Origin of the sequence: Paenibacillus sp. FSL R7-0026 (assembly GCF_038004485.1) — a bacterium.
In the GTDB taxonomy this organism is placed as follows: Bacteria; Bacillota; Bacilli; order Paenibacillales; family Paenibacillaceae; genus Paenibacillus; species Paenibacillus xylanexedens_A.
In genome coordinates, this window is the sequence record NZ_JBBORG010000002.1 from 288,186 (window position 1) to 388,409 (window position 100,224).

Genomic DNA, 100,224 nt, shown 5'->3' on the forward strand with positions numbered 1-100,224 from the left:
CCGAGTCCAGACGATTCTCAATATCACTCAGGTTTGGTGTAACGATATGGATACCGGCTGCTTTCCCTTGCACAATCACATCATCCAGATTCGCTGGACGATCATCCAGTGGAACATACAATACTGTTTTCATATCACGTAGCCTCCTGTTATCTGTTTAGTCTTTAATACCCGATCAGGGCAAGGATGCAATCACCGAATTAAAAAACCGGCCCCCTAGCCGGCTGTACGTTAGCGTATGAGCTGTCGGTGTATCTTCCTTGCTGCTGATCCGATAATACCATTTTACCGCCTTTTCACACTCGCGCTGATGGTAAACGGGATGAATTACGCCTAAATGTAGTCGTGTCCGGGGCGGACAATTGTCGGTTTTAATCTGACTAAAACTAATGTGGTGCATTTCAATTCAAACAAGCTATACGATGATGGATTTTTGAATTATGGGTGCCCGTGTCCAAAAAGCTTGAAGTCCCAGCCCGCTAATTTTGGCGAATGGATAGATGATAAAGAACACAGGACGTCTTATTTGGCATTCAGGTTCTCTTTTTAAATTATAAGGAACATCAGACACCCTATTTTCTAAAAAACCTGACATTAACGCTGAAAATGGCTGTTTATTCTAATATAACGTGTCTCAGATTCCTCAGATTTCTGTAGACGCTTCAAATCCTTGAATAAGACGCCTCCGATTCGTTAGCTCCCACTCCCTTAAGGCTTTGCTCCAACCGCAAACCGGAGGGGAGACCTCGAATCCGTCTGGAGCAGAGCTCTGCATGAGAAGGGAGACAATCCGCCTTTTACGATATCACGAGCGTTTCTCGCACATGAAGGACATGGGCTCGTAAATGAAGGGTGCGTTCTCGAACATGCAGCGAATGGTCTCGCAGATTCAGGATACAGTGCGCTTGCCGACTCCGGACAAATTAGGATCCGCTTCGGCTTTCAGTAGCTTGGAATATTAACGCTAGAACACCAAAAAGCACCTGCCAGCCTTGGCAAGTGCTCTTCATTTTGATTCTATATCATTGGTTCCATATCGTTCGTTTTATATCGTTTGTTCCATATTGTTGGCTTTATCTCACGCGATGATATAACGAAAATTCTCCCATGTTTCCGGTACGGGCTCCCCGTTCTTGGCATGATGATAGAAACTGAACGGAAATTTGAATACATGGCCTCCGTACCAGTCACGAGAGCGTCTATCGGTGAGCCAATATTCCAGTTCATGAGGGAGCGCCACTGATCGTTCAGCCCGCTCCAGTGGCAGCAGGTCTACGGGTGATTGCAATGTCGGCATCTCCTGTTCAATATTCACATCTCGGCTTAAGCGTAGTGCCTTCACCATGGTAAGGAAAGGCGGAATGCCTTTGTGGAATAATGCCGGATAACCCAATTCATATAATATGTTAAGCGCATGTCCGTAGGTGAGCATATGACCAATTAGATCATGATGTGCTTCCGCGTGATATATGGTCTGGAACGCACCAAGCTCATCCAGAATCAGGCGTGACAACTGTGTTGGATCTTCGATCTCAGGGAAACCATCGCTCTTTTCCGGTTTGAGACTGCGAATTTCTTTGACGGTCGTATTCATCCAGGATCTTCCTGGGATAGTTCGATCGAATGAATCGATCAGTTCAACCAGCCGACCAATATCCTCGGCAGTACCCCATCCATCCAGTTCGCGAATGGCCTTCAGACTGATTGCCCCGTAGATGGCCTGGTGTCCAACCCAGTGCAGCTCTCCAATCGTTCGATCCAATGCGTCCGTAATACGCGCTTCGGCATCTTCCCTGGGCATCATTTCACCAATCGGAGAGGTCTGACCAGGGCTGATTCCATGCTGGCGAAGCATGGCTTTTGCTTCGGCCGTAACACTGCCGGCGGCAAGGGCAGTGAGACGATTTTCCCGTAACCAAAAATATGCCGCAATCGCACCCGCCCCATAATGGGCGTGCCACAGATCTCCTGTACGTTCCCGACTGGAAACGATAATCGCTAGTCCATCTTCCAACAAACGTCGATCCAAGCTTGCCACCACCCTTCATCATATGTAAACCCATCAGAAAAACTATATAAGTTGAACTAAGATCTGTCCTCTCCGTTATCGTGTAAATTTAGTTCAACTTATATATCCTAATTAATAAATAAAGCGTTTACTTCTATAACATGATGGAACTGCTCCACATATGCCCGTTTTGCCCCGGAATGCAAAGTTTAGCCAATTCGAAGCTTGCCCACGCCACGGATGGATACTTCCAACGGATAGATCTCTGCTTTCTGCGTAGAGAAAAACCATGTCCGATCCTTCTTCACCACAATAAATAAACCATGTACATCTCCTACAGGAGCAAAGGTATCACTAACCTCACCCCAGCGCGTGAGTCCAATCCGCTGAAGCTCATTCACCGTAGACAAAACATCCTCCGTCACCAGGCCAACCTCACACACCTGTAATATATCTTGAGTCGAGAAGTCATGGTCACTCTCGTTCTGCATACGATGATGAGCAATCAGCTCAATAATATTGCCTGCTGGATCTTCGAAATAGAGAGAATGTGAGTTCCAGTTAGTAGAGTACGTCTCATCCCGATCTCCTTCTCTGCTTAAAACAACACGTGATGCAGCCCACTGCTTCGCTTCCTTGAACCGATTCGTCGGAATCGACCAGGCAACATGATAAAAGGGCTCATGATCTGTTTCACACGGTTTAAAAATCATCTTTGTACTTCCAACCTGCAGGTTGAAGGCCTGATCTGTCGCATTGGACACCTCCATTCCCAACGTATCACGATAAAAATGCTTGAGGTCCTCCAACCGTGTTGTATATAACTGTAATTCTTCAATCATCATACGGTCTTCTCCTGCATCTCCTCCCACTGACTCCACGGCACCATGCCAAGTTCAGGCTTCGCTTCATCCGGGAGCATGGCGATGAATTCAAGCAAATGACCATCCGGATCGTTAAAATATACTGATACCGCAGGCATCCAGCCGAAGACGTACAGTTCACCGATATCATCATTCAGGAAGTTCTGTGTCTTGATTCCTTTGTTCTCCAAGTGAGCCACCGCATGTTTCATATCCTCCAGAGATACATGAAAAGCAAAGTGCTGACGCTGCACCTCGGAGGGTTCCTTTTGCCACAATCCCAGCATGGCATTGCCTTTTCCACCAATCCAGTAGAAGGAGTTCCCACGTTCTTTCTGCCCGTAGGCATGAGGTAAATCCAGGACCGTTTCATAGAAATGATGGGATCTCTCCAGATCCGTCACGTTTAGATGTGTTTCAAATATGCCTGTAATCATAATGCTCAACCTCTTTTCCTTTTCCCATTTTATTTTCCTTGGTTCTCAACTCATGGATGAATTCCGCGCATTCGTTAACGTCTGGGCCAGATTTAAAAACGATCCAATGACCCGCTGCACCCGGTCCTCTATATCTTGACTCCCTTCGTACTCCTCGTATCCGTCAAATGTCGCTTCGAATCGTCTGCGCTGCGCACCCCCAATGGATATCCACTCCTGGGCATTGATGCCATGCAGATTGCGAACAATCGCTTGCAGTTGTAAAAGCGAACTTACCCCCACCGCTCCGCCAGAGGAGCTGATGGACAGGACGGTCTTGCCGCTGAAATGAGCCTGACTCAGGTGATCCAGTGCATTTTTGAGCACACCGCTAATACTGCCGTGATACTCTGGTGTAGACAGGATGATCGCATCAGCCGCGAGCATGCGTGTGTTCAGGTCTGCCAGATGTTCATGATCCGCTTGTTTTTCATCTGGTGCGTAGAATGGGAGTGGCGTCTGATACAGATCAAACAGGCTGGCCTGATGTCCCTGACCTCGAATAATCTCCACAGCATACTCTCCCAGACGTGTACTGGTTGCACTGTTCCGATTGCTTCCTGCCAAAATAACAATATTCATTCATGTCACTCTCCTTGGTTTTTTAATAATTCAAACTTTCATGTTTCAACCGATCTGTTATTTCTACTCTTATCTTACCTTTCTTTTGCATCCAAATCGTCAGCAGATAGACTTAACTTGAAATACCAAAAAACTCAACCTTTAGGTTGAGTTTATACGACTTAAGTATGAACATATGTCGGAATTGGTCAGACGACCCAGCCATTTCTTACGGCATGAAGAGCCGCTTGTGTCCGATCCGCCAGCCCCAGTTTGTCGAGCAGATGACTGACATGGGTTTTGACCGTTTTTTCGGTGATGACCAATTGGACTGCAATTTCCTTGTTGCTCAATCCTTGAGCAATCAGCCCCAAAACCTCTTGTTCACGGCGAGTGAGCATATCCAGACCACCTAGGGATGCTTCGTTTGATTTTCCAACCTGCTTTGGCTCCTGATGTTGACTGTCTGCTGTCTGATCTGTCGCTACATGCTGTGGTTGCTGTTCATTTATAGACCAATCGGATGAAGCCATCACATGCATCAATTGACCTGCTGCGGCGGGATGCAATTCTACCTGACCTGCATGCACATTGCGAATGGCCACAGCCAGATCCTCCGGTTCAATATCCTTGAGTAGATATCCTTTCACCCCTGCACGCACAGCAGGAACGACATGATCCTGATCCGAAAACGATGTGAGCACAATAATTCGCGTTTCTGGCATTAATGCACGCAATCGTCTTGCTGTTTCAATTCCGTCCATGACCGGCATATGCAGATCCATTAATACCACGTCAGGTTTTAACGCTTCCGCCTGCGCCAGTGCTTCCTGCCCGTTCGATGCTTCACCAACAACCTCCATGTCTTGCTGTGTGGTCAAAAAAACGTGCAACCCCCGTCTCACCATCGCATGATCATCTGCGAGCAAAATCGTAATCGGCATCTCTTCTTCCCCCTGACTTTATACAGATTCGAACGGAAGTGGAATGACTGCCGTTACTGTTGTCCCCTTGCGGGAAGAACTCACTATTTCTAAACTGCCCCCGAGCGATTGAGCCCGTTCCTTCATAATGGACAGGCCAAGGGAGCTTCCAGACGACGCTTTTGGCCTGTTCGCACCACCTTTTCCCTGATCTGTGACGGTGAATACCACTTCATGATCACTTAACTTGAGGGTGACCTCAGCAGAAGGAACATCCGCGTGTTTCCGTACATTATTCAGCGCTTCCTGTCCGATTCTCCACAATGCTTCTTCTATATTACGCGGTAAAGACCTCATTCCCGTCCGATTCATCACCACTTGAAGCCCCTGGCTGGTGCCGTATTCCTGTAGCGCATGGAGCAGCCCTGCTTCCAGTCCCGCGGGGCGGAGCTGCATAATCAATGCGCGCATTTCCTTGAGAGCCTCCTGAGACAAAGCCCGAATATCCTTCATCGCTTCCGCTGCCGGGTGCAACTGCTCGGAGCCGGATAACATACTTTCCGCGCCTTTAGCCGTTAACGATAGTGAAAATAAAATCTGATTAACCGAATCATGCAGATCGCGAGCCAACCGGTTTCTCTCTTCCATTCGTGCAAGTTCGCGGCGATTCTCCGCCAGCTTCAGACTCTCCCATGAGGCCGCAATATGTTCGGCCAATGCCTCCAGCACCTCACGGTCCGCCTGCGCAGGACCTGATGTTCCTATTCCGATCACCAGAATTCCTGTTTCCCCTGGCGTATGGTACGGAAGGGGGGCAGCAATTCCCGAGGCAATGGAATTCATAGTCTGGTCAGGCTCGCACAGGGTAAATATCTCAGCGATCTCTATTGCAGACAGAGATGTTACACGATGACAATTTATTATATGGTTAATGTGGCTCGTCACTTCTGAAGATAACGGAGTACTTGATAACGTTCGAACCGTATCATTTGCATAGGCTGCCTGCACAACGAACATTCCGTTTTTCTGCTGAATAGTTGTAGCAAAAGGCCAATCATAATGCTGCCCAAGCAGCTGTACAACTTTTAAAGAAAAAGCATCCGAATTGCTGCATTCGTTCACTGCAAGACCCAAAGCCGTGCTGAACTCCCCCAACTTGGCATACAGATCAGCTCGTCGCTGCTCCGCACGATACAATCTCATCCGCTCTACCGCACTACCAATCTGGTACGCCACGCCCTGTAACAGCGCCAGTTCACTGTCACTGAAATGTTCCTTGGCTGGCGCAGCCACGTTGAGCAGGCCGAGCATCTTCTCACCTGACCTTAACGGGACGGTTGCATGGTGGGTAATATTATGGGTATCTCCCCATTGGAATTCTACGGCATTCTCCAGCCGTTTACAGTTAATGATGTTGACCGCATGATTGAGTTGACCATCCTTAAAGCGGTTCACACACCAGCAGGTACCCGTTCGCATGGGCTCTTTATCTTCACGCAGTAATGCCGGGGGCAGATTGTAATCCGAAACACAGGTGTATTCTCCACGTTCATTAATCAGAAACATCCAACCTGCCGTTAATCCGGTCAACTCCAGTAATTTGCCGACAACGGTATCCAGCATTAAGTTCAGATCATTGGACGTATTGAGCGTTTCCGCGATTGTCTTCAACGTGATCATTTCCTGCATTCCGACTTCTTCCGACATGGCAGACTTCTCTCCTTTGGCTGATGCCAACTGTGGTTTGTTCAACTATTGTAACCAATCCACCCTGGATATTAAAGGATCAACTTCTTCAATCGCTCACTCAGCCCAGCTTCTGTCGCTCTTTGCGGGACACAGACAAAGGCTCCATATTAATCAGACCTCGATCTGACAGAGCCAGTGCCATTTTATAGAAAGCACGTGTACGAATCTTCGTATACGTATCCTTGCTGACAGGTGGATCAAACACATGGTTATACACTTTATAGTCAAACACATCATCGTCTTTCAGATATCGTTCACAGACGAGTACACGTTCCTTTTCACTCAGCCGGGACACAACAAAATCAATCGTATCGCAATATGCCTGACGCGCGCGTTGCACGTCCACATTGTAGATTGCCGTTCTCGCCGTGGAATCCCCCGTCACATTGGTTGCACCGTGGAAACGCTCGGCGTAACTTGCCGTCACCATAACCTCTCGTTCTTCAAATGCAATGGTTTTATAGATTCGGTATTTTTCCAGCGCAGCTTCAACAGCTGTTTGCGTTTTGCGTCGGTCCAATTCGGGCAGCATCAATTCCATATTTATCTTCCTCCTTTAATATTTTTTATTCCATTCATATCTCTCACTCTATCGTTCACGTCATGTTGTTTTGCCATCATTCTTTGCACGATGGAAAAACGCTCTTATTCATAGAGTTGTCCAGTTTCCTAAATAAATAACGACATGTCTTCAATTTCCCGCTGTTGCCTTTTGGAATCACTCCAAATCTGTATAATCCGGGGAATTACCTTCTTCAAAGAGTCATTTCTAAAATCCAACCTGTGTCATTGTTACATTTTGTTCGCATATTGTTCGTATTTCTATTTGAGGATACCACTTTCTGGAGATCGGAGTAAACCTTCATTTTGGTTCGTTTTGACGATAAAATAAAACCTTCGCTCTCATTTCCTATGCCTTTTGGCATAATTGTTTCATATCTCTTTACCTAATGGTATATATACGATATAGTACTGTTTAATTAATGAACTTCCGTATAAGTCATTTGATTTTTAATATTAAGAAGCTCCCCTTCTCCTTAATGCCGCTAAGGTACATATCAAGCGCATACGTAGTGAAGGAGACGGAATCGATTCTGAAGAAGCAAAGCGTTCGCCTTTATCAACGGATTTCACCCTTTAGGAAAGGGAAACAGGAAATCCGGGGATAACAGCGATCAAAAGAACGATCCGAATCCGGAACGGCGCACCCGCAGAGGGTTTAGGAGTTGTCGCATTCATCTTTCTTCTTAATATTAATTCAAGCACTTGTACGAATCGAAGGAGTTGGCATAATTGTGGAGCACGCTTTTGGTCCTTATATGAAACAACTGCGCGAGCAACAGGGATACAGCATCAATCAGCTCGCCGAAGCAGCCGGAATAAGCAATTCACAAATTTCACGTATTGAGAATGGGGTCCGGGGTGTGCCAAAACCAGCGACGATCCGCAAGATTTCAGATGCACTCTCGGTGCCCTATACAGAGATGATGAAGCAGGCTGGTTATATTGAACCAGGGAGTGCTGCTGAACTTCAGGACGTACCGGAATGGGCTACATACAAAGACCGTCGTGATTTCAAAAAGATGCTGGAGGACGATGATGATCTGATGTTTGACGGCATTCCACTCGATGAAGAGGACAAGAAACGAATCAAGGATGTACTGACAGGTCTGTTCTGGGAAGCCAAACAGATGAACAAACGCAAAAAGACAGACGAATCGGACAATCGCCCATGAGGCATGACCCACTGAATTTAATGAGGCAGCAGGTGAGATCATATGGATGACATCGTAACAAAGCTGATTCGAAAACACCGGACCAACTGCCCGTTCAGCATTGCCCGCGCGGTTGGAATACAGATTCGTTTCACCAATTTGGGGAAGTCCACCAAGGGACTGTACTTTCGCAAGCTCCGGCGCAGGTTTATCGTCATACACAATGATTTGCCGCCGGAATGGCAACGGTTCGTGTGCGCACATGAGCTTGGACACGACCGACTTCATAAAGGGATTAATCGATTCTTTCTGGAGGAACATTCCTATTTTGCTCCAGGCAAGCTGGAAAGACAGGCTAACCGTTTTGCCATTCAATTGCTAACCTCTGGAGTGATGCCTGAACCGGATGAATCTTTGGAGAAATTTTGTTTACGTACCGGACTGCCGCGTGAAGCGCAGCATTTTTTTTACACTCTTTAAGAACATACGTTCTTTCCGAAGATTATATTTTCCAACAGCCGATTTACATGTCACTTTCAGGTTACTTATTTTTACGTAATTCGCGAGATTTCCTAATAATAGTCTGTTAAAATACTATTTGAGCTGTGTAAACGCTCAATTAGATTATTATTTGGGGAGGTTTCGGATTCATATGAAAATCTGGAAGAATTACGTTTCACTTCTGCTAACGGTCTGTTTGCTGTTTGGCAGTGTAGGTATTGCCGCAGCTGCAACGGATACCACTCCGGGCACAGGTAAACACATTACCATTCTACATACGAATGATACGCATGCCCGTGCAGTTGAATCTTCACCTGCTATGGGTTTTGCCAAAGTAGCTGGAATCGCTGACAAATATCGTAGCGAAAACCCGAACACACTCTTGCTTGATGCTGGAGATGCTGTGCATGGTACAACATTTGCCACTCTCGTGAATGGTGAGAGCATCGTGAAAGTCATGAATGAAATGGGATACCAGGCCATCGTACCGGGTAACCATGAATTCAACTATGGTTCAGATCGCTTGATCGAACTGGCAGACATGATGAACTTTCCTATGCTGAGTGCCAACGTGAAGAAAAAAGACGGAACACGTCTCTTCGATCCTTACCTCATTAAAGAGGTGGATGGCGTGAAGATTGGTATCATCGCTTTGACTACACCGGAAACGTTGTACAAAACGAATCCTAAAAACGTAGAAGGTCTTGATATTACAGATCCATCTGCGGAAGCCAAAGTTCTGGTAAACGAAATCCGCAGCAAAGTAGATGTTGTTGTGGTATTGGGACACCTTGGACAAGATGCATCCAGCACGGATACTAGCTTTAAAGTTGTTAAAGAAGTTCCTGGCATCGATGTATTCATCGATGGTCACAGCCACACTGTACTGCAAGATGGCCTTGTATCCGATAACGGAACATTGATTGCAAGTGCAGGAGAATACACTAACTACGTAGGTGTCATCGATCTGTGGGTAGATGGTGGTAAAGTAACGAAGAAACAAGCAACATTAATTGATGAAACTGAAGCAAAAGACATCAAACCAAATGAGAAAGTCGCGACTCTCGTGAACTCCATTCAAAAAGAACAAGAACCTATTTTGAAAGAAGAAGTAGCCAATACAGCTATTCTGCTGGATGGTAAACGTGAACAGGTGCGTGCAGGTGAAACTAACCTGGGTGACCTGCTTGCAGATGCCATTCGTGATGTCAGCAAAGCCGATATTGCACTGACTAACGGTGGTGGTATCCGTGCTTCCATCGAAAAAGGAATCGTAACCAAAGGTGATGTCATCACAGTGCTTCCTTTTGGTAATCAAGTAGTAACCCTTGAAGTGAAAGGGTCCGATATTCTGGCAGCCCTTGAAGTCGGTGTAGCTTCCTACCCGGAACCAAGCGGTGGATTCCCGCAAGTATCTGGTATCAAGTTCAAAATCGACACTTCCGCTGCAGAAGGTAGCCGTGTACATTCCGTAACCGTTGGCGATAAAGCCCTTGATCCGGAAGCAGCATATACACTGGCAACCAATGATTTCACAGCTGTTGGTGGTGACGAATACACCATGTTTGCCAAATATGCTACAACAGGTATGTACGGCGCGTTGGATGAAGCGTTGATTAACTACATGCAAAAGCTTGGCGCTGTAGACATCAAAACAGATGGTCGGATCAGTGAAGCGCTAAAACCTGCAGTAGAGCCGGAAACTCCGGCAACAGAAACACCAGCTCCAACCAAGCCAAAACCAGAAACACCAAAACCGGAAAAACCATCTAAACCAACACCAAGCAAACCAGCTCCAGCTAAACTTCATGTTGTGAAATCCGGAGATTCCCTGTACTCCATCTCCAAACAATACGGCACAACTTGGCAGGCATTGCAAAAGCTGAACAATATCAAAAATCCACACTGGATTTATCCAGGTCAACAATTGAAATTGCCTGCAGCTTCTTAAGCTCAGCAAAGCAAAGTGCATATAGGCATGATCGCTTATAGTGCATCAGAATAACGAATCTGTTCTTGTCATAACCAAAAGGGTGTCCCCCAAGCCAGATTACTGGTTAAGGGGACACCCTTTTGGATCTCAGTTCTTAAACATCAATTCACATCAGATACTTGAACATTTCCTGTGGACATATCCTGCTGATCCTGACAATCATCTGAGGAAAAAATAAATCCCAGCCAGGCCTTTACGGACTAACTTCATCATGTGCCTTCCACACCGAACTATATAAAAGCTCTCCGGAATTACCGTGTTCATGCGGTTATTGTACATTTAATTTCGACATCTCTGTCTTCTCAACATTGCATACTTGCACATAAATCCGCCTGAGTATGACCATCTTCAAACCCTTAATTATAAAATCATGTGTATACTAAATACATATGTCCAAATATAGTTATTTCGTATGATATCACTCATAAAATCCTACCAAATTGCATGCCTATAGCCCTCTTTTTCATGCTCACATTGGAATTTCAGCAATCAAAATCAGCTACCGCATTATATTCGGTACTATTATATGAACTCATATAATTAGCGAATCCCCTGAATTTAGGAAGTGAGCTGTTCCTTCACATAAAGCACAGCCTCCTGTGCCGTCAACCCGATTCGTTTCGATTCACCTGTTGCTGCAAGTGCGTGTGATCCCAGTTCGACCTGTCCTTCTGCTGCTCCTCGGCCAATGACGATCTGCACAGGCAATCCGATCAGCTCAGCATCCTTGAATTTCACACCCGGACGTTCATCGCGGTCATCAACCAATACAGTGAATCCGCCATCGATCAATTGTTGCTCCAGTTCAAGGGTAAGCTGGCGTTGCTGCTCATCCTTCCAACTTACTGTAATCAGATGCACATCATAAGGCGCAACAGCAGCAGGCCATTTTATGCCATCATCTCCTGCATATTGTTCAGCTATAGCGGCCATCAGGCGGGATACGCCAATGCCGTAACACCCCATGACGGGCGCACACTGGCGACCATTACGATCCAGGAATGAAGCGCCCATGGCATCACTATATTTCGTCCCCAATTTGAAAATATGGCCAACCTCGATACCTTTGGTAAACACAAGTGGTGATCCACATGTTGGACAAGCATCCCCTTCCGCAGCAAAGCGGATTCGTTCTACTCGCTCCAATGCAAAATCAATCCCTGGGCGTACACCGGAAACATGCACATCCACTTCATTGGCTCCTGTAATTGCACTCTTCATCACTGCCACGTCAGCGTCCACCACCATCGGCAGATTTAGTCCAATCGGACCTAGGAACCCTACCTTCAGATTTTGATGTGCCGCAATGGTTGCATCGTCTGCAAGGATCAGTTCCTCTGCCCCCAACACCTGCTTTAATGCGATGTCATTCAATTCATGATCTCCACGCACAAGCGCAGCGACGAGCTGACCATCCGCTACATAAAGCAGCGTTTTGATCATATGCTCAGCACCTTTGCTCACAAAAGTGGTTAACTCTGCAATCGTACGAACGCCAGGTGTCGAGATGCGTACTACGTTTTCCGCTCCTGAATGTTCATCCGTTTGAAGCGCGGAGTCTGCACTCGCAGAGTCGGCTGGAACTTCCAAACTTCCTTCTTTTTTCTCCATATCTCCAGAATTCTGATAACCCGCTTTCTCCAGATTTGCAGCATATCCGCAATGTTTGCAGGTTACAATTGTGTCCTCACCCACATCAGCAAGAGCCATGAACTCATGTGTTTCCCCTTGACCGCCAATCGTTCCTGCGTCCGCCTCAACACGGATATAGTCCAGACCACAACGCTCCAGAATGCGACTATACGCCGTGTTCATCGCCTGATAAGTCCGATCAAGTTCTTCCCAATCCGAAGCAAAAGAGTACGCATCTTTCATAATAAACTCACGACCACGCAGCAATCCAAATCGAGGACGGCGTTCATCCCGGAACTTGGTTCCGATCTGGTACAGGGTGAATGGCAGCTTGCGATACGAACTCACCTCGTCCCGCGCTAAAGCGGTTACGACTTCCTCATGTGTTGGTCCAAGAGCAAATTCCCGTGCATGACGATCCTTCAGACGCATCAATTCGGGACCATACTGTGTGTATCTTCCGGATTCTTCCCACAACTCCGCAGGCTGCATAATCGGCAGCAACACTTCCTGACATCCCGCACGATCCATCTCTTCACGAACGATCCGTTCAACATTTAACAATATACGCCGTCCAAGGGGCAGGTAACTGTAAATTCCCGCAGCAAGTTGGCGAATCATGCCGGAACGCAGTAACCAGCGATGTCCCGCTGCATCTGCCTCCGCTGGCGCTTCACGTAATGTTGGGACAAGCATTTCACTTTGACGCATCATAACACACTCCTAATCTTCCTTTTTGTTATCAAATACGGCGCATAAACAGCAAAAAGACACATCCGTCAAGGGACGAATGTGTCGTGGTACCACCCTTATTTAACTGCAAATTAATCCGTTCGCAACCTATGCGATCTGTAACATACAGTCCTACGGGGCATAACGGGCCCTGCCGGCGGAGGTTGCAACCCTGTATGGGCATTCTCTTCCGCAGCTCGCGAGGTAGGAATTTATGAAGCAGCTACAGGAACCTTGCACCACACTGTTCCCTCTCTGTTGAAGCTGGCTTGCACAATCATGTCCTCGTTATAACGCTGTTATCATTTTTGACCACATTAGTTCATTTACAAGTAATTGTCAACCAATTAGTCGAATACAACTCCAGAATAATACTCCACTACATCACGAATGAGCATAAACGCATCCCCATTGGTAAGATTGTTCTTGTCAGCAATGCCAGCAAGCGTGTCGTCACTTATAAAGTTTTGCGTTTGCAATTGAGCAAGTGCCTGTTCAAGTGAAGTTTCCGTTTCCGAAGATCCCATTGCCAGACATAACATATACGCAGCCTGATCCAACGTTAAAGGTAGGGTTACGGCATTCTCCATATTTGCTAGAGCTTGGTCGGCACTGCCTGTGTAGGCTTCTGGAAACATCGCTTGCATTCTTTTCAATTTACTTACAAATCGTTCTGGATTCATTCCTTTATCCAGTTCCCAACCATCGTTATTATAATTGCCTGAAGTCATATACATACTCGCTGCAGCCAGCAATCCCTTGTAATCCTTATGCTCCATATAATCAGGCTGCTCGAAACGATGTACTTTCAGATCCATCCCCTGATTCTCCAGCATCTTACGTAGTTCAGATGCTCGCTCTTCGGAAGTTGAGAGTTCGCGGAAGGACTCCTTATGGATATATGCCAGCTTGACCGCCGCTCCTGCTGCTTCTCCCTCTGCCATTCCCATTGGGACAACTCTTGCACTACCGTGTGGGATTGTATCAAAACTTGCTGCACGTCCAACGACGAGCAAACCATCAACCTTTAGCGGTACAAGCGAGCGAAAAGGTACACCATATTGAATCGGACTCAACATAATCGTGCCCGGATTTCCAACACTCGTGCTCTGAATATCAATATCGTATGAGCCGTATCCAATGGCATCCCAATGATCCCGATTTTCCATGACATCAGCTAATGTTAATCGGTACTCGCCATAGATATGACGTGATTCCCTCACGTAAAGTTCGTTCGCTGTTCCAGCATATTGTAGTCCTGCAAATTCATCATAATTTTTCTTCAGAAAATCAACAATTAGTGGGGCTTCTTTACGCCCGATTTCCAGACCTTTTTTCACAGATATCGGATCTAACGGATCTACCCCAAAGATTTGCATTGTATTAATCAAGATTGTATCATCATTTTGTCTTCCGATATTCAGACTTCGAATCTTAATATGTTGTGGATTGGAGGATTCATATTTTCTAGCATCACCGTACCCCCAAGCACTCATCTTATCAACCCCGGTTCCATCCCTTTCCCTAAACTTTTGCCATACCTCATCTGTAACACCGCTTAGCTTGAATACAAGCGTAGAGACCATTTTGGATTTACCATCTCCAATATCTTGTCTACCTATGGAATATGGAACTCCTGCAGCTGCTGCAATATCCGCATCTTGCGTTGCATCAATGATGGAGCGGGTTGAGATCTGAACAGTTGTTCCATCTTCTTTAGTTATGCTCATACCCGTTATTGTCTTGTGATCTCCCGTAGATTGTTCAGTAAGGGGAACTAATTCCTTAGCATTCATCAACAGGTCAATATTAGGTTCAGAACGAACCATCCGATAGAAAATGTTAGCCGCTGTATTGGTATCAAATGAACTACCCTCGATCTGGTCAAACCATTCCTGGAAAATGCCTTTGTTCAAAAAGTCAGGCTGCCGCAAACTACTCAATAACTGCGGTTGTTCAGGGGAATAATTTAGATCCAGCGTATTAAGGCCTCCCTCTGTCAACAATCCTCCCAACATGTTGCGATCTCTTGCTTCCACCAGCAATACACGCATCCCATTACGAGCAGCTGATAAGGCAGCAGTAATACCTTCCGGATCCGTTCCAGCTACAATAACGTTATAGGAATCTTTCAGGTTTAGTGTAGATTGCACGTCCTCCAAAGGCTGCCATACATAATTATTATTAAATTTATAATTCTTGTTCCAAATATAGAATGCACCATATGCAGCGCTCAATAAAATAATAAACACACTGGCTGTAATTGCTGTTATTTTCAATTTTCTACTAATCAAAGAAACAAACCTCCATATGTACTTGAAATTCAATAATACTAACTCGTGAAGTAGTTTTCCTACATGAGTATGCTATAAATAATAAAAAACTCCCCAACACTTCAAACGGTGTTAGGAAGTTCTGATAATAAGACGTAAAATTCTACTTTTATGTTGCCATAAATACAAACAAAACATAGGAAAGTCCCTAACTTTCCTCATTATAACGACCACTTTTGGTGAAGTAAAGACTTACCAAAACCGGAAATGCATCAGAAAGATCATTAAACACTCAGACTGTTCATTCACCCGAATACAATGAATTCTCTAGCGATGGCTGACATGGCAGCACGTTCCCTGTAATATAGAGAAATAGAAATCTATCACAGGTATTAATCGATAAAGGAGTTTGTCCTATGCCATATATCATATATGATCTTGAATTCACAGTAAGCCGCAATACTCGCTATTCTTCTGAAATTATTGATATCGGTGCCGTCCAAGTTACGGAAAGTGCAGATGGATTGGTCGTAACGGATACGTTCCATACGTATGTTCGTCCTTCCAACAAGTCTGTTCTGTCCACTGACACGATTCAGTTTACAGGTATCACGCAGAAAGATATTGATGCAGCCCCCCTTTTTCCGGCAGCATTGAACCAATTCATTGCTTGGATGGGAAGTGACCCCTATTACATGTGTTCCTGGGGACCCGATGACCGCAGCAAACTGATCTCTCATTGTCGCACCCATCAACTTGATGTGGCCTGGATCACCAATCATAACGATCTCCAGCAACAATGGTCCCGCACCGTTCGTAAAGAAGGCAAGTTCCGTCAACTCGGACTCGCTCAGGCTCTTGAAATCTGCGGAATCGAATTTGATGGTACCCAGCACCGTGCCTTGGATGATGCCATCAATACAGCCAAGGTATTTATGCATCAATTTGACCGTTTCACTCTGGAAAACAACTGTGCAGCCGATGATGAAGGCATTACATCCAAGGTTGTCTATTCCAGCTCCACAGAAGATGAAGAGAAAGAATCACCTTTTGGCAATCTGGCAAGCCTTTTCAAAACCAAAGAGTAACCGTCCACAGCACAGTACTTAATCGTGTTTTGCCTTAGGATTAGGTGGTATTCTAATCTCAACTTTTATTGTACATTTGTTGCCAATATTTTAGGCGTTCTTTCATCTTGATGCGGCAGATCTCCGGTTCGAGAATTTCCGCATCAGGTCCATATTTAGATATCCATACAAGAAATTCGTCAACATCACTTAATATGGCTTCAAATAACAGGCTACCTTCCGGTTCAATGGTTAGGATGGGTCGTATAAAAAATTGCTCCTGCATCACACGCGCCACAGCATGGGGGGCAAATCGAATTTTGAACGCAGTCCACTCCGTACTTCCCTCGTATGCCCAAGGAATGCGGAAGTGCGATTGCATCAGATAATCCTCTTTGCGAAACGTGCGTGGCAATATCCGTATCCTTTGCAGCCGGCTCACCTGAAATATTCGAAGTTTCTCCGACAGGTGACAATACCCTAACAGCTCAAATCTGTATTCACGAGGGATAAGACAGTAAGGATCTATACGTACGATCCCTTTTTTACCTTGAGACAGATACTCCCCTTCAATGGTGTTCTGTGAAATGCCAGCCTGAAGCAGGGTAATCAGGGATTGATTCTGCGAATCGTTGTTTTCATTTTGCCATGCGGGCAATCCCGCTTTGAACAATCCACTAATTTGCTCCGACCATTCCACTCGTTCTGTTTTGTTTTTCTGACTCGCAGCAACCACTTTCTCATAAGCGCTCTCAAAAGCAGGTTTCAGCAAAGGACGAATATTTTCCATAACTTCAGCAAGATGCATGAAAGCTTGGGCTTCTTCATCAGACCAATTTAGCGGATACATGGCAAACTGGCTGATAAACATGTACCCTTGTCCGTGTCCCATATTGGCGATCGGGATATGCATTGCACTGAGGGCCTCCATGTCGCGGTATATCGTCCTTTCCGTCGTCTCGCATCGCTGGGCGAGCTCACGTGCCAGTATGCCCGGCTTGGCCTGCACCAGCGTTATAATGCGCATTAATCGGATTAGTCGGTCTGTCATTTTGCCGGACCCTCCACGATGTTGTTTCAATAAATTTGATACAACTCCATCCATTGTTTAATATGATATTGATACATACATTCGACCTTCTCCTAAACTTCACCTTCAAATATGTAGACTCTCTCTATACCGTTACCATCTGAAATCAACCCTATTCTCCTAATATCTTTTTTTCACGATCATGATATCCTGTTGTAAACGTTATCTCATAGTGATAACGCAACTTTTCAACGATCTCGGCTTCCGCGTAATAGTCCAGATCTTGCTTCCGCGCAGCTTCAATTAACAACGCATCAGCATGACGACGCAACATATTACTTCCCTCTTGAACCCGGCCTCTTTCGTAGGCGCGCAGGGCTTGTTTGATCAGGGGCACGGTTTCACTTAATTTGATCGTCTTCTCCACCTTGGGATCTTCCGGCTGTCGCAGCATGCCCAGATGACTGGTGTACTGAATATACAACTGTTCTCTTCGTAACAATACACGTTGACTTTGCTTCAACTTCCTTGTGCTCCAGTAGGCTGAACATACGGCAGCTTTTCCTGATACACGGGGTCCCATGACGAATTCAAGCAAAATTTGTTTACTTTCTCCCTTGTACATATCCCCAAGCCTCAACAACCAGCCAATATCCGTTTCCTTGGAACGACATCCATAGATGCCTTTTAGCTGTACTCCATATTCCGGTTTGAGCAAAAGTTCCAAATCTCTTGATACAATTTTGGGTGCTATTTTCCTAAGTCTTTTGGCAGGGGCACCGTTACGCCACTCTACCATCATATATACGGGGTCGGCTCCCCCTGTCGGTATGGCCTCTTTATTCCACGAATAAGATACTTCAAAGACTGAGTTCACTGGTAGTCTCTCCCCCGATTTGTATGTATTATCTTCTAAGTTATCAGGGTGAATGGACACTATATTGTCACGGAACACATGTTCCCATTAAATTTTTCCAATATATTAGTTTTATATCCCTAAATCCGTCTCAATACGACAATAAACGACGAAAAAGCCTGGCACTAGGCCAAGCTTATCAATCACTTATCTATGACAAGTCCCAAATTAAACAGTAGGATGATTGATTCCCATTTTGTGTAAATATTGTACACCATCTGCTTCGTTTACCGGTGCATAGGTGACACTGTCAATGACCAGCTTACGCCCTACTGGCTCTCCATTCACAGTGATCATAATCGTTTTGGTTGATGTGTTCTGATCTGTTGTGTACATATGTTTCTACTCCTTCATGTTCACGATCTTATATTCAATCGGATATATTGGTATCGTTCATTAAATTGCGCATTTGTGAATAGCATGCACCCGGAACTGAAGTAAAAGATCTGTAAAACGGTCCGGTGTGCTTGCCTATCGTTCTATTACCCCGCAGATTTGTAAGCTAAACAGCCCTATTCCTAAATAATTTTATATATTTCGGGTAATAAAACGATATCATCTTGAACCCATCGTCCCGGTTTTGACGTATAATGTAAGAGCCGTATTTCAACAATAGACGACGAATTCGGCGATTGATCTATCTAACCGAAGAAAGAGGTGTTAACGATGCCAAAATCCATTCAGGGTTATTTCATTCGGGTGTTATTCACCACATGCATTCTATTTACTGTTTCGATCGCTTCGACAGTAAGTGCAGCCAGTGCCAATATTTTTACGGATATATACAGCGGATGGGAGCGAGTCTCCGAATTGCCCGGAGAAGTGAACGCTCTGCAGGAAAGTTATAAGCAAACGATGGAGCAATTAAATCAAACGTCTGCTCAGTTGGGACAAGCCCAGGCCAATGTCGAAGCATTTAAGACCCAGAACGAACAACTGCTGGCTCAGAACCAGAAACTCACTGAAATGGTAAGTAAATTACAGGACGACCAGAATGCCAAAGCAGCTACCACCAAACGAATTCAGACGACGATCATCACTGTCGTTTCTCTCATATTGGGTTACTTTGTTCTGATTCGTGTGATGCGCTGGGGAATGCGTCGCCGTTCGGGCCGAGTATAAAAGAACAGGAGCAACTGCATGAACATACACCTGAACAATGCTGAAGCAGGCGGAGCTGGGCAAGTCGTCACATTTTCACTCATTAAAGATGACCGCCTTCATATTTTGCATCCGCAGCAAATTGTGGCCTTCCGCGGTCCAAGTGGGAGTCGCAATGATAAATTCATGAATATCACGGGCATATATCGCAAAAAAAAGCTGATTAAATCCGAAATCACCGGACCTTGCCAATTTGTGGCTGCCCTGCCTCCCGGATTCACGATGAAGGAAGTGGAGCTCACGGAGGACAGTGATCTGCTCTATGACTTCCGCCACCTGTTCTTCTACTCTGATGGTGTAACCATGCATACCAAAATCCAGAAAATCAAAAACATGCTGATCACCCGTGATGCAGTGAAAATGAAATTTTCCGGCAAAGGCAAAATCGGATTGCTCACTCAAGGTCAGGTCTGCCAACAGGAACTGCATCCGACTGCCCCTCTTTATGTGGATGCCGGCAGTATAATTGCCTATCCCGAAAATGCACATCTGGAACTCACCGTATATGGTAACAACCTTGCCAGTCAGCATATGAATTATCATTGGAAGATGACAGGACATGGATCTGTGCTCTTTCAGGCTGGTCGTGAGAATCACCGCTTGGAACAGGATCTCAACGATGAGGGACTGTTCAAACGAATTCTGAAAGAAGTGATCCCTTTCGGCAATGTATTGATCAAATAAGCTGTTACATGATGAAACCGACCGATTAGCTGCCACTATGCTCCAGTGGGGTGGCCACCAAGCGGTTTCATGTTATAATGGTTCAGACAATTGAAGAAGAAAATCCATGCCTGAGGCATGGGAGAGGTTCGCGAACTCCCTCTATAAGACTTGACCATGTAATGGTCAGTATAAGTCTTGCGTACACTTTGTTTTACGGAATGTACGTAAAAAACTAAGGACACTTACTCTTGCCTGCTTTTTGAAGCGGTTATTGAGAAGGTGTGTTTTTTGATGGATGCCAGTTCATGAACTTCTCTGTTCTTCCGACACTCTATGCCTATGTGCATGGTTTGATCTCAAGAAGATAGAGAGGTTTTTTTATGTTGAACGAAGAAAAAGCAGTCGTTGTATTCAGCGGCGGTCAGGATAGTACCACGTGTCTGTTCTGGGCCAAACAACAGTTTGCCGAAGTTGAGGTTGTTACGTTTGATTACGGTCAACGCCACAAGCTGGAGATTGAATGTGCAGCCGAGATCGCTCGTGATCTGGGCGTACAGCAAACGGTACTCGATATGAGTCTGTTAAATCAGCTTGCACCCAATGCGCTCACTCGCACGGATGTGGAGATTACGCATGAAGAAGGCGAACTGCCAAGTACATTTGTAGATGGACGGAATCTGCTGTTCCTCAGTTTTGCGGCCATTATGGCAAAGCAAAAAGGAGCACGTCACCTGGTTACAGGTGTATGCGAGACGGATTTCAGCGGATACCCGGATTGCCGGGATTCATTTGTGAAATCGATGAATGTGACGCTTAACCTGTCGATGGACTATCCATTTGTCATTCATACCCCGCTCATGTGGCTGGACAAAGCCCAAACGTGGAAGATGGCCGATGATCTCGGTGCCTTTGATTATGTACGCGAGCGTACCCTGACCTGTTATAACGGCGTGATCGGCGATGGATGCGGAGAATGCCCTGCTTGCAAACTGCGCAAAGCCGGATTGGATCGTTATGTACAGCAACGTACTGCTGCTGAATCGGCGGGAGTGGATGTACGATGAGAGAACCGGGAACTTTCCGTATTGTAGAGCATCTGCAACGGATCGGAGAAGATATTCTCCCCACCCAGCTGCGCTATCACCGCAAACGTGTGCTTGTAAGCAAAGAATTCACCTTTGACGCAGCACATCACCTGCATTGTTATGAAGGCAAGTGCAAGAACCTGCACGGTCATACGTATAAAGTTATTTTTGGTATCAGCGGTTATCCGGGTGAAACCGGGCTGACGGTTGATTTTGGACATATCAAGGATATATGGAAAACTCAGATTGAGGGATATCTGGATCATCAGTACCTCAACGAGACACTTCCTTTAATGAATACAACGGCTGAGAATATGGTCGTTTGGCTGTTCGAACAGATGGAACATGCGCTCCAGACGGAGCCTTATGCCGGGCTGACCGATGGTGGGCGGACGGAGTTTGTCCGACTCTTCGAGACACCCACCAGTTACGCGGAAGCGAGACGGGAGTGGATGATCGATGAGTAGTGTGACACAGCAGGTGAATGAGACGGGATCTCGCAAAGAGGCTCGTATTCCCGTGATGGAGATTTTTGGTCCGACGGTCCAAGGCGAAGGCATGGTCATCGGGCAAAAAACGATGTTTGTTCGCACCGCGGGCTGCGATTATCGCTGCTCCTGGTGCGACTCGGCCTTTACCTGGGACGGCAGTGGCAAGGACCAGATTCGGATGATTACGCCGGAGGATGTATGGGAAGAATTGCGCCGCATTGGCGGCACCCGTTTCTCCCATGTCACCATCTCTGGCGGTAATCCCGCCCTGCTCGCTTCGCTGGGCGGGTTGGTTGCCCTGCTGCGGGAGAACGGCATCCGCACCGCGGTGGAGACGCAGGGCTCCCGCTGGCAGCCTTGGCTGGCGGACATTGACGAAGTCACTGTCTCGCCTAAGCCACCAAGCTCCGGCATGGGCACCGATTGGGCCGTGCTGGATGATCTGATTGAACGGTTGGCCGCTGGCCCGGTAGAACGAAGTCATAGTCTGAAGATCGTGATCTTCGATGAGACAGACCTGGACTATGCCCGCCGTGTGCATGCACGGTACCCGGGCACGGATTTATTTTTACAAACCGGGAACCCGGATGTGACTTCCGCCGATACGCCAGATCTGGCGTCCTCGCTGCTTGCTCGTTATGAGTGGCTGATCGACCAAGTCAGTGCCTCCGATGACCTGAATGATGTTCGTGTGCTTCCACAGCTTCATACGTTGGTATGGGGCAACAAACGCGGCGTGTGATGGGCAGTATGGGTGGAATGGGCGGCATGATGTAAGGATGAGGACGAAATGTCATCAGACAAAAAAGAGAATTATACAGGCAAAATTGCCTATTCATATATACCGTGAGGCTTCGGGCTTTGGCGGAAACAAGGAGCGTTTAATAACCGATGAGACAACCTGATGAGATGCAAGATGTGACGTTGCTGGGCAACCAGAACGTTAAATATACGTTTGAATATGATCCGGAAATCTTGGAGAACTTTGATAACAAGCATCCGTACCGCGATTATTTTGTGAAATTCAACTGCCCGGAGTTCACCAGCCTGTGCCCGATTACGGGTCAGCCGGACTTTGCAACGATCTATATCAGTTACATTCCTGATGTGAAGATGGTCGAGAGTAAATCGCTCAAGCTGTACCTGTTCAGCTTCCGTAACCATGGTGATTTCCACGAGGATTGTGTGAATATCATCATGAACGATCTAATCAAGCTGATGGACCCGCGCTACATCGAAGTATGGGGCAAATTCACACCGCGCGGCGGCATCTCCATTGACCCGTATACTAACTATGGTAAGCCGGGAACGAAATACGAACAGATGGCTGACCACCGCATGATGAACCATGATATGTACCCGGAGACGATTGATAATCGCTAAACTGTCGGGTTCATCCATTCTGTATAAAATAGAATCATAGAATGCCAAAAACCGAACTCTGCTAAATAAGTTGAACTAAAGATTATTTACACTGACACTACGATGACAGAACAACCTTCCAATCGCTGTTATCCCCAGATTTTTTTCCATTCCCTTTTCTAAAGGGGAAAATCCGGGGATAAAGGCGAACGCTTCGCTTTTTCAGGTTTTTTCTGTCCTCTCCGTTATCGTGTAAATGTTTAATTCAGCTTATATAGCTTAAGGAGTTCGGTTTTTTAGTATACACCTTTTATGAAACTCAGTGTCTCGTTGCAGTGGGATCGCAGTGCATTCAAGTAGATTGATCTTCCTTTAGTTCTTTGACTTTTTTAATGTAATGTCTCAACATCAGCACACCAATCGATTGAAAAATGATAAATATGACGATAGCCACAGACAAAGATGCTGGGGCAACATATATAGCCTGAAACGTTATTACAGCCATATACAAAATAGTCATCACCAACTCACGTTTGGCGGATTCATAAGGTGATAAGGATTTCATATCCATCCCTCCTCTATCCTTCTTACACATAAATATGGGTCTTCTTACAGTATATGCTAAAGTAATACGTTTATTTTGTAAATGTAATGTTAGAAACAAACACCTCAGAAATAAAGTTGAATTCATCAACGTTTTCCCTTGTTCCCCTTGTCGGTCCTATCAATCTATCCTATTATGTAACAATATGCTTACACGCATATATTACAACATCAGGCGCTGATCCCTCGTGACCGCGACCAAAGGAGAATTGTACATGTCTACACAAACCTCATTAACCAAGGACGCCACAGCGCGTTCGAAAGCCCCACCCGGATCGGATGCCCAAAGCACCGTTTACCGGATACTCATTGCCATCAGTCTGGTTCATCTCTTCAATGATTCGATCCAGTCGGTCATTCCCGCCATTTTTCCGATTCTGAAAGACTCTATGCATCTCACGTATACTCAGATCGGATGGATCTCATTTGCTATCAACTTTACCGCTTCCATTATGCAGCCTGTCGTAGGCTGGTTTGCTGATAAAAAACCGACACCATCTATCCTGCCCATTGGCATGGGTTTTACATTTACCGGCATGTTGCTGTTGGCCTTCGCTGACAGTTATATGGCTGTTCTGATTTCCGTTATCTTTGTCGGTCTAGGTTCCGCTGCTTTCCATCCAGAAGGTTCGCGTGTATCACACATGGCTGCCGGTCAACGCCGTGGACTGGCACAGTCCATCTTCCAGGTCGGTGGTAACGCCGGACAATCCCTTGCCCCATTGCTCACACGCTGGATCTTTATCCCGTTTGGACTGTTCGGTGCCATTGGATTTACAGGCATTGCTGCCATGGGAATTGCAGTTCAAATCTACATAGCCCGTTGGTATGGACGCATGCTGCAATCAGGAGGATACCTGCGTAGACAGGCTGCTGCCCGTCGTGCACCCAATCCTGCTTTGCGCAAAAAGATTACTGCCGCCATTACGCTATTGATCTTGCTCGTCTTTGTTCGTTCCTGGTATATCGCTTCCATTGGCAGCTTCTATGCGTTTAATCTGAAAGATACTTTTGGATTGTCCACAGAGGACGCGCAGATCTATATCTTCTTGTTCCTGGCTGCCGGAGCACTGGGTACGTTCTTCGGAGGCCCCTTGGCGGATCGATTCGGCAAACGTAACCTGATCTTCCTGTCCATGGCCGGAGCTGCTCCGCTGGCTCTGTTGTTGCCCTATGCGAATCTGTTCTGGACAGGCGTATTGCTAACAATTATTGGTTTTATCATGTTATCCAGCTTCTCGGTTACGGTTGTATACGCGCAAATGCTGATTCCAGGCAAAATCGGAACGGTTTCTGGTCTAATTACTGGTCTGGCATTTGGTATGGGAGGCCTGGGCGCACTCGTGCTGGGGAACTGGATTGACGTCTTCGGCGTATCACCGGTAATGCAGATGTGCAGCTTCCTACCACTGCTCGGGATTTTCACATTCCTGCTTCCATCCGATAAATTACTCAATATCTGGGCGAAAGAAAATGGTAGTGAGGAATAAAGAATACATCAACAGGTGTCCACTTTTTATTCTATATTAGATCCATTCCTTACGTGGCAGCATCGCCCTTATAAGACGTTATCTTGCGCTAACGAACCTGACAGCACTTATTTAAACGAATCCTGCCGGTTTCCCAATCTAAAGAATCTGAGCAACGCTATTCCCGAGAAAAAGGCCGAAAACCTTGGAATGTGCGTGTGAAATGCAGAAATAACGTGTCTGAGATTCTTTAGAAATCGGGATTAGTGAAATATCGCCCAGTAGCGTCTGCTGAGTTCGTTAGATTTCACTTTAGTCACCTACATTTGCAGTCTAAATAAAATGTTTGAACCATAACAAAAGGGTTCTTGCCAACTCTGTATTCACAGACTGGCAGGAACCCTTTTTTATATTTGTTGTTCTCGATTTAGCTTCAACCGTTTATTCCACGTCACACATGACAACGTTGCTACCTTGAGCTGTAATTAGTTCCTTCACATCTTCAAATTCAAGGAATACCGTTGCCGTATTTTCCATGGGATGAATTCCAATTTTCTGACCAACTAAATCCTTGTCAAAAACTACGGTCACGTTTTTCTGAATATTATTGAGAACCCCCATAGGGTTGACGTGCCCTTTTTCCAATCCGAGTAACTCCAACAAATCCTTTTCACTGGCAAAACTTAATTTGCGGCTAGGTATCTTTTCGCTTAAACTTCTCAAATCAACTGACTTCGTTCCAGCAATCGTCACCAGATAATAGTTGCGCTTCTTGTCATCACGCAGAAACAGATTTTTAACGATACGTTCTGTATGCGGAATCTGATAAGAGAATATTTCCTCCATCGTGTATACTGCGGGATGTTCAATACTTTCGTAAACGATATTATTGCGATCTAAAAGATCATAGAAACCCTGTTTGTTTAACATATCAAATTCATCTCTTTCAATATAAATATTCTTTTATAATATTACTTCTTCTGTAATATTACTTCAAACGCTGAAGGATCAGCCGTTTCTTGTACAACATTTTACCTGCTTCAGCTACATCTCGAATTGTATTTTTGTTGCTCACGGAACCAAACACCATACCCGCAATAGGCACGAGTTGGAACAGTTTCTTCCAACCAAAGGATTCACTGTAGGAGTTAAAAACCTCACGCCAACCCTGCATCTGCGATACCACTTCAATAGGCTTGTCCGGATCATCGTAAGCTGCCAGTTCTTCAATAATCGCTTTCTTGCCTACAATATCGGCGGAAGAGAACTGCAGACATTTAACAATAAAAATACGCTCCAGCGGTTCATCGGGATCATAGCCGTAACATAGTGCCATCTCCTGCAGTACCTTCAGAGAGAGCCCCATCACCATCGGAATATCTGCTGCAATGGTTACAATGCCACCAAACCCTGTAGCTGCTCCCTGAGCCGCTGCAAACTTCGTTCGACTGTCAGTAATGTTATCAGCCACCTGGTCCAGCACCTGAAGTGGCAGATTCTCTACACTATGAATCTTGGTTGTCCCCTCAGCTTCAGCATCCTGTTCCAGACGATAGGTTGTGTCCGACATGGAATAACCGGATTTCTCGGCTTCCTCTTGCAACAGCTTGGCTACTTTTTTCTTCTGTACGAGGAACTTGCCCCCATTCTGTACATACTGACCGACGTCATTCAGGGAATCTCCGATCTTCTGTTTTAACGATTTCGGCATCACTTTATCCAACATCGCAAAGGGCAACCGCCCGATTTTATCCCATATAAACAGGTCCTTCTGTTGTTTTTCCCATTTCAAAATCTGTTCAAGTTCGTGGTCCAATGTTTCGCGTGAATCCATATGTGATCCTCCTAATAGGTTGTGTATCGTAATCTGTATCTTTCTCATACGCAGAAATCATCGTTGTGGTTGCTTTGTTTTATATCCAAGACATCTACATTCAGACCGTTCTAACTTATCGTTCACATACAGAAGAGCCCTTAATCAGCATCACTCGCTAACTAAGGGCTCTCGTATTCAAGGTTTCACTACATCTTATTTTGCTTCTGCTACTGCTTTGCCATCTGGAGCTGGAACACCGAAATCAGGTGTGCCATCTTCACGCCAATGAATCACTTGAGCACGGGCGTGACGGTTCGGATCATACAAGGGATCACCCTCGATGTCTTTGTAATTGCGCGCATGATAGATCAGAATATCGGTCTTGCCATCCGGTGATACCGTAAAACTGTTATGGCCCGGACCGTATTGGCCGTTCGCTTCACAAGTCTGGAATACCGGCTCGGGTGATTTCACCCAGCTGGCCGGATCAAGCAAGTTGGCATTTTCATCTGCGGTGAGCAGGCCCATACAATAGTTGTAATCGGTCGCGCTCGCCGAGTATCCAATGAATAACCGTCCATTACGATGCATCACCGCTGCACCTTCATTAACTTTAAAACCGATGATTTCCCAATCGTACTCAGGCGTAGAGATCATGACCTGTTCGCCGCGTAGCGTCCACGGGTTTTCCATTTCCGAAATGTACAGGTTCGAGTTTCCCACAATATCGGGATCTTTCTGCGCCCAGACCAGATAGCGGATTCCCTTATGTTCAAAGGTCGTTGCATCCAGCGCGAATGATTCCCATCGAGTATAAATCTGTCCCTTTTCTACCCACTCTCCTTCGAGTGGATTCGCGGAATCGTTCTCCAGAACATACATACGGTGATCGAACAGTCCTTCGTTGGTCTCACTCGTGTGAGCCGCAGCATAATGTATGTACCATTTGCCATCGATAAAATGAATCTCCGGTGCCCAGATGTTGGCACTCATTGGCCCTGTGTCACGCTTGGTCCAAGCCGTTACCGGCTCAGCATTTCTCAACTCTTCCAACGTCTCTGCTCGCCGGATCTCAATCCGGTCAAAGGCTGGTACGGAAGCGGAAAAATAATAGTAACCATCTGTATGGCGGTACACCCACGGATCAGCGCGCTGCTCCAGGATAGGATTAGTAAAAGTAATGGAATCAGTCATGGGAATGCTCCCCTTTCAAATGTTGTTTGGCTCGAAGTTGGGGAATGTAACCCAATTGCGAAAAAGCGAAAACCCTTTTGGGGTGGTGCACAGCGGACGTTCGGGGACGGTAGGGCCTTGGTGCTCTCCTTGTCCTCCGATTTCTTTTCCCACCGCTCTTGGCGGTTGAAATCGGATGCCAAACTCGCTCCTGCGGCTCCTTCCTCCCCCTCTCTGCTTGTGCACCCTCGGAGCGGCAGCTCGCTCTCACCGCGCTCACTGGGTTACAACCTCACTTCGAGCCATTGTGTGGCTCGGTCTTATGGGATCGACCGCTTTGCTTGGTCGACTCTCCCCGTATTTAGAGCATGATTGGCCTCAGACATAGGCCAGCACAGATGAATCTTGAGTGTCTATCTGTGTTAGCGCACCTTAATAGCACAGCTTGCATTCACAGCGGACGCTCGGGGGTGGTAGGGCCTTGGTGCTCTCTTGTCCTCCGATTTCTTTTTCCCACCGCTCTTGGCGGTTGAAATCGGATGCCAAACTCGCTCCTGCGGCTCCTTCCTCCCCCTCTCTGCTTGTGCACCTTGGCGCTGCTGCTCGCTCTTACCGTGCTCGCTGGGTTACAACCTCATTTCGAGCCTTTTTGTTGGCTCGGTCTTATGGGTTGACCGCTTCGCACGGTCAACTCTCCCCACCAAGTGCACGGCTGGCCGCAATGTTATGAGCCAGCCATGCAACCTCGGGTTCGCACCCTTACTCCTCCGCTGCGCTGATCTGCTTGCCCCAGACCGCCACGCCCTGGTCATCAAGACCTGTCACTACCAGCGCGGGCTGGCTTCGCTCCCAGTCCCAGGACGGGAGCAGCTTCAACTCTTCCGTGGAAGCTCCGCCCCATGGGCTTTCTTTCCACTTCAGTGTCAATGTTTGTTTGCCATCAAATGTCCAGGTTCCTGAACCTTTTTCACTTTTAATTTTACCGTTGCTTGTTAGGGTATAAGGCACGGCTTGAATCTGCCCGTCCATGGACGGATCAAGCGCCATGCCTTCCCACTCCCCGGCAATCATGGACTTCGGAATATCCTGTGTAGTCTCACCTGCGTAACGTTCAGGTGAAACCACAGGCCAGCCATCCTTCGTCCATAACATTTTGCGTACATGCAGATATGGCCAGTTTTTATCCGTCTCACCCCGTGCATGATGCACGATGTAATAATCGTCTCCGTCCTTCAACACGGAGTTATGTCCAGGCGCAACCCAGCCCTCGCCTTCTGTGAAACGATAACCGCCGAGAATTTTGGTTCCGATCTCATATTGCGGCAGATACTCTGTATCCAGCATGTTATTGCCGTTTATGTCGGTATACGGCCCTGTGATTGAATCGGCACGCGCAACCCGCACGTTATAATCTTCGAACAAAGAATCATAGGAGACGAACAGATAATATTTTTTGAACTCCGGGTTATACACAATGTAAGGACCTTCGACTGCACCTTCTTCGGTAGCACGATCCCGAGCGGCAATGCGTGTACCATAACCCTCGTCCTTAAATTTCCCCGTCTCCGGATCGAGTGGAGCAATATATATTCCGTCAAAGAATGAACCATATACCATCCACGAATTGCCCTCGGCATCTACGATGGGATTGGCATCAATGGCATTTAATTTGTCCTGTTCATTCGCAGAAGTTTTCACAACCAGTCCTTCATCTGTCCATGGACCTTCGGGAGATGAGGATGTCTGAAGACCAATAGCCGACTGGGTACTGCCAAAAGAAGAAGCCGAATAATACATCCGATAGGTATCACCAGCCTGAATCACATCCGGTGCCCACAGATTGACTGCACCTGTCCAATCCAGCGCTTCTTGCGGAATACCGGGCAGAGCCTGACCTACCCATGTCCAGTTAATCAGATCATCTGATTTGCGTACCATGACGCCGGGTTTCGCTTCTCCTGCTACACGAACGTCTGTGGAATAGACGTAGTATCCCTGGTCTGTTTTGATAATGGCCGGATCATGCGCATTGTTCACCGTCCAACGGGATTCATCATCCAGTATGGATGTGTCATACAGCTGAGTATCTTGAGGAGCTTCAGGAAAGACCGGACGGGAAACCGTTTCTCCTGCTCCTTCTCCGGAACAACCTGTAGCTCCAACAACCAACAATAACAACATGGAAGCAACCACTCCTTTTCCTGAATTCGACCACCGTCGGAATTTCTTCCGCTGATTCATCCCTTCACTCCTGAAATGGCAACCGATTCAATAATCTGTTTCTGGAAGATCAGGAAGATGATTAATACAGGTAACAGAGCCACAATCGACGCCGCCATAATAAGTGGGTAATCGGTTTGAATCGCATACGTGGCATTAAAGTTCGCTATAACGAGCTGTAACGTCTGCTTCTCCGGTGAATTCAGATAAATAATCGGTGCCAGATAATCGTTCCAGATACCCATGAACCAGAGAATCAGCTGTGCAGCAATCGCCGGTTTGATGAGCGGAAACGTAATACTGGAGTACAACCGGAAGTAGGAACTTCCATCGATTTTGGCCGCCTCAATAATGGCATCTGGCACACTAAGCAGATATTGACGCAGGAAGAAGATCATGATTACATTACCGAACAGGCCAGGAACAATCAGTGGTAACAGCGTATCCACCCAGCCCAGCTTCGCAAACATGATGAATTGCGGGATCATAACTGTTGGATAAGGAATCATCATGGATGCCAGCAACGCAAGAAACAGTTTGTTTTTGTGCGGGAATCTTAATTTGGCAAAAGCAAAGGCAGCGATACTGGACGTAAACGTACCCACCACCGTTACACTCACCGCAACGATGAGGCTGTTTTTGATCCCGCTGAGTAGCGGTCCTGCTTCCCAGATTTCTTTATACTTTCCAAATTGGAATACTTCAGGTATCCATACAGGCGGAAGCGCGAACACATCCTGCTTCTCCTTCAATGACGTGGACAACATCCAGATCAGTGGTGCAATCATCGCAATCGCCCCAATCGCAAGTACGATAAAGATGATCGAGTTTGTTAATTTCCTCTTTTGACTGTAAGACATCTCCGGTTCACTCCTTTCCTTGACAATCAATCCCCATCATAGGCTGATTTTTCGTTCATTTTGAATTGCACCAGGGTAATGACAAAAATGAAAATACCAAGAATCATGGCCATCGCTGAGGCATAACCCATCTGCAAGTTACTGAAGGCTTTCTGCCAGATGTAGAAAACGATTGATGCCGAAGAATATTCAGGACCACCCGTAGGTGTCATAATGTTCATCTCAGTGAAGATCTGAGAACCGCCAATGATATTTGTAACAATGAGGAAAAAGGTAACTGGCTTCACCATAGGCCAGGTGATATTGCGGAAGATTTGGAACCCATTGGCTCCATCCAGCTCAGCCGCTTCGTAGTATGTACGTGATACACTTTGCAGTGCCGCCAAGTACAATAACATCGTGTATCCAAGACCCTTCCACACCGTCATAATAATAAGAGCCGGTTTGACCGTGTCTTTGTTCGCGAGCCAGTTTGGACCCTTGATACCAAACAGGTCAAGGAACTGGTTTACCAGACCGTAATCCCCGTTGTACGCCCAGTTCCACATGATGGACACCGCAGCGAGGGAAGAAATGACCGGGATGTAATAGATCACACGGAATGTCGTTGTGCCGGGAATTTTACGATTCAGACCCATTGCCAGCAACAGCGCCAACAACAGACCAATCGGGATACCGAGCATCAGGAAGAATGTATTAAACATCGCTTTGTAGAAGAGGTCATCCGTGAGCAAATCCTTGAAGTTGGCCAAACCGATAAAGTTCATCTGTCCCAGTCCGTCCCAATCCGTAAAGGAACCATAAAGGGAGTAGAGGAACGGAAACATGACAAAGATCAGCAATCCAAGAATCGGAGGTAAAATAAACAGATATCCGTACAGCATCTCTTTGCGATACAAACTCGATTTCGTAATCACGGCGTTCACCCCTGTTTCTAGTATCAGCATGTGGCATTCTTCGATAGAACTTTGCCGATCAACGAATGCCACATGCCCGTATGGAATCCAATAAGTTCCAATACGAATGATGCCAGCAGCATGATTGCAGGCTGCCGGCATCACCCTTTCCTATCTACTATTTCTGAGATTTCTTTTCTTGTTCAACCGCTTTGTCGAGCAGTTTTTGCATTTTCGGTTGTTGCTGCTTCACATAGTCTGCGGCTGTAATCTTGCCATCCAATACCGGCTGGATGTCTGTGAAGAACAGGTCATACCATTCCGCATTGTACGTGTAGTTACCTGGCAGAGCCCGGCCGTAATCCTCAACGATATCAATGAATTCCTGTTTGTTGGCTGGTTTTGTGGATGTATCTTTGGCCCACTCGTCTGCCATATCAAGCAAGTTTGGAATCTGTACCTTGGCATCTACCAGTTGCTGCATGCCTTCCTTCGAAGCCGTAAGGTAGTTCACCAATGCTGCTGCCTCTTCTGGATGTTTCGTTTTCGCGGATACTCCGATTCCCAGAGATCCGATCCACGTTGCCGATTTACCAGTAGATCCCGCAGGGAATGGCAGCAAATCATAATCGAAAGGTAATTTCTCAAATGTACTCATATCCCATGGGCCTACAGGGAAGAAAGCCATTTCACCTTTCATCCAGCGTTGATACGTATCCAATGTTTGCGCTTCCTCAATGGAAGGTGTAATTTTGTATACGTTCTGCATATCCGCGAAGAATTGCAGTGCTTCAGCGAATTTTGGATCATCAATCGTTACTTTTGTTTTGGTCTCATCCAACCAGTCGCCACCGTTGCTCCATACAAAGGATTGCAGTGCCCACTGTACGTTGAATCCAGTACCGTATACATCCGGTTTACCATCTCCATTGGTATCCTTGGTCGCTTGCTGGTTCACCTTGATGAACTCTTCCCATGTGTATGGTTTATCCTTGTCAGGGAGTGGGATGCCCTCTTTTTCAAACAACGTTTTGTTGTAGCCCAGTGCAAATGGCCCCAGATCCTTCGGCATACCGTAGATGTCACCTTGACCTGCCATTTGGCCGTCATAACGATAAAGATCCACGCCGTATTTCCAGATATTATCGAGATCAACATCCGGATTGTTTTCAATATACGAAGTGAGGTTCATCAGCACATTGCTGTTCACATACGCTTTCACGTCGCCCGGATTGATATAAAATACGTCAGGCAAGCTGTTGCCTGTAATTGCCGCTCTCAGCTTGGTTGCATATTGATCCGCAGCCGTTACGATAATTTTGACTTTCACACCCGGATGATCTTCTTCAAATTTCTTGACCACCGCCTGGTATGCTTTCTGCTCGTCTGTACCGCCGCGGAACATAAACGTTAACTCCTTGTCCCCACTTGCACTGCTGCCTCCTCCGCAGCCCGCAAGTACCAGTGCACTTACCAGCATAAGAAGCATAAATGTGACCCAACTCTTTTTCTTTACCATCTGAACCCCTCCTGATCTGGACTTGTAACCGTATTCAATTGGATGAAATAAGATTTCTGTTGTTAAATTTATCAAATCCAGATCACTTTAGTCAACACTTTTATAAAACATTTTATATTTATATAAAATAAATCAGTATTTCGGCCAGCCACTCGAGTCCCAAAGCAAGTCATTAATCAGCAATTTCGGATTGCCATTATCCTCTGCATCATAGGCATGTCTTGCGATGACATTGCCGTTGTACACGTCCTGACCACCTGGACCTTTCCATTTCACATTGCCTGTATCCAATATCGTTCCGCCACCATTCAGCATATTAACTCCGTTTTTGTCCACATAAGGGCCTGTAATACTGGTCGAACGTCCATAGACCATTTTGTAAGTACTGTTCACCCCTTGGCAGCAAGAATCGATGGAAGCAAACAGGTAATAATAACCGCCACGATATACAATACTTGGTCCTTCAATAGCACCTCCGTTATTCGGGCGCGCAGCAATGGAAGTTATACTTCCCGTCGGTTTCATCGTATTTTTGTCCAGCTTGACAATCTTCAGACCGCTCCAGAAAGATCCAAAGGCCAGCCATGGATTGCCTGAAGCATCAATGACCAGATTTGGATCAATGGCATTATAATTATTGGCGGTCGTGGTTTGAAGCACCAATCCTTCATCCTTCCACTGCCCTGCTCCAATGCTGTTCGCAGAAGCAAGACCAATCGCAGACCGGTTGGAGCCAAAGGTGGAGATTGAATAATAGAGCCATACTTTTCCGTTATACTGCTCTACATCCGGTGCCCATACATCCAATCCGCTTTGTCCCGGAACAGCAGAAGCCCACCAGGATGGCTTACTTAAAAAGATTTGTGGAACACGATACCAGGACGACCCATTATCCGATTTCAACACTTGAATGCCCGGGCCGGTTGAAAAGGTGTACCACGAGCTTCCCTCTTTGATAATTGATGGATCATGAACGGCGGTATCTCCGGTCAGATTCCAGAACGCCGCCAAAGCTTTTGACTGACCTGCCAGCAGTAATACCATCACAAGTAATGCTGGTAACGCCAACCGTTTCCACTTAAACCTCTTCACATTGCTTAACTTTTCCAAACCGAACTCCACCTTTCCTGATCAAATGGTTAATTAGGTTCATGAAGTAATGAATCAATTTAGGTATAATAGGATTATAAAAGCGGTTACATTACATTTCAATGGTATATTTCAAATATATGTGAACTGATTAACACTTATTTTAACTGGAATAGTGGACAAAATATAGATTATATTTTCGTATTTGCGCTATACACAAAGGTTTTGGCTTCTATTTCTCCACCCTTCCCTTCCATGAGGGAATGATTTATAATTATCTGAAATAAAACATATAAATGTGCAAATGTCTGTGTCGAAGACTTTGTTCAGAACGGGGAAAGGAAATCCACCTATGATTTATATTAAAGATCTGATGTCGGGTGTGAATATCTTCAAAGCGCTCAGTTCGGAAATCCGGATTCAGATCATCGAGCTGCTGGCCAAGAACCAAAGTCTTAATCTCAATGATCTCGCAACCAAGCTGGGACTGAGCAATGGCGCTATCACAATGCATATCAAGAAGCTTGAAGAGAGCGGATTAATCGAGATCAACACCGCTGTTGGCAAACATGGAATTCAGAAGATATGTTATCTCAATGAGGAAAAATTGATGGTTGATCTGCGTTCACAAGAGATTAACAATCGTTATGAGGTGGAAATTCAGGTCGGTCATTACAGCGATTATCAGGCTGCACCTACATGTGGTCTCGCTACCCGGGACAGCATTGTTGGAGAGTTCGATGATCCGCGGTACTTTGCTGATCCACTGCGAATTGATGCGGAGATGATCTGGCTGGCTGAAGGTTATCTCGAGTATCGGATTCCCAACTATCTCAAACCTAATCAGTCCTTTAGCGAAATTCAGTTGTCGATGGAACTGGGTTCGGAGGCACCTGGCTTTTGTGACAATTACCCTTCGGATATTTACTTCTATGTCAACGGTATTGAGATTGGCTGCTGGACAAGTCCGGGGGATTTTGGCAATACACGCGGTACCTTCAATCCGGAATGGTGGCCTCCCCACTTGAACCAGTACGGCATGCTGAAGCTGATCCGGATTACACAGGAAGGCAGCTATATCGACGGATGCCGCATCTCGGACGTAACGCTGGACCAGATTGGGCTGGATTACAAAAGCGATATTCACTTCCGCATTGCGGTTACGGACGGACCTTTGAATAAACGGGGATTAACAATATTCGGTAAAAACTTCGGAAACTATGGACAGAATCTGCTCGCTCGGGTTCTCTATAACGTGCAAGAAGAGTAGAACCGGCTCTGACTATTCACTCGATATTAAATTCGACCGATCCGCTAAAGTAACTGTTCAACACTACAACAATCATGTGTCTTAGAAAGGGTGCTATCCAGCACTCTTTTTTTGTTTCATCACACCTAAGAACTTGTCCAAACATGTTGGAACAAAACATACAGGATGATATGACTTCTATAGACCCTCTGTAATCCTCCATCTTGTTCATCATGGCGTGATATAATAATGGCCTGTAATGACAAAATGGAATAACGGGCGGGGATACCTTTTGAAATTGGAGCGATTAATCTCAATCATATACAAACTGCTGAACCATGAAGTGTTGTCTGCTTCCACCTTGGCGGAAGAGTTTCAGGTGTCCCCAAGAACGATCTATCGGGATATTGATGTAATCTGTGCCGCCGGCTTCCCGGTCGTCTCCCATCAGGGACTCAAAGGCGGCTACGGCATGATGGACGGATACAAGATGGATAAAAGCTTGCTTGGTTCTTATGATGTGGATTCCCTGATCACGGTCCTGAGCAGTCTCTCCACGGTCTTTGAAGATGCACGTGCTCAGGGTACAATTGAACGTCTGCAGACGATTGGACCGGAGCATCAAACCTCAAGTCTGTCTGTGGATCTGGAGACTCGCCGAACGGAACCCGATGCCCTTCCTCATCTGCGTAAAGGTATTACGGATCATCAGGTTGTCCGTTTTGACTACATCAATACAAAGAATGAACATACACCCCGCCATTTGGAACCGGTAAGACTTCATTTTAAATATCGTAATTGGTATGTATATGGATTTTGCCAGACACGGCAGGATTATCGCGAGTTCCGACTGTCCCGGATGATGAACGTGCAACTGACATCGGGACACTTTCAACCCCATCTTGAGCTTCCCAAAGAGACGGTTGTCTCAGATCCGTCATGGCAAGATCAGGTAAGTGATGTGGTATTTCGGGTGAACCCGGAAGCGCTCGCGGAAGCCATGGATCATTTTCAACAGGCAGATAAGCAATTTCACGAGGATGGAAGTATGACAATGCGTATCTCGGTTCATCAACCGTTACAAGCCAAGTGGTTATGGTCGTTTCTGCTTAGTTTGGGTAGTGGCGCTGAGGTGCTTGAACCGATTGAATTACGAGACATTCTGAAAGAACAACTTCGAAACGCACTTAAGCTCTATGAAGAAGTATGACACGCTGTTGTCATACTTCTTTTTTTATAATCATCTCAGTAAGTTAACCCAATCTATCGCCAAATTAAAGGAGACGATCATCAATGAATCATCCGGAACAAATGTATAACTACCACGCATGGGCCAACCAAACCATCCTGGGCAGAATAAAGGAACTGCCCCCTTCTGTCCTGAGTCAGGAAGTGAACAGTTCATTTCCAACCATTGCTCACGCACTCAGCCATATCTATACAGTGGATAAGATGTGGTATCTGGTGTTAACTGGCACCGGTATGCCCGAGGCACTGCAAGCATGCATACCACTCAATAGTGAAATTCACGGTACTGTGGATGAGTACATCCAATGTTTTACCGACCTGTCGGCACAATACAGTGAGTGGTTACGAGGCCAAGCTGATCTGGAGCAAACCATTCTACTCGATAATCCATTTGCAGGAGTTCGTGAAACCAGCTTATCGGACATCGTAATCCATGTGGTTAACCACGGAACCTATCATCGAGGCAATGTTTCTACCATGCTGCGTCAATTGGGGCATGCCTCCATCATGAATGACTATTCACTCTTTTGGTATCAGGAACCGGCTCAAGTATAGTTGACAATCGGATGGAAAATGTACATTGTATACCCGTGATGTCGAGGGATGAATTGAGAAATTGGTTGCAGACGCATGGAACAGTCGAGAAATCTTGCTGGGTAATTATAAGTTTGAAACCATTACCGAACACCCTGCTGTATTTGGACGTGGTTGAGGAGGCACTCTGCTTTGGCTGGATCGATGGAGTCAAAAAGAAAATATCCGAGACTCAATTAGCACAGAGATTGTCGCCTAGAAGGAAACGCAGTTCGTGGACTGAATTGAACAAGGAACGTGTCCGCCGTCTTGAAAAGTTAGGCTTCATGCATGACGAGGGTAGACAGGTTCTTCCTGTTATGGACCCGAATGCTTTCATTATGGATGGTGTGATCGAACAAAGGCTGAAAGAAGACCATCAGGTTTATGCAAATTTCATGGCCTTCCCTGCCCTGTATCAAAACGTTCGGATCGATACGATCCAAAGTGTTAAGAATCAGCCAGCATTATTCCAGAGTAGATTGGATAAGTTCATAACCAACACAAAGGAAAATAAAATATACGGTCAGTGGCATGACAACGGACGGCTTTTGGACTATTGAATTTTCCCTGAGACAGCAGACAGGACCTCCATATGAGGAGGCCCTGTTTTGGTGTCTTATATTCGGTCAGGTATTAATGAGTCTGTCTATATGTTTTGGGAGACTTGCCAAAGGCTTTCTTAAACTGGCGGGTGAAATAATTACTGTCGTTAAATCCACATTCATACGAAATTTCCGTGATGGACAGATTCCCGTTTTTCAACAAATGACACGCCTTCTCCAGACGCAACTTTTGCAGATAAGAGATCGGGGTCATCTGATAATAGGATCGAAAAATCCGATTCAGATGCCTTATTGAGATATTCGACTTCCCCGCAATATCCTCTAGCGACAGTGGCTCCAGATAATGATCTTCAATAAATGAAATGGCATTTGCCAGATGCATCAGATTATTACCTTCGATCCCTTTCTCCTGCGTATCATATTGCCTCGACAAATAAACAACCATCTCCGTAAGACGTGAGATCAACATCGTCTGATACCCTTGCTGTTTACTCTGATACTCCTCAATCATGAACGATATCAGCGATTCTACATACTCCAGACTGGAAATGGATAACGCCAATTTACTCGGAAAGGAGTGAATATTACGATAAAACGGTTCCAAAACAAACAGCGCCTGGAAGCCGTTAGATTTTCTCAGATCGGGCCCAGCCGAAGCAAGCATTTCGGGACTGAACATAATGTTACAGATTCTAAAATCATGAGGGTCTTTATATGCGTGATGGGTGTCCCCATTAATCACAAATGCGTTCCCTTTTTTAATAAAAAATTCCTCGGTGTTCACCACATGGGTTGCATGACCACTCAGAACAATGACAAGTTCCGTAAAGTCCACATGATTATGAAGCTCCATGTCTTGGTCGTGTCCACCATACTGAATGAAAAATGGAAACTGTTGATCCGAAGTAAACCATCTCAAATATGCATTACTCAAAAGCATTCCCCTCCGCAACCATGTTGGGTTGAATGTCTATATCATGCTATTCGAGGACCGAAAAATCAAGGTTGGGAATGATTAAAGACGATATAATTCCCCTAGTAGCAAGGATAAATTTCATACGTTCACGTTCAGACTCATACTAAACTCTCGAAATGAATAGGAGCATAATGATGAAATATACCAATCCGGTGATTCCCGGGTTTTATCCAGATCCAAGTATCTGCCGTGTAGATGAAGACTATTATCTGGTAACCAGCACCTTTGAATATTTCCCTGGTGTGCCCATCTTCCACAGCAAAGAGCTTGTGAACTGGCGACAGATCGGCCATGTCCTCACAACAACGGAGCAACTCCCTTTAGCGAACGCGGGCAGCTCTGGCGGTATTTTTGCCCCAACACTCCGGTACCATGATGGCTGGTTCTACATGACAACAACCAATGTCAGCGGCGGCGGAAATTTTTATGTACGTAGTGCCCAGCCCGAGGGACCATGGTCTGCTCCAATTTTTGTTGATCAGGGCGGCATTGATCCCTCTTTTCTCTTTGATGATGATGGACGTGTATACTTTCAAACTGCTTGTAATGGCAATGAAGGCGAGGGCATCTATCAGTGCGAGATAGACATCACGACCGGAGCCAGACTGACCAATAGTCGATTGATCTGGACTGGAACCGGAGGAGCAGCCCCCGAAGCTCCCCACATGTATAAAATAAACGGCCTCTATTATCTGATGATCGCTGAAGGTGGAACCGAGTATGGCCATATGGAGACCATCGCTCGGAGCACAGAGCCATACGGACCATTTGATCCGTGTCCTCATAATCCGATTCTGTCCAATCGGAGCATGAAATCCAGCATTCACGCAACCGGTCATGCAGACCTTGTCCAGATCCAGGATGGAAGCTGGTGGGCCGTATGTCTGGGCCTTCGTCCAGCAGGTTACCCCATGCGACACCATCTGGGACGCGAGACCTTCCTGGCACCTGTCACTTGGACGGATGACGGTTGGCCGATAATCGGTGTGGACGGACATATTGAACCAGAGATGACCGGACCTTCATTGCCTGAGCATCCTTGGTCACCTCGGGCTATACGGGATCATTTTGACGAACCAACTTTGGACATGAACTGGATCTTCTTACGGAACCCGGCTCCGAATAGTTGGACGCTCACAGAAAATCCCGGGCAACTCATACTGCGGGGTCAGCCGGTTTCACTCGATGATGGAGGAAATCCAGCCTTTGTCGGACGTCGCTTGAGCCATTTCTTATGCGAAATGGCGGCCGAGCTGCATTATGAACCAAGTGCGAGCGGTGAGGAAGCTGGATTAACCTTATTTATGAATGATAAATATCATTACGATTTGGCTGTAACACAGGTCTATGGGCAGAAGAAAATCGTATTGCGGCGAACCGTCGGCTCTCTGCGAACCGAACAGGTGCTTGACTGTGACACGGGGCCGGTTGTATTACAAATCAAGGCTGACCGTAATCACTTCACGTTCCTCTACCAGCAAGGTTCATCCGATGCCATCGAAGTGGGTTCAGGGGAAACACATCTGTTATCTACCGAAGTAGCAAGTGGTTTCACAGGTGTGATGATCGCCATGTACGCTTATGCTCCATCGGGGGAGTGTACGCCTGCAAGTTTCGATTGGTTTGACTATGAACCTCTGGACGAATAATCGTTGTAACTCCTATATTCAGTAATAGAAAATATAATATATGATCAGCTAGAATTATCCCCTTAAAGTAGTTACTCTTTGAAAAGCCTTGTGTGGTAGCATAAGGAAATGAGTGAACTTTGAGGGGATTTTGCTATAGCTATATCTTTCTTACGGATTGCACAGGAATTTATAAAAGAACCATTGCTTTATTAGAGAAGTTCTCCTAGTATTTTTAGAAGGAACACCCCAGCAGCTCCCATCTTGGCAATAACTTCACTGCCCATATGAGAGCGCTATCGCTGCAGCACGAAAGAAAAACGGGAGGTTGCAGATATGAAATGGAATCACTTCAAGTCCAAGCTTCTGTTTAAGTACACCCTATCCTATATCTCCATTTTCCTTATCCCTCTTGTTATTTTAACCATCATTATTTATCACAACGCTGTGGACACGCTCCGTTCAGAGATTGAACAGACCAATGTCAATCAGCTCACTCAAGCCAAAACTGTCATTGATGATCGCATGAAAGAACTCCAAGACATCGCTTTTCGCATCGCCTACGATGAGCAGTTAACGCGGTATTGGACCCACCATCCGTACTATAGCCGGGAATCAATCGGTGCATTGGTCAAATACAAAGCCACCAGTTCCATTATCGATGAGTTATTCCTGTTCTTCCGTGGAGATGATAACATCTATTCTTCTCAAGGTTCTGAGAACCTGGATGTATTCACTGGCCGCTACAAATTTACTACGTGGAACAAAACAGACATGATCCGGGATTTGAATAACGTACAGTCCCCCACAATACGTCCAGCGGAGCAGGTCGTCCAAGGAACCAGAATACCCAATTCCATGCTGGCCTACCTTGTACCGATTGCACCTAACAATACGCCCGCCCATGGAACCGTCATGTACTTGATTCACGAGTCCAATCTGACGGGCCTAATTGATTCCATCCTCAGCGACTATCACGGGATGACTTATATTTTCGATAATTTCGGGCAAGTACTGGCAGCCAATTACAAGGGAGAAATCATATCCGAACAGGAAGTTAACGCTCTGTTTGCTCTTGAACCCGGAACGCACAGCATCTCCTTAAATCAAGAACCACATTCGGTTGTATCCGTTAAATCGGATGCGGGTTGGACTTATGTAACCGCTATGCCCAGCAACCAATTTTTTAGTCGAATCGTTCATATTCGCACCTTTGTTGTTCTTGTTTTCTCCTTCATGGTGGTGATGGGCACGTTCCTCGCCATTATGTTGGCCCGAAGACAGTACCATCCGATTTCAGACTTAATGGAGTTCATTCGGTTGAAGAATGATCCTGATCCATCCTCAACCACCAACGAGCTGGAATGGATTAAGAAAACACTGCATGATTATAGTCAGCGCGTAGATCTTCAGGAGCCCTATGCTCGCAATCATATTTTGCTCATGTTGCTGAAGCACGGTCACACCGGAGATTTCCCTTCTGAGTTTACGGATAAGCTTGGCATACGCTTTAACCGATCCCATTATTTTGTGATGACCATGGGCTGGGAAATGCATGCTTTTCCTATCGGTGATAACCCCGAGCAACCTACTGTCATGCATCTGATGAACGATGTGGAGCTGCCGGAGTTGTCCGCTTATGCTTACGGCGTGGAGCTGCCACAGGCAGACCAATTGGCCCTTATCGTAGGATTCAATGCCGAAATTGGGCACGAAGGTAGCCTGAATGTCCGTATGGAGCCTATTGTTGAAAAACTGCAATGGATGGTGACAGAACACACCGGGGTCGCCCCCGCAATCGGGATAGGCAATCGGTACACTTATCCGAAGCAGCTGAATCAGTCCTACATTGAGGCCTCGACCGCTCTGGAAGCATCGATGCTGCATGGACAGGGCAGCAGTACATACTTTAACAACCTTTCTGGTTCCGGTGTACAGGATTCTTCCTTCTGGGTCCCTAAGGATGTGTTATTAAAGCTGGTTCAGAGCTTAAAACAAGGCAGCTATGATGTGGCGGTTCAGATGGTATCAACTGCGTTGAATACCCTGAAATCCGAAATGCCGTCTGTACCGTTGCTGCGTTGCATCTGCTTTGATATTCTGAATACAATGCTCAAAACCGCCTCGGAGCTTGGAATCCATCATGTGGTTGATCAGCTTCCAAGAATCACTTCCTACGACTCGTTGGAGGATCTGGAGAAAAAACTAACAGGCCTTGCCGCCGAAATCTGCGCCCATGTCGAGGCAAAGAGTGAGACGGAAGAAAGCTCCCTGATGGATGAAATCGTGGCTTATATCGATGCCAATTTCTCTGATTATGATCTCAGTTTAGGTACGATTTCATCGAAATTCACGATCTCTTCATCCTATTTCAGTCGTTCTTTTAAAGAAAAGATCGGCATGAACTTTACTCAATATATCTGGCAGAAACGGATGGATGAGGTCATTCGACTACTACTGCATACTACCGATCCGTTAAAAGATATCATCACGCGCGTCGGTTATCTCGACACACCAAACTTCATCCGTAAATTCAAGAAAGAGACGGGTTATACCCCAGGGCAATACCGTAAAATGCACCGCCCCAACGGCTCCGCCGATTCCCCTGATGATGATGACGAGGAATGTATTGGATAAATGGAGAGAGCGAATAGCAGTGCCTGATTCATTAGACCAAAATAACGCAAACAAGGGGCCGTTCTATACGTCATGAGCATGACGTATAGAACGGCCCCTTCATATGTTTTTAGTCCGTATACATAATCTGATTCGTCGCGGCCGGCGGCCTTATCCGATTTTCCCAGCCGAAAGATCCTTCAGCCCTTGATGCACTGCACCCAGCAAACGGTGAGTCGGATCACAGCCGTACTCCCAGAACATGATCCCGGCCAGACCTCGATCCTTTACGTAATCACATTTGCATTGGATCGATTCTTCATCATCATACGATATTAGGCTGGACCCATTAAACAGAAACGGTGCACAGGCTTCTTCATCCCAATAACGGGTGTAACCATTCTTGTTAATGTACTTCGCTTCCAGCTCGGCAAATGACGGACCGTAGCCGCCTGTGCTGCCAGCCATTTGATGGAGCCCGTGGTTTCGGTCAGGGACCTCAGTCCAGATCCGGGAATAGAACGCAGCTCCGATCACAATCTTCTCCTTCGGAACGCCTGCGCGAACAAACAGGTTCACGGAAGCATCCGTACTGATTCGAAACAGATCTCCGGTTGGCGTGTACAGATTCGTATGATGTCCGGTCAGAACCTGAAAACCGCCGCGCATATCATAGGTCATCAACTGCACGTAGTCCAGGTACTGCTGCACCTCAGCCATCTCTGTACCATCAACGTAGTATTGATCAGCCCCTGCCGCAATGGTGAGCAGATAATGACGGCCATCCGCTTCTCCCTTGGCACTCAGTGCCTCCCGGATCGTCTTGAGAAGTAAAGTGAAATTCCGTTTATCATCAGGACTGGATGCGATACCAGCTTCACCGTAACAAGGATATTCCCAGTCCAGATCAATCCCGTCAAAAGGAAATTCCTCCAGCACCCTAATCGCCGATGCAGCCATGCTGTCCCTCCCCGCCTGGGTTGAGGCGGCTTCGGAAAAACCGCCTGCGCTCCATCCGCCTACAGACAGCAGCACTGTAAGATTCGGATGTTCCCGCTTGATGTGCTGGATCACATGGCCGTTTTTTAAATGCTCGGTGGTGATTGCATCATTTTTGACATGTCCGAAGGCTATGTTCAGATGTGTTAACTTTGACAGATCCTCATGTGCCATATCGGGGAGAACTGAATCCACAGCATAACCCGCAGCAATATATTTGGTCACTCTCTTCACTCCGATCCGTTCGATGATTGATATATCGCAGCAGCTGTCTGTAAGGCTTCCTTCCCAGTACCGATCTTGTACCCGGAAGCCGAATAACGAACTTGATGCTGATTATCCAGCACGAACAGATGCGGATAACCCGCTTCATGAGCCGCAGGCTTCGAAATGAAGCCAGACAAGGAAACATAACTGGAATCTCGTACAAAAACCGTGCGTATTGGCAGCTTTGGATAACCAGCAGGGTCAAAGGCAGCGTTCCATTCCATATCTCCGATCATGAGTACGATGGGTATACCCAGCTTATCCAGCGGCTCTGCCAGCTCGCACAGTTCACGAATTAGATGTTTGGTCGGTTCCCGCTCCGGTTCAATCCAGGCAGCAATGGCACTCTCCGATCCCAGAAGTTCCTCCAGCTCTACCTCTGGACCATCCAGATGGGTCAGTATACTTCCTGGTGCCAGTTTACCAAGTACAGGTATATCAACCTCGGTCTCGCGATAAGCCAATACAACCTCAGTGGTATCTCCGGCGCGCACGGTAAAGTAAACGAATCGTATTTTTGCCGTTCCATCTTTCAGACGAATGCCTGTCGTTAAGCGATAAGCTCCTGCCTCAACCTCATATGGCTCGCTATAGACATCCGTACTGCCATAAGGATAAATCAACGTCTTGTAGACGCCTTCTTCCAGACGGGCAAACGAGAAGTTTTCGAAATAGGATGCTTCAGGTGTATCCTGCAAAGCTTTTATATCCCTATGAAGTTGGAGCATTCCCCAGCTTGTGCTCTCCTGAGTTAGAGGTGAGGTGAGACTAAATACTGCATCCTCCCAGCCTCTGTCACTTAGATACTGTGGTTTCTGTGCGCTCGGATGTAATCGGGCCGGAATACCCAAACTGCGACATACAGCCACAAACAAAATATCCAGTGACTGAGAGTCCCCCTTCATTAGACTAAACGTCCCTACTGGATTCCCTTTGCCTTTTAGATTAGGAAGATCGTCATAGTATTCATATTGCTGTTCCAGCATTCGGGCAAGTGTCGAGGGATTCTCCCTGAACGCTGCCGCCTCATCTGCCGAAAAGGCATTCTGGAATACACCCCGATAAGGGACTAGCATCTCATAGGAGATCCGCGGACACAGGATGTATCTTACAAACGTATCTTCCGCCCATGATCCTTGCTGCGAGAGTGCACCGATCAGATGATCATCCAGCGTCTGGCGAAAAGTATCAATTAAATCTTTTTCATTCATCGACTCCAGCAAAAGGAGCGGCCACTCACCGTATGGATTGGAACGTTCCTCTAGGAAACCTGCAATTTCACGACTGTTCCCTCGTGCCTTCTGGAGAATATCCCATACACGTACCTGGGGCAGTCCAACCGAATGAGCCAGTGAGACAGCCTCCTCTTGACTCAGGAAAGTATTCTCATACCCGCTTCGGGTCTTTGCTCCTTCCTCCAGACGACAATTGTGAATCTGAATCTGCTCTTCCGATAACGCAACCGCGCTCTCTCCATCCCCTTCTGGAGGAGGAACCATTTCAAAATCCACGACCCCTACCGGCTGTTCTGACGAATCCAGTACAAGCTCTACATGGTCGTTTCCCTGAGCCTTGAATAGGATCTCACTCCACTGGCCGCCGCTGACCGCACGAATCAACAGGTCGCCATAGCCTGTCTTTAAGGTCGCTCCCCCTTGTGCGTCCGTCCTCACTTCGGCAATCGGATAGAACTCAGCCGCATTGTACAGTTCAATGCGGACGTTAGCTCCAGGTACGGGCTCTCCCTGCTCATTGTTCACTTTCACACGAATGGTGCGCGTCGGTGCATAGTTCTCAAGCAGATTAATTTCCGTAAATCCCTTTTCGGAGAGCGTTATATCCTCCGGTCCAGGATACTCGGCATAGATTCTCGTATTAATGAGCATGGCCCTGCGGGCTGGCGGGCTGAACCATCCTTGATTCAGACGAGCTTCCGGCTCGCATGCCCCGATGTAATACCATTGACCATCTGCCCAAGCTTCTACCCATGCATGATTACTATCACAGTGAGCCCAGCGCGGTGTATAGACCTGACGGGCAGGGATGCCGATGCTGCGAAGAGCAGCCACCGCCAGCGTGGATTCTTCGCCGCATCGACCACGAGCATTCCGGATCATCGTCAGCGGTGATATCGTACGCAGATCGCTGCCAATATAGGTCGCTTTCTCATGACACCAGTAATTCGTCTCCAAAATTGCATCTGCCATGGATAAGTTATTAGTTCGCTCGGCTAATTCGTCATACAATAAGCCTCGGTAATCTTCAATATTTTCCGTATTTATCCGATAAGGCAGCACAAAATGAAGAAACAAATGATCCGGAACACGTTCTCCCCAAGGCACACGTTTACGGGTGTCCAAAGCCTGGCGCACATGGCTCAAGAACAAGTCCCCGTTATAATCAGCCATGTCATTTACCGGCATGTAGGCATACACATACTTCAATGCCCATGTCTCTTCTTCGGTTAGCTTCTGTTGAAAAATATCAAACAACTCTGTTTTGCGGGCGTCTGCAAAACGTACCTTCTCCTGGAACTTCTGCTCAATCCTCTCCAATGACTTTGCCTCAAGGGAAAATACCAAGGTTTGGCTGGTCATGATTAGCTCACTCCTTCCACAGCTTTCCGTCTTCCCGAATACAGATTAAGGTGGTGCCGTCTGAGGATGGCGTACTAATCTGGAATAGGCTACGGGTTGTTTCAATTACAGGCTGGCAAATCAATGATTCCTCACCCATAAGCAGCTTCAAATTCTGTGTAAATTCACCATGGGTTTCATAATAATTGCGTTCTCGGTAATAGAGCCTTCGAAGCTCCCATTTAATTCGCTCGTCTTCCGGCAATTCAAATGACTGATCGGTTCCCTCATCCGAGAATACGACATAACCCCACAACTCCGGGTAATGCATGTTGATAATGCCCATAGGTGACCAAACCCAGTTGTCTTCCGGATAAGGTTTGCCCGTATCTGGATTCAGCACCTTGCGGTACTCACCGTCCTGCACCTCTGTCTGCCACTCCACACGCGAGAAGTTGACACGCCAGAACTCACCCGGCGCAGGTGGACGGTTTCCTTCGGCGCATTCCTTTAGACTGGTCCAGGGAATCGCGACTTCCACGCTCCATTTCCGGTTCTCTGCACCAGGTCTGTTCAGTTCCCCATCGATATATACGGCCGTCTTGAGACCGCTAATATCCCAACCGTTAACCGGAGGCCCACCATCCCGATACGGCTTCACTAATAACAGGTCCCATACCGTATTGAGCGCATTGATCTCGAACTCATAATATTGATGGGAATCCCCGTCAGGATCGATAAAAATCTCAAAGTCATTGTCATAGAAAATAACGGAATCACGCTCGGTCAACGTAGCCCATATCTGATCTTCAATCAGCTCGGCAGCAAAATAGAAATAGTCGTCATCCCACAGCATTTTGACCCGTGTCTGTTTCCCGGGCTTCGGACGAAGATCCCCTTCGATATCAACGAAATCATCTGTCCAAGGGGCCGCATCCCAAAATGCCTTATCCACACGCCCATCTAACACCAGCGGTTCCTGCGCACGCTTGCATATATAATGTTTGGGAGCATACTCAATCCTGGGTTCTGGCACTCCACTTCTGTTCATGTCGCTCTCTCCAATTCGTAAGGGAGGGCATGCATCTACCAGCACACGCCCTCCCCGTAATGGTTAATTATGGGTGACAACGGCTCCAGAGCCGCCGTACATTTCCAGCTGCTCATCGAATTCGAGCTTAAGAACGGTCACCTGTTCATGCGTGTCCTCCGGGGTCATCTTGATCCACGTTGTCCCCGGGATATTGAACCAAGGCACGCCCCCATGAATCTCATGATTAAGCTCTTTGCCCGAATGCAGCACGGTAATCTTCTTGATCTGATTGCAGAGACCTTTGATGCACACATTCTCTTTTGGATCGTCATACACGAATAGGTACAGCGCCTTTCGATCCTCGGATACGGTGCTTCCCCCCAGATAATAGCGAGGCATAATGCCTTCACCCGTACCGAAGACGGCCTCCTCATGGGTTCGGATCCAAGCTCCCAGTCCAAGCAGAATATCCTCCTGCCTCTGATCGATGGTGCCATCTTCACGCGGACCGATATCCAGCAACATATTACCACCCATCGAAATGCAGTCACAGAACATTCGAATGATCTGATTTAACGATTTGTATTTATGATCTGTTGGCACATAACCCCATGATGTGTTGATCGTGGTGCAGAATTCCCAGGGTCCCTCCGGTCTTGTAATCGGAATGCCTTGCTCAGGCGTTTTGTAATCCCCATAACCTTGAAGGCGGGAGTTGATGATGATATCCGGGTTAAAAGATTGCAGATAATGCTTGAACTCCGGCAGATTCCACTGCCGGGCATTCCGTTCCCAATCCCCATCAAACCATAGCAGATCCACCTTTCCGTAATTTGTTAAAATCTCTCCCAGTTGATGGTTATTAAATTGCAGGAACTTCTGCCACTTTGCCTGATCCTGAACACCGTCCACAGGACTTGAATGCCGGTTGACACTACTGAGATCCTCCGGTACTTTTCCACCTTCATACACGCTAGGATAATCCGGGTGTGACCAATCAATGAGCGAGAAATACATCCCCAGATGAATGCCCTTTTCCCGAATCGCTTGCGCATATTCCTTCACAATGTCACGATTCGCTGGTGTCTGTTTGACAACATTGAGATCACTATATTGCGTATCCCATAACGCCACGCCATCATGATGCTTCGTTGTTAACACGGCATACCGGGCACCAGACTTCTCAATCAAGTCCGCCCACTTCTCCGCATTGAATTCCGATGCCGTAAAACCATCCAACTGTTTCATATATTCTTCATAGGATATCCTGCCATTATAGAAGGACCAGGATTCCGCAACCCCGTCCACCGCATAGATGCCATAGTGGATGAATATCCCCAGTTTGGCTTCTTCAAACCATTTCTGCATAACGGTTCACACCTCCCCCGAGAATTCTTATATGCAAAAAATTTAATGCAGCTAACATTATTGAAGCTAACTACTGTCTTTCTGCATGGGATGTACCTCGATAGGCTTTATTGCCCGGTATTCCAACGGTCATATGCCCCCTGATAAAGTTCAATGATACGGTCACTGCCCATTTTCTTCATCTGTGCAATGTACTTATCCCAGTTCTCAAGCGGTTCTTGGCCGGTCACAAACTTCGCTTCCATCTGTTTGACGTACGTATCCAGGTCAGACAATAAGGCGGTTGCTTCGCTTTGCTCTTCATTTGTCAGGTAAACGTTAGGAAATGGAGCTTTTCCGATAGGTACCAACTTCTCTTGATTCTGCTGGTCAATCCACTCATCAAATTCGGTGCGAAGACCCTTCGCTACATCCGGATCATTAATACCCGGTGTCAAGATACCAAAGTTCGGCGTGATTTTACCGCGGTATTCCTCACGGTCCCCACCCCCGGGAACAGGGAGCCACTCTTTAACGTGATTTTCCTTGTCTTTGAATTTCCACAGCACACCTTCCGGACCTTGATTGAACAGTGTTGCACCTTCATAGCTGTATAAGTAATCAATCCATCGCATTGTCGCCTCGGGTGACGGGTTGCTGCTTGTAATCGCAAAGGTACCGCGAGCTGACATGCCCGGATGCTTGCCGTATACCGGAGAGTCTGCCACCTCGCTCTTCACGGGTGTCATCAGCGGATGATCCGTGCTGGGTTCACCGCCGAGCGTGAAGTATGGGTGGTAATCGTTAAACAGTGCAAGTTTGTTGCTTTCACCTTTTGCTTTTTTCTGATCACCTGTTTGAGAGAAGGTCTCATGATCCAGCAAGTCTTCCTTCCACAAGCGGTTCATGAATGTAAGATAACCTTTGTAACCTTCTTCTTGATAAGGATAGTGAACTTTACCGTCCTTATCGGAATAGATGCCTTCGTTGTACATTCCCCAAAAGCCGAAGAAAAACATGCGGAGATCATCCAGTTTTACAGAAGTAAGCGGAATTTCATCTTGCTGGCCATTGCCATTAGGATCTTCTTCTTTTACACGCTTGAGATACGTATACAATTCTTCCGTAGTCTTGGGCTCTTCTACGTTAAGTGCCTTCAAGAATTCCCCGTTGTACCACATTGGGCCTCTATACCACACGGCCGCTTTATCAATGAATGGGAGTGCATACATATGCCCATCAGGTGTTGTAAATGATTTACGGACATCCGGGTTCTCATCGAGAATCTTTTTGATATTTGGGGCGTAACCTTCGTCAATGTATTTTTCCAACGGGATCAGGATGCCCTGGCTGCCATAAGTCACCTGTTCGGCTGGCTTGAGGTCCGCAGCATAGAACATATCCGGCAAGTCTCCGCTCGCAAAAACCAGATTTTTCTTCGTTTCAAAGCTGTCGATTGGTGAGAGCTGGTATTCCAGCTTGATGCCCGACAGTTTCTCCATTTCTTGCAGCACAGGCATCGTGCTCCAGTCGGCTACGCCCGCATCCTGGGACATGACCTTTAACGTTAGCGTTTTGTCTACAATGGGGAAACCTTCTTTTTTAACTCCCTCTACTTTGGAGGTCGTGCTTCCGTCTTCATTGGTTGAACCACAAGCTGCAAGCAATGTTGCGAATAAGGTGAGACAGAGTGTAATGGATGAAGCCTTGCGAAGCTTTTTCATAACAACAACTCCCCTTGTTTAATGTGGTATATGGATTAAGATCATCCCTTAACGGAACCGATCATAACACCCTGGACAAAGTAACGCTGAAGGAATGGATAGACTGCAATAACCGGAAGGGTGGCAACAATAATGACAGCATATTTAACCAGCGCAGCGATCTCCGCTTTGGTATTCATCGCCGTTGCTGAAGAGGTATCAATGGCTCCTCCCCCTTGAGCTGCCATTTCCTGAAGCACGAGAATCTGCCGCAGAAAGAGCTGCAACGGGTACTTGGAGGAATCATTCAGATAGATCATGGCGCTGAAATAGCTGTTCCAGTGTCCGACTCCATAAAAAAGTGCCATCACTGCAATGATTGGCATAGAAAGCGGAAGCACAATCTTGATGAACAACCGGGTGTTGGTACACCCATCAATATGCGCCGCTTCCTGCAGCTCCTTGGGAATCGTCGATTGGAAGAACGTCCGGCATACGATAATATTCCAGATGGATGCAGCCCCGGGCAGAATAAGTGCCCACATGCTGTTCACCATACCAAGATCCTTGACCAGCAGGTAACTTGGGACAAGCCCTCCGCCGAAGAACATCGTTACCATAAACATCGCCATGAAGAATCCACGTCCCACAAAGTCCGAGCGGCTGAGCGCATAGGCTGCCGGTAGTGTAACAATCAGGTTAACGATGGTGCCTACAACGGTATAAATGATTGTATTTTTGTACCCAATCCAGATGTTGGTGTTCTCAAACACCCGGGCGTAACCTTCAAACGTAATCCCTTTTGGCAGTAGCCACATCTCACCGGAGGCTACATATTTGGGATCACTGATTGAAGCACTGATGATGTATAACAGCGGATACAGCACAATGACGAGCGCTACCGTCAGATAGATGTAATTACACAATAAGAACAATTTATCACTTCTGCTTTCTTTCACAGCGGATGACATGTGTATTCCCTCCTTTTACCACAGGCTGTTTTCACTGGTGCGGCGTGCAATCTGATTCACGGTAATAAGCAGAATCGCATTAACTACGGAGTTGAACAATCCCACCGCCGTAGAGAAACTGTACTGCGCATCGACCAGACCGGATCGATAGACAAATGTTGAGATGACATCGGACGAGCCCATGTTCAGCGGATTTTGCAGCAGCAGGATTTTCTCAAATCCAACGCCCAGAATACTGCCCATATTCAGAATTAACAAGATGGTAATCGTAGGGATGATCGCTGGGATGTTAATATGTAAAATCCGTTTAAACCGGCTCGCTCCATCCACCACAGCCGCTTCATGCAGTTGCGGGTCCACACCCGATAGAGCGGCAAGGTATATAATGGTGCCCCAGCCTGCACTTTGCCAGACTCCTGACAGTACATACACTGTCTTGAACCACGCAGGGTCCGTCAGGAATTGAGGTGACTGAAATCCAAGGGCCTGTACCAAATTGACAATCATGCCTGACGAGGGTGATAAAAAGGTAATGATCATCCCCGACATCACAACGACCGAAATGAAATGTGGTGCATACGTGACAGTCTGCACAGTACGCTTGAAGAAGGAATCCTTCACTTCATTGAACGCTAACGCAAGAATAATCGGCAGTGGAAAACCTATAGCCAGCTCATACAAGCTGATGCTAAGGGTATTCCATAGTAAATCCCAAAAATAATACGAATTGAAGAAACGGATAAAATGATCGAATCCGACCCATGGGCTTCCTGTGACACCAAGCGTAGGGATAAAGTTTTTAAATGCAATTTGTATGCCGTACATCGGACCATAATGGAATATCAGAAAGTATAAAAAGGCTGGCGCAATAAACAGATACAACTCCCAGTTCCGAATCGTCCTTCTCCATAATTTATTTTTCTTACTGCTCGGATTGGTGTATACCGATAAGTTTTGCGATAAGGCGGACTTCCCATCTGGTTGCATCAGTTGTTTCCTCCTTTTTTGGTAACGCTTACATACCGAGTTTATGGTTCATTGCCTAATCCGTAAATATGCCATTTCAATCTTCACTTCTAAAATCACGGAATATACTGTTACAACAGGGGTTTACACTTTTGTTGCCAGCTTGTCATTGTCATTTCGGGGGTATAAAACATGTAGAATTTGACCTATTTCCCTCCTGTAGTTGTCATTGAGAGTTTCATCACATGAACCTGAAAGATGTCAGATCCGAACTTAGGTTAGAAAACAGACCTTAAAGTCAAAACCCACATATACGCATGGGACACGGTATTGATGTCTACAGCCATCATACTGAATTCTAAGGTTTGCAGGTTTCAAGGTTTTACCGATGTGATAAAATGTAATATTTTCTATCATATATCTCTCACACACTACGAGCCAGTAATGGCTTGCCTTTATTCTATATTTCTCCTCCCTCTTTCGTATATATGTTGTTTTTATCTTTACCTTCAGGATACATAAACGCTTATAAACACTGGAAATACGGAGCCGTATATGTAGTTTTTGCACAAGGTGTGGAATCTGAAAACAGTAGATATTTCGGAAAAGACCATTAAAAAAAGCCATTCCGCTAACACGAACTGGCTTTATAACCTAAGGAGCTATCCATTTAATTCATAAAAAATGACATAATCAATTACACTACATGTAATATAAATGATCATATGAAAACCTGTGTACAGTTTCAACTCAAATAAAAAACCACTCTCCATACATGTATGGAGAGTGGTTTTGATGATACACATCCGTTTTAACCATGTTCAGTTTGTAGGGTTTGCAGTGAATTTACTTACCAGAAGGTTGAGCTTCTGCCGTGTACCCTGTTGGGATATCCGTTTCTGCAGTCACATTTGTGATAACCATCGGATACATCATGTCTGGATCAGGTTGAATAATGGAATAGAGCACGATAGCGCGTCCATCCTTCTCCAATTTCACATCATCAATCTTCAATCCATAACCAGGGTGCGGCATTTCAGCACTGAGTTTAACTTTGGTTGTTTTGTCATCAACCTTTGTCGTTGTTACTTCAGGTACAATCGCTTGTTGGCCTTCACCTGGATTGGTTGGAGCTGGCTCTGTCGAGCCGCCATTGCCGTGTTTATCCACAAATTCAAGTGCATTGAAGATCATGCTTGCAGCCTCCATACGGGTAAGCGACTGATCTGGACGGAAATTACCGTCCTTATCCAGTTCAATGATGTTCATGTTCAGCAGGTTCTGGACTGCAGATATGGCGTCCTTACCGATTTTATTTTCGTCCTTAACAAGATTATACTTCATGATGACCGGATAATTCCCGGTTGTGTTAATCCCTTCATTCAGCAAAATGACAAACAGTTCACGCGTCATCTTGCCCTGCGGGTTCACTTCAACCGGAATGGACAGTCCATTCTGAGTAGCGGCTTGAACAGCGTCAGCATACCAAGTGTCCGGACTGATTTTATTCTGAGCGGATGCTTCCGCAAATTCATTTTTCAGACCAAATGCATTCACAATCAGTTGAACACCCTGTGGCTCGGACAATGCAAGATCTGGACGGAACAGATCCGCTGTTACTCCGTTAACAATGCCTTTTGATTTCAATGAATCCACAACCGACTTCTGACCTTCATCCTTCACATCTGTGAAAGCAAATACCGATGCACCTCCTGCTGTCAAAGAAACGCAGAGCGCAAGTGTTGCAGCCAAACCTTTTTTATGTTTCATTTCCTGGCACCTCCATATGATTAGTAAAGCCTATTTTTCAACTCTTCATTCCTACAGACGGGGCATCCCTAGAAAATGTTTCAGTAATTTCGACATCTGGTGAATACAACACGAGAACACGGCATAGAACTCTTCTCCAACGCCGATAATCCGATCACCTGCTTTTTGCTAACTGGCTTCGTTGACATCCCATCGGATTAGCGCAAAAATAAGAATAGAGAAATCTATCGGATGACGGATAAACAACGAACTAGATCGCATACAGTAAGAGGGCACGACGCGCTAATAACAGGTGTCGGCCCTTTTCTTGACTCCACCTGCCTGAACTGACTTCACCTATAACAAAAGGAGAACAACGCTTATGTCCAAGAAAGGATTACTTCGCGGTTATGTTGTGTCGAACTGGCCTGTTTATCTGGTTGCTGTTCTTCTGATTATTGCCTCCAATGTCGGGCAAGCATCCTTGCCCCGCATACTCGGCAGCTTCACAGATCAGTTGATGCAGAACTCTCTTCAGATGCAGACGGTCGTAAGGTACAGCCTGTCTCTTCTGGCTATTGCCATCGGGTATAATCTGCTGTTCGGTACCGGGCAATTCATGATTATGAAGCTCGGTCGACGCTTCGAATTCATGACGCGTGAGCGTATATTCAGTAAGTTCTCCGAACTTAGCGAACATTATTTCTCCAAACAGGGGAACGGAAAACTGCTCAGTTATGTCATGAATGACGTTACTTCCGTACGTGAAGCGATATCCAATGGTGTGACGCTCATGACCAATGCCACCTTCCTGCTGTTGTCCTGCATTGTCATGATGCTGCTTAGCGGGATTCCGTTGACGCTCATTTTAATCAGTGTTGTTCCTTTGCTGGCGATTCCATTTCTGGTCGTGTTTTTTGGTCCGCGGATTCGCAAGCGCTCTCGCGACGTGCAGGAAGCTCTTGCAACCATGACGGAATCGGCGGAAGAGCAGCTGGGTGGCATTCGCGTAACCAAGACGTTTGCCATCGAAGACAGTGCTCGTGCACGCTTTGGAACTACCGTCGATGAGATCAAGAGCAAACAGCTTCGACTGGTTCGTCTGTCTTCCTTGTTTCAAGCCTTGCTACCACTGCTGGGAGCTATCTCATTGGTCGTTTCTCTGCTTGTCGGAGGTATTATGACCATGCAGAATTCAATTACACTCGGGAGTTTTGTCGCCTTAACCTTATATCTGCGCATTATTATGGGACCGCTTCAACAGATCGGCAATGTTATTAATACCGTTCAGCGCTCAGGCGCATCACTGGAACGAGTGAATGACCTGCTCAGCGAAGTAGCGGATGTACGTGAACTTCCTGAAGCCACATCGCTCCAAACCGTACAAGATATCTCCATGGAGAATCTAACCTTCTCCTATCCTGGCAGTTCATCTCCTGCTCTCAAAAACATTCAACTCAATATCCGTGCCGGGCGAACGGTCGGTATTGTAGGCAAGACCGGCTCAGGTAAAAGTACCCTCGTTAAGTTATTGCTGCGTACATATGAACCACCTGAAGGAACGATTCGCATCAATGGCACCGATATTCGGAAGCTGTCGCTGGAAAGCCTAAGATCGCGCATCGCCTATGTCCCTCAGGATGGATTCCTGTTTAGTACCACGATCCGGGATAACATCGCATTCAGCGACCGGGAAGTATCGCTGGATACAGTGGAACATAGTGCACGGCAAGCCATGATCTATGACAATATTGTCCGTTTTCCTGATCGCTTTGATACACTGCTTGGCGAACGTGGACTCACCCTGTCTGGTGGACAACGTCAGCGAACGAGTCTCGCAAGAGGACTGATCAAACAAGCACAGTTACTTATTCTGGATGACAGTATGAGCGCGGTTGATGCTGTCACCGAGAGTGGCATTCTGCGCAGCCTGCGTGAGATCGGCAAGGGCAAGACTACATTAATCATCTCTCATCGCATCAGCGCGGTCCGTCACGCCGACGATATTATCGTTCTGGATGAAGGGCGAGTCGCTGAACAGGGAACACATGCGCAGTTGATGGCTGCCAAGGGGTTATATGCGGCCACCTACCGTTTGCAGGAGGAGGGATTACATCATGTCTAACGCTAACGCTGAACTTCACCAAGATGCAGAGGCCGATCAGAGTAAACGAACTTCGTTTAAGGCGATGATGGCATACGCCAAACCGCATAAATGGGCTTTTGCCGGTATCTTCTTCTGTTCACTGCTTGGCATATCGGCAGATCTTCTGCAACCCTATCTGGTGAAGATCGCCATCGATGATCATCTGGCCGTGGGCCAGACCAGTGTGGGCTTTCTCGTTCAGCTCGCAGCCATCTTTCTCGGGCTGGCTGTCATCAGTTTTATTTTTACCTATATCCAGAATAATCTGTTGCAGCACGTAGGGCAGAACATTGTATCCCGGATCAGAAAGGACCTGTTCAAGCATATCTCCAAGATGTCCATGTCCTTCTTTGACCGTTTTCATATCGGCAGTCTGGTCACAAACGTATCCAGTGATACGGAGACCATCAGCAGCTTTTTCACTCAAGTACTGCTCAGTCTGATTCGGGATGGTATGATGCTGGTGCTCATTATCGTCTTTATGTTCCAACTTGATCCTGTGCTGGCGACATACTCCCTGATCGTTCTGCCTGTCATTGCGGTGGTTGCGGTATTATTCCGTAGTCGACTGCGGAAAGCTTATCAAAATGCCCGTACGCGTCTTTCCCGTCTGATCGCATTTACGGCGGAGAACTTGTCCGGCATGTTCCTGATTCAAGCTTTTCACCAGGAGGAAGAACAGAAGAAACGTTTCTCGGAACAGAATGCGCTCCATCTGAAAGCCAACATTGCGCAAGCCCGTTCCAATGTTATCTTCAACCGGACGTTTGATATCCTTGGCAATGCGGCACTGGTCATGATGGTCTGGCTTGGAGGTCGCGCCGTACTGGGTGAGTCCCTGCAAGTCGGGGTATTGTATGCGTTTATCAGCTATATCCGCCAGTTCTTTCAACCGATTAACCAGATTACGATGCAATGGAATACATTCCAGTCCACGACCGTATCGATGGATCGCATCTGGAACATTCTGAATACACGGCCTGAAGTTGCTGATCCCAAACCCGGTATGGCCTCCTCACTTGAACCACAAAATGTGATGGGCCAGATTGATTTTAATGATGTGTCGTTTGGTTATCGGGCAGACCGGCCCTTGATCCAACAGATGAACCTGCACCTCTATCCGGGTGAAATGGTAGGTATTGTAGGCACAACAGGCGCTGGCAAAAGCACACTGATCTCCCTGCTCAATCGCTTCTATGATGTAGACAAGGGCAGTATCGAGATTGATGGTACCGATATCCGGCATCTGCCGCAGGCTAAGCTTCATCGGATCGTGGGTCTGATTCAACAGGAACCCTTCCTGTTCTCCGGCTCCATCATTGATAATGTGAGAATGTTTCGTGAGGATATTACGCGAGAGCAGGCGATTGAGGCCTGCCGGTTTGTCGGGGCACATGCGATGATTTCACGTTTGCCTCAAGGATATGATACGCATCTATCCGAACGCGGAAGCGGACTATCCGCCGGGGAGCGGCAGTTGATCTCCTTTGCCCGGATCGTGGTGTTCCAGCCCCGAGTACTCATCCTGGATGAGGCAACCGCCAATCTGGACTCACACACCGAACAGCTTGTGCAGCAGGCATTGGAATCCGTATCCCAGGGACGCACCACCATTGTCATTGCTCATCGCCTGTCCACAGTGATGCATGCTGATCGAATTCTGGTGATGGAGAATGGTGAGATTGTGGAGGAAGGACCGCACCAGGAACTAATCGCAGCCAAAGGTGTATATGCAGACTTGTACACCCATGCGCGTGATGCAGGTAAAAATTCAGCTATATCAGGGTAATGAACCTGAGTTATAGTAAATACAGAACGTTGAACATGCCGCTCTGCTCATGCAGGCGGCACGTTTGGCATATCGATCAGCATTGTTAATTAGGAGGAACATCCATGCAACAACCTGAAACACCCAAGCGTGACCATCAGCAGATTCATTACCGACGCAGCACAGCTCTATGGAAAGGAAGTTTATGCTTCCTGTTCCTTCTCTTGTGTGTGAGCTTATTATGGATCATCGTAGACGGACAAGCCGAAAGACTGGAGACGATATACTATTCCATCGCAGCCGTTCTGGGTATGTGGTTGATCGGGCCGCTATTCTTCATGTTTCTGTCACGACTAACCAGAACCCCTGCCGTGTTGTTATCCTGGGATGATGATGCGTTGAGCACGGGCAAACGGAAGATTGCTTGGAGCCAGATTCGCAAAGTTGAACTTGCCTCACCTGCCCGCAGCAAGTGGCTCCTGTCTGCTTCTCCCATGTTTGTCCTGTACTTAAAAGACGGCACACGCTCTCATATTCAGACAGATCATCTGCTAAGCAAAAAAGAGCTGAACCAGGCGGTGTTTTTGCTTCAGGAGACTTTGCAGGAACAGAAGCAGGATTGTTGAGTACCGGGATGGATGAGGGCAAGTTCCCCACATATCACTGTGATTTCTCAACACCTATGGACAGGCTGACTTTGTAATTGCCGTAAGGTTGCAATGCTTCAAGCAGTTGACCCAGCTGCTCTGTGGTGCCAGTCTGCACTCTCATCAGATAACAGCCTTCTCCGCTGACACGATGGACTTCAACGATGTCCTTACGATCAGCAATGAATGTACGAAAGGCGGCATGTCTGTCGCCGGAGTTCAAGAAAACCGTGACAAATGCCTGAAGGCCGCGGCCCAGGCGTTCCGGGTTCCATTTTACCGTGTAACCTTCGATTACACCCAGATCTTGCAGCTTGCGCACTCTTGCACCAACGGCCTGTCCTGTAAGGTGAACCTCTTCACCGATCTCTTTGTGAGAACGTTTGGCATCCCGAATCAGGATCTGCAAAATACGTATATCTGTATCATCTATCATTTCATTCATCTTGCTTCAGCAATCCTTTCACGGTGAAATTAGTGTGGCCTAATTCCATTCATCATGTTATGTACGCCGTTAAACGGGTTGTATACCATATAGGGTAATACTATTCAACAACTCGAAGGAGTGCAAATATAATGAAAATTCAATTGATACGCAATGCTACACTGTGGCTGGAATACGGAGGGCTGAACATTCTCGTTGATCCGATGTTGATGGACGCTGAAGTCATGCCTGCATTCCCGAACACACCGAATGAGCTACGTAACCCGAGAGTCGGTCTGCCCGAAACCGAAACGGATTATCTGAATCCGGATCTGTTGATTGTGACACACACCCATCTGGACCACTGGGATGAAGCAGCAGCGAAACAACTTGGCAAAGACATTCCTCTGATCTGCCAGCCCGGGGACGAGAATGTATTCCTGGGTGCCGGATTCACGAATGTAACAGCTGTAGATGAAAAACATGAGCATCACTCTGTCCGATTCGCCCGTACATCCGGGCATCATGGCACAGGTGAAATCGGTGAACGTATGGGCAACGTGTCCGGTTTCATACTTGAAGCAGATGGAGAACCCGTCACCTATATTGCGGGGGATACCATCTGGTGTGAAGAACCTGCTGAGGCCATTCGTCAATATGCCCCAGAAGTCATTGTTGTGAATGCCGGAGGTGCACGCTTCGTGGAGGGTGATCCCATTACGATGGACGGGCCTGACGTTGTTGCCGTGAAGCGCCATGCGCCGTCTGCTCATGTCATCGCTGTGCACATGGATGCGATTAATCATTGTATGGTGTCTCGTACGAATCTTGCCACTTATCTGACATCCGAGCAGTTGGATGGTCAGGTGCTCATCCCACGTGACGGCGAAAGTTTTGAGTTTTAAATTGAAGCGGAAGCTACGCTGAATCAAAGCGGAAGAGAAATAACCTTTTCACACAGATGGGTGAATTGTAACGAACTCAGCACACGCTATTAGTCTGTTTTCAGCTAATCTGATATCCTAACGAATCCTAGACACGTTATTTACGCTCTGGGCATGCTTTTCCCGAGATTCATCCGTCTTTTTGTCAGGATAACGTGTCTCCGATTCGTTAAATTTCTACTATAACGATAATCGGCACAATAAGGTGTCCTAGATTCGTTAGCGCGTATGCATATGACAGGACCATGTACTTCATGTTCAACACAACCCATTACCTAACTTAATGCTACCTTGTCTGCCACATCATTACTTATGTCTCCCATGCCTTCCCTTTCCCCACAAAACACAACGAAAAAAGCTGGATGCGATGAACTCGCACCCAGCTTTTTTGATTGAAGGAACACGCTAATCCGCTGTTCGCTGGCTTCCCTCTCAGGCATCAAACCTGCCATTGGGCTCCAACGTGTCCTATCCCTTTACGCTTACGCTAATCCATTACTGAACTTTCAAACGGATCACGTTCCATGATGCTTTCGCCAAGCTCGCCGTAATCAGGGTATCGGATACAACTGCACCCCCGCGATTATGAGGAGCAACACGATTCGGTTGTGCTGCCGTATTAGATGCTTTGAGGTCATCACTCTCCAGCACGATATGCTCGATCACGGTACACTTCCCGAAGCTGCGCAGGTCCACCTCGAGCGGAAGGGATTCTTCCAGATGACGGTTGACTGCGAATACAGTCACTTCACCCTGCTCTTCGTTATGCACCGCAATAGCTTCCAGATAAGGAACATCTGTGATTTGTTTTGTATCGTATTTTGGAGACTGGATCAATGGCACCAATGCTGTTCCACGTCCGAAGAGAGATGTATGCATGAATGGATAGAAGATTGTCTGTCTCCATGAACCACCGCCCGTATCTGTCATGATCGGCGCAATCACGTTAACGAGTTGTGCCAGACAAGCCATTTTAACCCGATCCGCATGTTTGAGCATACTGATCAACATACATCCAACAAGCAGTGCATCCTCGTGGTTATAGATATCCTCCAGCTGTGGTGGAGCAATCTGCCAAGGATCCATCTTCGAATCATTTTCATTGGAGTGATACCATACATTCCACTCATCAAAGGACAGATACATCGTCTTTTTGCTGCGTTTCTTCGCTTTGATATAATCACAAGTCGCCTTCACGGTATCGATAAAACGATCCATTTCAAGCGAGCGTGCCAGGAACGTTGGCGTATCTTGCTCTTGATTGCCGTAGTATTGATGCAAGGACAGATACTCCACGTGATCATACGTATGATCCAGCACCGTTGCTTCCCATTCCGGGAATGATGGCATATTCAGGTTTGAACTTCCGCAGGCTACCAGCTCAATCGTCGGGTCCGTCCACTTCATGACTTTTGCCGCTTCAACAGCTAACCGTCCATACTCATCTGCCGTTTTGTGACCAATCTGCCAAGGACCATCCATCTCGTTGCCCAGACACCATGTTTTAATCGCATGTGGCTGCTTGTATCCATGCTTGATGCGAAGATCACTATAGTACGAACCTTCCGGATGGTTGCTGTACTCCACAATGTTGCGAGCTGCATCCGTACCCCGTGTTCCCAGATTGACCGCCATCATCACTTCAGAATTAGCCTGTTTTGCCCAGTCCACGAATTCGTTGAAGCCAAATTCATTGGTCTCAATCGTTCTCCAGGCCAGTTCCAGTCTGCGTTTGCGTTCTGACACAGGTCCAACCGAATCTTCCCAATTGTAACCGGATACAAAATTACCTCCAGGATAACGTACAATCGGTACATTCAACTCCTTGACCATCTCCAGCACATCCGTGCGGAAACCCTGTTCGTTCGCTGATGGATGCCCTGGCTCGTAAATCCCGCCATAGACGGCACGTCCCAGATGCTCAATAAATGATCCGTACAAGCGCTTATCCACTACACCAATAGTAAAATCTTTATCTACCGTCATTTTTGCTTTTTCCATAATGAATTTCAACTCCCTAAGATTAATATAAAAATTAATTGATATTCTATGGATCAACGTTCATATTTATATTAAAATCGATTATAGCCTTAATTTCAACCTGAATTTTGCAAAATGTTATTCTTTTTACTGAATTTATGTTTAACTTAATTCTATATAGAAAAAATGGAGGAACAACTGTGATCAGAGCAAATACCGATGCCGAATGGCTACCCCTATATGAAGCACTTGCCAGTGAAGTCCGTCTGCAGATCATCCGCCTTGTTGCAGAGACTCCGATGAATGTGAAAGACCTTGCTGCTTCACTGGGTCTGAGTAGTGCCATCGTGACCATGCATGTCCGCAAACTTCAGGATGTGGGCATTATTCAGTCCAAAATGGTACGCAAAGACGGCGGCACACATAAAATGAACAGTCTTGCTGTAGACTGGATTGGCATCTCCATGCCGCAGGAAAGTGGCACAGCCCGCAAGCTGCACGAGGTTTCTGTGCCTGTGGGACACTACACCCACTTTGACGTCTATCCGACATGTGGTCTGGCTACGTCCAATCATGTTATCGGACAGTATGATGACCCTCGTTATTTTCTCGACCCTGAGCGGATGCATGCCCATATTCTGTGGTTTGGCCGTGGATTTGTGGAGTACAAAATTCCAAACTATATCTTATCCGGACAGCAGATCAATGCGATTGAATTGTCCCTCGAGATCGGGTCAGAAGCACCTTCGGTGAATCCAAATTGGCCCTCGGATATTACATTCATGCTGAATGGCATCCGATTAGGGGAATGGACAAGCCCTGGAGATTCAGGCAACGGACGTGGCATGTTCACCCCGGAATGGTGGAGTGACAGTGTCAATCAGTACGGCATGCTCAAGGTACTGCGAATTACCAATGAGGGTACGTTTATTGATGGACAACATCTATCCGACATTACACTCGCAGATATCCCGGTCGAACGCAACCAATGGACCCTTCGTCTTTCGGTAGAGGAAGATGCTCAGCATGTAGGCGGGCTTACCTTATATGGTGAGGGATTCGGTAACTACAACCAGGATATCCTGTTCCGACTGTACTATCACGATTGAGTGTTTCAAAATAATAAATAACACAAAAACACCTCCCACTCGCCTGTCAAAGGCAAAATGGAAGGTGTTTTATATGCATATGGACATGCTCGGAATATCTAGTAAGGTTCTTGTTTCAACCTACAGCGCACTGCCACCAAACAGGAAGCGATACTCCCAGTGTTTGCCGGAGATATCACTAGTTGTTACACCACCGCCAGCGTTGGAATACGTATGTAATACTTTTCCGTCGCCCAGGTAAATCCCTGTATGAGTAATGGTTGCGCTAGATTTATTCACGCCCGAATACGATGATGCAGAGCTACCTTTATACGACATGAAATACATCAGATCACCGCGTTTCAGGTTTTTCCAGTTCGTCTGAACTGTACCCTTGGCTTTTACATAGGCTCCCTGTTTGCGGGAATCCGCTGGAAGCTTGATGCCAAGTGCATCAATGAAGGCTTGACGTACAAAGCTGGAACAGTCAAAAGTAGCTGTGCTGTTACGACTGGCTCCGAACTCATAAGGTGTTCCCAAATATTTCATTCCCGCTGCAATCACTTTTTCTACAGATGCATTGCCGGTCACCGATGTACCACTATTCGAACCCGATCCGCTTGTGCCGCCACTAATCGCTTGTGTGTATTTGGATGAAGAAGATATGTAGCCTGTCCGGTTAGCAGAATCCTTAATCTTATACCAATCCGAACCGGATTGCTGAAGCACCGTTACCGTTTCCCCTTTAGCGACCAAGCGAACAATCTTCGCAGAAGAAGAAGGTGTTGTGCGTAGGTTTACACCCCAGATTACTTTTACTTGTGAATTGTCAACAGCAGCTGCTGATACCTGTGCTGTTAGTGCTCCTGTCGTCAGACTTCCCATCAGCATCGTTGCTGTGACACTTGCCGTAATAATCGTTTTTTTCCAGTTCATGATGTCGAGTTCCCCCTGATGTTACAGAATTTTAACCTGGCTTGGTTCTCCAAGGCTTGCCCCATTGTAAACGGGCTATCCATAACGTTCATCAGTCAAAAGTCCTGTATTGATATAGGCGAACTTGAGCACTAAGTATCAGGGTCTGTGCATGATCTGCTGGAAAAATTCTCTGTTGATCCCTTCTTTTTGAAAGGTTAAATTATTGTAACTATTTGATATGCTTGATTTTTCCGCGATACAAGAGCTAGGTCGTTTCTCATTCAGGGCATATGCCATATGACCTAGATTTTAATGTTTAAAATCTCAAATATGGTAAACATTACTATGATTCATTTGCCAATTACCGTTCCCCGAATTCACATTTTTGCCTCCAAACTCAATACGGATCGATTTATCAGCAATGTGTGTTTGATTATTTTGTATTTCATTTTTGCTTTTCCATAAAAAAAGAAAAGCCAGGGATTTCTCCCCGGCTTAACCTGTATGATTAGTAACATCACTCTACAGCCGGTCGACCATTTAAGGTTCAATTCCCCATACCTTGGCGCCATCCTGATAAGCTGTCACTTTTGTCCAGGCACTGAAGGCCGATTGGGTGGAATCAAATGAATAATCATTCGTTTGATCAAAATTCGTCCAGTTGTTTTTCGAGAAACGTCCCTGGATGATTCCGGTTTCGGCACCCGCGGCCAAACTGCCAGCACCCGATTTGAATCCAATCTCCAGATACGTATCTGCCGTGCCCTTGGCCGGATCTATCGAAACAAAATGCCCTTCCACGTTACCACTGCCAATCTGCGCATAATCACACCAGAAACTCAGATCAGCGGCACTATCCTTGGTGAAATAATACCGGACCTTCACTTTGCTTAAGTCGACAGCAGTTGTACCTGTATTCTTCACATTGAACTGCGGAGTAATCGCATTGACCGAAGTTCCTGAACTACCATTACGGTATTGTACTTCAAGCGTTCCCGTTGTGACTGGAGGTGCCAATGGGGTCAACACCAATACATTCGAATTCGTCTGACCACTCGTATTAATGGCTACGACTCTATAATTATAAGCTGTACCATTCACCGCTGTAGCGTCGGTATACGTCAGTGCGGTCAAACCTGTTGCCAGATCAGCATATGCTCCGGTGCCTACCGAACGTTGTACCTTATAACTCGCTGCTCCAGTTGATGCGGTCCATGTCAGTACCGCCTGGGCATCGCCAGCCGTTCCAGTGAGGTTGAATACGCCTGGCACAACGGTACCTGCGAGTGGTGTTGCAGATGCCTGTGTCGACGGTGCAGACTCACCTACGGCATTCACCGCAGTGATGACATAATAATACGTTGTACCGTTGGTCAAACCTGTATCCGTGAATGTTGATCCTGTAACCCCTGTCGCTACAGACGTATAAGGACCACCATTCACCGCTGCACGTTTCACAGTATACGAGGCTGCACCAGCGGCTGCGTTCCAATTCAGAACCACTTGCTCACTTCCTCCAGTCGCTGTTACGCCAGCAGGAGCAGCGGGTACTTCCACTTCCGGACTATCCGAATCTCCGAGGAGACGATCATACTCGCCGTACGCTGTAGCCATATCCACCTGTGACCAGAACCGGTGATACGTAAAGGTAGGTGCACCGTTTTCCCACTGCTTCGTGGTTGTGTTATATGACGTTTTGTACAGATTATCCAGGTAAGCCCATGCCGGATCTTGCTTGATAGCTGGACGCAGATCGGAGTATCCAATGTATACGCCATTGCCACCTTTTGCCGGATCGGAAGGTACACCTGCTGTACCTGGAATTGTATTACCTTGACCAAAGGTTCCTGACCAGTTCGCCGGGATATAGATCTCTTTGGCAAAGAAGCGGAAGTAGTCTTTACGTTCTTCTTCCGTAACGATCCCCACACCATCATTGTAATCCCAAGCTGTATCCAGCAAAGCCTCAGCCAAATCCTTGGCTTCTTGGCCTTCCGCGCTAAGTGTACCGTTCTCTGCCTGTGTTCCCGCTGCGAAGAAGGTCAGAGCTTTAACGTAACTTCCCAGAACTCCTGTGTCCTGCACTGGATCTTTGGTCGTTACACGGAAGTTCGGATTTTCCGTAAACGAACTGAATCCATTCCATTTGTCCGGTTGACCCTGCCATTCCTGACCACCCGGAATCCAGAACTCTCCCGGAGCCGGCGTTGTTGCTACCTGAACATTAGTTCCACCCAAAATGCGCTGTCCAGCCGCATTCAGATAATAACCTTGCGCATCCGTGACCGGACGCTCACCTACAAATACATAATCCTTACTCCAGTCGATCCACTTCGTGATTACCTTCTTGGCCATCTGGAAGTTCTCAGAGGTCAAATCCCCGCTCTCCGCAAGAATATAGTACATCTCGGCTACACGCTCCAGCGGCCATGCCTGGAATCCAAACCAGGTGTTGGAATCCGGGTCACGATATACAGGTGCCTCCTGATAAGCCATGTCATAGAATGTACTTACGCCTGCCGGATAGGCTTTGTATGAACCATCCAGACTGTTCGTTGCTCCCCCGCCGATAGCTCCTTCATGAGATTGTAGCCATGTGTAGAATTCCAACTGACGTTTCAGCGTAGCATTCCAATCTGCCTTCGCTGTTGCTGATTTCGGAATCAAACCGCCAGCCGGGTCAGACAAGGCATACGCTGCAACCGGGTTTTGATAAGCCTGATGGGTATGGCTCGCTCCAATGCGCCAAGCCCAATCCCCACCTTGACCCAAGCCACCGCCCCAAGACGTATACCAAGCCATGAGATACATGTTCGAATCCTTGCCTGTACCCGGAGTCGGTGTACCGCTCTTTGCACTTCCAATTTTCTGGAAGTATTTATCATACATGCCATAGCGCAGATAGTCCCCCATCTTCTTCGCTTTATCCAGATATTCAGGATTGTTGTATCCCATCTCCTTCGCCCAATACAGCACCTGTACAGCACGCGCATCGGCATCCGTTGCGTTTGTGTAACGCCATTGCGCTGACGGTACCTGAGTTTCCTTTGTGAACAAGCTCATGAAGCCTTCGTTTGCCTTACCAAAAGATTTATCATCCTGGGATGGATGCGGAATGGCTTCCCACACAGACTCCTGCTCCCCACGCTGGAACGTGTTCACATAAGTAGCCGTATGTGATGGATTCAACAGGTTGCCATATCCATACCAGTCATCCACATCGACCAGCCAGTGCATGAGATAGGTCTGATTGTTACCATAGGTCGCCTTAAGTTCAGCATCAATCGGGTCTTTACCCGCTGCATATTGACCATTAAGTTGCGATGGATATTGATCAGGGAAAGGTTTTTCCGCTGCATACGTAGCAGGGCTGTTCGGGTTGTATGAGCTCATCGTAGGCTGCTCTTCATTGCCGTCACCTTCGTTGACCGGGATAATGTATTTTTCCATACTGTCCCAAGCTGCTTCCAGTTGGGACCAATCTCCCGTGTAGTGACCATACATGGTTTCCAACCACAGCCAGTAACTGTATGCCTCGGACGTCGTCATATGACCATAATCCGGTGCCTCACTGAGCAGGGTCTCAATGGAATGATACGGTAGACCCTCTGGAGAAAAATATCCGTTCGCCGGATCTTTCAACTGATCATACAATTGCAAAAAACGGGCTTCATTAATGCTGTCTGCCTGAATCTCGATGGCCTGATCTGCGGCATGTGCTGTTTGCGGCCCTGCCCAGAGTCCGGTGTATCCGGTCAACATGACGGTTCCCGCCAGCATGGCTGTTAAACTTTTTTTCGCAGCTGATTTCAACATTAATATATACCTCCCTGGAATAGTGGAAATTGAATATAGTTGCGTGTTCAAAAAGAGCGGTTTTCAGTACCGAGAAGATGGGATGAAGCTAGAAATGGAGTAGCGGAGCGTAGGGAAAACTACGTGAGCAACGGACATTTCGGCTGAATTCCATATTCGATGCTGATGATGCCACTAGGCATCCTTTGTAATCAAAAGCGAACTTTTTGAACAACCTCTATAAACGCCGTTGGTCTGCCCATGCTGCTCTTCTGCTTATGATCTTGAGCCAGTTACGGCTCCAAGCCCCATACTTTGGTGTTTCCCTGATACCCGGTTACCTTGTTCCATGCGGCAAAAGCCGTCTTGGAAGCATCATAGGAATAATCATTACTTAGATCGAAATTGCTCCAGTTATTTTTGGAAAAGCGTGCTTGAATCACGCCGGTCTCTGCTCCAGCGGCCAAACTGCCTGCTCCGGACTTGAAGCTAATCTCCAGATACGTATCTGCGGTACCCTTCGCCGGATTCACTGCGACAAATGTACCTTCAACATTGGCCGTGCCCATCTCGGCATAATCACACCAGAAGGTCATTTGATCCGCACCATCCTTGGTGAAATAATATCGGATCTTCACGGTACTGAGATCAATCGCCTGTGTTCCGGTATTCTTCACGTTGAACTGCGGAGTCACCGCATTACTTGAATTCCCGGACCCTCCGCTGCGGTACTGTACTTCGAGTGTACCGGTCGTCACCGGAGGTGCAGAAGGCGTCAGTTCCAGGACATTGGACAGTGTCTGTCCGTTCGCATTCACAGCTGCAATCCGGTAATTGTACGTGGTGCCATTCAGCGCTGTTGTATCGGTGTAAGTCAGCACAGACAATCCGGTTGCCACATCTGCATATGTCCCGCCTGCCACCGAACGTTGTACCTTATTGCTAGTAGCGCCCGAGGCTGCTGTCCAAGTCAGGACGGACTGCGCATCACCAGCTGTCCCACTTAAAGTCAGTGCTCCCGGCAGCGTCGAAGCTGCTTGCGGGGTAGCCGACACCTGCACAGAACCCGATGATTCCCCTGCTGAATTCACAGCAGTCACTACATAATAATAAGCCGTCCCGTTGGTCAGTCCCGTGTTTGTGTAGGTCAATCCATTAACCCCTGTCGCAACAGTTGTATATGGTCCTCCACTCACCTCGGAACGCTTCACCGTATACGATTCGGCCCCGGATACAGCGGCCCAGGTCAGGTTAACCTGACTGCTTCCCGCTACAGCCTGCACGCCAGCAGGTGCGCCTGGAACCGTGACTGGTGTAACACCAGGCTCCTGTCCATACACCTTGACCCCCGCATCATAGACTGGAAGGTATATGCTCTTCACAGGAGTGCCCGTAGTCAGCGTCTGGAACGAATGATCATTGCTGGCATTCCATGCACCCTGTGGGCCTGTAATGCGGAACTGTACTTCTTTACGATAATTTCCTTCCCCACCTGGATAGATCTTGGTATTACCGAAGTTCGCCGTAATGGTATAGATATGCTGAGCTGCATTCACCACAACTGGTTGAGATACCGTCGCCCCTTCCGTATAGGAGGTTGTCACTTGCACGTCCGATACCGTACGCCCGGCAGCATACACTTCACTCAGATCCAAGAAATACTTAAAAGACAGTTGATCTCCCATTCGGGCAGGCCAAGCGGAACGATTATTAAGCTGTGCTCTGATTTCCGTATAATTGGAACCGGATGATTTGATGGCAGCTTCCACAAAGAACTCATCACCCTTGACCTCAGGTGCAGGGAAGTTCGCCAGGGGCTGATGATTTTGACCAAACAGCAAATTCATCTTTGCCAGTGCGCCAGTAAAACCAGCATTGTAGTCGGTTGCGACCTCATTACTCACATAATCCCCGATATCATCGGTATATCCATCCGATGCATCCGGACCACCGACCATGGCACCATACAGAATGTGGCGATGGTTAGCCGGGATATCTTCGTTATTCAGCCATGAACCGTGAGCAGTCCGATGATGCGGATGTTGAGGTGCATTTTGCCCATATCCGACCACATAGCTGCTCTGACGCGGATTATCGCCCAGAATATAATTCATCTGTGAGACAGCAAAATCCTGATATCTCGACTTTTTCACAGGATCACTGACCCAGTCGGAGTATACAAAAGAAATAAAGGATGCATTCGCTGCATATCGGAGCGATCCCCACTGATCCAGCCACGCCAGACCTCCTGGCGTATACTTGACTCGTGTCCCATTGACTCCAACCGTCCAATAATCCAGATTGCGCTCAGTCGACTGAATAAATCTTGTCGCCTCCGGCATGTTCAAACTGGACGTAATTCGGGCAAGCAGGATCTGGGCACCATAATGTTTACTGTCCCAACCTTGTGTCCAGGTATAGGGCCAATTGGCTGAGCCTCCGCTAGAAGACCACCGGTCCGTAGCTGCAATGGCTTTGGACAAGTAAGCGCTATCATTAGTAGCTAAATAAAGCCATGCGCCACCCCATGCCAGCTCGTCTTCGTATCCTGTCCACGAATTATAAAACGCTGCAGCATCAGTGATACAATCGGTGTATTCCCCCCGATAGGTATCTGCGAAGTTGTACAGCTCTTTCGCATGTTGGAGCAGTCTGGCCGAATATGCCGGATCATCATCTGCAAATACAATCGATGACGCTGCCAGCGCTGCAGCCGTTTCTGCCGCCAGATCACTGCCCGGGCATGAAGCATCTATCTTGAACGAAGGACGGTTCATCTGCATGACTTCTGCAGGACCCCACCAGGCATGGTCGGTATTGCCTGCCCCCACTTGTCCCCATAATTCATTTGGTTTCGTATGCGCTTTCATAAAATAGTCGGTCGCCCATCGGATATTATCCTTGATCTCCTCCAGTTGTCCGGCTTGTTCATATCCGTCGCTGTATTCCACGACAGACCAGGCGAGCATCGTTGCGGAAGCAGCCATCGGAAAACCAAATTTCACGTGATCTCCGGCATCATACCATCCTCCGGTCAGATCAACGCCTACATCAGCGCCATCCTGCATGCCTGAATTACCACGCCATTCGACCCGGTTACTCGCTGGCAACGGACCCGAACGCTGTGCCTCATAGAAGTAAATGGCCTTTTGCAGTGCTTCAGCATAGTTCTGATTTCCAGCGGCCGCATCCGCCTTACGAATTCCTGTGCCCATCGATAAACTCCCTGCCAGTAGTCCTGCCGATAACGCGATCATAGCGACTCGTCTCCACCAGCTCCCCTTCATGTTCAACTATTCATCTCCTCTTCATCAATATTCCGTATGCATTACTCTGGACTGCAAGTTTATATCGCTCCTCCCCACGGTGTATTTCAGTGTAAGTTCCACCATTAATTACCATTATAGCCGTTTGTTTCACCAACTATATAAGCGTTGGTGACTTCTGAAATAACATTGTTGTGACCTGCTCTGCGTCATGTGACAAAAAAAGCTGTTTCTCTAACGCATATACGCGTTAGAGAAACAGCTTCTCGCCCTTGTTATCATCAACAGTACAAATCGAATGGCATTCTGACCATCCTGTCAGTATGTTTCTGTACACCTTAGGTATCAGAACATCTCATTAGTTACACTTTGAACTTGTTAATCTGCTCCTGCAGTTCTTCCGCCATTTTGGATAATGAACCTGCGGATGATGCAATCTCTTCCATTGAAGCCAACTGCTGCTGAGTTGCGGCAGATACATTATGAACCCCGCCCGCTGCCTCTCCGGCGATGTTGGAGATTTGACTTACATATCCTACAACCTCAGTTGTACTCGCCGACATTTCCTCTGAACCTGCAGATACTTCCTGGATTTCACCCGCTACTTTGTTGACCGCATCCGAGATCTGCTCGAACGCTTGTCCTGCCGCAGTAACCATCTCGATTCCTGCTTCTGTCTCACTGCTGTTCACTTTTACTGCCTGAACAGCATGATCCGTATCTTTCTGAATCAATTGAACGAGATCCGTAATTCTTTGCGCAGATGTAGAAGATTCTTCAGCCAGCTTCCGCACTTCTCCCGCAACTACGGCGAAACCACGTCCATGCTCTCCTGCTCGTGCGGCTTCAATGGCTGCATTCAGTGCAAGCAGATTGGTCTGCCGGGCAATGTTGTTGATTACCTCGGTAATGGTTCCAATCTCTGCTGAACGTTCCCCCAGCCCTGTAACCAATTCAGTAAGCGAAGCAATGGAATTTCGAACAGAACCCATCTGTTCAACCGCTTGCTGAATAATCATATTTCCTTCGGAAGATTGATTCGCCGCATCTACAGCAGATACGGATACACTCTGAGCAAGCTCGGCAATCTGCTCTGATCCGAGAGCCATCTCATTCATAGCCTGTGAAGAGCGCTTCACAATATCAACTTGATCAGACGTGCCTACGGCCAGTTCCTCAACCGTTTCGGAAATCTGTTCCGAGGCTTGAGTATTTTGCTCTGCACTTGCAAGAAGCTCTTCCGATGAAGCGGCCACCTGTTCGGAAGTCATCGATACCGATTCAATCATGGAGCGCAAATTGCCACTCATGGTATTGAAGGAAGCCGCGAGCGTTCCCAATTCATCTTTGTTCTTGAGCACAATCGTCTCACCTGTCAGATCACCATTGGCAATAGCCATGGCCGCTTCATTCATCTTTTTGATTGGACGTGAAATGATGCTTGCAATGAAGAATGCAATGAACACGGCGATCAGGAATGCAAAAATCGTCACTGCCAAAATCACATTAAATGTATTCTCAGCCAACTCGACAGAATCATTCGTTGCTGCATCCGATCCTTTATTCCCAGATTCGATCAGCTTGGCAATCGTGTCGTTAGCTGTATACCACAATGGATAGGCTTCAGTGTGCAGTCTACTTGCTTCTTCATAGTTATTTGCAATGCCGAATTCTATGAATGCAGGCATTTTCTCCACATAAGCATCATAATTCGTACTGAAATCATTGTAGAGCTTCATCGCTTCATCATTGCTCTCAATGTATGTAAGCAACTGTTTACGCTCATCCTCAATCTTCGTGAGGAGCAACTTTAACGCTTCATTCACCTTGACATTTTCTTCTTCGTCTTGTTCAACGATAATCGCCAGCGCCAACCGCTCTACATCCGAAACATCACCATTCATCATACCTAGTAGGCTTACACTTGGCATCCAGGTCTGGTCCACATCATTGGCTTTACCAGACATATTATGGATCTGTATTAACGCATAGACGCTTACAAAAACCAACATAGCTACAACTATCAGAAAACCAGTCAGTAACTTGCCTCGAATCGTTAACTTGAATATCCCCAACTTATTCCCCCGTGTGTCTTCCATGTGTCCCACTCCTCAAAATAATACATATTTATAATATATCGTCACCGATCGTCATGAATTGTAGATGTTAGAATTCAATTTCTATAAATTTCATGTAACTTCGAACATAACACAAAAGAAGTCTCCCATCTTTGGCAGAACCAGAGATAAGAGACTTCTTTAATGGATCGAAACTACCACGACGTCGCTACACATTACATCCAGACGCTATCGAAAAACACGTCGGTGTATGTTAATGAAGAAGTCGGGAATCGACTTGGTATAATTGCGGGTTGTAATCAGAACCACACTAAGCAGACTTCCGAGAATGAATCCTCCCAGAATATCTCCTGGATAATGCACACCAACATATACACGCGACTCCCCTGTCAACACAGCGAGTAACATCATCCATGACCCGAAGCGACGTCCAATAAAGAATGAAGCAGCCGCTAGAGCAAATACAAAGGAAGCATGTTTACTTGGAAAAGAAGGATCAGGTACATGGGCAACCAGCTGATGCACAGTCCCTTCCACAAAAGGTCTTGGATGACCGACCGCTGGTGATATCCCCCATTTGGCCAGAACTAGCGCTACAATGGAAGCCACACAGGCATAAAAAACAATTCGTTGTTTCGATGGATCGCCGAGAAACCATACGATAACGAGCAGTGCGATCATGACCCAAACCGCATACTCGGATGATGTGATCATAAACCAGTCCAGAAACGGTATTTGGTCTGCAAACTGATTAATCCAATTAAATAGTGATTGATTCATAACTGGCTTTTAATGCCCCCATTACACAAAACAAGATTATTTTTTACATATTAAATATACACTAACTATTTGTCGAACAATCCTCACATTGACCGAAGTTACGAAATCAAAGAGGACTTTTTGCTTTCTTTTTGTTAAACTAGTTTGGGTTACATATCAGTTCAATCATAGAAAGGTGAAGATTATGCTTAAAAAATGGTTATGGGGTACAGCCCTGACCCTGGCACTTGCGATTACAGGTGTCGTTGTATATTACGGATATTCGATTGTTCATTTTGCCAATAGCATCTCCACGGCTTCCGGGACTTCATCCAACTCGTCCTCTTCCGGCACAGACAGCGATTCAGACACACCAACGACAACGATTCCCAGATGGGAGGGCCAGGAACGGGTGAACATTCTGCTCCTTGGTGGAGACTCAAGAGGCGACGATGCAGGACGCTCAGACTCGGTCATGGTCGCTTCCATTGATCCGGTCACCAAGAAAGCCCATCTATTCTCCGTACTGCGAGATACCTATGTAGCCATTCCGGGGCATGGCAAAAGCAGACTTAATGCAGCCTTTTCCTACGGGGGTGCGGAGCTGACCAAACAAACCGTAAGTGATCTGCTCGGTATTCCCATTCAGCATTATGTCTACACAGACTTTACAGGTTTCATGGCACTCGTTGATGCGGTAGGCGGTATTGAGATTGATGTGGAGAAAGACATGTATTACACCAGTAAAGCAGATAAACATATGTACGACATTGACTTAAAAAAAGGATTGCAGCATATGGACGGCAAAACCGCCCTGCAATATGTTCGGTTCCGGCATGATGCCACCTCGGATTTTACCCGTACCGAACGGCAGCGGATCTTCATGACCGAGCTGGCCAAGAAAATGCAAAGCACTACGTCGCTCTTCAAAATCCCGGATATTCTGGAAGCCATCGCTCCCTATATTGAGACAGACCTTAGTCCAACCCAGATGTTAAAACTCGCATCACTTGGCTTCGATATCCATGTGAACGAAATCGATCAGCAGCAGATTCCACCGAACAAACTACTCACCAATGAACTGGTGGGCTCAGCTCAGGTGCTGGGTGTTGATGTAACCAAACTTCAGTCCTACATTCAGAAACTGTTTGAAGAAGATGCCGCGTCCTTAGAGACTCCATCATCAGAGGAACAGAACTAAAACAAGCATGAAATATATCAATAGAAAAGACGGCCAAAGCCGTCTTTTTTAGTACCTATTTTCTCCATTTAATGCAGTCTTAATGTTTAACAGGTACCCTTATATGATGAACTCCGGTTCCCGTAGGGAGGATTACAATGTGAAAAAACCGCGAATAACGGAATGGACCGAACTGCGAGGCATTGCCTTTCTGGCAATCGTCATGCAGCATAGTATCGCTGAGTATATCTATCGCGCTGATATTGAACAACCGGATTCCATTATGCTGACCATGATTTATCATCTGACCCGATTTGGTACGCCAACGTTTGTATTTCTATCAGGTGTAATGTTGTTTTACCATCACCGTAACACCAAACCGGACTATCCTCGCTTCATTCGAAAGCGATTTGGCGATATCTATATGCCGTTTGTCGTATGGACACTGATCTACTGGCTTTCTGTCCGTATCTTCACCCCCACGTTCTGGCTTGCAGACATACCAGACTTTCGCAGTCTTGTTCGTGAACTATTTGTCCCGCAGACAGGATATCATCTCTGGTTTGTCATTATGGTGTTTCAGTTTTATATTCTGTTTCCCTTGTTCCTGGCGGGAGCAAAAGCTATTCAGCGTCGTATGCAGAACGCTTCACGTTTCACGCCCATGCAAGTCATTATCGGGTTAATTCTCATTGCAGCAGCACTATATGCCCTGCTTATGAAATGGTCCTACTATAATATGGGGGACTGGACAGAATCACTTTCTGAGCCATGGTCAATGTTGCTGCAATATCGCTCCTATTCATGGGTGATGTACTGGTTCTACTTTTTACTGGGTGCCGTATGTGCTTGGTCAGTGGATAGCTGGAGGAGTTGGACCACGAAGATCCTGCCTTGGACGATCTGTCTGTTTATAGGGATGTACATTTGGCTTGGATACGATGTGCTACGTGGGTCCGGGGATGTTGTAAATTTGAATATCTCTACTTATTTGAAACCAACTACATTCCTCATCATTATGGCTCAGATGCTCATGTTGTATGGTTTCCTCGTACTGATGCGGGGCAAAGAAACACGGTTTCAGCGCCTGTTATCCTGGATTGGCCGCTATTCATTTGGTGGATATCTCGTTCATGCCCTGGTGATCTACGCGATCGCTTATGTAACCAGACCGCTTCAACTCAGTGGGTGGCATCTGCCTGTAACGTTGCTATCGTTCCTTGTAACAGTTGGCCTTGCTCTTGCAATCAGTTGGGTGCTGTCCAAGCTTCCTGGCTCCCGCTTCACCGTAGGGTTAATGCGCAAACCACGTTCTGTACCTAATTCATCAGCTGCTGTGGACAAAAGAAATTCATCTGAGCGAACTCCGTCACCCGGCCCAACTCGCAGTCCGGGAACGAGTGAGCCGTTTTAAAAATAAAGAAGAGCGTCCCCTTATGGAGACGCTCTTCTTTATTTCACTTCACTCGAAGTTGATCGTCCAGGAACAGGTTCCTGGGGACCCGGGGCTGGATGCACGTTGCCCTTCTGATTCACAAATCTCTTCAGATCACCCGTTAATTGTTCCTTCAGCTTGTCCACCAGCTGCGCTTCGCTAATGCCTTTTGCCTGAGCAATCTCAGCCAGGGATTTCCCTCCCTGAAGCTGCTCGTGCAGTTGAGCAGGGGTGACTCCAATAAACCGGGCAATTTCGCCTTTATCTACCATGGAACGTTTGCCATGGTGGGCAAATTCACGCCGCAAGTCACGCAGCGGGGTATTAATGACCTTTTTCAACTTGGTATCCATGTCCGCCTTCGTGGCTGCAGCTTGTTCCTTGGTGAGACAACCTTCTTCTACAGCTTGATCCAGACGCTGTGCAAGTGTAGGCTTCAACTTCTGCAATAACTGCTCCTCACTAAGTCCCTTACGCTCTTTCGCAATCTGGGACAACGTCTTGCCAAGTTCCATCTGTTCTTTCAGATCCCGAAGTCCAATCCCAAGCAAGTCTGCCGTTTCACCAATCATGAACAGACCGTGTCCTGCCTGCATGCATGGCTTCGCTGGTTTGCCCGAGGAAGAAGTTTTTGACGCATCGTCATGTTGCTCAGCACGAACGGTTGGATCAGCAAATGCCACATGTCCTGTTGCTGCTGTTATAACTACGGCTGCCAATCCGGCTGCCATCCATGTTTTCCATTTCAAATTCATTTTTCTGCCGCCTTTCCGATGTCGAAATCCTGTGCCTTCCTAGTTTGAGCCTAAAATCCACTTTTTTATGCCATAAAATACAAAAAGTCATCATTTTTCTCATAATTGATCACAAAAAATCCTATTTTTTTCAGTTTATTTCCGCTATACTAAGTGTAACTTCATGATCTAGTCGAACAGTCCTTAATCACCTTATCGCAGGAAGGACGATATGTAATAATGCGGAAAGATTGGTTAGATCCGTTTAGATCCGATCTGGAGGTCGTGTTTGCTTCAGCGGAGCAACTCGTACAGGAATATCCCGAACCCTTGTCAGGACATGCATTAGAGCAGCTTCGTTCGGTTAATCCGCTGTTACGAGATTCGGGACACAGCTACATCGGGTACATCACTCCACTTTGGATGCAACACTCAGATAAACTACCCCCAGAGAAAGCACACCAATTAAGTACAGCCTGTCTCATCCATATGTTATATTTTCTGAATCAGGACGACGTGATGGATGAACAACCGGAGAATGCCACATTGAAGTTATCCCTGGGTAATCTATATTACATGGATGCACTTCAACTTTACTCGGTATTATTCAATCCTTCCTCCACGTTCTGGGTCTATTTCAGACAATATGTAGTGGATTGGGCCGTGAGTGTTACGGGTGAACATTCCATTGATTATTTCCAACAGAATCCCTTATTGATTGCGCAAAAGGCTGCCCCTCTCCTCATTGGAGCTACTGGTGCACTGCTTCTGCTGAATCAATCCGACCGGATCATCCCGGTGTGTTCTGCCATCAACATCACACTCATGACACTCCAGATGACCGATGACTTCACAGACACGCAACAAGATGCTGTGCATGGAAACTACAACAGCTACCTCTCCCACATATCCGCAGCACTGAATCACAACTATCCAGTTCAACCTCTAAGCGAACGTATACATGACAATGTATACAATACACAACTCATGAACTCTTACGTAGACATTGCCTATCACTATAATCGTACACTAACATCGTCTAACTTAGGAATATCGCTTCTTGAAGCGTTTGATTCTTATTTATGCAGCACTTTAGTACAAGCTGTTCAGGACATTACACAACAGAAGAAACAGCTTCTCCAAGGCGGGTTTCATCACTGGATTAGCGAGCAACAGTTGGGATTCTGAGCATAAGGACTAAGCTGATTCAGTTTAATTTTAAATATGAAGGGAATGTTGACGATGATGGTATCAGAGAAAACGTTGCATGAGGATATTATTGAAAAGGCTTGGACTGACGAGCACTTCAGACAACAATTGCACTCCAATCCGAAGCAGGCGCTTCGTGAAGCGTTTGGCATCGTAATTCCGGAGCACATTCAGGTACGTACTGTTGAGGAGCAGCAGAATGACTATGTACTTGTCATACCTCCCAATCCTTCCAAAGTAAATTATGATGTGAATTGCGGACCTTGGAGAAGTTAATTCGGGTGAGCTAATCTTGTAGTGTAAGAAATTAGGGGTAGGAACAAAAAAAGCCGCTGTATCCTTCTGTGAGTTCGTCAATCGACGAACTCGGCAAAAGATACAACCGCTTCTGTTCCTACCCCTTTAGTGCTTGTAAAGCTGATCTGTCCTTGCATCGCTTCAACAATTCGGAATGTCACCATCATGCCGAGGCCTGTGCCTTTGATTTTATTGGAGAAATAAGGCTCGCCCAACCGGGAGAGTGCTTCCTCGTCCATTCCTTCTCCGTTATCCCTGACATGCACCTTAATCATTCCGTCCTGCTTGTACGCCCAGATATCAATCTGGCCTTGTCCCTGCAGAGCTTCAATACTGTTCTTAATAATATTGATAAAAGCCTGCTTAAACTTCGAGGAATTGCCTCGAATATATAGATCTGGCGGAATGTCGGTGGTGATTTTCCCACCTTCCAGATTAGCCATCGGTACAAGAATGCCTTCAATATGATTGAACTCATCCGAGATATTGAGCGAGATAATATGGTCAAACTCAGGTTTGGCAAAAGTAAGAAAATCCGTTATGATGCCCGAAGCCCGATCAAGTTCTTCCAGTGCAATTCGCACATACCCCTTGTTTTTGTTGTCTTCCTGTTCCGTCATAAGTTGCAGGAACCCTCTTGTCACCTGAAGTGGATTACGTACTTCATGGGCAACGGAAGCAGCCAGTTCGCTAATAATCTCCATCTTTTCCGATCGCTGCAACTCATTGTTGAACAGCTCCAGTTCCTTGGAATATTCTAGAACTTTGGTATGTTTTTCGGCAAAACGACTTCCGAGAATGGCAATCAACGAGATCACAAATGCAACCATGGACCATTTCCACCATAACAGATGATACGTCCCACTCCGCTGATAATACCACAACAGTTCAGCCACACTGATCAAGGCAAATGTACCGAATCCAGTCGCAAGCAGCATAGCTTCCCGGTTTCGTTGCAGCGCTTTGGCGATGGTACCAACCAACAGGATTGTCAGCAGAATGACCAGCACAATGCCAACCACACGCTGTACGAGCAGATTGTAGAGGATCTCCCATTGCCCACCTGAAGTAACATAGATAAATAGAGAGAACACCGCGATAACTGAATATATGAATAGTATTTTTCGCAGTTTGGTGAAGATTCCATGCAGTCCTGGCCCGATAATCTGTTCAAAAAAATAACATAGCGCTGGCATACCCAGCAGCATCGCCAGATCAAAGACTACAGAATACAGGTCACCATATACCTGATAGAACGTATACAAAAATTGCGAGTACGTGATGATCATCGTGCCGATGGAACCCATCACGATGCATAGCGAGATCCATAATCCCTTATGGAATTTGCCAAGGAAGAACGTACAACTCAGCATCGTAATCGCTGTGAACACAAAGGTCGCGCCCAAAATTACATCAATAAGTCCGTTATGAATATATTTCTCCTGTAACGCGGCATAAGGTCCAACCTGAACAGTACCTTGTATCCCCAGACGGCCTTTTTCATTTTGCGACCATACATAGAGCGTGTCACCTGAATTTTCGCTGGATAAGGGCAGCAACACAGCATTATTATCATAATTGTAATGGTAGTTCTCGTAGACCTTGCGGTCTTCCAGATAAACAACAATATGATTGCCTTTAATGTTCTCAAATCGAATGGCTGAACTTTCCTCACTCAACTCAGGAATGGTCAGGCGAGTCCATAAAGAATTCGATCGATCCGTATTGCTATACTCTAACTTATCGCTGCCCTGCTTTTCCCATATCTCGTCTGCTCCCTTAACCTCACTGATGAACCCTTGATCGTCAACGTTCCCCCATTTTACTTCCCATCCTGTAATGGATACAGGTTGCTGAACCGCTCCTGTAGTTGCAAAGACTATCCCATGTGGCATGCCTAGAATAATCAATACACTCATCCATAAGATGACGATAGCTTTGGGCACATTTTTCATTCACAGCACCTCAAAGTTCTAATTTTACCTATCTTAGATTCTCTCATTTATCATTCGCCACCGTTTGTCACGTCACCTTCTTGAGATAAAATGAAATTTCACATTTAAGTCGATTTATAGTCTTATTTCCATTTTATTGTTAAAGTTATTCGATTAATCACGTAAGTCTTCGAACTGGTTCACTATCATTTCCCGTTCTTTCTGTTCAACTTGACTGCGAAATTCAAGCCACTGCTCTGTCTCCTCATCATCATATATGGTCCATATGTCGGAAAAAAGGAAATCCCGTAACTGGACAACTTGCCCGGACCATATACCGCCTACCCAAAACAAACCATCCGGACGACGGATGACGGTACGGGAGAACCCGGGTGTGGACGCCTTTTGCCCGATACGGATGCGTGTGATCATATTACCCAGTGTATACCAGTCCACATGAATCCCTCCCTTACATATTCAAGCTTCATCATAACATAGGCAAAACAGGAAAAGCTGTAAAAACGGTGGCTGAGATTCAATCCTTTGCTCCGGGTGTAATGGTTTCTCAAAGCAAACAAACACGCTAAGGAGATGATTACAATGAATGAGCCCCATCGTACGGTTGAGGTGGAACATAAGGATGTTCAGCATAAATCGGATTCAAGTATGGTCGCTTCCACATTTATTAAATATGCCGCATATATCATTATCTTTTTCGGATTCTTATACTTCTTGGTTAAATATGTATTCCCCAAATTCTAAGGCATTCATATCGTAGTGAACACCCGGAGATAATAACCTGTGCAAGATTACAACACTAGCGCTTTGGGTAACTACGGGGTAAGAAGCATTTGGACAACCGACAATGAAAGGAAGTGTTACTCATGTCTGACAAACCAATTAGTAACGAAGAGAGCGACCGCTATTATGACCGTTATCAGAGGTCCCGCGATATTCCACCAGAGACGGAAGTCCCGGAAGGCGATATGGATACCTTTGATGAAGTTTCCGGCAGACGGATTGTAACGGAAGATTCGGATCTGGCACCCGTAGCCGCAACCGCTGCGGATGAGCCGGAATTGGATTCACGTTTGGCTGAGACACCGCTGGAATCTGTACCGGATGCAGATCTTCTGCAACCGAACAGTCCGGTTGATCCTGCTGCACCCGATCCAGATGCGCTGCATGGTACCGATCTGCTTAATGGTGCTGGTGCGGATGCCAAACCAGAGAACGACATTCCACCACGCCATTAACGGCTGTTATGACATCCTGAATGAGGAGGTGCATACACGATGAAGGAAGATCGCCAAAAGCATGTGCATGAACCGGATAATCTCGTGACCGAACGGGATATTGACCCGGACTTCGGACTATTCACTGAGGACTCCTTCCCCGAAGCACTTGAGGATGAGGATCAACGTGATGCGGTCGAACATGCCATTCCCAAAGAGAAGGCTTCTCGCGAGCCCTCTTCGGATGACTAACTTATATAGATCCGTAGTAGACTTAAAAAAGATGACGTCTGTAATTTCACAGCGTCATCTTTTTTGTTACCTGTAAGTTCACTTTCTCTTTGCAATTCGGCTTCACCGCTTAGCGGAAACCTTACTTGCCACGGGCAGTTTGTGATCCAACCCCGACCACTTCGCCACAATCGCAGTGATGATCAATGCCACTCCATTAATAATAAATATCCAGCGTATCGGCAGCCAGCCCCCAAGTACACCACCAATGATCGGTCCCGCCATCGTCCCGATCTGGGCAGCGGATTGATTCAGACTAAAAGCCCTGCCCCGGAAACTCGATGCGGTAGCCTGCACAATCATGGCGTTAATTGCCGGAAATACAGCCGCAAAGAATAAACCATACACAAATCGTAAAATGCCGAATGCGATATAACCTGTTGTAAAGAACTGCAGAAGATTCCCTACAGCCCCACCAACCAGTCCAATGATCAGCACTTTACCGTATCCAATCCTTGAACCAATCTTGCCCCACCGCGGCGCCATAATAACGGTTGCTACCCCCACCGCTGAGAAAATAATACCCGAGCTGAGTGAGGCACGATCCGGCTGAACGCCCATCTCCATCACATAGACCGTCAATAGCGGCTCCAAAATCATGACGGAGAATGTACATATGCCCATCATGCCAAGCACAGTCATAAACAAACGATTCGCTCTCGCTTCACGAATGTCATCCATGACGTGGGAACGAGCTTTGTTCCGGTTGAAGTTCTCTTCTTTTACCCAAAAGGTTGCGATGATTGCTGAGACTAACACAACAATAGCCGAAAACAAAAATGCATTCCGGTTCCCATAATAATGACTCACCACGCCACCAATTAACGGTCCGATAATACCACCAGTGGCTCCTGCAGTGGACATAATACCAAGCGCATAACCAGTCTTCTCTTCAGGTGTATTCGTGCCTACCAGGGAATCGCTGCTGGAACAAACCCTGCAAGCAGACCCTGAAATAATCGAACAACAATCAGCGAGTATGGGTCCTGCACGAAATAATTGATTAAATACAAGACGGCAAGGCTGTATCCCGACCGGATCAGCATGGGCTTGCGTCCGTATTTGTCAGCCAGTGATCCCCAGAACGGAGACACGAGTGCACTCGCAAGAAACGTAATGCCAAATGCCAGTCCTGACCATAACTCCAGGTGATCACGAACCCCCAAGTCAGCACTTAGAAACAGGGGCAGAAATGGAATCGAGATCGAATACGCGGTGCTGCAAAAAAATACACCAATCCACAATATGACCAGATTGCGCTTCCACGAGAAGTTCATATACCCGCACGCCCTTTCCGTTACTGACGCCGGGACTGCCGTGTATTGGAGCGGACGGAACAGACCCGTACGTCCCCGATGCGGAAGCATTTTCCTTATTTTACACCCATCATTCCATGAAGGCCATCCCTTGTTCACCATAAACACATGTATTACATTGCCATCCTGTCCACAAAAACGGTATGATAGTTGGGTAAATATCCAAATATGATTTTGGAGCAAATATATAATGCAGAGATGCAAGGAGGAACGTTTTCATGTCTTTACGGTGGAAAAAAACAACCGCAGTATCGCTCGTTCTTGCGATGCTGCTTATCGTCATTAGTGGTTGCGGACGCCCTGCGACCAGTGCCGAGAAAGCGCCGGTTCCGGCCGCACCTGAAGGTCCAAACCCGGTGGCTACTATTGAGATGCAGGATGGTCAAAAGATCGTTATTGAGCTCTATCCCGAGATCGCGCCCAACACAGTGTATAATTTCATCTCCCTGGCGAATAAAGGGTTCTATGACGGCCTGATCTTTCACCGGGTCATTCCCGGCTTCATGATTCAGGGTGGAGATCCCAATGGCAACGGTTCAGGCGGCCCAGGTTATACGATCAAAGGGGAATTTACATCCAACGGCCACAAGAATCACCTAAATCATACTCGGGGAATCATTTCGATGGCACGTAAATCGGATAATCTTGATTCAGCAGGCTCCCAGTTCTTCATCATGTTAGCTGACGCGGATTACCTGGATAACTCATACGCTACCTTCGGTAAGGTAACAGAAGGTATGGAAGTTGTTGATGGTATTGCTGCTCAGGAAATAGGTGAAGGTGACAAACCGGTTTCCGATCAAGTTATGAAAAAAGTTACGGTAGACACACATGGTCTGGAATATCCAGAGCCGGTAAAAATGCCTTAATAAACTTCCTTGCCAAACGGATGATAATCCATGGTTATGACTTGTTAATGAACATCTAAACAAACAAAAGCTCTGTCCTATGCGAATGTCACAAGGCAGAGCTTATTTATTGATTTTAATGATAGCGGTTACATATATGACTTTATAAAAAATGACCTCTTCCGGCATCATCCTCAATACATCCATCCCATCAAACGTAACCAGCCGATAATCGCAATCCATAACGGGCAGCTAAAGGCAACGCCCCATGCAAGCCCTTTCAGTAAACCACGGTTTACTTCCACGAACAACGACTCCTTTCTCCAGGGAATAGTCGCAGTATCGGTAATAGTATATGATTTTATACCCGTTTTCATTCGTCACGCAACCCTCGTTTTCCTGCTTTTGTTCCGCAGATTCATGGAATGCTTTACGGGAACCTGATATACTATGACTACTGTACGATAAATGGAACCTGATTCATGTTTGGAAAGGAGATTTTCCTATGGCAAAATCCAAAAAACGCACTCCTGCTCCCAAAACAGCAGTAGCACAGGATAAACCCACAACACTGAAAGATCTACTGAGCAGTGATGTGCTGGAGAAGCTGAAAGCTCAGGCGGATGAAGCCAAGGCTGCCGAAGCGGCTCTTAAAGAGCAGGAGCGTCAGCAGGCAGAAGAAGCTCGCCAAGCGGAGCAGAAGCGCCGGGATAACGATTTCGAATATTTGCTCAATAACAGTGCAATGGACTGGAAGAAACATAAGTAAGTATCGGACATGACTTGAATGAGTTTCCCACCATTCATACGCCAAAATAAGTTCACAGCAGACAGATGATGAAGTTGATCTGTTCCAGAACAGGGCCGCGTTGCGGTCCTGTTCTTTTTGATATATACACATATGATTCACGCGTCTTGAGCCGGGTATGTTAGAAGTAGAGCGTACAACGATAATCTAACTCCTGGAGGGATCAGAGATGACAGAACAACGTTTGGAAGGCAAAGTCGCGATTGTAACCGGAGGTGGATCGGGTATTGGTCAGGCTACTGCTATTCGATTCGCCGAGCATGGGGCCAAAGTGTACATGCTGGATCGCACACCCGAAAATGCGGAGGAAACCAAGCAGACGATTGAAAAGGCTGGTGGAGAAGCGTATGTGATCGAATGTGATATCTCCAAACCGGATAATGTGCAGAAGGCGATCAATCAGGCTGCGGCTGAAGCGGGTAAACTGGATATCATATTTGCGAATGCCGGCATTAACGGAACGATGGCCCCGATTGAAACGATGGAAATGGAGGACTGGGACCAAACGATGGAGATCAATATGCGCGGAACCTTCGCAACCGTCAAATATGCTATTCCTCATCTGAAAGAACATGGCGGCAGCATCATTATCACCAGTTCCATCAATGGTAACCGGGTCTTCTCAGGAATCGGTTTCTCTGCATACGCTTCCAGCAAAGCGGGACAAACTGCGTTTACCAAAATGGCTGCACTGGAGCTGGCTCGTTATAAGATCCGTGTAAATGCCGTTTGCCCAGGAGCCATCGATACCAACATTGATGATAACACCTACCCGTCCGATGATCTGAAAGAAGTACAGATTCCTGTTGAATTCCCTGAGGGTCACGAACATCCGCTCAAGGGCGAACCTGGAACATCGAAGCAAGTGGCAAACCTCGTTCTGTTCCTCGCTTCCGATGAAGCCTCTCATGTTACAGGTACACGAATCTATGTGGATGGTGCGGAATCTCTGCTCCGTGGATAAAAATATAAAGATAAGTTGGCCCTATTCAGGTACAACGCCCGAATATCCCGCAAGCGATCTGATCCGGTCAGATTACTGCGGGATGTTTCATTTATAAAGAGTTGATAATACGGTGCAGACGCAACTACAAGGATTATCCCTATACCGCGGAGCTTTTACCTTTTTTCACACGATGTTTCAACCGATCTGGAATGGCAAAGAGCAAAATGTACATCAGCGAGAACAAAACTAGCGCAAGTATCTCTTCCCCAAGGATGTACATGGGATACGGACCTAACATATCAAGCACCGAGGGTGTACTCGGTTTGTGTCTCAAAAACATATAATTCGCGTCAAGCATGACATCTACAACGTATACGATTAATGCTGCCACATTCACAAATATCATCGAACCTGCTACAGATCTCCAGCTAGGTCGCAGCTGTTCCACCCAGGTCATGTAGAGTAAGGCCAGAATGATACAGGCATGAGCAACGAAAAATTGAATGAATCGAAAATGTGCATAACCATAACCCAAATTAGGAGTCAGGATCGCCATAAGGGCTCCAGCAATGCCTGCAAACAGCAGTGCAGAATGTAACAGTCGACTGCGTGTCAGTAGTAACAACGCCGATAATAGCAGAGACAGACTGCATAGTTCGAGTGGCAGTGACGTCTGCAGGCTCCATATCCCTCCGTACACATACCAGAGTTGCAGCACGATTTCGCAGGCAAACATGATACAGGCCAGAACAATCCGCAGTATGCGGCGTGCCCTCTCTGACCATGATCGAAGATGGTGTCGAAGCAAAAACAGCAGTACAATCAATGCTGTAATTACGCTAATCGAAACGATATGTGAAGTGGAGAACAGAATAAACGGCTCTGCGTCATAAGGGTCCAGCCATGGTGGATACGCCATGCATCTCTTCTCTCCTTTACAAGGATCTCACCAACATTATCTCTCTTTAATGTTAACTTTTTCATTTTGCCATTGAATGAAAGTACTGTCCAGTTGGAATTCTAAATAAGCATTGTAATTTAAATATCTTTATGTTAAGATAAATCCAGAAACAAAACACACAAAAAGTTAGTAACTTTCTTAACCGAAATAACAATAAATACAGAACTCAACAAACGTTCAACTAAACATTTACACTATCCCATTTCATCTAGGAGGAATTATTATGCAAATCAAAGGACTTCACCACGTATCAGCTCTAACCGCACATGCCGATCAGAACTATCGTTTCTACACCAACATCATGGGTCTGCGCCTCATTAAAAAAACGGTCAACCAGGACGACGTGTCCGTCTACCATCTCTTCTATGGCGATGAGAAAGGCAATCCGGGTACCGAACTTACCTTCTTCGAGATTCCGATGGCCGGACAGACTCGTGAAGGCGTGAACAGCATATCCGGAACGTCACTGCGCGTTCCAAATGATGCGGCACTTACTTACTGGCAGCAGCGTTTTGACGAATTCGAAGTTCCACATGGAGAGATTGTTGAACGGGGTGGTCGTGCCACACTTTCGTTCACAGACTTTGAAGGACAACGTCTGATTCTGGTCTCGGATGAAAATAATACAGGTGTCGCTGGTGGTAAACCATGGGATCAGAGCCCTGTGCCTGCCGAGTATGGCATTGTAGGCCTTGGCCCTATCCATCTTACGGTAAAAGATGCTTCCCTTACCGCTCCGGTTCTTACCGAACTGCTCGGTTTCAGAGCTAAAGGAAGTTACCCTGCCTTTACTCCAGGTCAACCTGATGTACTCGTTTTTGAATCCGGCGAAGGTGGCAGCGGCTCCGAGGTGCATGTTGAGGAACGGAATGACCTTGCCCAAGAGCGTCCTGGACGTGGCAGCGTACACCATGTTGCGTTCCGTGTGGATAACGAGGAAGAACTCAAACAATGGGTGGAACGGGTTCGTAACTTCCAATTCCCTAACTCCGGTTTTGTAGATCGCTTCTACTTCCGCTCCCTCTATTTCCGTGAAGCAAACGGTATTCTGTTCGAACTTGCAACCGATGGTCCGGGATTTGATACAGATGAAGAATTGGAGCATCTGGGAGAATCGCTTGCCTTGCCTCCATTCCTTGAAGGTCGCCGCGCCGAGATTGAAGCGAATCTGAAACCACTGGATACCATAATCCGCTAATATTCGTAACAAAAAGAAAATAAAAACGATGTTCACCAGGCAACTCTGAATACCGGATACGGTTCAGGAATCGCCTAGTGAATCATCGTTTTTTTATGTTTATGCTTGCCTTGCCCCTTCTGTAAGGTCGCAAACTTGCAGATTGTGTTTTACTTCGTCAGATACGATGTTGTGAGCGGTACAAACAGAGCCGAACCCGGATCTTCAGATACAATCTCTACATAGACAGCGTCTGTACCTTTAACATCCACATCTAGACTCATCATACCGCTTTCTGGAGTGATATTGAACTTTTTGAGTGTCGCGAGATCCTGATCATAGATATGAATCTCCTGATTTCCTTTCAGCGCGGCAAGTTCCAAGTGCAGAGAAGAATACTTTTTACCCGTATTAATCTGGATATCATCCCCCTGTTTCGTAGGATCATTATGCAGATAAACATCCTTGTAATCCTTGCCTTTATATGTGGTATCCTTAGGATCTTTGGTGTGCCAAGCGGTAGATCCCAGTACGGATGTTCCAAGTGCACTCAGCGTTACTTTTCCGTTGGTTACGGGCGCAGATCCATTCGTTCCGCCAATCAGGACGGATGAAGTTGCACTGTCATAAGTGATCTCTGTCCCAAGCAAAGATCCCACAGCACGCACAGGCAAATAAGTCGTTCCGTTGTAAGTGATAGGCAACACTGTTTTACCATTGGCATCTTTGGCTGTCACCGTGGCACCATCCATTTTTAGCGTAATCTTGCTGTTTAGATAGGCTTTAATCTGCTCCAACCCTGTTGCTGCGAGTGCACCTGTTCCGATCCCAAGCGTTAGTGTGCCTACCATCAAACCCAGTACAACTTTTTTCTTCATCAAAATCCCTCCTGAATGTTAAAATGATTTGTCCTTTATACATTTAAACGACTAAAGTGATAATGTCAATTGTTTCCTACGTTTTTAGTACACAGTGCCTATTTTCGGGTAGCACAAAACGAGGCTGTATGTCCCCATTTTTTTCAGCCTCGCCCAGTTTCCCACTGTCCGTATACGGAGTAAGGAAGATATTCTTGTCAGATGTTCACTTAACTCCACACATGAGAACTTTCAATTCCCGATGCACTACGATATCAACAGGATGATATCAATCAAAAGTTTCATAATATTCTTCTTCATACACTTCCATGCTGTACTTCAAATCTACGGCCTTCCACTCGCCATCTTGATACTCATAAGTGAATGTCAGATCGCCGGCATATAAAGCCGCACCGTAAGATCCTGCTGCTGATACGACAAGCTGGCCATCTTCTACACTGTAATAGGTTACTCCACCGAATCCCAACTCTTCGTTATATACGCCGCCACTTGTATCTTCCTCGATCCGTAAAGGTTCTGCTTGAACGCCATCAACGGCGACATCAACATCCACACGGTCTGATCTAACCGTAACTTTTGATTTCACATGTTGTTTCGCAATCTCATCCAGAGATTGCATCTTCATCTCTTCCAGCGTTACCGGATTAATGATACGTGCTTGTCCCAAATAAATACCTGTTCCATGACCTTCTGTGTACAAAACGATAATTTCTTTTTGGCCGTCTCCATTCAGATCCAGCTCGTGCACTTCGGGTTTGTAAGACCCGCCTTCCCCCTGCCAATCACTAAATTCTTGCACTTTGCCGTCCACTTCCAAAATCATTCCGTTATATATATATCCTGAACCCTCAACTTTCATAGGGTATAATCTGACGTTCTCATTCTCTGGAGCTACCGAAACGTATTCCTCTTTCACGGGAATGGATTCCTGTGTTGTCTTCGCTGTGTCATGCAGTTTATCTATATTGGAAGCCTCGACCACTTCGGTCTGGCTGGATTGATCATCTATGTTAAGCTGTTTTTGCGATTCATTCATGGTTCTGGCAGCCGAAGTTGTACTAATCGTAGCTACCGCCAAAATAATCATCAGCAGGATACCTGTCCAAGTTTTCAATATACTGGGCTCCTTTATCTGTTGTGATAATCCTATTATATCTTCATTTATCGCCTGCAAGTTGCGAATTTGTTAATCTTTCATAAAATAATCTTTACAAATTTTCGTTTTCACGAAAGAACGTTCGGCTTTAACCAGAATAAGCAAATTCTCATGCCAAAACTGTTCTCTAAAAATAAAAAAAATTCCGAACACAGCTTAAGGCTGCATCCGGAATGCTTTGGTTTTGTCCAATAACCGATCGGTTAATTGTCTCAGTTCTTCAGCCGAGGATGAAATCTCCTCCATGATGGCTGTCTCTTCGTGTGCGGCATCCATAATTCGTCTCGCCTCATCTGAGAACGATCCGGCTTTCCCCTGGATTTTCTTCACATGACCGTGCGTTTGCTCCACGCGACCGGTCTGTTCTGCAATCTTGGAGCCGATATCATGCGCACCCTTCATAAATACCTCCACCGTGCCTGTCAGTTCATGCAACGTCTGATCCACAGAGACGGTCCGCTCCGATTCATTAACCACGAGACCATGCTGCTCATGAGACAGTTGGGCTGTCTCCCTGATCCGCTCTTGCACACGACTAATCAGCTCATTAATACGGTGTACCGATTCCTTACTTTCGTCTGCCAGCTTGCGGATCTGCTGCGCCACGACTGCAAAACCAGAACCCTCTTCGCCAGCTCGTGCAGCCTCAATGGAAGCATTCAGGGCAAGTAACCCGGTTTCCTCTGCGATGTTTTTGACAGACTGGGTAATTACCTCGATATCGGAGGCTTCCTTCTCCAGCAACAACATAATATCGCGGGAACGATTGTGCGACTCGGCCAGCTCGTCCATCCCTTTCATCAACGATGAGAAAGTCTGTTTTGTATGATCCACCGATCGTTCCATCTGACCGGACATCTCTGTCATGTCCATGGACTGGCTATGCATACGCTGGAAATCGTTCAGCATCTCATCCGCAGTGATCAGAGATTGATGGGAAGTGACCTTCTGCTCTTCTACGCCTACCGCAATATGATCCACCGCATCCGACATCATCTCGATCTGTTCGGCGGCCTGGGTAATCGCTTCACTCAGAGACTGTGCGTTCTGTGAGGTCGTTCTTGTACTGTCTGCAATATCATTTACAATGCTTCGAAGGTTAGAAACCATTGCGCGAAAAGCATCATATAATACTGTAAGTTCATCCTGCGTGCGTCGCTGCGGAATTTCGGTTGTCAGATCCCCCGCTGACACCTGCTGTGCAGCCCGGGACAGGTGAACGATTGGACGAGTCAGCCAGCGTGAGGCAAACCATCCCAGAATCCCGTTCCAGCATACTCCCATGATCAGGATAATCGATATGTATACCCAATTCGGAATATCTAACGTAACCCAGTCTTTGACAAAAAATATAAAAAAGCCGCTAGTTCCGTAGGTAATAATCGAAATCAGTACCAGACCTGCGACAGTCTTTGCTCCTAAAGTCCATTTCATGTGCACACCCCGTAGTCCTTTTTTCCTATTTTACCAATCAAGTACCAAATTTCATGTGATATACATCACTGAAAACGTTCTATTCCCCCTCATACTTGCCGTTCATGCATGACTTCTCTACCATATAGCGCATAATGTATAAGACAAGCTTGGCCGCCCCTCCCTTTCTTAAAAATTGAATAATATTCCATTTAATATCCCTAATTTTATTTATTATCGGCACAAGAGGCCAAATGATTTAGATTGGCATCCATTTTGCTTAAATGATATACTGAGTGCGCTTCAGCAACGCTGGAGCCGAACTATTTTTATTGATGCCACTGGAGGCGAACGAGATGTCTACTATGTCCACACGGACGGAGAAAGATTTTATCGGTGAAAAAGAAATCCCGGCTTATGCTTATTACGGAATTCAGACGGTACGGGCCGTGGAGAACTTCCCGATTACCGGCGTTCCGGTACACCGGGAGCTGATCACGGCTCTGGCTGCGGTGAAGAAGGCAGCAGCGATTACCAACATGGAGTTGAAGATGCTGCCGAGCAAGATTGGCGACGTGATCGTCATGGCAGCTGAAGAAATGATGAAAGGCCATCATCTGGATCATTTTATTGTAGACTCCATTCAGGGCGGTGCAGGCACCTCCATGAATATGAATATGAACGAAATTTTGGCCAACCGCGGGCTGGAACTGTTAACCAAAAGCAAGGGAGACTACTTCCATTGCAATCCCAATAATCATGTGAACATGTCCCAGTCTACCAATGACGTGGTACCTACAGCACTGCGTATTGCGGCGTACCAACTGTCGGAGACGTTACTCGCTACCATGAAAAGACTGCAGGAGGCGTTCCATAAAAAAGAAGTGGAATTCAACGATGTGGTTAAGGTTGGCCGTACCCATCTTCAGGATGCCGTGCCTATTCGCCTTGGACAAGAATTCGGTGCTTATGCCCGCGTCATCGGACGGGATATCGAGCGTCTTGAATTCGCCAATCGCCGCCTGCTTACCATTAACATGGGTGCAACTGCGGTAGGTACTGGACTTAATGCCAAACCCGAATATATCGTTAAGGTTACGGAACACCTGTCTGATGTTACCGGATTGCCCCTACAAACTGCTGAGGATCTCGTGGATGCAACACAGAACACGGATGCCTATCTAGAACTTTCAGCGGCGCTGAAGGTATGTGCAGTCAGCCTGTCCAAAATCTGTAATGATATTCGCATGATGGCTTCAGGTCCGCGTGCAGGATTCAATGAACTGCGCCTGCCACCACGTCAGCCAGGTTCGTCCATTATGCCGGGCAAAGTCAACCCGGTTATGGCGGAAGTCATTAACCAGGTATCCTTCCAGGTGATGGGGAACGACCATACGATCTGTATGGCGTGTGAAGCCGGTCAATTCGAGCTGAATGTCATGGGCCCAGTTATTGCGTTCAACTTGCTGCAATCGCTGAAAATTATGAATAACGGCATCGATGTGTTCACACGTTATGCAGTTGAAGAGATGGAAGCTAACCGTGAACGCTGCGAATTAATCATGAAGCAAAGTTTCAGTGTGGTTACGGCGTTGAACCCGCACTTAGGTTATAATGTGGCAGCTTCCATCGTGAAGGAAGCGCTCAAGACTGGACTTTCCTTGCAAGAGATTATTCTCGAACGCGGATTGCTGACACCGGAAGAACTGGAAGAGATTCTTCATCCGGAACAGATGACCACACCAGGGATTGCCGGAGAACACTTCCTGCGTAATATGGAACGTTTGTAGGTAATCAGGAAAACTGATGCAGCAACCCAAACACAAACGAATAATTAACAAGAACCCTCGCAGACCGTTCATCCGGTTTGCGGGGGTTCTTGTATTCAGAGATGATAAGACGCCAGCTATTCAATTAAATCCACCGTTTACGCTCAAGGGAAGGCAGAATCTGAAGTTCCTCCCTGTACTTGGCAACCGTTCTGCGGGAGATGACAATCCCCTCCTCGGCCAGCAGTGTGGCCAAATGACTATCCGAGTATGGACGCTGAGCCTGTTCCACGCGAATGATTTCTTTTAATCTGCGTTTTACCGCTGATGCCGATGTTTTATCCCCTGACGTTGTACTGATTCCCGAGGCAAAAAAAGCCCTGAGTTCATATACACCATGTGGGGTCTCAATGTATTTACCGTTCACCGCACGACTTACCGTTGATTCATGCATGCCAATCTTCTCTGCAATAACACCCAGATTAAGTGGTTTTAGCGCGGATGGGCCTTTGACCAAAAATTGATTCTGCTCTTCCATCACTGCCGCCAGCACACGCACTAAAGTTCTGCGCCGCAAGTGTACACTCCGAATAATAGCCCTCGCCTCTGCCACGCGGGTAGACCAGGTTGCGTCGGGAGCCTCTTCCCTGATCCAGCGGAAGCACGCTTCATTCATCGATACCCGAGGGTTACCTGCTGCATGCAAACTATAATGGACCTCACCGTTACGCAACCCAACAATGGCATCCGGAATAATGTAATGTGGCCGTTCCGTACATCCGATCGATCGACAGGGCTTGGGATCGAGACGTGTAATATAATCATAGGCAATCTGAGCTTCCTGCGAAGTCATGCCTAATCGACTCCCTGTTCTACCTGGGTGAAAAGGAACCAGTGCTTCCAATCCCGCTTCCACCATCCACTCCGCATTCAGCGCTGCTGATGGATCACGTCTAATCTGGAGTAACAGACATTCTTGCAGATTCCGCGCCCCTACACCAGCAGGGTCCAGCGATTGGAGAAGTTCCAGTCCCGCTGCAATCTTGCTCATCGGAAGCTCAAGTGTTGCTTGCACCTCTGCCAGTTCAACCGTCAGATAACCATCATCATTAACGCACCCTGCCAAATATACGGCCATATTTTCCAATTCGTCTGGAATTGTCATTACTCGAATTTGCGCAATCAGCAATTGTTCCAAAGTAGGTTCGGCACCTTTGGCCTGAAGCAGCGGATCATAGGAATCATACCTGCGCTGATCCATTCGCCGCGGAATCCGGGCGAGAGGCGCAGCTTGTTCTTCTAGTTCAAGTACTGGATTTTCCTCCGCTGCATCGAGCAAGTAACGGGTCAGATCTTGGCCAGACATGGTTAGCAAATGAAAGGATTGTTTCATCTCCGGCGTGATGGACAGCCGAATACGTTGTTCCTGTACCAACTGAACACCTAACATCCGTTACCCTCCTTATGCCTTCGGCAATAAGCATCTGTGTTTCTTATACGAACAAAAGGATTTGCAGGGATAATAGCATACTATTCAAGCAAATGTAAGAAGTTTTTAGTCGGATCATGGGTTTCTGTCTAGTATTTCTCCGATACCAGCTTCGCCTGTGTAAACAACAGCAGATAGTCTCTTCCACCTGCCTTGGAATCCGTGCCTGACATGTTAAATCCGCCAAATGGATGTGTGCCTACCAGTGCTCCGGTACATTTCCGGTTGAAATACAGATTACCCGCGAAGTACTCACGTCTTGCCTGCTCCAGATGATCACGATTACGTGAGATTACCGCGCCGGTCAGACCATAGTCTGTATTATTGGCGATATCCAATGCATCCTGGAATGATTCTGCTTTGATGAACGCAAGTACAGGTCCAAAAATCTCGTCTTGCGCAATCCGGGCTTTCGGGTCCACATCCGCAATAATGGTTGGTTCAATGAAATACCCTTCAACGTTCCCGGTACCGCCACCGTGCACAAGACGCCCCTCACCCTTACCGATTTCAATATATTCCGTGATCTTTGCATATGCCTTGTCATCGATAACTGGCCCAACCTGACTGCCAACTTCAAGTGGACTGCCCATCGTCAGTTTCTGTGTCCGTTCAATCACTTTTTGCAATACTTCATCATATACATCCTTATGAATAATGGCACGGGAACACGCCGAACATTTCTGTCCTGAGAAACCAAATGCCGAAGCGGTAATGGACTCTGCCGCGAGTTCCAGATCACTGTCACTGTCTACAACGATGGAATCCTTGCCGCCCATCTCTGCAATAACCCGTTTGATCCACTTCTGACCTGGAGCTGTTCGTGCTGCACGTTCATTAATTCGCAGTCCTACATCTCGGGAACCGGTGAAACTGATAAAACGGGTGAGCGCATGATCCACAAGATAATCGCCCACTTCACTGCCTGGTCCTGGTAAAAAGTTCACGACGCCATCCGGCAGACCAACTTCTGCGAGCAGCTCCATAAACTTCGCGGCAATCACCGGAGTTGTGCTGGCAGGCTTTAATACCACCGTGTTGCCAGATACCAGTGCAGCAGAGGTCATACCTGCCATAATCGCCAGCGGGAAGTTCCAAGGTGGAATGACAACGCCAACGCCCAACGGAATATAACTCAGTTCATTATCTTCTCCTGCAATCCGCACGAGGGGCTGCGGTTCACTCAGTCGCTGCATATCCCGTGCATAGAATTCCATAAAATCAATGGCTTCCGCGGTATCCGCATCCGCTTCAGGCCAAGTCTTGCCGGCTTCATAGACCATCCATGCGGAGAATTCATGCTTGCGACGGCGCATAATGGCAGCTGCTTTGTATAGATAACGAGCCCGTTCATTCGCGTCCGTATGTTTCCATGTGTGGAATGTCTCCGCCGCTGTCTGAATGGCCTTTTCGGCCAATTCTCGATCTGCCTGATGGATCGTTCCGACAACTTGATTTTTGGCTGCGGGGTTCACGGAAGTTAACGTGCGGCTACTTGTTATTTTTTGCCCACCAATAATAATCGGATATTCCTGCCCAAGTTCAGCTTCTACCTGACGAAGTGCGTCTTCAAATGCTTCCTGGTTCGCCTGGACTGCAAAGGGTGTGAATGGTTCGTTAACAAAAGGGATATTCATCAATGATTCCTCCTTCAGGATGTGGGATTCGCTGGCTGCTAGCCTGAATTATTTTGCATGTTACTCATCACCAAATATATGTAGCAAAATCCGTGCCAACTCCGGTTGAGATTGAAATATTTTTCTTGTTAAATTCAACTACTGAAAATTCACACGGGCCACTCCGATGACAGAATAACCTTCCGATCGCTGTTATCCCCAGATTTTTCGATTCCTTTTTATAAAGTTAAAATCTCCATGAAAAATAGTAGACCATCGCCAAATCTGGCACGTTTCTTGCTTGAATTAAGGATGCACAATGCTGAAGGAGGAAACGAAAATGAGTGTGGGAACGGAAATATATCGCAAAACCTTATTAACCGTGGCAGGCAACAAAGCTGTAGAGAACCTGTCCATTAGATATGGTAAGAAGCTGGCAGGCAAATTTATTGCAGGAAACACCTTGGAAGAAGCTCTCGAAGAGATCCACATACTCAATAATAAAGGCATTATGGCTACGCTCGATCATCTTGGCGAAGGCATCACCCGACTGAGCGAAGCGGCATTGTACAGGGATGAGTATGTACGACTGGTAGAAGGCATTGCACGTGAAGGGGCAGACTCCAACGTCTCGCTGAAACCGACACAAATGGGCCTCGCACTTGACCCGGAAGAGGGTTACCAAAATATCCGCACCGTTGCAACACAAGCCAAATTACATGATCTATTTGTCCGAATTGATATGGAGGATAGTCCATTTACTCAAGCGACGCTGGATATTGTTCGAAGACTGCACTCGGAAGGACTGCATAATACAGGCACAGTATTGCAAGCCTACCTTCATCGCACCGAAGAAGATACACGTGATATGATTCGGGAAGGCATTCGGCTTCGTCTGGTTAAAGGTGCTTACAAAGAACCCGGATCAGTCGCCTATCAGAATACTTCTGAAGTCATTCATCAATTCAAAACGATGATTCGTAATCACCTCGATCAGGGTGTGTACACTGCGGTTGCCTCGCATGATGATCACATCATTAACTGGACAAAACAATACGCTAAGGATCGGGGAATCTCGCCGGATGCCTTTGAATTTCAGATGTTATATGGTCTGCGTATGAGCGAACAGGAACGTCTCGCCAAAGAAGGCTATCGCATTCGCTGTTACGTACCTTATGGCACCATGTGGTATCCGTACTATACCCGCCGTTTGGCCGAAAAACCGGCTAATCTCTGGATGGTCGTTAAGAATATGTTCCGATAATTATTCGCCAGCTGGATCAATATATATGAAAAAAGACAAAAGAAAACCATGTTGCCTCTTTCTTTATGGGCACATGGTTTTTTCTGTACGAACACTTTACCAGAGCATCCAACTTTCCTTTTCTCCGGTTCTTCTCTTAATGTCTAAAAAATTAGCATCCCCAATTTTAAATGTCTATTTTTCTGGACACATCCATTTATTAATCAACATTATAAGCTCGAAAGTTTAACTGCTTAACTGTTGAATAAGAATAGAAGCATTAGCATTGGTCTGTGTTCCACCTGCTAGTGTTTGCAGACCAACAGCTGATGCGCTGGAATGATTCCGTAATGTCAGCACATCACCGGGAGCAGCCGTAATAATGACCATGCCTGGATTCGGTTGAGTGCCAGCTCCTGAACCATAGACACTACCACCTACAGGGGCTCCGTTTTGATAAAGGGTGAATTGGTTTGCCTGCACACCTGCAACGTTGAAAAACACCGCATAGTCCCCGGCATTACCAATAATAATCGAAGCGGTATTGGGCGTGTGAGCAATATTAGTAAGATTTTGGTTACTGTCGAAGATTACATCCGCTTCAATAGCTACAGTTTGAGCTGAAGTATTAAAAATATAGGCGTACGAGGACAACCCTTGCCCTGCTGTACCGGTTGCTCCAGTTACACCTGTCGTTCCGGTAACCCCAGTGCTTCCTGTTACTCCCGTAACGCCCGTGGCGCCTGTCGTTCCGGTAACCCCAGTGCTTCCTGTTACTCCCGTAACGCCCGTGGCGCCTGTCACTCCGGTAGCCCCGGTGCTTCCCGTTGCTCCCGTAATGCCCGTGGCGCCTGTCACTCCGGTAGCTCCGGTGCTTCCCGTTGCTCCCGTAATGCCCGTGGCGCCTGTCACTCCGGTAGCCCCGGTGCTTCCCGTTGCTCCCGTAATGCCCGTCGCTCCTGTTACTCCGGTAGCCCCGGTGCTTCCCGTTACTCCCGTAATACCCGTGGCTCCTGTCACTCCGGTGGCCCCGGTGCTTCCCGTTGCTCCCGTAACGCCAGTGGCTCCTGTTACTCCAGTAGCTCCGGTGCTTCCTGTTGCTCCCGTAACGCCAGTGGCTCCTGTTACTCCGGTAGCCCCGGTGCTTCCCGTTGCTCCCG

General features: G+C 46.7%; 83 protein-coding genes and 1 pseudogene (1 of these 84 cut by a window edge). 35 read left to right on the top strand and 49 right to left on the bottom strand.

Translation table 11 applies throughout. The features are described 5' to 3' along the window. The 8 genes from MKY44_RS30250 to MKY44_RS30285 all read right to left on the bottom strand — a co-directional run. A protein-coding gene (locus MKY44_RS30250; protein ID WP_341010211.1) for a DUF4127 family protein crosses the window boundary here: on the bottom strand, nucleotides 1-133 show its beginning. It extends 1,718 nt beyond the left edge of the window; 133 of the gene's 1,851 nt are visible here — the first part of the coding sequence; the start codon lies at nucleotides 131-133; its stop codon lies off the left edge, out of view. 945 nt (nucleotides 134-1,078) lie between these two features. Further along, entirely contained in the window at nucleotides 1,079-2,038 is a 960-nt protein-coding gene (locus MKY44_RS30255; protein ID WP_445670703.1) for a hypothetical protein, read from the bottom strand. Nucleotides 2,039-2,217: 179 nt separating this feature from the next. Next, on the bottom strand, nucleotides 2,218-2,853 hold the full coding sequence (locus MKY44_RS30260) for a VOC family protein (RefSeq protein WP_341010215.1): 636 nt from the start codon (nucleotides 2,851-2,853) through the stop codon (nucleotides 2,218-2,220). Beyond that, entirely contained in the window at nucleotides 2,850-3,308 is a 459-nt protein-coding gene (locus MKY44_RS30265; RefSeq protein WP_341010217.1) for a VOC family protein, read from the bottom strand. The genes MKY44_RS30260 and MKY44_RS30265 overlap by 4 nt, the downstream gene beginning before the upstream one ends. A gap of 45 nt (nucleotides 3,309-3,353) precedes the next feature. Beyond that, nucleotides 3,354-3,929 carry an NADPH-dependent FMN reductase gene (locus MKY44_RS30270; RefSeq protein ID WP_341010219.1) on the bottom strand — a complete coding sequence of 192 codons (576 nt, stop codon included), beginning with the start codon at nucleotides 3,927-3,929 and terminating at the stop codon, nucleotides 3,354-3,356. A gap of 188 nt (nucleotides 3,930-4,117) precedes the next feature. Continuing rightward, nucleotides 4,118-4,852: a response regulator transcription factor gene (locus tag MKY44_RS30275; protein ID WP_341010221.1), complete on the bottom strand. Its 735-nt coding sequence runs from the start codon at nucleotides 4,850-4,852 to the stop codon at nucleotides 4,118-4,120. An 18-nt stretch (nucleotides 4,853-4,870) separates the two neighbouring features. Continuing rightward, nucleotides 4,871-6,583: a GAF domain-containing sensor histidine kinase gene (locus tag MKY44_RS30280; RefSeq protein ID WP_341010223.1), complete on the bottom strand. Its 1,713-nt coding sequence runs from the start codon at nucleotides 6,581-6,583 to the stop codon at nucleotides 4,871-4,873. A 55-nt stretch (nucleotides 6,584-6,638) separates the two neighbouring features. Further along, nucleotides 6,639-7,121: an ArpU family phage packaging/lysis transcriptional regulator gene (locus MKY44_RS30285; RefSeq protein WP_017690187.1), complete on the bottom strand. Its 483-nt coding sequence runs from the start codon at nucleotides 7,119-7,121 to the stop codon at nucleotides 6,639-6,641. A gap of 751 nt (nucleotides 7,122-7,872) precedes the next feature. Between MKY44_RS30285 and MKY44_RS30290 the strand changes: the two genes are divergently transcribed. The 3 genes from MKY44_RS30290 to MKY44_RS30300 all read left to right on the top strand — a co-directional run bounded on the left by MKY44_RS30290 (nucleotide 7,873) and on the right by MKY44_RS30300 (nucleotide 10,747). Beyond that, nucleotides 7,873-8,316, top strand: coding sequence for a helix-turn-helix domain-containing protein (locus tag MKY44_RS30290; RefSeq protein WP_082219000.1), 444 nt, complete (start codon nucleotides 7,873-7,875; stop codon nucleotides 8,314-8,316). Between the two features lie 42 nt (nucleotides 8,317-8,358). After that, a complete protein-coding gene (locus MKY44_RS30295) occupies nucleotides 8,359-8,775 on the top strand; it encodes an ImmA/IrrE family metallo-endopeptidase (RefSeq protein WP_017690190.1) in 417 nt (138 codons plus the stop codon). Nucleotides 8,776-8,947: 172 nt separating this feature from the next. Beyond that, nucleotides 8,948-10,747 carry a 5'-nucleotidase C-terminal domain-containing protein gene (locus tag MKY44_RS30300; RefSeq protein ID WP_341010225.1) on the top strand — a complete coding sequence of 600 codons (1,800 nt, stop codon included), beginning with the start codon at nucleotides 8,948-8,950 and terminating at the stop codon, nucleotides 10,745-10,747. A 600-nt stretch (nucleotides 10,748-11,347) separates the two neighbouring features. Here the strand turns inward: MKY44_RS30300 and MKY44_RS30305 are convergent. Together MKY44_RS30305 and MKY44_RS30310 are read right to left on the bottom strand one after the other, a co-directional pair. Continuing rightward, a complete protein-coding gene (locus MKY44_RS30305) occupies nucleotides 11,348-13,132 on the bottom strand; it encodes a proline--tRNA ligase (protein ID WP_341010315.1) in 1,785 nt (594 codons plus the stop codon). 368 nt (nucleotides 13,133-13,500) lie between these two features. Next, complete coding sequence (locus tag MKY44_RS30310; RefSeq protein WP_341010227.1) at nucleotides 13,501-15,447, bottom strand: FAD-dependent oxidoreductase; 1,947 nt, start codon at nucleotides 15,445-15,447, stop codon at nucleotides 13,501-13,503. A gap of 395 nt (nucleotides 15,448-15,842) precedes the next feature. Between MKY44_RS30310 and MKY44_RS30315 the strand changes: the two genes are divergently transcribed. Next, the gene (locus tag MKY44_RS30315) at nucleotides 15,843-16,514 is read left to right on the top strand and encodes a 3'-5' exonuclease (protein WP_341010228.1); all 672 of its coding nucleotides are present in this window, start codon (nucleotides 15,843-15,845) and stop codon (nucleotides 16,512-16,514) included. Between the two features lie 58 nt (nucleotides 16,515-16,572). On the opposite strand, the gene MKY44_RS30320 is transcribed toward MKY44_RS30315, so the two are convergent. The 3 genes from MKY44_RS30320 to MKY44_RS30330 form a co-directional block, all read right to left on the bottom strand. Further along, nucleotides 16,573-17,544, bottom strand: a complete 972-nt coding sequence (locus tag MKY44_RS30320) for a helix-turn-helix transcriptional regulator (protein ID WP_341010230.1) — start codon at nucleotides 17,542-17,544, stop codon at nucleotides 16,573-16,575. A 151-nt stretch (nucleotides 17,545-17,695) separates the two neighbouring features. After that, on the bottom strand, nucleotides 17,696-18,400 hold the full coding sequence (locus MKY44_RS30325; RefSeq protein ID WP_017690195.1) for a hypothetical protein: 705 nt from the start codon (nucleotides 18,398-18,400) through the stop codon (nucleotides 17,696-17,698). 207 nt (nucleotides 18,401-18,607) lie between these two features. Continuing rightward, nucleotides 18,608-18,775, bottom strand: a complete 168-nt coding sequence (locus tag MKY44_RS30330; protein WP_341010232.1) for a hypothetical protein — start codon at nucleotides 18,773-18,775, stop codon at nucleotides 18,608-18,610. Nucleotides 18,776-19,105: 330 nt separating this feature from the next. Here MKY44_RS30330 and MKY44_RS30335 point away from each other — a divergent pair, with 330 nt between their 5' ends. The 6 genes from MKY44_RS30335 to queF all read left to right on the top strand — a co-directional run bounded on the left by MKY44_RS30335 (nucleotide 19,106) and on the right by queF (nucleotide 23,225). Next, a complete protein-coding gene (locus MKY44_RS30335) occupies nucleotides 19,106-19,561 on the top strand; it encodes a hypothetical protein (protein WP_036611459.1) in 456 nt (151 codons plus the stop codon). Between the two features lie 18 nt (nucleotides 19,562-19,579). Next, the gene (locus tag MKY44_RS30340) at nucleotides 19,580-20,284 is read left to right on the top strand and encodes an AIM24 family protein (protein WP_036668803.1); all 705 of its coding nucleotides are present in this window, start codon (nucleotides 19,580-19,582) and stop codon (nucleotides 20,282-20,284) included. 365 nt (nucleotides 20,285-20,649) lie between these two features. Next, nucleotides 20,650-21,330, top strand: coding sequence for a 7-cyano-7-deazaguanine synthase QueC (gene queC, locus MKY44_RS30345; RefSeq protein WP_062835912.1), 681 nt, complete (start codon nucleotides 20,650-20,652; stop codon nucleotides 21,328-21,330). Beyond that, the gene (queD, locus tag MKY44_RS30350; RefSeq protein WP_036611465.1) at nucleotides 21,327-21,818 is read left to right on the top strand and encodes a 6-carboxytetrahydropterin synthase QueD; all 492 of its coding nucleotides are present in this window, start codon (nucleotides 21,327-21,329) and stop codon (nucleotides 21,816-21,818) included. The genes queC and queD overlap by 4 nt, the downstream gene beginning before the upstream one ends. Then, entirely contained in the window at nucleotides 21,811-22,584 is a 774-nt protein-coding gene (gene queE, locus MKY44_RS30355; protein ID WP_341010234.1) for a 7-carboxy-7-deazaguanine synthase QueE, read from the top strand. Before queD ends, queE begins: the two co-directional genes overlap by 8 nt. A 149-nt stretch (nucleotides 22,585-22,733) precedes the next feature. Beyond that, entirely contained in the window at nucleotides 22,734-23,225 is a 492-nt protein-coding gene (gene queF / locus MKY44_RS30360) for a preQ(1) synthase (RefSeq protein ID WP_341010235.1), read from the top strand. Between the two features lie 331 nt (nucleotides 23,226-23,556). Here queF and MKY44_RS30365 read toward each other — a convergent pair whose 3' ends face one another. Then, nucleotides 23,557-23,769 (bottom strand): hypothetical protein, encoded by a 213-nt coding sequence (locus MKY44_RS30365; protein WP_341010237.1) that lies wholly within the window; start codon nucleotides 23,767-23,769, stop codon nucleotides 23,557-23,559. 253 nt (nucleotides 23,770-24,022) lie between these two features. On the opposite strand from MKY44_RS30365, the gene MKY44_RS30370 reads away from it, so the two are divergent. Further along, nucleotides 24,023-25,297, top strand: coding sequence for an MFS transporter (locus MKY44_RS30370; RefSeq protein WP_047841924.1), 1,275 nt, complete (start codon nucleotides 24,023-24,025; stop codon nucleotides 25,295-25,297). Nucleotides 25,298-25,717: 420 nt separating this feature from the next. Here MKY44_RS30370 and MKY44_RS30375 read toward each other — a convergent pair whose 3' ends face one another. From MKY44_RS30375 to MKY44_RS30410, 8 genes are all read right to left on the bottom strand, one after another. Further along, nucleotides 25,718-26,206 carry a YbaK/EbsC family protein gene (locus MKY44_RS30375; RefSeq protein WP_341010239.1) on the bottom strand — a complete coding sequence of 163 codons (489 nt, stop codon included), beginning with the start codon at nucleotides 26,204-26,206 and terminating at the stop codon, nucleotides 25,718-25,720. Nucleotides 26,207-26,264: 58 nt separating this feature from the next. Further along, a complete protein-coding gene (locus MKY44_RS30380) occupies nucleotides 26,265-27,110 on the bottom strand; it encodes an EcsC family protein (protein WP_341010240.1) in 846 nt (281 codons plus the stop codon). Nucleotides 27,111-27,305: 195 nt separating this feature from the next. Further along, on the bottom strand, nucleotides 27,306-28,286 hold the full coding sequence (locus MKY44_RS30385; protein WP_341010242.1) for a glycoside hydrolase family 43 protein: 981 nt from the start codon (nucleotides 28,284-28,286) through the stop codon (nucleotides 27,306-27,308). Between the two features lie 738 nt (nucleotides 28,287-29,024). Then, a complete protein-coding gene (locus MKY44_RS30390; protein ID WP_341010316.1) occupies nucleotides 29,025-30,446 on the bottom strand; it encodes an arabinan endo-1,5-alpha-L-arabinosidase in 1,422 nt (473 codons plus the stop codon). A 56-nt stretch (nucleotides 30,447-30,502) separates the two neighbouring features. Next, nucleotides 30,503-31,345, bottom strand: a complete 843-nt coding sequence (locus MKY44_RS30395; protein WP_036611483.1) for a carbohydrate ABC transporter permease — start codon at nucleotides 31,343-31,345, stop codon at nucleotides 30,503-30,505. A gap of 26 nt (nucleotides 31,346-31,371) precedes the next feature. Then, nucleotides 31,372-32,262: a carbohydrate ABC transporter permease gene (locus MKY44_RS30400; RefSeq protein WP_036611613.1), complete on the bottom strand. Its 891-nt coding sequence runs from the start codon at nucleotides 32,260-32,262 to the stop codon at nucleotides 31,372-31,374. A gap of 157 nt (nucleotides 32,263-32,419) precedes the next feature. After that, entirely contained in the window at nucleotides 32,420-33,760 is a 1,341-nt protein-coding gene (locus MKY44_RS30405; protein WP_341010244.1) for an ABC transporter substrate-binding protein, read from the bottom strand. Between the two features lie 132 nt (nucleotides 33,761-33,892). Next, entirely contained in the window at nucleotides 33,893-34,804 is a 912-nt protein-coding gene (locus MKY44_RS30410; RefSeq protein ID WP_051154000.1) for a glycoside hydrolase family 43 protein, read from the bottom strand. Between the two features lie 397 nt (nucleotides 34,805-35,201). Here MKY44_RS30410 and MKY44_RS30415 point away from each other — a divergent pair, with 397 nt between their 5' ends. From MKY44_RS30415 to MKY44_RS30430, 4 genes are all read left to right on the top strand, one after another. After that, nucleotides 35,202-36,119 carry an ArsR/SmtB family transcription factor gene (locus MKY44_RS30415; RefSeq protein WP_017690213.1) on the top strand — a complete coding sequence of 306 codons (918 nt, stop codon included), beginning with the start codon at nucleotides 35,202-35,204 and terminating at the stop codon, nucleotides 36,117-36,119. A gap of 271 nt (nucleotides 36,120-36,390) precedes the next feature. Next, complete coding sequence (locus tag MKY44_RS30420) at nucleotides 36,391-37,308, top strand: helix-turn-helix transcriptional regulator (protein ID WP_341010245.1); 918 nt, start codon at nucleotides 36,391-36,393, stop codon at nucleotides 37,306-37,308. A gap of 83 nt (nucleotides 37,309-37,391) precedes the next feature. After that, nucleotides 37,392-37,901 carry a DinB family protein gene (locus tag MKY44_RS30425; RefSeq protein WP_341010247.1) on the top strand — a complete coding sequence of 170 codons (510 nt, stop codon included), beginning with the start codon at nucleotides 37,392-37,394 and terminating at the stop codon, nucleotides 37,899-37,901. Between the two features lie 11 nt (nucleotides 37,902-37,912). Beyond that, nucleotides 37,913-38,482 carry a YdeI/OmpD-associated family protein gene (locus tag MKY44_RS30430; protein WP_341010249.1) on the top strand — a complete coding sequence of 190 codons (570 nt, stop codon included), beginning with the start codon at nucleotides 37,913-37,915 and terminating at the stop codon, nucleotides 38,480-38,482. A 73-nt stretch (nucleotides 38,483-38,555) separates the two neighbouring features. Here MKY44_RS30430 and MKY44_RS30435 read toward each other — a convergent pair whose 3' ends face one another. Continuing rightward, nucleotides 38,556-39,419, bottom strand: coding sequence for a helix-turn-helix domain-containing protein (locus MKY44_RS30435; RefSeq protein WP_076251351.1), 864 nt, complete (start codon nucleotides 39,417-39,419; stop codon nucleotides 38,556-38,558). Between the two features lie 176 nt (nucleotides 39,420-39,595). Between MKY44_RS30435 and MKY44_RS30440 the strand changes: the two genes are divergently transcribed. Both MKY44_RS30440 and MKY44_RS30445 read left to right on the top strand, forming a co-directional pair. After that, the gene (locus MKY44_RS30440; protein ID WP_341010318.1) at nucleotides 39,596-41,110 is read left to right on the top strand and encodes a glycoside hydrolase family 43 protein; all 1,515 of its coding nucleotides are present in this window, start codon (nucleotides 39,596-39,598) and stop codon (nucleotides 41,108-41,110) included. A 315-nt stretch (nucleotides 41,111-41,425) separates the two neighbouring features. After that, a complete protein-coding gene (locus MKY44_RS30445) occupies nucleotides 41,426-43,726 on the top strand; it encodes an AraC family transcriptional regulator (RefSeq protein ID WP_341010251.1) in 2,301 nt (766 codons plus the stop codon). 150 nt (nucleotides 43,727-43,876) lie between these two features. Here MKY44_RS30445 and MKY44_RS30450 read toward each other — a convergent pair whose 3' ends face one another. From MKY44_RS30450 to MKY44_RS30485, 8 genes are all read right to left on the bottom strand, one after another. Further along, nucleotides 43,877-44,929 (bottom strand): glycoside hydrolase family 18 protein, encoded by a 1,053-nt coding sequence (locus MKY44_RS30450; protein WP_341010253.1) that lies wholly within the window; start codon nucleotides 44,927-44,929, stop codon nucleotides 43,877-43,879. Nucleotides 44,930-44,934: 5 nt separating this feature from the next. Further along, nucleotides 44,935-47,568, bottom strand: coding sequence for a transglutaminase domain-containing protein (locus tag MKY44_RS30455; RefSeq protein ID WP_341010254.1), 2,634 nt, complete (start codon nucleotides 47,566-47,568; stop codon nucleotides 44,935-44,937). A gap of 7 nt (nucleotides 47,569-47,575) precedes the next feature. Beyond that, nucleotides 47,576-48,598, bottom strand: coding sequence for a carbohydrate-binding family 9-like protein (locus tag MKY44_RS30460; protein ID WP_341010255.1), 1,023 nt, complete (start codon nucleotides 48,596-48,598; stop codon nucleotides 47,576-47,578). Nucleotides 48,599-48,661: 63 nt separating this feature from the next. Beyond that, entirely contained in the window at nucleotides 48,662-49,948 is a 1,287-nt protein-coding gene (locus MKY44_RS30465) for an alpha-L-fucosidase (RefSeq protein WP_341010257.1), read from the bottom strand. A 107-nt stretch (nucleotides 49,949-50,055) separates the two neighbouring features. Then, complete coding sequence (locus tag MKY44_RS30470) at nucleotides 50,056-51,651, bottom strand: extracellular solute-binding protein (protein ID WP_341010259.1); 1,596 nt, start codon at nucleotides 51,649-51,651, stop codon at nucleotides 50,056-50,058. Between the two features lie 41 nt (nucleotides 51,652-51,692). Next, nucleotides 51,693-52,601, bottom strand: coding sequence for a carbohydrate ABC transporter permease (locus tag MKY44_RS30475; RefSeq protein WP_036668765.1), 909 nt, complete (start codon nucleotides 52,599-52,601; stop codon nucleotides 51,693-51,695). 15 nt (nucleotides 52,602-52,616) lie between these two features. Beyond that, nucleotides 52,617-53,588: an ABC transporter permease gene (locus MKY44_RS30480; protein WP_133386662.1), complete on the bottom strand. Its 972-nt coding sequence runs from the start codon at nucleotides 53,586-53,588 to the stop codon at nucleotides 52,617-52,619. Nucleotides 53,589-54,413: 825 nt separating this feature from the next. Then, a complete protein-coding gene (locus MKY44_RS30485; RefSeq protein ID WP_076251348.1) occupies nucleotides 54,414-55,337 on the bottom strand; it encodes an S-layer homology domain-containing protein in 924 nt (307 codons plus the stop codon). 361 nt (nucleotides 55,338-55,698) lie between these two features. Here MKY44_RS30485 and MKY44_RS30490 point away from each other — a divergent pair, with 361 nt between their 5' ends. The 3 genes from MKY44_RS30490 to MKY44_RS30500 all read left to right on the top strand — a co-directional run bounded on the left by MKY44_RS30490 (nucleotide 55,699) and on the right by MKY44_RS30500 (nucleotide 59,856). After that, the gene (locus MKY44_RS30490; protein WP_341010262.1) at nucleotides 55,699-57,441 is read left to right on the top strand and encodes an ABC transporter ATP-binding protein; all 1,743 of its coding nucleotides are present in this window, start codon (nucleotides 55,699-55,701) and stop codon (nucleotides 57,439-57,441) included. After that, entirely contained in the window at nucleotides 57,434-59,251 is a 1,818-nt protein-coding gene (locus tag MKY44_RS30495) for an ABC transporter ATP-binding protein (protein ID WP_341010264.1), read from the top strand. The genes MKY44_RS30490 and MKY44_RS30495 overlap by 8 nt, the downstream gene beginning before the upstream one ends. 104 nt (nucleotides 59,252-59,355) lie before the next feature. Then, complete coding sequence (locus MKY44_RS30500; RefSeq protein ID WP_341010265.1) at nucleotides 59,356-59,856, top strand: hypothetical protein; 501 nt, start codon at nucleotides 59,356-59,358, stop codon at nucleotides 59,854-59,856. A 34-nt stretch (nucleotides 59,857-59,890) separates the two neighbouring features. Here the strand turns inward: MKY44_RS30500 and MKY44_RS30505 are convergent, their stop codons facing one another. Beyond that, nucleotides 59,891-60,322, bottom strand: a complete 432-nt coding sequence (locus tag MKY44_RS30505; RefSeq protein WP_341010267.1) for an Lrp/AsnC family transcriptional regulator — start codon at nucleotides 60,320-60,322, stop codon at nucleotides 59,891-59,893. 131 nt (nucleotides 60,323-60,453) lie between these two features. On the opposite strand from MKY44_RS30505, the gene MKY44_RS30510 reads away from it, so the two are divergent. Continuing rightward, entirely contained in the window at nucleotides 60,454-61,206 is a 753-nt protein-coding gene (locus MKY44_RS30510; RefSeq protein ID WP_341010268.1) for an MBL fold metallo-hydrolase, read from the top strand. A gap of 534 nt (nucleotides 61,207-61,740) precedes the next feature. Here the strand turns inward: MKY44_RS30510 and arfA are convergent. Next, on the bottom strand, nucleotides 61,741-63,246 hold the full coding sequence (gene arfA, locus MKY44_RS30515) for an arabinosylfuranosidase ArfA (protein ID WP_100526926.1): 1,506 nt from the start codon (nucleotides 63,244-63,246) through the stop codon (nucleotides 61,741-61,743). Nucleotides 63,247-63,425: 179 nt separating this feature from the next. On the opposite strand from arfA, the gene MKY44_RS30520 reads away from it, so the two are divergent. Next, nucleotides 63,426-64,334, top strand: a complete 909-nt coding sequence (locus MKY44_RS30520) for an ArsR/SmtB family transcription factor (protein ID WP_341010269.1) — start codon at nucleotides 63,426-63,428, stop codon at nucleotides 64,332-64,334. Between the two features lie 120 nt (nucleotides 64,335-64,454). On the opposite strand, the gene MKY44_RS30525 is transcribed toward MKY44_RS30520, so the two are convergent. From MKY44_RS30525 to MKY44_RS30545, 5 genes are all read right to left on the bottom strand, one after another. Then, on the bottom strand, nucleotides 64,455-65,249 hold the full coding sequence (locus tag MKY44_RS30525) for a C40 family peptidase (protein WP_341010271.1): 795 nt from the start codon (nucleotides 65,247-65,249) through the stop codon (nucleotides 64,455-64,457). A gap of 522 nt (nucleotides 65,250-65,771) precedes the next feature. Beyond that, the gene (locus MKY44_RS30530) at nucleotides 65,772-69,047 is read right to left on the bottom strand and encodes a glycoside hydrolase family 48 protein (RefSeq protein ID WP_341010273.1); all 3,276 of its coding nucleotides are present in this window, start codon (nucleotides 69,045-69,047) and stop codon (nucleotides 65,772-65,774) included. Nucleotides 69,048-69,319: 272 nt separating this feature from the next. Beyond that, a complete protein-coding gene (locus MKY44_RS30535) occupies nucleotides 69,320-72,313 on the bottom strand; it encodes a glycoside hydrolase family 9 protein (protein ID WP_341010320.1) in 2,994 nt (997 codons plus the stop codon). A gap of 341 nt (nucleotides 72,314-72,654) precedes the next feature. Continuing rightward, nucleotides 72,655-74,391: a methyl-accepting chemotaxis protein gene (locus MKY44_RS30540; RefSeq protein WP_341010274.1), complete on the bottom strand. Its 1,737-nt coding sequence runs from the start codon at nucleotides 74,389-74,391 to the stop codon at nucleotides 72,655-72,657. A gap of 207 nt (nucleotides 74,392-74,598) precedes the next feature. Then, the gene (locus tag MKY44_RS30545) at nucleotides 74,599-75,150 is read right to left on the bottom strand and encodes an undecaprenyl-diphosphatase (protein ID WP_341010276.1); all 552 of its coding nucleotides are present in this window, start codon (nucleotides 75,148-75,150) and stop codon (nucleotides 74,599-74,601) included. A gap of 184 nt (nucleotides 75,151-75,334) precedes the next feature. Between MKY44_RS30545 and MKY44_RS30550 the strand changes: the two genes are divergently transcribed. Further along, entirely contained in the window at nucleotides 75,335-76,330 is a 996-nt protein-coding gene (locus MKY44_RS30550) for an LCP family protein (protein WP_341010279.1), read from the top strand. A 139-nt stretch (nucleotides 76,331-76,469) separates the two neighbouring features. Then, nucleotides 76,470-77,723, top strand: a complete 1,254-nt coding sequence (locus MKY44_RS30555) for an acyltransferase (protein WP_341010281.1) — start codon at nucleotides 76,470-76,472, stop codon at nucleotides 77,721-77,723. A 38-nt stretch (nucleotides 77,724-77,761) separates the two neighbouring features. Here the strand turns inward: MKY44_RS30555 and MKY44_RS30560 are convergent, their stop codons facing one another. Continuing rightward, nucleotides 77,762-78,499: a hypothetical protein gene (locus MKY44_RS30560; RefSeq protein WP_341010282.1), complete on the bottom strand. Its 738-nt coding sequence runs from the start codon at nucleotides 78,497-78,499 to the stop codon at nucleotides 77,762-77,764. Between the two features lie 219 nt (nucleotides 78,500-78,718). Between MKY44_RS30560 and MKY44_RS30565 the strand changes: the two genes are divergently transcribed. Beyond that, nucleotides 78,719-79,666: a hypothetical protein gene (locus MKY44_RS30565; protein WP_341010283.1), complete on the top strand. Its 948-nt coding sequence runs from the start codon at nucleotides 78,719-78,721 to the stop codon at nucleotides 79,664-79,666. Nucleotides 79,667-79,720: 54 nt separating this feature from the next. Further along, complete coding sequence (locus MKY44_RS30570; protein ID WP_091015589.1) at nucleotides 79,721-79,963, top strand: NHLP leader peptide family RiPP precursor; 243 nt, start codon at nucleotides 79,721-79,723, stop codon at nucleotides 79,961-79,963. A gap of 77 nt (nucleotides 79,964-80,040) precedes the next feature. Here the strand turns inward: MKY44_RS30570 and MKY44_RS30575 are convergent, their stop codons facing one another. Both MKY44_RS30575 and MKY44_RS30580 read right to left on the bottom strand, forming a co-directional pair. Continuing rightward, nucleotides 80,041-81,939, bottom strand: coding sequence for a sensor histidine kinase (locus tag MKY44_RS30575; protein ID WP_100526916.1), 1,899 nt, complete (start codon nucleotides 81,937-81,939; stop codon nucleotides 80,041-80,043). Nucleotides 81,940-82,092: 153 nt separating this feature from the next. Then, nucleotides 82,093-82,374, bottom strand: coding sequence for a hypothetical protein (locus MKY44_RS30580; RefSeq protein WP_036611533.1), 282 nt, complete (start codon nucleotides 82,372-82,374; stop codon nucleotides 82,093-82,095). A gap of 144 nt (nucleotides 82,375-82,518) precedes the next feature. On the opposite strand from MKY44_RS30580, the gene MKY44_RS30585 reads away from it, so the two are divergent. The 3 genes from MKY44_RS30585 to MKY44_RS30595 all read left to right on the top strand — a co-directional run bounded on the left by MKY44_RS30585 (nucleotide 82,519) and on the right by MKY44_RS30595 (nucleotide 83,405). Then, nucleotides 82,519-82,680 (top strand): hypothetical protein, encoded by a 162-nt coding sequence (locus tag MKY44_RS30585; RefSeq protein ID WP_017690239.1) that lies wholly within the window; start codon nucleotides 82,519-82,521, stop codon nucleotides 82,678-82,680. 122 nt (nucleotides 82,681-82,802) lie between these two features. Then, nucleotides 82,803-83,174 (top strand): hypothetical protein, encoded by a 372-nt coding sequence (locus MKY44_RS30590; RefSeq protein WP_341010285.1) that lies wholly within the window; start codon nucleotides 82,803-82,805, stop codon nucleotides 83,172-83,174. A 39-nt stretch (nucleotides 83,175-83,213) separates the two neighbouring features. After that, nucleotides 83,214-83,405: a hypothetical protein gene (locus MKY44_RS30595; RefSeq protein ID WP_341010286.1), complete on the top strand. Its 192-nt coding sequence runs from the start codon at nucleotides 83,214-83,216 to the stop codon at nucleotides 83,403-83,405. 102 nt (nucleotides 83,406-83,507) lie between these two features. On the opposite strand, the pseudogene MKY44_RS30600 reads toward MKY44_RS30595, so the two are convergent. Then, nucleotides 83,508-84,721 (bottom strand): annotated as a pseudogene (locus MKY44_RS30600) (MFS transporter). A gap of 257 nt (nucleotides 84,722-84,978) precedes the next feature. On the opposite strand from MKY44_RS30600, the gene MKY44_RS30605 reads away from it, so the two are divergent. The 3 genes from MKY44_RS30605 (at nucleotide 84,979) to MKY44_RS30615 (ending at nucleotide 87,380) form a co-directional block, all read left to right on the top strand. Continuing rightward, the gene (locus MKY44_RS30605; protein ID WP_341010287.1) at nucleotides 84,979-85,629 is read left to right on the top strand and encodes a peptidylprolyl isomerase; all 651 of its coding nucleotides are present in this window, start codon (nucleotides 84,979-84,981) and stop codon (nucleotides 85,627-85,629) included. Nucleotides 85,630-86,113: 484 nt separating this feature from the next. Then, nucleotides 86,114-86,377, top strand: coding sequence for a YqkE family protein (locus MKY44_RS30610; protein WP_211081827.1), 264 nt, complete (start codon nucleotides 86,114-86,116; stop codon nucleotides 86,375-86,377). Between the two features lie 208 nt (nucleotides 86,378-86,585). Next, entirely contained in the window at nucleotides 86,586-87,380 is a 795-nt protein-coding gene (locus MKY44_RS30615) for an SDR family oxidoreductase (protein WP_264931650.1), read from the top strand. 139 nt (nucleotides 87,381-87,519) lie between these two features. Here the strand turns inward: MKY44_RS30615 and MKY44_RS30620 are convergent, their stop codons facing one another. Next, nucleotides 87,520-88,281, bottom strand: a complete 762-nt coding sequence (locus tag MKY44_RS30620) for a YwaF family protein (protein ID WP_341010288.1) — start codon at nucleotides 88,279-88,281, stop codon at nucleotides 87,520-87,522. A gap of 265 nt (nucleotides 88,282-88,546) precedes the next feature. Here MKY44_RS30620 and MKY44_RS30625 point away from each other — a divergent pair, with 265 nt between their 5' ends. Then, entirely contained in the window at nucleotides 88,547-89,521 is a 975-nt protein-coding gene (locus MKY44_RS30625; protein WP_341010289.1) for a ring-cleaving dioxygenase, read from the top strand. 149 nt (nucleotides 89,522-89,670) lie between these two features. Here the strand turns inward: MKY44_RS30625 and MKY44_RS30630 are convergent, their stop codons facing one another. The 3 genes from MKY44_RS30630 to MKY44_RS30640 form a co-directional block, all read right to left on the bottom strand. After that, complete coding sequence (locus MKY44_RS30630) at nucleotides 89,671-90,378, bottom strand: stalk domain-containing protein (protein ID WP_091034085.1); 708 nt, start codon at nucleotides 90,376-90,378, stop codon at nucleotides 89,671-89,673. Between the two features lie 268 nt (nucleotides 90,379-90,646). Beyond that, complete coding sequence (locus MKY44_RS30635; RefSeq protein ID WP_341010290.1) at nucleotides 90,647-91,492, bottom strand: hypothetical protein; 846 nt, start codon at nucleotides 91,490-91,492, stop codon at nucleotides 90,647-90,649. Nucleotides 91,493-91,690: 198 nt separating this feature from the next. Continuing rightward, nucleotides 91,691-92,968 (bottom strand): methyl-accepting chemotaxis protein, encoded by a 1,278-nt coding sequence (locus tag MKY44_RS30640; protein WP_036672371.1) that lies wholly within the window; start codon nucleotides 92,966-92,968, stop codon nucleotides 91,691-91,693. 335 nt (nucleotides 92,969-93,303) lie between these two features. On the opposite strand from MKY44_RS30640, the gene MKY44_RS30645 reads away from it, so the two are divergent. Further along, entirely contained in the window at nucleotides 93,304-94,737 is a 1,434-nt protein-coding gene (locus MKY44_RS30645; RefSeq protein ID WP_338591666.1) for an aspartate ammonia-lyase, read from the top strand. A 124-nt stretch (nucleotides 94,738-94,861) separates the two neighbouring features. Here the strand turns inward: MKY44_RS30645 and rpoN are convergent, their stop codons facing one another. Both rpoN and pruA read right to left on the bottom strand, forming a co-directional pair. Further along, complete coding sequence (rpoN, locus tag MKY44_RS30650; RefSeq protein ID WP_341010291.1) at nucleotides 94,862-96,166, bottom strand: RNA polymerase factor sigma-54; 1,305 nt, start codon at nucleotides 96,164-96,166, stop codon at nucleotides 94,862-94,864. A gap of 128 nt (nucleotides 96,167-96,294) precedes the next feature. Continuing rightward, nucleotides 96,295-97,842, bottom strand: a complete 1,548-nt coding sequence (gene pruA, locus MKY44_RS30655) for an L-glutamate gamma-semialdehyde dehydrogenase (RefSeq protein WP_341010292.1) — start codon at nucleotides 97,840-97,842, stop codon at nucleotides 96,295-96,297. A gap of 319 nt (nucleotides 97,843-98,161) precedes the next feature. Between pruA and MKY44_RS30660 the strand changes: the two genes are divergently transcribed. Beyond that, nucleotides 98,162-99,085: a proline dehydrogenase family protein gene (locus tag MKY44_RS30660; RefSeq protein WP_341010294.1), complete on the top strand. Its 924-nt coding sequence runs from the start codon at nucleotides 98,162-98,164 to the stop codon at nucleotides 99,083-99,085. Between the two features lie 225 nt (nucleotides 99,086-99,310). On the opposite strand, the gene MKY44_RS30665 is transcribed toward MKY44_RS30660, so the two are convergent. Further along, nucleotides 99,311-100,224: collagen-like protein (locus MKY44_RS30665; protein WP_341010295.1), on the bottom strand; the 914-nt coding region annotated here is incomplete at its 5' end.

Bases quoted from the DNA above. Each gene is read 5' to 3' on its own strand.
- MKY44_RS30260 (WP_341010215.1), bottom strand. From the start codon at position 2,853: ATGATGATTGAAGAATTACAGTTATATACAACACGGTTGGAGGACCTC.
- MKY44_RS30265 (WP_341010217.1), bottom strand. From the start codon at position 3,308: ATGATTACAGGCATATTTGAAACACATCTAAACGTGACGGATCTGGAG.
- MKY44_RS30270 (WP_341010219.1), bottom strand. From the start codon at position 3,929: ATGAATATTGTTATTTTGGCAGGAAGCAATCGGAACAGTGCAACCAGT.
- MKY44_RS30275 (WP_341010221.1), bottom strand. From the start codon at position 4,852: ATGCCGATTACGATTTTGCTCGCAGATGATCATGCGATGGTGAGACGG.
- MKY44_RS30285 (WP_017690187.1), bottom strand. From the start codon at position 7,121: ATGGAATTGATGCTGCCCGAATTGGACCGACGCAAAACGCAAACAGCT.
- MKY44_RS30295 (WP_017690190.1), top strand. From the start codon at position 8,359: ATGGATGACATCGTAACAAAGCTGATTCGAAAACACCGGACCAACTGC.
- MKY44_RS30300 (WP_341010225.1), top strand. From the start codon at position 8,948: ATGAAAATCTGGAAGAATTACGTTTCACTTCTGCTAACGGTCTGTTTG.
- MKY44_RS30305 (WP_341010315.1), bottom strand. From the start codon at position 13,132: ATGCGTCAAAGTGAAATGCTTGTCCCAACATTACGTGAAGCGCCAGCG.
- MKY44_RS30315 (WP_341010228.1), top strand. From the start codon at position 15,843: ATGCCATATATCATATATGATCTTGAATTCACAGTAAGCCGCAATACT.
- MKY44_RS30320 (WP_341010230.1), bottom strand. From the start codon at position 17,544: ATGACAGACCGACTAATCCGATTAATGCGCATTATAACGCTGGTGCAG.
- MKY44_RS30330 (WP_341010232.1), bottom strand. From the start codon at position 18,775: ATGTACACAACAGATCAGAACACATCAACCAAAACGATTATGATCACT.
- MKY44_RS30335 (WP_036611459.1), top strand. From the start codon at position 19,106: ATGCCAAAATCCATTCAGGGTTATTTCATTCGGGTGTTATTCACCACA.
- MKY44_RS30340 (WP_036668803.1), top strand. From the start codon at position 19,580: ATGAACATACACCTGAACAATGCTGAAGCAGGCGGAGCTGGGCAAGTC.
- queD (WP_036611465.1), top strand. From the start codon at position 21,327: ATGAGAGAACCGGGAACTTTCCGTATTGTAGAGCATCTGCAACGGATC.
- queE (WP_341010234.1), top strand. From the start codon at position 21,811: ATGAGTAGTGTGACACAGCAGGTGAATGAGACGGGATCTCGCAAAGAG.
- queF (WP_341010235.1), top strand. From the start codon at position 22,734: ATGAGACAACCTGATGAGATGCAAGATGTGACGTTGCTGGGCAACCAG.
- MKY44_RS30365 (WP_341010237.1), bottom strand. From the start codon at position 23,769: ATGAAATCCTTATCACCTTATGAATCCGCCAAACGTGAGTTGGTGATG.
- MKY44_RS30370 (WP_047841924.1), top strand. From the start codon at position 24,023: ATGTCTACACAAACCTCATTAACCAAGGACGCCACAGCGCGTTCGAAA.
- MKY44_RS30375 (WP_341010239.1), bottom strand. From the start codon at position 26,206: ATGTTAAACAAACAGGGTTTCTATGATCTTTTAGATCGCAATAATATC.
- MKY44_RS30380 (WP_341010240.1), bottom strand. From the start codon at position 27,110: ATGGATTCACGCGAAACATTGGACCACGAACTTGAACAGATTTTGAAA.
- MKY44_RS30385 (WP_341010242.1), bottom strand. From the start codon at position 28,286: ATGACTGATTCCATTACTTTTACTAATCCTATCCTGGAGCAGCGCGCT.
- MKY44_RS30390 (WP_341010316.1), bottom strand. From the start codon at position 30,446: ATGTTGTTATTGTTGGTTGTTGGAGCTACAGGTTGTTCCGGAGAAGGA.
- MKY44_RS30395 (WP_036611483.1), bottom strand. From the start codon at position 31,345: ATGTCTTACAGTCAAAAGAGGAAATTAACAAACTCGATCATCTTTATC.
- MKY44_RS30405 (WP_341010244.1), bottom strand. From the start codon at position 33,760: ATGGTAAAGAAAAAGAGTTGGGTCACATTTATGCTTCTTATGCTGGTA.
- MKY44_RS30410 (WP_051154000.1), bottom strand. From the start codon at position 34,804: ATGGTATTACTGCTGGCAGGTCAGTCAAAAGCTTTGGCGGCGTTCTGG.
- MKY44_RS30415 (WP_017690213.1), top strand. From the start codon at position 35,202: ATGATTTATATTAAAGATCTGATGTCGGGTGTGAATATCTTCAAAGCG.
- MKY44_RS30425 (WP_341010247.1), top strand. From the start codon at position 37,392: ATGAATCATCCGGAACAAATGTATAACTACCACGCATGGGCCAACCAA.
- MKY44_RS30430 (WP_341010249.1), top strand. From the start codon at position 37,913: ATGGAAAATGTACATTGTATACCCGTGATGTCGAGGGATGAATTGAGA.
- MKY44_RS30440 (WP_341010318.1), top strand. From the start codon at position 39,596: ATGAAATATACCAATCCGGTGATTCCCGGGTTTTATCCAGATCCAAGT.
- MKY44_RS30445 (WP_341010251.1), top strand. From the start codon at position 41,426: ATGAAATGGAATCACTTCAAGTCCAAGCTTCTGTTTAAGTACACCCTA.
- MKY44_RS30455 (WP_341010254.1), bottom strand. From the start codon at position 47,568: ATGACCAGCCAAACCTTGGTATTTTCCCTTGAGGCAAAGTCATTGGAG.
- MKY44_RS30460 (WP_341010255.1), bottom strand. From the start codon at position 48,598: ATGAACAGAAGTGGAGTGCCAGAACCCAGGATTGAGTATGCTCCCAAA.
- MKY44_RS30465 (WP_341010257.1), bottom strand. From the start codon at position 49,948: ATGCAGAAATGGTTTGAAGAAGCCAAACTGGGGATATTCATCCACTAT.
- MKY44_RS30470 (WP_341010259.1), bottom strand. From the start codon at position 51,651: ATGAAAAAGCTTCGCAAGGCTTCATCCATTACACTCTGTCTCACCTTA.
- MKY44_RS30475 (WP_036668765.1), bottom strand. From the start codon at position 52,601: ATGTCATCCGCTGTGAAAGAAAGCAGAAGTGATAAATTGTTCTTATTG.
- MKY44_RS30480 (WP_133386662.1), bottom strand. From the start codon at position 53,588: ATGCAACCAGATGGGAAGTCCGCCTTATCGCAAAACTTATCGGTATAC.
- MKY44_RS30485 (WP_076251348.1), bottom strand. From the start codon at position 55,337: ATGAAACATAAAAAAGGTTTGGCTGCAACACTTGCGCTCTGCGTTTCT.
- MKY44_RS30490 (WP_341010262.1), top strand. From the start codon at position 55,699: ATGTCCAAGAAAGGATTACTTCGCGGTTATGTTGTGTCGAACTGGCCT.
- MKY44_RS30495 (WP_341010264.1), top strand. From the start codon at position 57,434: ATGTCTAACGCTAACGCTGAACTTCACCAAGATGCAGAGGCCGATCAG.
- MKY44_RS30500 (WP_341010265.1), top strand. From the start codon at position 59,356: ATGCAACAACCTGAAACACCCAAGCGTGACCATCAGCAGATTCATTAC.
- MKY44_RS30505 (WP_341010267.1), bottom strand. From the start codon at position 60,322: ATGAATGAAATGATAGATGATACAGATATACGTATTTTGCAGATCCTG.
- MKY44_RS30510 (WP_341010268.1), top strand. From the start codon at position 60,454: ATGAAAATTCAATTGATACGCAATGCTACACTGTGGCTGGAATACGGA.
- arfA (WP_100526926.1), bottom strand. From the start codon at position 63,246: ATGGAAAAAGCAAAAATGACGGTAGATAAAGATTTTACTATTGGTGTA.
- MKY44_RS30525 (WP_341010271.1), bottom strand. From the start codon at position 65,249: ATGAACTGGAAAAAAACGATTATTACGGCAAGTGTCACAGCAACGATG.
- MKY44_RS30530 (WP_341010273.1), bottom strand. From the start codon at position 69,047: ATGTTGAAATCAGCTGCGAAAAAAAGTTTAACAGCCATGCTGGCGGGA.
- MKY44_RS30535 (WP_341010320.1), bottom strand. From the start codon at position 72,313: ATGAAGGGGAGCTGGTGGAGACGAGTCGCTATGATCGCGTTATCGGCA.
- MKY44_RS30540 (WP_341010274.1), bottom strand. From the start codon at position 74,391: ATGGAAGACACACGGGGGAATAAGTTGGGGATATTCAAGTTAACGATT.
- MKY44_RS30545 (WP_341010276.1), bottom strand. From the start codon at position 75,150: ATGAATCAATCACTATTTAATTGGATTAATCAGTTTGCAGACCAAATA.
- MKY44_RS30550 (WP_341010279.1), top strand. From the start codon at position 75,335: ATGCTTAAAAAATGGTTATGGGGTACAGCCCTGACCCTGGCACTTGCG.
- MKY44_RS30560 (WP_341010282.1), bottom strand. From the start codon at position 78,499: ATGAATTTGAAATGGAAAACATGGATGGCAGCCGGATTGGCAGCCGTA.
- MKY44_RS30565 (WP_341010283.1), top strand. From the start codon at position 78,719: ATGCGGAAAGATTGGTTAGATCCGTTTAGATCCGATCTGGAGGTCGTG.
- MKY44_RS30570 (WP_091015589.1), top strand. From the start codon at position 79,721: ATGATGGTATCAGAGAAAACGTTGCATGAGGATATTATTGAAAAGGCT.
- MKY44_RS30575 (WP_100526916.1), bottom strand. From the start codon at position 81,939: ATGAAAAATGTGCCCAAAGCTATCGTCATCTTATGGATGAGTGTATTG.
- MKY44_RS30585 (WP_017690239.1), top strand. From the start codon at position 82,519: ATGAATGAGCCCCATCGTACGGTTGAGGTGGAACATAAGGATGTTCAG.
- MKY44_RS30590 (WP_341010285.1), top strand. From the start codon at position 82,803: ATGTCTGACAAACCAATTAGTAACGAAGAGAGCGACCGCTATTATGAC.
- MKY44_RS30595 (WP_341010286.1), top strand. From the start codon at position 83,214: ATGAAGGAAGATCGCCAAAAGCATGTGCATGAACCGGATAATCTCGTG.
- MKY44_RS30605 (WP_341010287.1), top strand. From the start codon at position 84,979: ATGTCTTTACGGTGGAAAAAAACAACCGCAGTATCGCTCGTTCTTGCG.
- MKY44_RS30610 (WP_211081827.1), top strand. From the start codon at position 86,114: ATGGCAAAATCCAAAAAACGCACTCCTGCTCCCAAAACAGCAGTAGCA.
- MKY44_RS30615 (WP_264931650.1), top strand. From the start codon at position 86,586: ATGACAGAACAACGTTTGGAAGGCAAAGTCGCGATTGTAACCGGAGGT.
- MKY44_RS30620 (WP_341010288.1), bottom strand. From the start codon at position 88,281: ATGGCGTATCCACCATGGCTGGACCCTTATGACGCAGAGCCGTTTATT.
- MKY44_RS30625 (WP_341010289.1), top strand. From the start codon at position 88,547: ATGCAAATCAAAGGACTTCACCACGTATCAGCTCTAACCGCACATGCC.
- MKY44_RS30630 (WP_091034085.1), bottom strand. From the start codon at position 90,378: ATGAAGAAAAAAGTTGTACTGGGTTTGATGGTAGGCACACTAACGCTT.
- MKY44_RS30640 (WP_036672371.1), bottom strand. From the start codon at position 92,968: ATGAAATGGACTTTAGGAGCAAAGACTGTCGCAGGTCTGGTACTGATT.
- MKY44_RS30645 (WP_338591666.1), top strand. From the start codon at position 93,304: ATGTCTACTATGTCCACACGGACGGAGAAAGATTTTATCGGTGAAAAA.
- rpoN (WP_341010291.1), bottom strand. From the start codon at position 96,166: ATGTTAGGTGTTCAGTTGGTACAGGAACAACGTATTCGGCTGTCCATC.
- pruA (WP_341010292.1), bottom strand. From the start codon at position 97,842: ATGAATATCCCTTTTGTTAACGAACCATTCACACCCTTTGCAGTCCAG.
- MKY44_RS30660 (WP_341010294.1), top strand. From the start codon at position 98,162: ATGAGTGTGGGAACGGAAATATATCGCAAAACCTTATTAACCGTGGCA.